Source organism: Pseudomonas sp. WT-JTC, from assembly GCF_056711565.1.
This window is the reverse complement of sequence record NZ_CM160042.1, coordinates 2,975,297-3,090,639: the sequence shown is the minus strand read 5'-3', so window position 1 is coordinate 3,090,639 and position 115,343 is coordinate 2,975,297. Positions and strand designations below refer to the sequence as shown.

General features: G+C 60.1%; 107 protein-coding genes and 1 pseudogene (2 of these 108 running past the window's edge). 64 read left to right on the top strand and 44 right to left on the bottom strand.

Annotation, left to right across the window (positions count from 1 at the left end; genetic code table 11):
- From AC06G5_RS14225 to AC06G5_RS14175, 11 genes are all read left to right on the top strand, one after another.
- Nucleotides 1-124, top strand: the end of a protein-coding gene (locus AC06G5_RS14225; protein WP_413422846.1) for a phosphatidylinositol-specific phospholipase C domain-containing protein. Its footprint begins 755 nt before the window's first position; the window shows 124 of its 879 coding nt (coding positions 756-879); its start codon lies off the left edge, out of view; the stop codon is at nt 122-124.
- A 108-nt stretch (nt 125-232) separates the two neighbouring features.
- On the top strand, nt 233-1,138 hold the full coding sequence (locus AC06G5_RS14220; protein WP_413422847.1) for an AraC family transcriptional regulator: 906 nt from the start codon (nt 233-235) through the stop codon (nt 1,136-1,138).
- 340 nt (nt 1,139-1,478) lie between these two features.
- Complete coding sequence (locus AC06G5_RS14215) at nt 1,479-2,789, top strand: ABC transporter substrate-binding protein (protein ID WP_413422849.1); 1,311 nt, start codon at nt 1,479-1,481, stop codon at nt 2,787-2,789.
- A gap of 172 nt (nt 2,790-2,961) precedes the next feature.
- Nucleotides 2,962-3,861 (top strand): carbohydrate ABC transporter permease, encoded by a 900-nt coding sequence (locus AC06G5_RS14210; protein WP_413705481.1) that lies wholly within the window; start codon nt 2,962-2,964, stop codon nt 3,859-3,861.
- 8 nt (nt 3,862-3,869) lie between these two features.
- Nucleotides 3,870-4,700: a carbohydrate ABC transporter permease gene (locus AC06G5_RS14205; protein WP_413422854.1), complete on the top strand. Its 831-nt coding sequence runs from the start codon at nt 3,870-3,872 to the stop codon at nt 4,698-4,700.
- Nucleotides 4,697-4,831, top strand: coding sequence for a hypothetical protein (locus AC06G5_RS14200; RefSeq protein ID WP_413422856.1), 135 nt, complete (start codon nt 4,697-4,699; stop codon nt 4,829-4,831). Before AC06G5_RS14205 ends, AC06G5_RS14200 begins: the two co-directional genes overlap by 4 nt.
- A 21-nt stretch (nt 4,832-4,852) precedes the next feature.
- Nucleotides 4,853-5,956 (top strand): ABC transporter ATP-binding protein, encoded by a 1,104-nt coding sequence (locus tag AC06G5_RS14195; RefSeq protein WP_480459731.1) that lies wholly within the window; start codon nt 4,853-4,855, stop codon nt 5,954-5,956.
- A gap of 16 nt (nt 5,957-5,972) precedes the next feature.
- On the top strand, nt 5,973-7,445 hold the full coding sequence (locus AC06G5_RS14190) for a mannitol dehydrogenase family protein (protein WP_480459730.1): 1,473 nt from the start codon (nt 5,973-5,975) through the stop codon (nt 7,443-7,445).
- 155 nt (nt 7,446-7,600) lie between these two features.
- Nucleotides 7,601-9,106: a xylulokinase gene (gene xylB / locus AC06G5_RS14185; protein WP_413422861.1), complete on the top strand. Its 1,506-nt coding sequence runs from the start codon at nt 7,601-7,603 to the stop codon at nt 9,104-9,106.
- Between the two features lie 6 nt (nt 9,107-9,112).
- Nucleotides 9,113-10,057, top strand: a complete 945-nt coding sequence (locus AC06G5_RS14180; protein WP_480459729.1) for a carbohydrate kinase family protein — start codon at nt 9,113-9,115, stop codon at nt 10,055-10,057.
- Between the two features lie 311 nt (nt 10,058-10,368).
- On the top strand, nt 10,369-10,635 hold the full coding sequence (locus tag AC06G5_RS14175; protein WP_413422865.1) for a DUF2790 domain-containing protein: 267 nt from the start codon (nt 10,369-10,371) through the stop codon (nt 10,633-10,635).
- 125 nt (nt 10,636-10,760) lie between these two features.
- On the opposite strand, the gene AC06G5_RS14170 is transcribed toward AC06G5_RS14175, so the two are convergent.
- Nucleotides 10,761-11,027: a DUF1652 domain-containing protein gene (locus AC06G5_RS14170; RefSeq protein ID WP_413422867.1), complete on the bottom strand. Its 267-nt coding sequence runs from the start codon at nt 11,025-11,027 to the stop codon at nt 10,761-10,763.
- A 284-nt stretch (nt 11,028-11,311) separates the two neighbouring features.
- On the opposite strand from AC06G5_RS14170, the gene eco reads away from it, so the two are divergent.
- Entirely contained in the window at nt 11,312-11,794 is a 483-nt protein-coding gene (eco, locus tag AC06G5_RS14165) for a serine protease inhibitor ecotin (protein WP_413428933.1), read from the top strand.
- Between the two features lie 51 nt (nt 11,795-11,845).
- On the opposite strand, the gene ilvA is transcribed toward eco, so the two are convergent.
- Entirely contained in the window at nt 11,846-12,859 is a 1,014-nt protein-coding gene (gene ilvA / locus AC06G5_RS14160; RefSeq protein ID WP_480459727.1) for a threonine ammonia-lyase, biosynthetic, read from the bottom strand.
- Nucleotides 12,860-13,111: 252 nt separating this feature from the next.
- Between ilvA and AC06G5_RS14155 the strand changes: the two genes are divergently transcribed.
- A complete protein-coding gene (locus AC06G5_RS14155; protein WP_413427487.1) occupies nt 13,112-13,447 on the top strand; it encodes a DUF2834 domain-containing protein in 336 nt (111 codons plus the stop codon).
- Nucleotides 13,448-13,489: 42 nt separating this feature from the next.
- On the opposite strand, the gene AC06G5_RS14150 is transcribed toward AC06G5_RS14155, so the two are convergent.
- Both AC06G5_RS14150 and AC06G5_RS14145 read right to left on the bottom strand, forming a co-directional pair.
- Nucleotides 13,490-14,413: a magnesium transporter CorA family protein gene (locus tag AC06G5_RS14150; protein WP_480459724.1), complete on the bottom strand. Its 924-nt coding sequence runs from the start codon at nt 14,411-14,413 to the stop codon at nt 13,490-13,492.
- Nucleotides 14,414-14,420: 7 nt separating this feature from the next.
- The gene (locus tag AC06G5_RS14145) at nt 14,421-16,007 is read right to left on the bottom strand and encodes a RimK family protein (protein WP_480459722.1); all 1,587 of its coding nucleotides are present in this window, start codon (nt 16,005-16,007) and stop codon (nt 14,421-14,423) included.
- Between the two features lie 93 nt (nt 16,008-16,100).
- Between AC06G5_RS14145 and AC06G5_RS14140 the strand changes: the two genes are divergently transcribed.
- Nucleotides 16,101-17,198 (top strand): GNAT family N-acetyltransferase/peptidase C39 family protein, encoded by a 1,098-nt coding sequence (locus AC06G5_RS14140; protein WP_480459720.1) that lies wholly within the window; start codon nt 16,101-16,103, stop codon nt 17,196-17,198.
- A 113-nt stretch (nt 17,199-17,311) separates the two neighbouring features.
- Here AC06G5_RS14140 and AC06G5_RS14135 read toward each other — a convergent pair.
- The 10 genes and pseudogenes from AC06G5_RS14135 to lpxO all read right to left on the bottom strand — a co-directional run.
- Nucleotides 17,312-17,428: pseudogene (locus tag AC06G5_RS14135) on the bottom strand (helix-turn-helix transcriptional regulator); the annotation flags it as partial.
- 1 nt (nt 17,429) lies between these two features.
- Entirely contained in the window at nt 17,430-20,792 is a 3,363-nt protein-coding gene (locus tag AC06G5_RS14130; protein WP_480459718.1) for an ImcF-related family protein, read from the bottom strand.
- Nucleotides 20,793-20,802: 10 nt separating this feature from the next.
- Nucleotides 20,803-21,960, bottom strand: a complete 1,158-nt coding sequence (locus AC06G5_RS14125; protein ID WP_480459717.1) for a hypothetical protein — start codon at nt 21,958-21,960, stop codon at nt 20,803-20,805.
- Between the two features lie 77 nt (nt 21,961-22,037).
- Nucleotides 22,038-22,214, bottom strand: a complete 177-nt coding sequence (locus AC06G5_RS14120) for a PAAR domain-containing protein (RefSeq protein WP_413704911.1) — start codon at nt 22,212-22,214, stop codon at nt 22,038-22,040.
- 150 nt (nt 22,215-22,364) lie between these two features.
- A complete protein-coding gene (locus AC06G5_RS14115) occupies nt 22,365-23,159 on the bottom strand; it encodes a hypothetical protein (RefSeq protein WP_413704912.1) in 795 nt (264 codons plus the stop codon).
- Between the two features lie 115 nt (nt 23,160-23,274).
- Nucleotides 23,275-25,854, bottom strand: coding sequence for a glycoside hydrolase family 19 protein (locus tag AC06G5_RS14110; protein WP_480459715.1), 2,580 nt, complete (start codon nt 25,852-25,854; stop codon nt 23,275-23,277).
- Between the two features lie 55 nt (nt 25,855-25,909).
- Nucleotides 25,910-28,288, bottom strand: coding sequence for a type VI secretion system Vgr family protein (locus AC06G5_RS14105; protein ID WP_480459714.1), 2,379 nt, complete (start codon nt 28,286-28,288; stop codon nt 25,910-25,912).
- A 204-nt stretch (nt 28,289-28,492) separates the two neighbouring features.
- Nucleotides 28,493-29,644 (bottom strand): PQQ-dependent sugar dehydrogenase, encoded by a 1,152-nt coding sequence (locus AC06G5_RS14100; RefSeq protein ID WP_480459712.1) that lies wholly within the window; start codon nt 29,642-29,644, stop codon nt 28,493-28,495.
- Between the two features lie 67 nt (nt 29,645-29,711).
- Entirely contained in the window at nt 29,712-30,056 is a 345-nt protein-coding gene (locus AC06G5_RS14095) for a hypothetical protein (protein WP_480459711.1), read from the bottom strand.
- A 106-nt stretch (nt 30,057-30,162) separates the two neighbouring features.
- Nucleotides 30,163-31,062, bottom strand: a complete 900-nt coding sequence (lpxO, locus tag AC06G5_RS14090) for a lipid A hydroxylase LpxO (RefSeq protein WP_413427484.1) — start codon at nt 31,060-31,062, stop codon at nt 30,163-30,165.
- A gap of 491 nt (nt 31,063-31,553) precedes the next feature.
- Here lpxO and AC06G5_RS14085 point away from each other — a divergent pair, with 491 nt between their 5' ends.
- Together AC06G5_RS14085 and AC06G5_RS14080 are read left to right on the top strand one after the other, a co-directional pair.
- Complete coding sequence (locus tag AC06G5_RS14085) at nt 31,554-33,140, top strand: ABC-F family ATPase (protein ID WP_033044478.1); 1,587 nt, start codon at nt 31,554-31,556, stop codon at nt 33,138-33,140.
- A gap of 219 nt (nt 33,141-33,359) precedes the next feature.
- Nucleotides 33,360-34,556, top strand: a complete 1,197-nt coding sequence (locus AC06G5_RS14080; protein ID WP_480459709.1) for an MFS transporter — start codon at nt 33,360-33,362, stop codon at nt 34,554-34,556.
- Between the two features lie 517 nt (nt 34,557-35,073).
- Here the strand turns inward: AC06G5_RS14080 and AC06G5_RS14075 are convergent.
- Complete coding sequence (locus AC06G5_RS14075; protein ID WP_413427482.1) at nt 35,074-36,111, bottom strand: alpha/beta hydrolase family protein; 1,038 nt, start codon at nt 36,109-36,111, stop codon at nt 35,074-35,076.
- Between the two features lie 168 nt (nt 36,112-36,279).
- Nucleotides 36,280-36,891 carry an FMN-dependent NADH-azoreductase gene (locus AC06G5_RS14070; protein ID WP_413427481.1) on the bottom strand — a complete coding sequence of 204 codons (612 nt, stop codon included), beginning with the start codon at nt 36,889-36,891 and terminating at the stop codon, nt 36,280-36,282.
- Nucleotides 36,892-37,022: 131 nt separating this feature from the next.
- Between AC06G5_RS14070 and AC06G5_RS14065 the strand changes: the two genes are divergently transcribed.
- Nucleotides 37,023-37,931, top strand: a complete 909-nt coding sequence (locus AC06G5_RS14065; protein ID WP_085717517.1) for a LysR substrate-binding domain-containing protein — start codon at nt 37,023-37,025, stop codon at nt 37,929-37,931.
- Nucleotides 37,928-38,287: an MmcQ/YjbR family DNA-binding protein gene (locus tag AC06G5_RS14060; RefSeq protein ID WP_480459706.1), complete on the top strand. Its 360-nt coding sequence runs from the start codon at nt 37,928-37,930 to the stop codon at nt 38,285-38,287. Before AC06G5_RS14065 ends, AC06G5_RS14060 begins: the two co-directional genes overlap by 4 nt.
- A gap of 8 nt (nt 38,288-38,295) precedes the next feature.
- Here AC06G5_RS14060 and AC06G5_RS14055 read toward each other — a convergent pair whose 3' ends face one another.
- Together AC06G5_RS14055 and AC06G5_RS14050 are read right to left on the bottom strand one after the other, a co-directional pair.
- The gene (locus tag AC06G5_RS14055) at nt 38,296-38,727 is read right to left on the bottom strand and encodes a DUF1294 domain-containing protein (protein ID WP_413427479.1); all 432 of its coding nucleotides are present in this window, start codon (nt 38,725-38,727) and stop codon (nt 38,296-38,298) included.
- Nucleotides 38,724-39,554, bottom strand: a complete 831-nt coding sequence (locus AC06G5_RS14050; RefSeq protein ID WP_413427478.1) for an undecaprenyl-diphosphate phosphatase — start codon at nt 39,552-39,554, stop codon at nt 38,724-38,726. Before AC06G5_RS14050 ends, AC06G5_RS14055 begins: the two co-directional genes overlap by 4 nt.
- A 403-nt stretch (nt 39,555-39,957) precedes the next feature.
- Between AC06G5_RS14050 and pnuC the strand changes: the two genes are divergently transcribed.
- From pnuC to AC06G5_RS14010, 8 genes are all read left to right on the top strand, one after another.
- Nucleotides 39,958-40,521, top strand: a complete 564-nt coding sequence (pnuC, locus tag AC06G5_RS14045) for a nicotinamide riboside transporter PnuC (protein ID WP_413427477.1) — start codon at nt 39,958-39,960, stop codon at nt 40,519-40,521.
- Nucleotides 40,518-41,042, top strand: a complete 525-nt coding sequence (locus AC06G5_RS14040) for an AAA family ATPase (protein ID WP_480459886.1) — start codon at nt 40,518-40,520, stop codon at nt 41,040-41,042. Before pnuC ends, AC06G5_RS14040 begins: the two co-directional genes overlap by 4 nt.
- A 485-nt stretch (nt 41,043-41,527) precedes the next feature.
- Nucleotides 41,528-41,974: a hypothetical protein gene (locus AC06G5_RS14035; protein ID WP_413427476.1), complete on the top strand. Its 447-nt coding sequence runs from the start codon at nt 41,528-41,530 to the stop codon at nt 41,972-41,974.
- 1 nt (nt 41,975) lies between these two features.
- Entirely contained in the window at nt 41,976-42,554 is a 579-nt protein-coding gene (locus tag AC06G5_RS14030; protein WP_413427475.1) for an adhesin, read from the top strand.
- Between the two features lie 64 nt (nt 42,555-42,618).
- A complete protein-coding gene (locus AC06G5_RS14025) occupies nt 42,619-43,446 on the top strand; it encodes a heme utilization protein (RefSeq protein ID WP_413704917.1) in 828 nt (275 codons plus the stop codon).
- Nucleotides 43,447-43,507: 61 nt separating this feature from the next.
- Nucleotides 43,508-44,188 carry a C39 family peptidase gene (locus AC06G5_RS14020; protein WP_413427473.1) on the top strand — a complete coding sequence of 227 codons (681 nt, stop codon included), beginning with the start codon at nt 43,508-43,510 and terminating at the stop codon, nt 44,186-44,188.
- Nucleotides 44,189-44,214: 26 nt separating this feature from the next.
- Nucleotides 44,215-44,976, top strand: coding sequence for a hypothetical protein (locus AC06G5_RS14015; RefSeq protein ID WP_480459704.1), 762 nt, complete (start codon nt 44,215-44,217; stop codon nt 44,974-44,976).
- 46 nt (nt 44,977-45,022) lie between these two features.
- Entirely contained in the window at nt 45,023-46,330 is a 1,308-nt protein-coding gene (locus AC06G5_RS14010) for a hypothetical protein (RefSeq protein WP_413427471.1), read from the top strand.
- Nucleotides 46,331-46,385: 55 nt separating this feature from the next.
- On the opposite strand, the gene AC06G5_RS14005 is transcribed toward AC06G5_RS14010, so the two are convergent.
- Nucleotides 46,386-47,711 carry a sigma-54 dependent transcriptional regulator gene (locus AC06G5_RS14005; RefSeq protein ID WP_413427470.1) on the bottom strand — a complete coding sequence of 442 codons (1,326 nt, stop codon included), beginning with the start codon at nt 47,709-47,711 and terminating at the stop codon, nt 46,386-46,388.
- Nucleotides 47,712-48,053: 342 nt separating this feature from the next.
- On the opposite strand from AC06G5_RS14005, the gene AC06G5_RS14000 reads away from it, so the two are divergent.
- The 3 genes from AC06G5_RS14000 to nhaB all read left to right on the top strand — a co-directional run bounded on the left by AC06G5_RS14000 (nt 48,054) and on the right by nhaB (nt 51,477).
- Nucleotides 48,054-48,320: a hypothetical protein gene (locus AC06G5_RS14000; protein WP_007983639.1), complete on the top strand. Its 267-nt coding sequence runs from the start codon at nt 48,054-48,056 to the stop codon at nt 48,318-48,320.
- Nucleotides 48,321-48,606: 286 nt separating this feature from the next.
- A complete protein-coding gene (locus AC06G5_RS13995) occupies nt 48,607-49,896 on the top strand; it encodes an NHL repeat-containing protein (protein ID WP_413427469.1) in 1,290 nt (429 codons plus the stop codon).
- Nucleotides 49,897-49,974: 78 nt separating this feature from the next.
- A complete protein-coding gene (gene nhaB, locus AC06G5_RS13990) occupies nt 49,975-51,477 on the top strand; it encodes a sodium/proton antiporter NhaB (protein WP_480459703.1) in 1,503 nt (500 codons plus the stop codon).
- Between the two features lie 145 nt (nt 51,478-51,622).
- Here nhaB and AC06G5_RS13985 read toward each other — a convergent pair whose 3' ends face one another.
- From AC06G5_RS13985 to gnd, 3 genes are read right to left on the bottom strand one after another with little or no spacing between them, the layout of a single operon-like run.
- On the bottom strand, nt 51,623-52,444 hold the full coding sequence (locus AC06G5_RS13985; protein WP_413427467.1) for an HAD family hydrolase: 822 nt from the start codon (nt 52,442-52,444) through the stop codon (nt 51,623-51,625).
- Nucleotides 52,441-53,955: a glucose-6-phosphate dehydrogenase gene (gene zwf / locus AC06G5_RS13980; RefSeq protein ID WP_413427466.1), complete on the bottom strand. Its 1,515-nt coding sequence runs from the start codon at nt 53,953-53,955 to the stop codon at nt 52,441-52,443. The genes AC06G5_RS13985 and zwf overlap by 4 nt, the downstream gene beginning before the upstream one ends.
- Nucleotides 53,952-54,932, bottom strand: coding sequence for a phosphogluconate dehydrogenase (NAD(+)-dependent, decarboxylating) (gene gnd, locus AC06G5_RS13975; RefSeq protein ID WP_480459701.1), 981 nt, complete (start codon nt 54,930-54,932; stop codon nt 53,952-53,954). Before gnd ends, zwf begins: the two co-directional genes overlap by 4 nt.
- 272 nt (nt 54,933-55,204) lie before the next feature.
- Between gnd and AC06G5_RS13970 the strand changes: the two genes are divergently transcribed.
- The 3 genes from AC06G5_RS13970 (at nt 55,205) to AC06G5_RS13960 (ending at nt 57,700) form a co-directional block, all read left to right on the top strand.
- On the top strand, nt 55,205-55,387 hold the full coding sequence (locus AC06G5_RS13970; protein WP_347906748.1) for a DUF6026 family protein: 183 nt from the start codon (nt 55,205-55,207) through the stop codon (nt 55,385-55,387).
- Nucleotides 55,388-55,585: 198 nt separating this feature from the next.
- Nucleotides 55,586-57,322, top strand: a complete 1,737-nt coding sequence (locus AC06G5_RS13965) for a phosphoethanolamine transferase CptA (RefSeq protein WP_413428819.1) — start codon at nt 55,586-55,588, stop codon at nt 57,320-57,322.
- 168 nt (nt 57,323-57,490) lie between these two features.
- Nucleotides 57,491-57,700, top strand: a complete 210-nt coding sequence (locus tag AC06G5_RS13960; protein WP_413428818.1) for a hypothetical protein — start codon at nt 57,491-57,493, stop codon at nt 57,698-57,700.
- Nucleotides 57,701-57,781: 81 nt separating this feature from the next.
- On the opposite strand, the gene AC06G5_RS13955 is transcribed toward AC06G5_RS13960, so the two are convergent.
- The 3 genes from AC06G5_RS13955 to zapE all read right to left on the bottom strand — a co-directional run bounded on the left by AC06G5_RS13955 (nt 57,782) and on the right by zapE (nt 60,118).
- Nucleotides 57,782-58,273: a GNAT family N-acetyltransferase gene (locus AC06G5_RS13955; protein WP_413428817.1), complete on the bottom strand. Its 492-nt coding sequence runs from the start codon at nt 58,271-58,273 to the stop codon at nt 57,782-57,784.
- A 118-nt stretch (nt 58,274-58,391) separates the two neighbouring features.
- Nucleotides 58,392-58,973: a DinB family protein gene (locus tag AC06G5_RS13950; RefSeq protein WP_413704923.1), complete on the bottom strand. Its 582-nt coding sequence runs from the start codon at nt 58,971-58,973 to the stop codon at nt 58,392-58,394.
- Nucleotides 58,974-58,999: 26 nt separating this feature from the next.
- The gene (gene zapE, locus AC06G5_RS13945; RefSeq protein ID WP_480459700.1) at nt 59,000-60,118 is read right to left on the bottom strand and encodes a cell division protein ZapE; all 1,119 of its coding nucleotides are present in this window, start codon (nt 60,116-60,118) and stop codon (nt 59,000-59,002) included.
- A gap of 157 nt (nt 60,119-60,275) precedes the next feature.
- Between zapE and AC06G5_RS13940 the strand changes: the two genes are divergently transcribed.
- From AC06G5_RS13940 to AC06G5_RS13925, 4 genes are all read left to right on the top strand, one after another.
- A complete protein-coding gene (locus tag AC06G5_RS13940) occupies nt 60,276-61,328 on the top strand; it encodes an aldo/keto reductase (protein WP_480459699.1) in 1,053 nt (350 codons plus the stop codon).
- Nucleotides 61,329-61,843: 515 nt separating this feature from the next.
- A complete protein-coding gene (locus AC06G5_RS13935; RefSeq protein ID WP_480459698.1) occupies nt 61,844-62,296 on the top strand; it encodes a methyltransferase in 453 nt (150 codons plus the stop codon).
- A gap of 85 nt (nt 62,297-62,381) precedes the next feature.
- Nucleotides 62,382-62,921, top strand: coding sequence for a dihydrofolate reductase family protein (locus AC06G5_RS13930; protein WP_413704927.1), 540 nt, complete (start codon nt 62,382-62,384; stop codon nt 62,919-62,921).
- Nucleotides 62,922-62,979: 58 nt separating this feature from the next.
- Nucleotides 62,980-64,497, top strand: coding sequence for a M28 family metallopeptidase (locus AC06G5_RS13925; RefSeq protein WP_480459697.1), 1,518 nt, complete (start codon nt 62,980-62,982; stop codon nt 64,495-64,497).
- 305 nt (nt 64,498-64,802) lie between these two features.
- Here AC06G5_RS13925 and speB read toward each other — a convergent pair whose 3' ends face one another.
- Both speB and AC06G5_RS13915 read right to left on the bottom strand, forming a co-directional pair.
- Complete coding sequence (gene speB, locus AC06G5_RS13920; protein WP_413428831.1) at nt 64,803-65,762, bottom strand: agmatinase; 960 nt, start codon at nt 65,760-65,762, stop codon at nt 64,803-64,805.
- Between the two features lie 21 nt (nt 65,763-65,783).
- Nucleotides 65,784-66,875, bottom strand: a complete 1,092-nt coding sequence (locus AC06G5_RS13915) for a polyamine ABC transporter substrate-binding protein (protein ID WP_413428832.1) — start codon at nt 66,873-66,875, stop codon at nt 65,784-65,786.
- A gap of 101 nt (nt 66,876-66,976) precedes the next feature.
- Here AC06G5_RS13915 and AC06G5_RS13910 point away from each other — a divergent pair, with 101 nt between their 5' ends.
- From AC06G5_RS13910 to AC06G5_RS13900, 3 genes are all read left to right on the top strand, one after another.
- Nucleotides 66,977-67,870 (top strand): LysR family transcriptional regulator, encoded by an 894-nt coding sequence (locus AC06G5_RS13910; protein WP_413428833.1) that lies wholly within the window; start codon nt 66,977-66,979, stop codon nt 67,868-67,870.
- Between the two features lie 164 nt (nt 67,871-68,034).
- On the top strand, nt 68,035-69,141 hold the full coding sequence (locus tag AC06G5_RS13905; RefSeq protein ID WP_413428834.1) for an enoyl-CoA hydratase/isomerase family protein: 1,107 nt from the start codon (nt 68,035-68,037) through the stop codon (nt 69,139-69,141).
- A 3-nt stretch (nt 69,142-69,144) separates the two neighbouring features.
- Nucleotides 69,145-70,296 (top strand): acyl-CoA dehydrogenase family protein, encoded by a 1,152-nt coding sequence (locus AC06G5_RS13900; RefSeq protein WP_413428835.1) that lies wholly within the window; start codon nt 69,145-69,147, stop codon nt 70,294-70,296.
- Between the two features lie 707 nt (nt 70,297-71,003).
- On the opposite strand, the gene AC06G5_RS13895 is transcribed toward AC06G5_RS13900, so the two are convergent.
- The 6 genes from AC06G5_RS13895 to AC06G5_RS13870 all read right to left on the bottom strand — a co-directional run bounded on the left by AC06G5_RS13895 (nt 71,004) and on the right by AC06G5_RS13870 (nt 77,771).
- Entirely contained in the window at nt 71,004-71,777 is a 774-nt protein-coding gene (locus AC06G5_RS13895) for an enoyl-CoA hydratase (RefSeq protein WP_056724587.1), read from the bottom strand.
- 13 nt (nt 71,778-71,790) lie between these two features.
- Nucleotides 71,791-72,918 (bottom strand): acyl-CoA dehydrogenase, encoded by a 1,128-nt coding sequence (locus AC06G5_RS13890; protein WP_480459696.1) that lies wholly within the window; start codon nt 72,916-72,918, stop codon nt 71,791-71,793.
- Between the two features lie 144 nt (nt 72,919-73,062).
- Nucleotides 73,063-74,256, bottom strand: a complete 1,194-nt coding sequence (locus AC06G5_RS13885; protein WP_413425695.1) for an acetyl-CoA C-acyltransferase — start codon at nt 74,254-74,256, stop codon at nt 73,063-73,065.
- Between the two features lie 12 nt (nt 74,257-74,268).
- Nucleotides 74,269-75,030, bottom strand: coding sequence for an SDR family NAD(P)-dependent oxidoreductase (locus AC06G5_RS13880; protein WP_413425693.1), 762 nt, complete (start codon nt 75,028-75,030; stop codon nt 74,269-74,271).
- 16 nt (nt 75,031-75,046) lie between these two features.
- Nucleotides 75,047-76,711, bottom strand: coding sequence for an AMP-binding protein (locus AC06G5_RS13875; protein WP_413425691.1), 1,665 nt, complete (start codon nt 76,709-76,711; stop codon nt 75,047-75,049).
- Nucleotides 76,712-76,847: 136 nt separating this feature from the next.
- The gene (locus AC06G5_RS13870) at nt 76,848-77,771 is read right to left on the bottom strand and encodes a carbon-nitrogen hydrolase family protein (RefSeq protein WP_413704931.1); all 924 of its coding nucleotides are present in this window, start codon (nt 77,769-77,771) and stop codon (nt 76,848-76,850) included.
- A gap of 84 nt (nt 77,772-77,855) precedes the next feature.
- Here AC06G5_RS13870 and AC06G5_RS13865 point away from each other — a divergent pair, with 84 nt between their 5' ends.
- Nucleotides 77,856-78,764: a LysR family transcriptional regulator gene (locus tag AC06G5_RS13865; protein WP_413425687.1), complete on the top strand. Its 909-nt coding sequence runs from the start codon at nt 77,856-77,858 to the stop codon at nt 78,762-78,764.
- Nucleotides 78,765-78,773: 9 nt separating this feature from the next.
- On the opposite strand, the gene AC06G5_RS13860 is transcribed toward AC06G5_RS13865, so the two are convergent.
- Nucleotides 78,774-79,028, bottom strand: a complete 255-nt coding sequence (locus tag AC06G5_RS13860; RefSeq protein ID WP_057400121.1) for a hypothetical protein — start codon at nt 79,026-79,028, stop codon at nt 78,774-78,776.
- A gap of 164 nt (nt 79,029-79,192) precedes the next feature.
- Between AC06G5_RS13860 and AC06G5_RS13855 the strand changes: the two genes are divergently transcribed.
- The gene (locus AC06G5_RS13855; protein ID WP_413704932.1) at nt 79,193-79,510 is read left to right on the top strand and encodes an ElaB/YgaM/YqjD family protein; all 318 of its coding nucleotides are present in this window, start codon (nt 79,193-79,195) and stop codon (nt 79,508-79,510) included.
- A gap of 124 nt (nt 79,511-79,634) precedes the next feature.
- Here AC06G5_RS13855 and AC06G5_RS13850 read toward each other — a convergent pair whose 3' ends face one another.
- Nucleotides 79,635-80,675, bottom strand: coding sequence for an Ldh family oxidoreductase (locus AC06G5_RS13850; protein WP_413425683.1), 1,041 nt, complete (start codon nt 80,673-80,675; stop codon nt 79,635-79,637).
- Nucleotides 80,676-81,033: 358 nt separating this feature from the next.
- Here AC06G5_RS13850 and AC06G5_RS13845 point away from each other — a divergent pair, with 358 nt between their 5' ends.
- Nucleotides 81,034-82,035, top strand: a complete 1,002-nt coding sequence (locus AC06G5_RS13845) for a FecR family protein (protein ID WP_413425681.1) — start codon at nt 81,034-81,036, stop codon at nt 82,033-82,035.
- 58 nt (nt 82,036-82,093) lie between these two features.
- Here the strand turns inward: AC06G5_RS13845 and pvdQ are convergent, their stop codons facing one another.
- Entirely contained in the window at nt 82,094-84,436 is a 2,343-nt protein-coding gene (pvdQ, locus tag AC06G5_RS13840; protein ID WP_480459694.1) for a bifunctional acylase PvdQ, read from the bottom strand.
- Between the two features lie 250 nt (nt 84,437-84,686).
- Here pvdQ and AC06G5_RS13835 point away from each other — a divergent pair, with 250 nt between their 5' ends.
- Nucleotides 84,687-85,058 (top strand): fe2+ zn2+ uptake regulation protein, encoded by a 372-nt coding sequence (locus AC06G5_RS13835; RefSeq protein ID WP_413425677.1) that lies wholly within the window; start codon nt 84,687-84,689, stop codon nt 85,056-85,058.
- Nucleotides 85,059-85,066: 8 nt separating this feature from the next.
- On the opposite strand, the gene AC06G5_RS13830 is transcribed toward AC06G5_RS13835, so the two are convergent.
- Entirely contained in the window at nt 85,067-85,255 is a 189-nt protein-coding gene (locus AC06G5_RS13830; protein ID WP_413425675.1) for a hypothetical protein, read from the bottom strand.
- A gap of 157 nt (nt 85,256-85,412) precedes the next feature.
- On the opposite strand from AC06G5_RS13830, the gene AC06G5_RS13825 reads away from it, so the two are divergent.
- Nucleotides 85,413-85,550: a hypothetical protein gene (locus AC06G5_RS13825; RefSeq protein ID WP_413425673.1), complete on the top strand. Its 138-nt coding sequence runs from the start codon at nt 85,413-85,415 to the stop codon at nt 85,548-85,550.
- Between the two features lie 7 nt (nt 85,551-85,557).
- Here the strand turns inward: AC06G5_RS13825 and AC06G5_RS13820 are convergent, their stop codons facing one another.
- Nucleotides 85,558-86,484, bottom strand: a complete 927-nt coding sequence (locus AC06G5_RS13820) for a LysR family transcriptional regulator (RefSeq protein ID WP_480459693.1) — start codon at nt 86,482-86,484, stop codon at nt 85,558-85,560.
- Between the two features lie 117 nt (nt 86,485-86,601).
- On the opposite strand from AC06G5_RS13820, the gene AC06G5_RS13815 reads away from it, so the two are divergent.
- The 8 genes from AC06G5_RS13815 to AC06G5_RS13780 all read left to right on the top strand — a co-directional run bounded on the left by AC06G5_RS13815 (nt 86,602) and on the right by AC06G5_RS13780 (nt 93,048).
- Entirely contained in the window at nt 86,602-87,597 is a 996-nt protein-coding gene (locus tag AC06G5_RS13815) for an aldo/keto reductase (RefSeq protein ID WP_413425669.1), read from the top strand.
- A 230-nt stretch (nt 87,598-87,827) separates the two neighbouring features.
- Nucleotides 87,828-88,274 carry a DUF411 domain-containing protein gene (locus tag AC06G5_RS13810; protein ID WP_413425667.1) on the top strand — a complete coding sequence of 149 codons (447 nt, stop codon included), beginning with the start codon at nt 87,828-87,830 and terminating at the stop codon, nt 88,272-88,274.
- Nucleotides 88,274-88,708 (top strand): YqaA family protein, encoded by a 435-nt coding sequence (locus AC06G5_RS13805; protein ID WP_480459691.1) that lies wholly within the window; start codon nt 88,274-88,276, stop codon nt 88,706-88,708. The genes AC06G5_RS13810 and AC06G5_RS13805 overlap by 1 nt, the downstream gene beginning before the upstream one ends.
- A gap of 85 nt (nt 88,709-88,793) precedes the next feature.
- Entirely contained in the window at nt 88,794-89,819 is a 1,026-nt protein-coding gene (locus tag AC06G5_RS13800) for an alpha/beta fold hydrolase (RefSeq protein WP_480459690.1), read from the top strand.
- Nucleotides 89,820-89,832: 13 nt separating this feature from the next.
- Nucleotides 89,833-90,786 carry a D-2-hydroxyacid dehydrogenase family protein gene (locus tag AC06G5_RS13795; protein WP_413425661.1) on the top strand — a complete coding sequence of 318 codons (954 nt, stop codon included), beginning with the start codon at nt 89,833-89,835 and terminating at the stop codon, nt 90,784-90,786.
- 409 nt (nt 90,787-91,195) lie between these two features.
- The gene (locus tag AC06G5_RS13790; RefSeq protein WP_480459688.1) at nt 91,196-91,738 is read left to right on the top strand and encodes a tetratricopeptide repeat protein; all 543 of its coding nucleotides are present in this window, start codon (nt 91,196-91,198) and stop codon (nt 91,736-91,738) included.
- Between the two features lie 66 nt (nt 91,739-91,804).
- Complete coding sequence (locus tag AC06G5_RS13785; RefSeq protein WP_413425701.1) at nt 91,805-92,287, top strand: RNA polymerase sigma factor; 483 nt, start codon at nt 91,805-91,807, stop codon at nt 92,285-92,287.
- Nucleotides 92,287-93,048: an anti-sigma factor family protein gene (locus tag AC06G5_RS13780; protein WP_413425657.1), complete on the top strand. Its 762-nt coding sequence runs from the start codon at nt 92,287-92,289 to the stop codon at nt 93,046-93,048. Before AC06G5_RS13785 ends, AC06G5_RS13780 begins: the two co-directional genes overlap by 1 nt.
- 25 nt (nt 93,049-93,073) lie before the next feature.
- On the opposite strand, the gene AC06G5_RS13775 is transcribed toward AC06G5_RS13780, so the two are convergent.
- Nucleotides 93,074-94,375 (bottom strand): ATP-binding protein, encoded by a 1,302-nt coding sequence (locus AC06G5_RS13775; protein WP_413425655.1) that lies wholly within the window; start codon nt 94,373-94,375, stop codon nt 93,074-93,076.
- A gap of 4 nt (nt 94,376-94,379) precedes the next feature.
- Nucleotides 94,380-95,081, bottom strand: coding sequence for a response regulator (locus AC06G5_RS13770; RefSeq protein WP_223502649.1), 702 nt, complete (start codon nt 95,079-95,081; stop codon nt 94,380-94,382).
- 266 nt (nt 95,082-95,347) lie between these two features.
- Here AC06G5_RS13770 and AC06G5_RS13765 point away from each other — a divergent pair, with 266 nt between their 5' ends.
- The 10 genes from AC06G5_RS13765 (at nt 95,348) to AC06G5_RS13720 (ending at nt 107,539) form a co-directional block, all read left to right on the top strand.
- Complete coding sequence (locus tag AC06G5_RS13765; protein ID WP_413704936.1) at nt 95,348-96,505, top strand: efflux RND transporter periplasmic adaptor subunit; 1,158 nt, start codon at nt 95,348-95,350, stop codon at nt 96,503-96,505.
- A gap of 15 nt (nt 96,506-96,520) precedes the next feature.
- Entirely contained in the window at nt 96,521-99,619 is a 3,099-nt protein-coding gene (locus tag AC06G5_RS13760; RefSeq protein WP_480459687.1) for a multidrug efflux RND transporter permease subunit, read from the top strand.
- Between the two features lie 182 nt (nt 99,620-99,801).
- Complete coding sequence (locus AC06G5_RS13755) at nt 99,802-100,443, top strand: DUF1345 domain-containing protein (RefSeq protein ID WP_413425647.1); 642 nt, start codon at nt 99,802-99,804, stop codon at nt 100,441-100,443.
- Between the two features lie 77 nt (nt 100,444-100,520).
- Nucleotides 100,521-101,375, top strand: a complete 855-nt coding sequence (locus tag AC06G5_RS13750; RefSeq protein ID WP_413425645.1) for an AraC family transcriptional regulator — start codon at nt 100,521-100,523, stop codon at nt 101,373-101,375.
- 38 nt (nt 101,376-101,413) lie between these two features.
- On the top strand, nt 101,414-102,022 hold the full coding sequence (locus AC06G5_RS13745; RefSeq protein ID WP_413425643.1) for a LysE family translocator: 609 nt from the start codon (nt 101,414-101,416) through the stop codon (nt 102,020-102,022).
- 140 nt (nt 102,023-102,162) lie between these two features.
- Nucleotides 102,163-103,188: a LacI family DNA-binding transcriptional regulator gene (locus tag AC06G5_RS13740; protein ID WP_480459685.1), complete on the top strand. Its 1,026-nt coding sequence runs from the start codon at nt 102,163-102,165 to the stop codon at nt 103,186-103,188.
- 183 nt (nt 103,189-103,371) lie between these two features.
- A complete protein-coding gene (locus AC06G5_RS13735) occupies nt 103,372-104,154 on the top strand; it encodes a sugar phosphate isomerase/epimerase family protein (RefSeq protein WP_413425639.1) in 783 nt (260 codons plus the stop codon).
- A complete protein-coding gene (locus AC06G5_RS13730; protein ID WP_480459684.1) occupies nt 104,147-105,187 on the top strand; it encodes a sugar kinase in 1,041 nt (346 codons plus the stop codon). The genes AC06G5_RS13735 and AC06G5_RS13730 overlap by 8 nt, the downstream gene beginning before the upstream one ends.
- A gap of 54 nt (nt 105,188-105,241) precedes the next feature.
- Complete coding sequence (locus tag AC06G5_RS13725; protein WP_413425635.1) at nt 105,242-106,540, top strand: MFS transporter; 1,299 nt, start codon at nt 105,242-105,244, stop codon at nt 106,538-106,540.
- Nucleotides 106,541-106,561: 21 nt separating this feature from the next.
- A complete protein-coding gene (locus AC06G5_RS13720) occupies nt 106,562-107,539 on the top strand; it encodes a 2-hydroxyacid dehydrogenase (RefSeq protein WP_413425633.1) in 978 nt (325 codons plus the stop codon).
- Between the two features lie 140 nt (nt 107,540-107,679).
- Here AC06G5_RS13720 and AC06G5_RS13715 read toward each other — a convergent pair whose 3' ends face one another.
- From AC06G5_RS13715 to AC06G5_RS13700, 4 genes are all read right to left on the bottom strand, one after another.
- The gene (locus tag AC06G5_RS13715) at nt 107,680-108,867 is read right to left on the bottom strand and encodes a pyridoxal phosphate-dependent aminotransferase (RefSeq protein ID WP_413425631.1); all 1,188 of its coding nucleotides are present in this window, start codon (nt 108,865-108,867) and stop codon (nt 107,680-107,682) included.
- A 43-nt stretch (nt 108,868-108,910) separates the two neighbouring features.
- Nucleotides 108,911-110,536 carry a methyl-accepting chemotaxis protein gene (locus tag AC06G5_RS13710; protein WP_413704940.1) on the bottom strand — a complete coding sequence of 542 codons (1,626 nt, stop codon included), beginning with the start codon at nt 110,534-110,536 and terminating at the stop codon, nt 108,911-108,913.
- A 297-nt stretch (nt 110,537-110,833) separates the two neighbouring features.
- Nucleotides 110,834-111,976: a glycerate kinase gene (locus AC06G5_RS13705; protein ID WP_413704941.1), complete on the bottom strand. Its 1,143-nt coding sequence runs from the start codon at nt 111,974-111,976 to the stop codon at nt 110,834-110,836.
- A 239-nt stretch (nt 111,977-112,215) separates the two neighbouring features.
- Complete coding sequence (locus AC06G5_RS13700) at nt 112,216-113,337, bottom strand: sugar diacid recognition domain-containing protein (RefSeq protein ID WP_413425623.1); 1,122 nt, start codon at nt 113,335-113,337, stop codon at nt 112,216-112,218.
- A 169-nt stretch (nt 113,338-113,506) separates the two neighbouring features.
- Here AC06G5_RS13700 and AC06G5_RS13695 point away from each other — a divergent pair, with 169 nt between their 5' ends.
- Together AC06G5_RS13695 and AC06G5_RS13690 are read left to right on the top strand one after the other, a co-directional pair.
- A complete protein-coding gene (locus AC06G5_RS13695) occupies nt 113,507-114,817 on the top strand; it encodes an MFS transporter (RefSeq protein WP_413425621.1) in 1,311 nt (436 codons plus the stop codon).
- 104 nt (nt 114,818-114,921) lie between these two features.
- A protein-coding gene (locus tag AC06G5_RS13690) for a hypothetical protein (RefSeq protein WP_480459682.1) crosses the window boundary here: on the top strand, nt 114,922-115,343 show its 5' portion. 175 nt of this gene lie beyond the right edge of the window; the window shows 422 of its 597 coding nt (coding positions 1-422); it begins with the start codon at nt 114,922-114,924; its stop codon lies beyond the right edge, outside the window.

Sequence of the window (115,343 nt, the reverse complement as noted above, 5' to 3'; positions counted from 1 at the left end):
CACCCACTCCAGAAGCGAAAGGTGCAACATTATCAATGTCGATTTCATGGAAGAATCGAAACTGGTTTCCTGTTGCCGAAGCGCAAGCTTGATAAATGCCAGAAGAGCCAGAAAAGCCGGATAGTCCCGAAAGCCGAGAAGGCTCCCGTCAGGTTGCGCGACATCGACAACTGGCATTAGCCTCCCCACAAGAGGCATGATCAGGGCGCGATAACAAGAAAAGTGTATCGACATGCCCCGTATTGCCAGAATCACCGACCCTTCCTATGAATTGATGGACGACCACAACGGCTTGTCCATCATTTACCGCCAGCACGGTTTTCCCTGCCCGCTGGTGCGCTGGCATTTCCACAAGGAATACGAACTGCACCTTATCGTCGCCAGTTCCGGCAAGGTGTTCATCGGTGACTACATCGGCAACTTCTACCCGCATACCCTGTTCCTGACCGGCCCCAATCTGCCCCACAACTGGATCAGCCAGGTGGCCGAGGACGAAGTGGTGCCCAAGCGCGACATGCTGGTCAATTTCACCGACGAGTTGTTCGATAGCGGTTATCAGGTATTCGCCGAACTCAAGACCCTGGCGCCGTTGCTGGAACGCGCGCAGTACGGCATCGAGTTTCGCTGCAAGCACACCATCGGCAAAGCGACCGAGCTGATGCAGCGCATCGCCGATACCAGCGGCATCACCCGGCTCGGGCACTTTTTCATTCTGCTGGAGTTGCTCGCGGCCACCGACGACTACCAATTGCTCTCTGGCGCCACGACCCCGCAACTGGCCGACGAGCACAACATCGATCGCACCAACCGCGCAGTGGATTACATCTTCGCCCATTACGCCCGGGAACTGCCGCTGGAAGAAGTTGCCGAGCACCTGGACATGAAGCCCACCTATTTCAGCCGCGTATTCAAGCAGGCCACCGGGCGCAATTTCATCGAGTTCGTCAATCGCCTGCGCATCAGCAAGGCCTGCGAGTTGCTGGCCGACGGCGACAAACCGGTCACTGACGTGTGCTTCGAATCGGGCTTCAACAATATTTCCAACTTCAACCGGCGCTTCCAGCAACTAAAGGGCATGACGCCTTCACACTACCGGCGGTTGGTGGTGCAGCGGTTGACCGAGCAAAACCTCGGTTAAACGCGACCCGATGTGGGAGCGGGCTTGCTCGCGAAAGCGCAGTGTCAGGTTGAGAAATATCGCCTGGCACTACGCTTTCGCGAGCAAGCCCGCTCCTACAAGAGGTCGTAGCCAAGCCTGAAACCTGTACGTATTCGATATCGTTTCCTCGCTGAAAAGCCCTTCCCAGCGTCTAGCGCCCTAAAGCCCAGTGCAAAAAAGTATCGAAACAAGTGCGATGGATGATTTGTTTCGCCCTCCATTGAAGGATGTAATCAGTGCACATTCTTCCTGCCTTCGGAAGACACAAAAACAATAACTGTCCTTCTGTACCCCGCCGGGCGCAGAAAAGGAGTGCACGATGCAACCTTCGGTAAAAACCCTGCTTGCCCTCACCTGCATGACCCTCAGCAGCGTCAGCCTTGGCGCCCAGACCCTGACCATTGCCACCGTCAACAACAGCGACATGATCCGCATGCAAAAGCTCTCGAAAACCTTCGAGGCCGAGCACCCGGACATCAAGCTCAACTGGGTGGTCCTCGAAGAAAACGTCCTGCGCCAGCGCCTCACCACCGACATCGCCACCCAGGGCGGACAGTTCGACGTGCTGACCATCGGCATGTACGAAGCCGCACTCTGGGGCGCCAAGGGCTGGCTGGAGCCGATGAAGGATCTGCCGGCCGGTTATGCCCTCGACGACGTGTTCCCGTCGGTGCGCGAGGGCCTGTCGGTGAAGGGTTCGCTGTATGCCCTGCCGTTCTACGCCGAAAGCTCGATCACCTATTACCGTACCGACCTGTTCAAGGACGCCGGCCTGAACATGCCCGAGCGCCCGACCTGGGAACAGATCAGCGAATTCGCCAGCAAACTCACCCACAAAGACAAAGAACAGTACGGCATCTGCCTGCGCGGCAAGGCTGGCTGGGGCGAGAACATGGCGTTGGTCACCACCGTTGCCAACGCTTATGGCGCGCGCTGGTTCGATGAACAGTGGCAACCGGAATTCAGCGGGCCCGAGTGGAAAAATGCGCTGAACTTCTACGTCGACACCATGAAAAAATCCGGTCCGCCGGGTGCCTCGAGCAATGGTTTCAATGAAAACCTGGCGTTGTTCAACAGCGGCAAATGCGCGATCTGGGTCGATGCCAGCGTCGCCGGCTCGTTCGTCACCGACAAGACCCAGAGCAAGGTCGCCGATCACGTCGGTTTCACCTTCGCGCCGCATCAAGTCACTGACAAGGGCTCGGCCTGGTTGTACTCCTGGGCGCTAGCCATTCCGACCAGTTCCAAAGCCAAGGACGCAGCGAAAACCTTCAGTGCCTGGGCCACTTCCAGGGAATACAGCGCGCTGGTCGCGGAAAAGGACGGCATCGCCAACGTGCCGCCGGGCACCCGGGCCTCCACCTACAGCGAGACGTACATGAACGCAGCGCCGTTCGCCAGGGTCACGCTGGAGTCGCTCAAAGCCGCGGACCCGGGCAAGCCGGGGGCCAGGCCGGTGCCTTACATCGGTATTCAGTTGGTGACCATTCCCGAGTTCCAGGGCATTGGCACGCAGGTTGGCAAATCCTTCTCTGCGGCGCTGATCGGCCAGACCACGGTCGACCAGGCCTTGGCGGCGGCCCAGCAAACCACTGAACGCGAAATGAAGCGCGCGGGTTATCCCAAGTAACCCCGTACCCAATGTGGGAGCGGGCTTGCTCGCGAAGAGGCCAGTACATCCGACACAATTTTTGCGATTGGAATGCCGCCTTCGCGAGCAAGCCCGCTCCCACAATTGATCTTCATATGCCTGTAATCAACCGGTTCTGATCACCATGAATACATCAACTGCCAAAGCTCACATGGACATTGTCCAACCCCAGCGCAAAAGCCGCGTGGCCAACCCCGGCTGGTTTCTGGTCAGCCCTTCGGTGGCGTTGTTGCTGCTGTGGATGATTGTCCCGCTGGGCATGACCGTCTACTTTTCGATGATTCGCTACAACTTGCTCAATCCCGGCGAGAACGAGTTCGTCGGGCTGGAAAACTTCACCTACTTCCTCACCGATTCGGGCTTCCTGCCCGGCGCCAGCAACACCCTGTTGCTGGTGGGCAGCGTGCTGCTGATCAGTGTGGTGCTGGGCGTGCTGATCAGTGCCTTGCTCGAGGCCAGTGAGTTTTTCGGTCGCGGTATCGTGCGGGTGATGCTGATCTCGCCGTTTTTCATCATGCCCACCGTCGGCGCGCTGATCTGGAAAAACCTGATATTCCATCCGGTGTCGGGGATTCTTGCCTACGTCTGGAAGCTGTTTGGCGCGCAACCGGTGGACTGGCTGGCGCACTACCCGCTGCTGTCGATCATCGTCATTGTCTCGTGGCAATGGCTGCCCTTCGCGATCCTGATCCTGATGACCGCCATGCAGTCCCTCGACCAGGAACAGAAGGAAGCCGCGCGCCTGGACGGTGCCGGGCCCATCGCGATCTTCTGGCACTTGACCCTGCCGCACCTGGCGCGGCCGATTGCGGTGGTGGTGATGATCGAAACCATCTTCCTGCTCTCGGTGTTCGCCGAAATCTTCACCACCACCAACGGCGGCCCCGGCTACGCCTCGACCAACCTCGCCTACCTGATCTACAACCAGGCGCTGGTGCAGTTTGACGTCGGCATGGCTTCGGCGGGCGGTTTGATCGCCGTGGTCATCGCCAACATCGCCGCGATCATTCTGGTGCGGATGATCGGCAAAAACCTGACCGACAAAGCCTGAGGCCTGCCATGACTCTTCAACAATCCCGTCGCTTGCAAAGCCTGTTGCTCGGTACGTTGGCCTGGGCCATTGCGATCCTGATTTTCTTCCCGATCTTCTGGATGGTGCTGACCAGTTTCAAGACCGAAATCGATGCCTTCGCCACGCCGCCGCAGTTCATTTTCATGCCGACGCTGGAGAACTACCTGCACATCAACGAGCGCAGTGACTACTTCAGTTTTGCCTGGAACTCGGTGGTGATTTCCTTCAGCGCCACGGCCCTGTGCCTGCTGATCGCAGTGCCCGCGGCCTACTCCATGGCGTTCTACGAAACCCAACGCACCAAAGGCACGCTGCTGTGGATGCTCTCGACCAAAATGCTGCCGCCGGTGGGCGTGCTGATGCCGATCTACCTGCTGGCCAAGAGTTTCGGCCTGCTCGATACGCGCATTGCCCTGATCGTCATCTACACGCTGATCAACCTGCCGATCGTGGTCTGGATGATTTACACCTACTTCAAGGACATTCCCAGGGACATCCTCGAAGCCGCAAGGCTGGACGGCGCGACGCTGGCGCAGGAAATGCTCCGGGTGCTGCTGCCAATCGCCAAGGGCGGCCTGGCGTCCACGGTGCTGCTGTCGCTGATCCTGTGCTGGAACGAGGCGTTCTGGTCGCTGAACCTGACCTCGTCGAAAGCCGCGCCACTGACCGCGTTGATCGCCTCGTATTCGAGCCCCGAAGGGTTGTTCTGGGCCAAGTTGTCGGCGGTCTCGACCCTGGCCTGTGCGCCGATCCTGATCTTCGGCTGGATCAGCCAGAAACAGCTGGTGCGCGGCCTGTCGTTCGGCGCAGTGAAATGAAGATCGACTCGATTGCTGTAGGAGCGAGCTCGCTCGCGATGGACGTGAACGATGACGTGTACCACCTGGATGAACGCGCCGCCCGCAAGTTCATCGCGAGCAAGCTCGCTCCTACAGGTTCAACCGAATAACGAAAATGGAGGCCCACCACCATGGCCAACCTGAGAATCAAGAATCTGCAAAAAGGCTTCGAAGGCTTTTCCATCATCAAGGGCATCGACCTGGAAGTGAATGACAAGGAATTCGTGGTTTTCGTCGGCCCTTCGGGCTGCGGCAAATCCACCCTGCTGCGCTTGATCGCGGGGCTGGAGGAAGTCAGCGGCGGCACCATCGAACTCGATGGCCGCGACATCACCGAAGTGAGCCCGGCCAAGCGCGATCTGGCGATGGTGTTCCAGACCTACGCCCTGTACCCGCACATGAGCGTGCGCAAGAACATGTCGTTCGCCCTCGACCTGTCCGGTGTGGCGAAAGCCGAAGTGGAGAAAAAGGTCAGCGAAGCGGCGCGCATCCTTGAGCTGGGGCCGATGCTGGAGCGCAAACCCAAGCAACTCTCCGGCGGCCAGCGTCAGCGCGTGGCGATTGGCCGGGCCATCGTGCGCAATCCGAAAATCTTCCTGTTCGACGAACCGCTGTCCAACCTCGATGCCGCCCTGCGCGTGCAGATGCGTCTGGAGCTGGCGCGGCTGCACAAGGAGCTGCAGGCGACCATGATCTACGTGACCCACGATCAGGTCGAGGCCATGACCCTGGCGGACAAGGTCGTCGTGTTGAATGGCGGCAGGGTCGAACAGGTCGGCTCGCCTTTGGAGCTGTATCACCAGCCGGCCAACCTGTTTGTCGCGGGGTTTCTGGGCACGCCGAAAATGGGCTTTCTCAAAGGCAAGGTCACCCGCACTGATAGCCAGGGCTGCGAAGTGCAACTGGACGCCGGAACCCGCATCAGCCTGCCGTTGAGCGGCGGCCGTCTGAGCGTCGGCGGTGCAGTGACGCTGGGTATTCGCCCGGAGCATCTGGAACTGGCCAAACCGGGTGACTGCACCTTGCAGGTCACCGCCGATGTCAGCGAACGCCTGGGCAGCGACACGTTCTGCCACGTCCTGACTTCGTCCGGTGAACCCCTGACCCTGCGTGTTCGCGGCGATCTGGCCAGCCGCTACGGTGAAACCCTGAGCCTGCACCTGGATGCGCAACACTGCCATTTGTTCGATGCCGACGGCGTGGCGTTAACCCGCCCGTTGCGCATTGCTGCCTGACTTCAGAGAGCCCGCGATGAAACTCAACCAACACAACCTCAACCGCCTCGCGCCCGAAGTGGTCCTGCCCGCCTATGCGTTGGGCGATACCCGCCAAGGCATTGCGCACATCGGCGTCGGCGGTTTCCATCGCGCCCACCAGGCGTTCTACACCGATGCGCTGATGAACACCGGAGAAGGTCTGGACTGGGCCATTTGCGGCGTCGGCTTGCGCGTCGAGGACCGCCGCGCCCGTGACGATCTCAAGGATCAGGACTACCTGTTCACCCTGTTCGAACTCGGCGATGGCGACGACACCGAAGTCCGGGTGATCGGGGCCCTGCGCGACATGCTGCTGGCTGAAGACGACGCCCAGGCGTTGATCGACAAACTGGCCAGCCCCGAAATCCGCATCGTCTCGCTGACCATCACCGAAGGCGGTTACTGCATCGACGACAGCACCGGGGAGTTCATGGCGCACTTACCGCCAATCCAGCATGACCTGGCGCACCCGGACGCCCCGACAACCGTGTTCGGCTTCCTCTGTGCCGCACTGGCCAAACGCCGCGCCGCCGGCACAGCGGCCTTCACCCTGATGTCCTGCGATAACCTGCCGCACAACGGTGCCGTCACCCGCAAGGCCTTGCTGGCGTTCGCCGCGTTGCGCGATGCCGATCTGCGGGACTGGATTGAGCACAACGTGAGCTTTCCCAACGCCATGGTCGACCGCATCACTCCGATGACCAGCACCGAACACCGCCTGCAACTGGCCGACAGCCACGGGGTGGACGATGCCTGGCCGGTGGTCTGCGAACCTTTCGTGCAATGGGTGCTGGAAGACAAGTTCGTCAATGGCCGCCCGGCCTGGGAAAAGGTCGGCGTGCAGTTCACCGACGACGTTACGCCTTACGAAGAAATGAAGATCAAGCTGCTCAACGGCAGTCATCTGGCGCTGACGTACCTGGGGTTCCTCAAGGGTTACCGTTTCGTCCACGAAACCATGAACGACCCGCTGTTCGTGCGTTACATGCGCACCTACATGGACCTGGACGTGACGCCACAACTGTCGGCGGTGCCGGGAATTGACCTGACCGAGTACAAAAACACCCTGGTGGCGCGTTTCTCCAATCAGGCGATTGCCGATCAACTGGAGCGCGTTTGCTCGGACGGTTCGTCAAAGTTTCCTAAATTCACCGTACCCACCATCAACCGCCTGATCGCCGATGGCCGCGAGACCAAGCGTGCGGCCTTGGTGGTGGCGGCGTGGGCACTGTACCTCAAGGGCGTGGATGAGCATGGCGAGACTTACTCGATCCCGGACCCACGGGCGGCATTCTGCCAGGTGCTGGTGGCCGATGATGTGCTGATCACCCAGCGCTTGCTGGCGGTCGAGGAGATTTTTGGTACGGCTATTTCGCGTTCGCCGGAGTTTGTCGCGGCGTTCGAGTGGTGCTGTAACAGTTTGCGCGAAGTGGGTGTGACAAGAACTCTGGAGCGGGTCTTGGCGTAGTGTCGGTGGTGTGGCTACTGTCGTCTTCGCGAGCAAGCCCGCTCCCACAGGGTTTGGTGTTCCTTGTGGGAGCGGGCTTGCTCGCGAAGGCGGCCAGACAGGCACCGGTGATACTGAATCCAGACTTGTATCAAGCTGACGACCAAGGATCCTCCATGACAACCCGACAACTCTTCCTCGGCATCGACTGCGGCACCCAGGGCACCAAAGCCATCATCCTCGACGCGGCCACTGGTGAAGTGCTCGGCCAGGGAGCTGCCAGCCACAGCCTGATCAGCGCTGCCAATGGTCGCCGCGAACAGGACACCCAGCAGTGGCTGGAAGCCTTCGCCAGCGCCACCCGCCGCGCCTTGCTCGCGGCCAGCGTCGATGGCCAGTCGATCCTCGGCATTGGTGTGTCCGGCCAGCAACATGGCCTGGTGCTGCTCGACGAGCATGGCAAGGTGCTGCGGCCGGCCAAACTCTGGTGCGACACTGAAACCACCCCGGAGAATGACCGCCTGCTGGCCCACCTGGGTGGCGAAAAGGCTTCGCTGGAACGCCTCGGCGTGGTCATCGCGCCAGGCTACACCCTGTCCAAGCTGTTATGGACCAAAGAGCAGCACCCCGAGATTTTTCCCCGCATCGCCCGCATTTTGCTGCCCCACGACTACCTCAACCATTGGCTCACCGGCCGCAGTTGCAGCGAATACGGTGATGCCTCGGGCACCGGGTATTTCAATGTGCGTACGCGCCAGTGGGATGTGCACTTGTTGCGTGACATCGACCCGAGCGGACGCCTGCAAGCCGCCCTGCCGGAGCTGATCGATGCCCACCAGGCGGTCGGCACGATTCTGCCGGGCATTGCCGAACACCTGGGTATCAACCCACGGGCACTGGTGTCCAGTGGCGGCGGCGACAACATGATGGGCGCCATCGGCACCGGCAATATCCAGCCCGGTGCAATCACCATGAGCCTCGGGTCGTCAGGCACGGTGTACGCCTATGCCGATCAGCCGATCGTCGCCCCAGATGCTGCGGTTGCCACGTTCTGTTCTTCAAGCGGTGGCTGGCTGCCTTTGATCTGCACCATGAACCTGACCAATGCCACCGGACTGATTCGTGACCTGCTGGACCTGGACATCGACCAGTTCAATACGCTCGTTGCCAAGGCCCCCATCGGTGCCGAAGGTGTGAGCATGCTGCCGTTCTTCAACGGCGAGCGGGTGCCCGCCCTGCCCCATGCCAGCGCCAGCCTGTCGGGCTTGACCATGACCAACCTGACCCGGGCCAACCTGTGCCGCGCGGTGGTCGAAGGCACGACGTTCGGATTGCGATACGGACTGGACCTGCTACGCCACAATGGCTTACAAAGCCGCAGCATTTGCCTGATCGGCGGCGGCTCGAAAAGTGCGGTCTGGCGGCAAATCATCGCCGACACCATGAATACACCGGTGATCAGCACCGAACAAAGCGAGGCCGCGGCCCTCGGCGCAGCGATTCAGGCGGCCTGGTGCGTAGCCCGGGCGAACGGACGCGAAGACAGCCTGGCGGACTTGTGCGAGCGCTGCGTGAAACTCGACCCTGCCAGTGAAACCCTGCCGGTCGCCGACAATGTGCAGGCCTGTCAGCAGGCTTATGAACGCTATCGACAGCATGTCGCAACCCAATTTGAAGAGTGAACAACTATGTACCTGGTGTGTGGCGAAGCGCTGTTCGATTTTTTCAGTGAAAACGACGCCAGCGGTATGGCTTCCAAAGTGAGTTTCAAAGCCATTGCCGGCGGCTCGCCGTTCAACGTGGCAGTGGGATTGCGCCGGTTGGGCGTGGACGCGGCGCTGTTTGCCGGGTTGTCCACCGACTACCTGGGCCGGCGCTTGCTGCAAGTGTTGCAGGATGAAGGCGTGCGCCAGGAATTCCTGCTCGACTTTGTCGCGCCGACCACCCTGGCGATGGTCGCGGTCGGGGCCAATGGCTCGCCGCAGTACAGCTTCCGTGGCGAAGGCTGCGCGGATCGGCAATTGCAACCGGAGCACCTGCCGGCACTCGGGCCTGAAGTGCGCGGCTTGCATATCGGCTCGTTTTCCCTGGTGGTGCAGCCGATCGCCGACACACTATTGGCATTGGTGCGCCGGGAAAGCGGCAAGCGCCTGATCAGCCTCGACCCGAACGTGCGTCTGAATCCGGAGCCGGACATCGAACTATGGCGCACGCGGATCGCGACGCTGGTAGAACTGGCTGACCTGATCAAGGTCAGTGACGAGGACCTGCATCTGTTGTATCCCGGCCAGGACCCGGCGCAGGTGATCGAAGGTTGGTTGCAGCACCGCTGTCAGCTGGTATTCCTGACCCGGGGCGGCGAAGGCGCGACCGTGTTCAGCCGGGCCCATGGTTCGTGGTCGGTTCCCGCCTGTTCGGTAAAGATCGCCGACACCGTGGGCGCGGGCGATACCTTTCAGGCGGCGCTGATTACCTGGCTGACCGAACAGCAGCTGGATTCGGTGGAGGGTGTGAAGCAACTTGGCCGCGAGCAGATCGACCGCATGCTGAGGTTCGCCGTACAGGCGGCCGCGTTGACGTGCAGCAAGACCGGGCCGGATTTGCCTTATCGGCAGCAGTTGGAGATGAGCTGACACTGATGCCCTCATCGCGAGCAAGCTCGCTCCCACAGGGTTGCGGGTCGTTCACAACATTTGTGTCGACGCTCGGGCATTGTGGGAGCGAGCTTGCTCGCGATGACTTTCTATCAGGCGCCCGATGGTCTTAACTAATACACAGGATCGCGCAATCGCGGCAGGCGGCGTTCAACCGGGTTAACCCTCGCTTAACCGTGCGGTCCAACACTTCACTGGACCGCACGCCCTCAGACTGTTCTGACGCCCAGTGCGGCAGGTTCGACAAGCCACACATCGAACTGACATTCCGTTCGCACCGGAGATCGCTGATGAACACTCGCACCCTGCTGGTTACCACCGCCCTTGCCTGCACGGCGTTTGCCGGCCTGGCTCAGGCCAATGACACCACGACCTCTCAAGCCGTGCCCTATCACTACGGCATGCCATTGCATGTCAGCAAAGTGATTTCACTGACCGAGCCCGACACCCTGGAGTGCAAAGTGGTGAAGGCCGAAATGAAGTACATCGATGACACGGGAAAACCGGCAGAAATCACCTACCGTAAACTTTCCGACGCCTGCGAGAACCAAGGCTGACCGAAACGTCCGTTGGGGATTGGCCATGCCGGGCCGGGCATTTTACTGGCCGTCGAGCTTGAACTGGCGCTGGGCCTGGGGTTCTTCCAGACCCGGCGTGTATCGGTGGAACTCGAAACCGCAGGTTAAAGCGCCTTGCCCAGCATGGAGTGCGGCTCGACCTCCATGTGGTGCTGTCTGGACCGCAGTTGGGCAATCAACTCGTTTATTTCCCGACAACCATTGAGCCCGGAGGCATCGATGCCGGTGACCAATAGATCCAGGTGATCGGTTTGCCCGTCGGCATAGACCTTGACGGTCATCGATAGATCCGGTGACAGCGTGCACTGGCAGCGCTTGGGTAGAAAACTGCTTTCGATGATGTTTCGAAGTTCCAGGGCAGAAAGAAACATGGCGACTCTCTCCTTTGTGAGACTGCCAATAACGATCAATGCTCGCTCCTATGAGATCCCGGCAAGCTTCGAGGACAGGTACAGCATAAAACATACCGTGGATTTCGCTGTGCAGCTCATCGGCAATTCAAGGGTTTAGACCAATCACCGGTAAAGCCTGCCGTGCAGTTTGCAATAGTTGCCGCTGGCGCCCCTGCAATTTGCACACTGGCCCCCCCCCCGGATTTGCATTCACTGCACACGACAGTGAGAATGCCGCCCTTCACTTCAAGCAAGGAGGCATCATGAGTTCTTTGACCGTTAACGCTTGCACAGCGCTATTCGCACTGGGGCTTGCTGGCGTGGCGCACGCCGCCAAACTCGAAGAGACCGCGCCCTATCCGAAGGCCGAGAGCGGGTTTACCCGCCAGGTGATTCACCTCGCGCCACAGCCCCGGGAAAACGACTTTCAGGTCGAGATCCTGGCCGGCAAAACAATGACCGTAGACTGCAACCACCCGCGTCTGGGCGGCATCCTCGAGGAGAAAAACCTCGAAGGTTGGGGCTACCCGTTCTATCGCCTGGAAAAAATCATTGGCCCGATGAGCACGCTGATGGCCTGCCCGGACGGCACGAGCAAACAGGATTTCGTACCGGTGGTCGGTGATGGCTTCCTGCTGCGCTACAACAGCAAGCTGCCGCTCGTGCTGTACGTACCCAAGGACATCGAAGTGCGCTACCGAATCTGGTCAGCGTCGGACAAGGTCGAGAAATCCATTCAGGAATGACCTGGCCATCGGGCGGACCCTCGCGGCGTCCGCTGGCGGCCTGCGCAAGCGTCATGCGGGTGCGCCGCTCAACGCGGCGCGCTCTGCCACATGCCCCAGGCTGTCGAAATTGATGTTGGCACCCGAGTCGATGGCGACCAGGGTCTGACCACGAGCGCCGCTCCGTGCCACGTACTTCTTGATTCCGGCCACCGCCAGCGCGCCGGAAGGTTCGGTGATCGAGCGGGTATCGTCGTAGATATTCTTGATCGCAGCGCAAAGCTCATCGTTGCTGACCGTCACTACGTCATCGACGCAAAAGCGGCAGACCTCGAAGCCGTAGGCGCCGATCTGCGCCACCGCCACCCCGTCGGCGAAGGTGCCGACGCTGGGCAGGATCACTCGCTCACCGGCCAGCAACGCGGCTTGCAGACACGCGGAATGCTCCGACTCGACGCCGATGATGCGAATTTCCGGCCGCAAGTATTTGATGTAGGCGGCGATCCCCGCGATCAGCCCTCCGCCACCCACCGGCACGAAGATCGCATCCAGCGGACCTTGATGCTGGCGCAGGATTTCCATCGCCACCGTGCCTTGGCCCGCGATCACCTGCGGATCGTCGAAGGGTGAAACAAAGGTGCGACCGGTTTCCCTGGCCAGATCCAGTGCATAGGCCAGTGCAAACGGAAAGCTTTCCCCGTGCAATAGCGCATCAGCGCCACGACTGCGCACCCCGATGACCTTCAGTTGCGGCGTCGTGCAGGGCATGACGATGGTGGCATTGATCCCCAGTTCCCGCGCGGCCAGGGCCACACCCTGCGCATGATTGCCGGCAGAAGCCGTGACCACGCCGCGAGCCTTTTGCGCTTCGCTCAGTTGCACCAGCTTGTTGTAGGCGCCGCGGATCTTGAAGGAGAAGGTTGGTTGCAAGTCTTCGCGCTTGAGCAGGACCTGGTTGTCCAAGGCTTCAGACAAGGCCGACGCCGGTTGCAACGGCGTGCGCACCGCCAGCTCATACACCGGCGCGGCAAGGATTTTTTTGACGTAGCGTTCAAGCAGGGCTTGCTGATCGGTTGTAAAACTCATCGTCGTCTCCTGACGTTGATCGGGGCCCGGGAGACAGAAAGTAAAAACCCGCCTCTGGGGCGGGTTGGGTGCTGCAGTCGTGAGCTAGCCCGCCAGATGAGGAATGGCGGTAATAATGCTTGGCTGGCAGCGCAATACGGAGGAAGTCATGGCTCGAAATTAGCCGGGCATTGATGGCAAGTCAATGGCAAGTTTGCGCTGCGCGCTATAGGCTGCTGACTCTATCAAATTCATTGTCCAAGGAAGGAAACCATGAAGGCTATCGCCCTGCCCCTTATCGCCCTGATCGCCTTTGCCGGCTATACCGTTTCGGTGATGCTCCAGGCCGAGCAATCGCTGATCGATTTCGGCATCAGCCTGATGTCCAGCCCGGATACCGCACAGGTGGTGATCGATCTTTACTTGCTGGCGGTACTGGCGAGCATCTGGATGTACCGGGATGCACGAAAGCGCGGGCAGTCGGCGCTTTCAGTGGTGCCTTATCTATTGATCACCGCTGTTTTTGTGTCGATTGGGCCATTGTTGTATCTGGTTGTGCGCGGGTTTCAGGATCGAAAGGCATTAGTTGCCACGACTCGACAGATCTGACTCGGCCCCAGTGGGGGCCATGGCGGTCAACTTGCACCGCCATCATTTCGCCAAGCGCTTGAGCCCCACCACCATCGCCGCCGCCCCGATCATCATCGCCGACAGCAGCAACGGGTACGAAACCCACCAAGGCGTTCCCGCCGTCATCATGCTGAACTCGGACATGCCGCCGATGCTCGCCAGCAGGTTCAATGGCAGAAACACCACGTTGATCAACGTCAGCTTGCGCAGCAGGTTGTTCATGCTGTTGTTCATCAGGTTGCCCCGGGCGTCGATGAGTCCGGAGAACACTGTTGAATAGATTTCCGCCTGCTTGTAACACTGGTTGTTTTCGATGATCAGGTCATCTATCAGGCTGATGGCCTCGGCGCTGAAACACTGTTTTTGCGCATGATTGCGCAGTCGGGTCAGGACGGCGCCATTGCTGTGAATCGCGTTGATGTAATAGATCAGGCTTTCGCTGAGGTTGAACATCTGGATCAGATGCTGGTTCTGCATCGAGGCGTTGAATTTCTGCTGCAATTCCCGGGCGATCAGCTTGATGACCTTCAAGTGCCCCAGGTAATGATGAATGTTGTTGAACAGCAGATCGAGCAAGACATCCAGTGGCGTATTGAGGGCCTGACGCTTGCCGAGCCCGTTGAGCGGGGCGTCATCGGTGGCGATCACCAGCAACCGGCCCGGAGAAAACAGCAGACCACAAGAGGACACCTGGAACCCCAGGCTGTCGGCGCCTGAGTAACTGTCCGGACGCTTCCAGATCAGGAACAGGTTGTCTGGGTGGAACTCGATGCGCGACACCTCATCAGGGTCCAGCGCCGAGGCCAACGCGTGTTCATCGAGTTTGAAGTGACTGTGCAGCAAGTCGCGCTCGGCTGCATCGGGGTTGCTGAACAGCATGACATCGGCGTCCAGGCGTTCAACGGCGTGCAGTGCGCCGTGAGCCAAATCGAAACTCTTGATCATTGCTCGCTCACCAGGCCTGGCCGCGACGTTTGAGCTCCAGGCGGCGGACGAACTCTTCCAGCACCAGTGAATACAGATCGTCCTGCAGGTAGGCGTCTTCGATGCCGGCGTCCATGTTCGGGTTGTCGTTGACCTCGATCACCACCACTTTGTCGCCGGACTGTTTGAGGTCGACGCCGTAGAGGCCATCGCCGATCAGGTTGGCGGTTTTGACTGCCAGTTCCACCACCGCCCGAGGCGCTTCGTGAACCGCCAGGGTGCGGCATTCACCGTTGATGTCCTGACCCTTGGCCTTGTGGTTGTAGATTTGCCAGTGGCCCTTGGACATGAAGTATTGGCAGGCAAAGATCGGTTTGCGGTTGAGCACGCCAATGCGCCAGTCGTACTCGGTGTAGAAGAACTCCTGGGCCAGCAACAGCACCGAGTGTTCGAACAGTTCAGCGGTGGCTTCGAGCAAGGCTTGCTGGCTTTCGACCTTGATCACGCCCCGGGAGAAACAACCGTCGGGGATTTTCAACACCAGCGGAAAGCCCAGACGCTCACCAATCCGTTCGAAGTCTTCCGGTCGCTCCTTGTAGAGGATTTCGGTGGCGGGCATGCCCAATTGATGACTCTTGAGCAGGTCGGTCAGGTACACCTTGTTGGTACAGCGCAGAATCGAGGTCGGGTCGTCCATCACCACCAGCCCTTCGCTCTCGGCTTTCTTGGCGAAGCGATAAGTATGGTTGTCGACGCTGGTGGTCTCGCGGATCAACAAACCGTCGTATTCTGCAATCCGTGCGTAGTCCTTGCGCTCGATCAGCTCGACGTCGATACCCAGCGTCCTGCCGACCCGGACGAAGTTGTCCAGCGCCTTGGCATTCGACGGTGGCAAGGCTTCCTGAGGATCGCGCAGGATGGCCAGGTCGTAGCGGGCCAGCCGTCGTGAGCGCGGCAGACGCCAGATCTTGCGACTGAAACTGTCGAGAGAGTGGGCAAATTGATCTTCCTGATCCTCTCGTAACTTGTGCAACGCACCGGACTTGATGCCTTCGATATGCCAGCCGTTAGTTCGACGAAACTCAACTAACAAGATCGGACAGGCAAACACTTCAAATAATTGCCTGGCCAAATCCTGCAAAGGTTCGATATTGGTCTTGCCGAAATACAACGTCAGGGTAAAGCCTTCAGTGTCGCTGTAGGCATGATGACTGAGGGCTTTTTCCAGGGTTTTATCCAGGTCATCCAGCGCCAGTCCGTAAAGGGATTTGCGGGTCAGTTCGCTGATGGTTCGCACCGACGGAATGACCTTGTGCCCACGGGCTTCAGCCAGCAGCGAGCAGTAATAACCGTGCCCCAGGTACTTGTAGCTACGGCACAGGTTGATGACCTGCACGCGCTTGCCCTGCTCGTTGTCGCGGGTTTGTTCCAGATACTCCTGGGCCGTGACAATGTCCTCGCTGGGAAAATAGTTGGCCCAGTCTTCCTTGCGTTCGACGATGATAATCAACTGGCTGGATGTTTTATTCGTACCATTTAAATAAGTTGCCGAAGTGATTGCTGTCGGCACAGTTTGCTCGGATACTTCGCGCCAATGACCTTGTACCGCTGACATAGTGATTGATCCGTTGGAGAACAAGACCTTTCCTATTAAGCACGAACTTATTCGAAAGTCCCGTTTCGTTACGCAACTTTTACGGCGGTCAGTATGAATACAGTTTTTCGTTTGGCGGTAATAGAAGACTTACCCGCACTGCTGCAACTTGAAGAGCAATGCTTTACCACCGATCGGCTCAACAGTCGTAGCTTTCAATGGATGATCAGCCGCGCCAACGGGCAACTGCTCGTGGCCCAGTGCGGCGAGCATCTGCTGGGTTACGCCGTGGTACTTTTCCATCGAGGTACGTCACTGGCGCGTCTGTATTCGATTGCCATCGCGGCTCAGGCGCGGGGCAATGGCTTGGGCAAGCAGTTGCTCGATCGCGTCGAAGCCATTGCCCTGGAACACGATTGCGCCTATTTGCGTTTGGAGGTGCGTATCGACAATCCGCCGGCAATTGCCCTGTATGAACGTAACGGTTACCGGCGCTTTGCCCTGATCCATGACTACTATCAGGACCACGCCGATGCGTTGCGCCTGGAAAAACGCATCCTCCAGCACCGCGAATCACGCAACATTCAAGTGCCCTACTACCCACAGACCACCGATTTCACCTGCGGTCCGGCCTGCCTGCTCATGGCCATGGGCGCGTTGCAGCGGGGGCGTTTGCTGGAGCGGCGTGAAGAACTGCAAATCTGGCGCGAGGCAACCACCGTGTTCATGACCTCCGGCCACGGTGGCTGCAGCCCGCAAGGCCTGGCATTGGCGGCCTGGCGCCGCGGGTTTCGGGTGCGCCTGCAACTGAGCATGGCCGGGCCGTTGTTCCTTGACGGGGTGCGCGATGAGCATAAAAAAGACGTAATGCGTCTGGTGCACGAAGAGTTCACCGCGCAGTTGCTTGCCAGTGACGTCGTGTGCGAGATCGGCGGGCCACTGAATCTTCCTCAACTGCTGGAGCATGGCGGGCAGCCGTTGGTGCTGATCAGTAGCTATCGCCTGACCCGCTCCAAATCGCCGCACTGGGTGATGGTGACCGATTGCGATGAAGAATTTGTCTATCTGCATGATCCCGATGTGGACCACAGCCAGCATCGCCAGGCCATGGACTGCCAGCACCTGCCGGTCAGCCATGGGGAGTTCGAGAAGATGTGCAGCTTTGGCCGGGACAAATTGAGGGCGGCTGTGATTTTGTATGGTCAGAGGTAGCAGCTACTTTGGTGGTAGCCCTGACACCGCCTTCGCGAGCAAGTCGGATCGCCGCTCCCACAGGGGAAATGCATTCCCGGTAGGAGCGGCCGCAGGTTGCGATCTTTTGACTCTCAATGCTTACGCAACCACTCGATAAACAACGCAAACAACTCCGACTGCGCCCCGACCTCCAACTTCAAATACAAGTTCTTGCGGTGCATACGCACGGTTTCCGGAGAGATGTTCATCTCACCCAGACCTGCCGCTTCTCGCAGCAGCTGTTGAGGCATCGCTCTCCCCCACAAAGATCTGCGTCGGTATCTTGAAGCCCCGCAGCTTGAGCAGCGCCAACGGCCCCGCGCCCAGTTCCGTGCGCAGGTTCCAGGTCAGGTCGATGCCGTCCGGCGCCTTGAGTTGCACGCGGTAGTGGCTGTCGCTGTCGGTCAACGGCGTGACCCGGGCTTGTTCCAGCAGGCGGATCAAGCCCCAGGTGCCCTGGAAATCGCCGTACAGGCGCTCGCCGGCGTGGACACTGGTCCAGGTCAGGCTGGTGCCCGGGTGGCTGCTGAAGCCTGGCCAGGCGAAGCGTTGCCAGCGCTCTTTCTGGTTGAAGTAGTGGTGTTTCTCACCGTTGAGCACGAAGGTCGTCTGCACCACGTCGCGCACGGCCTTGCCCTGCAGCTCGAAGCTCAGGCCCATGCCGCCGTCGGTGTAGAGCACGTCGGCCAGGTGGCTGAGCTGGTTGATCGCGCTGAGGAACTGCGGGTTGAAACGCAGGCCCTGGCTGTGCCGGGCATCGGCCACCCAACGGCTGCCTTCCTTGCGCAGCACGCCGCCCAGTTGTTGCTGCAGGAATTGTTCGATGCGCCCGGAATCGGCGCGGATCATCTGCCCCAGCATCGGCAACGAGGCGTCACTGGCGGTCGCCGCGAAGGGGTAGCGACCGGCGAAGGCGCCCTGCCAGTCGTTGACCACCGCCCGTTGCCACTGGCTGTTGAGGCCGGCGACCGAGGGTTGCAGGACCCGCTGCCAGGCCTGTTCCAGCGTCTGCACGAACAGCGCGTGACCGCCGCCGTCCCACTGCGCGCCCAGGTTGGCGGCGACCAGGCTGCCGTAGGCCTGGGTGTCGGTCAGGTCGACCTGCTGGCCCTGGAACACGCTCTGCGCCAGGGCCTGGGTCATAGCCTGCGGGTTGCTCGCCTGGATCATTTGCTGCAATTTCAAGCGTACCCGGGTCACGCGGTTGAGGAAGCCGTGCAGGCTCAAGCGCTCGCTGTCGGCCTTGCCGTCGGCGTCCTTGCCCAGCAGCGTGAGCCACGGGCCGAAGCTGGCGTCCAGCGGCTGGCTTGGCGCTGGCAGTTCTATCAGCGGCACCTGGTCCTGGCCGATCAGCTTCTGCGCCGACTTGACCAGCGAATCGCCGAGCGCCTGGCCGCGCGCGCCGGCCTGGCCCTGATACGCCAGGGTGTTCAGCAGCGCGAGCAGCGGCGACTGGCGCACGTCGCTCATCAGCGCCAGCTGGTCGATGACCTCGCCGAGGCTGTCGACCTCTTGCCAGCGCAGGCTGTTGAGGAAATCCAGCCAGGCGTTGGCGTAGTCCTGGAAGTAGCGCTCGGTCAGGCGTTCCTTGAGTTGCTCCGGGGTCAGCTCGGCGGCGAGGTCTGCCGGGCGGTCGCTGAGCACCCAGTCGATTTCCTCGCGACGGGCCTCGGCGATGGCGTTGATGGCCCCACGCACTTGCCCTTCCCAGGCCTGGCGGGTGAACACGCCGGGCACGGTTTTTTGGCTGGCAAACAGCGCCCGGGCATCGGTGTCGCCGACCATATGTGGCAGGCTCAGCGCCGGGTAATGATTGGCCGTGTCGTCGAGGACTTTTTGATAGAGGCTGGCCTGGGCGTTGCGCTGGCCGAGTTGGCCAAGCAGCACCTGGCGGGCTTGCGCCACCAGTCGCGGGTCGGCCTCGATGCGCCAGTCGGGATGCGCCGCCAGCTGTTCGGCATAGAACTGCCACAGGATCGGCGACAGGTGTTGCCACAGGCCGGGCGAGATCTCGGCGCGTTGCGGTTGCGCCTCGCTCAGGGCTTGGGTCAGGAAGGTCGGGTCGACCTTTTCCGGCCGCGTCAGCATCAGGTAGGCCTTGAGCTGGGCGTAGGCCGCCGGGGCCCGGCGGGCGCGCTCGGGGCTGGCGGGCGGCAACTTGATCAGGGCGTCGAGCTGCTGTTGCAGAGTGGCCGCCACCGGGTCGCGCAGCAGCCGGTTATTGGCCTCGACATAACGCGGCCACAGCGCCTCGAACAGCGCGTCGTTTTTGTTCAGGCCAAACCGCTGGTACCAGGGCGTGCCGTGTTCGACGCGGTCATCCAGGCGCCCCAGCTCTAGGGTCAGCTGGTGCAGGGCCAGCAGTTGTTGGTCGGCGCTTTGCGCCTGTTGCATCGAGGTGATGGCGCTCTGTACCTGGGTGATGTGCACGCGGTTGCTGGCGAACGACAGCAGCAGGCCAACACCCCACACCGCGATCAGGGCCAGGGCCATTGCGTAGCCGATGCGCACGGCGCCCCAGCCCAGGCGGCGACGGTGCACGGTTTGGTCACCGAGCACGCCCTCCCAGGGCGGCGTGACATGCCACAGACGCCCGGCCTCTGCCGTGCCGCCCGGCACCGCCAGGCTGAACCACAGACCACGCAACGGCACGCCCCGGGCAAAAATCCGAAACAACGGTGCCAGCACCTGACGCCAACGGGCAATGCCCTCGACCTGCAGATCGCGGGCCAGGCGCACGAGGAAATCGTTGTCCACCGAGTCCTGCATCTGCAGCCAGCCGGCGTGGCGCAGGGGTTGCAGGAGGCTGTCCAGCGCGTCCTCCACATCCGGCGGCGTCACGGGGGTGGGCAGCAGGCAGCCGACCGGCTGGCGCTGGTCCTGTTGCCACTGGCTGTCGCAGACCTGCCACAGGTGCAGCGGCAACTGCCAGCGCAGCTTGAGCGCCAGGGCTTGCAGGTGGCGGGCGCCGATGTCCATCGCGGCGGCGTCGGTGCTTTGCGGTGTGTTGAGGGCCCAGATGACGCCGTCGAGGGGCCGCCAGCGACTCAGCCATTGGCACAGCTGCAGTACCGTGTCGCTGGCCGCGGTTTGCGTACTGCCGCCCCAGAGCAGGACGGTGTCGTGGCCTTCCAGCCAATGATGCGTCGCCAGGTTGGGGGCGATGGCGTTGATCTGCTCCGGTTCGCCGACCACCAGGAACACGCGAACCTTGAAGCGCCAGAGCAGGCCGTGTTGTTCGCGCAGGTCCTCATTGATCGCCGTGATGGTTCGTGCCACCTGGGACTCGACGGACTCCTCGAGGGAGACTGGCGCCGCCTGGCGAGCATCATCCCCCTCGAACTGAAGATAATCGGCGCGCCCCAGTTGCCGCCCCAACCAATGGTGGCCACCCCAAAACATCACCCCGAGGGTGAGGACCGATGTCACCGCCAGCCAGATCCTTTGCCGGTCACTGCCGGCGGCCATCCCCAGCCATTCGGGATAGCGCCAGAGCACTCCCGCCAAGACCAGACCGGTGAGCAACAGCCCGCCGATCAGCACACCGATCCCTACAGAGCGTCGAAACTGCATTCGAAATTTCCTATGTCGAAAGTGGAGACACCGGCATCAACACCGTGCCCCAAAGCCCGGCCGTGGCAGCGCCACCACCACTGAAAATGAATTGCGGCCCAGCACCGCGCTCAATCGATTGCGCCGCGGCGGCGATGGCCAGCCAGGGGGAGGTTTTCCCCGGCTGCCCGAGCACCGCATCGAGGTTGCACAAACCCTGTGGTGGCTGGACCGGCATGGGCACGTCCATCAACGCGGTGGCGATGGAGGCCTGACGTTGCGCATCGATCCCCGCCCGCCAGACCCGTTCGACCGCCTGCGCTTGCAGCGGCACCCAGTCGAGGGCCTGGCGCGTGGCGTAGAGCAGATCGATATCGGTCGCCGCGCGCTCCTGCTCAGGACGGTGGAGGTAGGCGATCGGCGCCAGGGTGGTTTGCGTCAGGCGGTTGCCCAGCAACAAGCCCACGGCGACCTCTGCCGTGTCTTCGGGCTGCTCCGGCGCAAGATGTAACGCTACAACCATCAGCATGGCCTGATCGTTGATGCGTTGGTCGAGCCAGTGATCCACTGCGGCCAATCCACTGCCCTCGACGAGTACCGTTGTTTGGCGAATACCCGACTCAGCCCACGCCTGTTGCCACACTCGGCACAACAAATCTTCCGAAAAGCTGCTTTCGATCTCCAACAATAAAGCCAATAGCCTGTCGTCAGGCACCTGAGCCAGAGTTTGCGCCAGGTCGCTCAGTACCTGCGTCACCACCCGCAGCAGCAAGTCGTTCGACGATTCATCCGCACCACAATGCAAACGACTATGGCGTAATGGTGCTTCGCCCAGTCGGGTCGCTTGAGCCTTCAGAGATTGAGTTCCGCTGCGCAACTTATTCAACTGCGCATCTGGCTGATCTTCTGGATTTCGAAAAGCGGTGTACAGGCTCACACTCAACAGTTGCTGAGAGCGCCGACCCTGGCGAATTTTACGGATCAGGTCTTCCTCACGCGCCTCATCCCAACCATCGGCAACGCCCTGTTGGCCGAGATACAACGCCACTCGCAAGAAACCCAGCAGACACCAACCGAAGATTGGTATACCTACGGCCAAGCCCCAGAAATCAACAGGCCACTGGGGCAAGGGTTCATCACCAAATACTAATCCCCCGCCCACACCCAGCAACAAACACAGCAACAGCAAGCCGAGCCAACGCAAAAAACCAGGTTGTGCAGGACGCAGTGCGAGAGGAGGTACTTTATCTAGTCTGACCGGCATGACTAACTCGCTTCCGCTTCAGGCAACGAGGAAATCAATGCGCAACCACAGGCGCATGAATGACCGTCAAGGGCGACTGGAATGCCGTTGTGTTTAAATGCCAGATGTCTCTCTGCGGCAATAGCAGTCAAAATCCAAAAAAAGCTAAAGCAATATATAATCAATCCCAACAATCGCATTTTAAAGCCCTCTCAAATTGAGTTTCCTCTTTTTTCTCGGTGAGCTGTCAGTACTCCGAGATCCCTTTTCCTTCACAAGAGGATTGGGATAATGAGTGCTTCTGACGGTTTACTTCTGCACACTAAAGATTAGTCACCTATCGTTTAAACCTACAGATTATTGCAATTTTCAATGTCACTGCATTTAATCCACCCATCGGTAGTTATCTCTCCTTCAAATCTGACTTGAATCCAGGGGATGCCTGAATTTGAATCATCCACTTGAACCACTATCACTTTGTCCCCACGTGTCAAATATTTTCTGGACAAGACTCCGGGACTGCTAAAAACTTCAGCCCTCATCGAAGAAACCACTGCAAATATTGGATGACGCTCTTTAAAGTCCCCGTTATCACGTGCAAGATATTGAAAATAATTTCCGCCTAAGTCGAATTTTTTTCTTAAGACCTCGCCACACCCTATACAACTATCCGCAAAAATTATTTGTGTCGCACGCCCTTCAACTTTGTAAATGTCTTCTCTCCAGATCGCGCCGTCTCTGTACGAGCTAATCAAGTATTCGTGGTCAACTTTATGGTTGCACAATGGGCCACTATCGAAAACCAGGTTGTCCAGTGAGTAATCGGTCAGATTTACTACGTAGGCTTTTGAACATTGGTTTACTCCCCCATGATCATCTAGTGTTGCCACAACTTCATGCATGCCATCGCCATTAAGATCTTGCAGGTGCAAATCAGTGTAGATTCCCTCAACTTCATCATTGATTTTTTTTGAAATTGAAAGGTTGTATTTTACTCCTCGCTCTAGCAATGAAACAGAAAGAGGTGATCGACTTTCTATTTTCACTACTGGAGCTTTTTCAGCAGCCAAAGTGACATTGCACAGAGGGTCGACACCCATGAAAAAAACAATTAACCAGAAGATATTTCTTTGATGAAAACTCACTTTAGCCCCCACTCCTTCATTAGCGCATTAAATATATCGGTTCGTTCACCCAATCCGTTACTTCCGCCATTTACAGCAAGCGTGACAAGGCTGACATTGAACGGCTCCTTGTCAATCAGTATATTGATATCACCTTTAGCTTCATGCTTTTTATATATGGCGCCTTTTTTCTCCAGAACCAACACGAAACATCAATGGCTAAGTGCATGTTTTCCGCAATTAGATTCGGACTTGAAACAAGGTCTATGCTTTTGAATTCCGAGTAGGCCTTGTAGTTGTTCTTCCATGTCAGCTGGATTAGCCCTTTACCTTTATATTTTTGGCCATCTCCGACTTCCGTATTTCCGTTGGCAATAGCACTAGTGTGCGCCCCAGGGTCGTATCCATCTCCCGTAGCAAATTCGATCGTTGTTTCAAAGTGTGCGGACTCGTGAAAACACTGGGCTACAAAGTGCGCTTGCTGATAGGGTGTAACTATGCCATGCCGCTCAAATGCATCGTTGAGCAGATCAATAAATTTATGCTTATCGAACCCATAGACATTCGGATAATTTTCTTGGAACTCTTTGGTGAACCTTCTGCTACCACCTTTCCCCGTAAACCACGCCCCAGTCTTGCCTGTTACTTTTTCTATTAAACTGACGGTAATCTTATAGTTATTACTCAAAAAACCACCGACTAAACGCACCGGATGAAAGTGAAACACCATCCCCTCTTTAGACAACCCCACCTTCCCCGCCACCTCACCCCACCAGCTCAACTGCTTCATTCGCTGTTTCTCCGCCACCCAATTCAAAATCGGTGCCGAATTGGTATGCCCCAACACCTCGTCCAGGGCATCCCACTTGCTCTGTTGGTAGTTCCATTCGCTTTCGCTAAAGATCACCAACTGCGCCAGTGCCTGTGCCTTCGCGGGCATGCGCAATGCCGCTTGCAATTCGTCGGCGGTCATTTTGCCGTTGCGGTCTCGGTCGATGATTTCGTACAAGCGCGTCTGCATCCGCCCCTTGTCCCACTTTTCCGCCCGGTCGCGCAGGCGGTCCTGCGACTCCTCACCGAGCATGCCCGTGACACTCAGCAGATAGGACAGGCTCAACTGCGGCAGTGCGTAGTTGTAGAGAACGTCGTGCCCTTCCCAGGACCAGGGACTGACCCAGGGCGTGACACCCACTTCCTCACGCACCCAGCCGTCGTCCAGCAGGTTTCCGGCTGCGTCATGGAGCAGGCCCTCCAGGCGGTACCAGTTGTAGGTTTTGCCGCTGGCACCGGTGGGCACCTGGATTTTCCGCTCGGGCGGCAAGCCGTCGAGCAGGCTTTTAGGTACCAGCAGGTCGGCATCACTGCGGGGGTTGTCGCTGCTCCAGATGGGCAAAAGGCTGGCGCTGATGCGATCTTGATGCGCTGCCACGGTCGTGCCCTTGGCGAGCTTCAGCCAGGTCTTGTGTTTGTTCGGCAGGTGCTGGGCCCAGGCACGGCTGGCGGCGAAGAAGGCTTGCACGTCATCATCGCTGAAGACCTCCAGATGCAGCTTTTGCTTTGGCGCGGTTTCGTCACATTCCTGATACCGACCGAGATGCCCGATCAGTTCGCCGGCCTTGATGGGCACTGGTTGATCGAGTACCACCACGTCATCGAAAACCTGCGGTTTGCGCTCACTCTGCAACGATTTGAATTGCACGTACTGGGCAATGCTTTCCAGCTTGCGGAAGTCACCTTCGCCGCTGATGGTGACTTCAGTGCCCTTCGGCAACTCTCCAATCTTTGCGCTATGCCTGTCGGGTTCAGCACGGACCACAAGTGGATCGTTGATCACATTGACGCGATAACTGCCTGCGTGATTCGGCGCAAGGTGGCTGAATGAAACATAACCCCGTAACGCATCATCCTCATTGCGCAGGGTCGCTGGGCCACGGCTGTTTTCCAGCTTGCGGAAGTTACCGGTGCCACTGATTGTCACCTCAGTGCCAACAGGCAGGAAATCGATTACTTGGCCCTGATGGTCTTTATGCCAGACATTCGCCCCCCGTTGTTCCGGGTGGCCGGGCATTCTGTCGGGCGCGTCTGGTTTGACGCGAAGAACCGGGGCAGGAGGCCAGAAGCCGGGACGTGCTAGCGCTGGGTCCGCCTGATAACGCGCCCAATCTTCCAGGTGCATGTACAGGCTGAAGAAGGTCAGGCCAGGCGGTTCATCGCCGCTGCCATCCATCTTCGGCGCTTGCAGGTGATGCCGGACCAGCACGAACCCCGAAGCAAACGGCGCTTCGAGGGTGCCCCCCGCTTCCGGATAAAAGGTGCTAAGCGGTGTGTGCTCGGGAACGCGGTAGGCCATGACCTCGCCGTCAGCCAGGCAGTGCACCTGAAACAGAGCATCGGAGCCTGTGGTACCGGAATCGAAATGCACACCGCCATGCCACATGCCATTGCGACCCAACGGGTAGTAACCGGCTTGGGCGTTGGCCAGTTGGGTCAATTGCTGCAACGGGTTGCCACGGTCGCCGAAGGGGTGACTCCAGTTCTTTAGCGGCGGCATTGAGGGTGCCGGTCGCGGAGGTGGCGAGAGTATGCGCATGCCGAGTGACGGTGTGGCGGGACTCGACTTCGTCTCCGGTGCAGGGGGTGGCAGCGCGGCGCGCCGGGCTCGCTCGCGTCGATAGCTGATCTCGTCCTTGATGACCTCAAAAATGTAGCCGAGCATGGTGATCCGTTCCTTGTGATGAAGCCGCCGTTGTACGAGGCGATGGCGTTCCGGATTAGCCGGAGATTTTGGTCAGACCCAGGCGCTTGGTCGCGTATTCGCTCAACGGCGGCATCACGGGTGTCTCCAGCACTTGCTTGGCCGGTCCGCTGTACTCGTAATGCGCGGCCTTGACCTTGTAATCCCCCGCCGTGCCCGACTCGATACCGCACTGTTCCAGGCTGAAGTAGCTGCCCCCGCCATTGAGGAGGATTTTCTTCTTGGCCGTGATGCGGATTTCATCCTCGGTGCTGGTGATGTCCAGCCCATGGCGGGCGAACAATTCCAATTTGTCGTTCTGCGCCTGAATCTGCACCGGCCCCTGATTGGCAATCAGCTTGAGCCCCAGCTTGCGTACGAACAGGCTCAGGCCCTGGCCGACGCCGATGAACAGGCGCTTGACCACGCTGAGGTCGGCTTCGCCGCCGGCGTTGAGCATCAGGTTGTTTTGTGCGGCCAGTTGCAGGTGCTGGCCGCTGGTCAGGGCGATGCCTTGCGGGGCGCTGAGCAGCAGCACTGAAGACTTCAACTCTTCCAGATCTTCGCGCAGCAGTTGCAGTTGCGCGCTTACGTCCGCCGGCTCGGCGCCGGCGGCCTGGGCGTCGACCGAGAGTTTTTGCAGTTGTTCGCCGGCTTGTTGCAGGCGGTCCACGGCGGCGCTCATGTCCAGCACTTGGCCTTGCGCCTTGGGTTGGCCGTCGGCACTGATGAACAGCCCCTTGCCCGCGCGTAGCGCCCCCCAATCATCCGTGCGCAGCTCAAAGCCTTCCCCGCGCTTCTGCTTCTCGGCATTCACCAGATGCCCCAGGTTGAGCTGGCTCTTGCCGCCGTATTCGGTGCTGAGTTTGACGTGCTCCTGCCCCCGCTCGTCTTCCATGCGCAGCTTGTTGTTGGCCGGGGTGCGCAGCACGTTGCGGGTGTAGTCGCGCTTGGCCAGGGTGACGTGGTCCGGGTGTTCGCTGTCGTGCAGGGCGTGGGCGATGTACGGGCGGTCGGGGTCGCCCTGTTCGAAGGCGATGGCGACTTCGGTGCCGCAGATGAGGGGCAGGTGCAGGCCGTGGGTGTCGCCGGCGTAGGGCCGGGCCAGACGCAGCCACAGGCTTTCCTGGCCGAGTTTCCAGCTGTCGCGGTCGAACAGGAAGTTGACCTTGTAGCGGCCTTCCTTGTCGATCTCGGCGTATTTGTCGTGGGCTTGGCCGCTGGTGACCCGGGCCGGGACGGTGCCGGCGATTTGCGGTTTGGCCACGAGTGGCGGGCGAAAGCACAGGTATTCCGAGTAAGGCATGGCTTCGAAATCGCATTCGAAGCTGGCATCGCGGGCGGCGCGGGTCCGCACGCCGATGATCGTGCAACGCGGGCTGAAGGCCTGGGGCGCGCCGTCGCTGATGGTCAGCACCTGGCCCGGCGCCAGAGTGGCGCTGCTGCTGGTGCCGCTCATGAGGGTCTGCCGGTTGAGGTAGCGCTCGTGGGCCAGACGGGCATAAAAGTAGCCGTTGTCAGCGGGCAGCTCGTGATAGAACTGGTAGCGGTCGCCGAGCTCGCGGTAGGGTTCGGCGTAGTGGTAGGCCTCGCCGTAGGTGGTCGTGGCGCCGCGGGTCTGGTCGACATCGGCGTCGAGGTAGGCTCGGGCGTCGCGATGCTGGTAGGCGCGGACGCTGACGTGTTTTTCCACCACCTGGTGGCGGGTCTTGAGCGCCCACACGCCGTCTTCGCTGCTGCTCAGGCCGGCCGGCGGGCGCAACGGCAGCTCGACGTCGAACTGGTAGCCGCGCTGGCCGTCGCAGAAATTCACCACGTCGATCCTCAAGCGTTCATGGCTGGTGAAGCGGTACCAGATGCCGACCTCGGCCAGCAGCCGGCTGATGAACGCCAGATCGCTTTCGCCATACTGCATGACCTGTTCGCGCCGGGGGTATTCGCGGGTCAGGTCGAAGACGAAGTCCTGATACGCAAACTGGTGGCGGCTGCGCAGGACGTGCTCGACGATCTCCGGCACCGACTGGTGCTGGTAGATGCGGTATTGGCGGCCGCGCTCGAGCAGGGCCAGGCGTGGTTGCAGGGTGACTTCATAACGCGCTTCGTCGCGGGAGCCGGAGAGGCGTTGCAAGGCGGTGATCACGCCGTGCAGGGTGCGCAGCGGTGTGATTACAGGGATGGGCAGGCCTTTGATCACCGGTGGCTGTTTGGCGGCGTACAGGCTGAAACGGGCTTGCTTGCCAAGCAGTTGTTCCGGGGCGAGGTCCTGCTCGGTGCTGGTGAATTCGATGTGGTAGCTGAAGGGTTGGCTCAGGTGCTCCTGGCCGTCAAAGGCGAGGACGTCGAGGTGGGTCTCGAGCTCGTCGACCCAGAGTTTGTGGCGGCTGTGGTCGAAGAAGACGGGCGGAACGGTGTTCAAGTATGGGCCTCCCTGGGCGTTCGGGGAGGCTTCATTTCCATCCCCGTTCAAGCGCTCGACAGCTTTCTGGAAGCGGACAGGCGTTGAAATAGGAGGCTTCCGAAATGCGTGTAGGACGCGTCCGTGATGTTGGACTATCGGATCTTCAGGACCTGTAGGAATCTATGTGTGAGCGGGCTTGCTCGCGAAGGCGGCGTGTGAGTTTCACCTCAATCCGACTTTATACAAGGCACCATCCTCTTCATCGGTCAGCACATACACATACCCGTCCGGCCCTTGTCGCACATCACGAATGCGCTTTTTCAGCTCCCCGAGCAGACGCTCCTCGTGCACCACCTTGTCGCCATTGAACTCCAGGCGAATCAGTTCCTGGCTGGCCAACGCGCCGATAAACACGTTGCCCTGCCAGGCCTTGAAGCGGTCGGCATCGTAAAACGCCATGCCACTCAGGCCCGGGGACTTTTCCCAGACATGGTTCGGGGAAACTGTGCCTTCGACGGTATCGCCCCTGGCTTCGGGAATCGGTAGACCGGAGTAGTTGATGCCATGGGTCGCCAGCGGCCAGCCGTAATTCCTGCCACGCTCGATGATGTTGATTTCATCGCCGCCCCGAGGGCCGTGTTCGTTTTCCCACAGCGTGCCGTTCCATGGATTGAGTGCCGCGCCTTGCGGGTTACGCTGTCCGTAGGACCAGATTTCCGGACGCACGTTGGCCTGGCCGACAAAGGGGTTGTCCTTGGGTACCGTGCCGTCCGGGTAGATTCGCACCACTTTGCCTTGCAGCTTGTCGAGGTCCTGGGCGGTCGGGCGGTCATTGTTTTCCCCCAGGGTCACGAACAGATAGCCGTCGCGATCGAACACCAGCCGCGAGCCAAAATGGTTGCCGACCGAGAGTTTGGGTTCCTGACGCAGGATCACCTGGAAATCCTTGAGCGCCGTCATATCTTCGGAGAGCCGGCCGCGGCCCACCGCAGTACCGGCCTTGTTACCTTCGCCACCCCCTTCGGCATAGGACAGGTAGACCATCCGGTCCTGCTTGAAGTCCGGTGACAACGCCACGTCCAGCAAGCCGCCCTGCCCCTTGGCCCAGACCGTTGGTACGCCATTGAGCGGTGCCGACAGCTTGCCGTCGGCAGTGACCAGCCGCAGGTTGCCCGGGCGTTCGGTTACCAGCATGCTTTTACCATCCGGCAAGAACGCCAGCGCCCAGGGGTGCTCCAGCCCCGTCACGACAGGGGTGGCCTCAAGGGTGCCTTCTTCGCTTTTCATCGTCTGGGTGGGCGCGGCAAGCACAGTGCAAGTGACGGTGATCAATGCGCCGGCACAGAGGGGTGCCAACAGGTTTTTGCGCAACATGCACGATTCCTTTTCTGATCAACATGAGGTCTGCTGAAAAACAGCGGGCAGACGACCTGACTGCCACTCAAGGGATGTTGTTACCGATGTCTCGTGGGGGTGGATTGGCAATGAATTTCGGCGGGTTGGCAGGAACGCTCCGCTCGGGATAGCGATTACCGATGCCGCCGTTGTCCAGCGTCGGCGAGCGCTGGATCGGAACGGTATTCGGTCCGCGTATAGCCGGGGCACTGGGTTGAGTGCCTTGCATGCTGTTGGGATTGGCCCGCTGAACCGGACTGTTGTAAGGGTTGTTGGTGCGGCCTGGCAGGTTCTGGGCCAATTGCAACGAAGCAGAGGCATCGGCCTGTGCCTGGGGGCCCAGAATGGCACTCAAGGCTAGCGCAATGGCGCCAAACACGTATCGGTTCATGGGGTGCCTCTCTACGTCGCGTGGATAAGGACTTCGATACCACGCTACGCCCGGGGTTCGGATTTGTTAACAAAAACCTCCCCGGGAAGATGTAACAGAACACCTCTCAGATCAGAATGAAGACTGCCAGCAATCCGGCAAAGATCGTCCATTTTTCGAGGTAGTAAAGCGTGCGGTTACGCTTTTTCAGTTGCTTGCCGCGCAGGCGAACCTTGTAGATCCTGCCGAACAGTCGGTTGAGCCCTCCGGTCCTGTCGCCCGCCTCGTTCGGCGCGCCAGCCGCCGACATGACATTGCGACTGAACCAGCGATTGAATGCCGCTGCCCACCGATACTTCATCGGCCTCTCGACGTCGCAGAACAAAATGATGCGATTGTGCGGCGTGGTGTTTTCCGCGTAATGAATGTAGGTCTCATCGAACATCACCACTTCGCCATCGCGCCAGTGGTAGTTCTGGCCATCGACATTGATGTAGCAACCGTCGGCGTTGGGTGTATCCAGGCCCAGGTGATAACGGTACGAACCGGCATACGGATCGCGGTGGCGCACCAGTCTGGAGCCCGGCGGCAATTCGGCGAACATCGCCGCCTTGATCGAGTCAATACCCTGCAACAGCTCGGTGGTGCGCGGGCAGAGCTTCATGGCCGAGGGGTGGCTGTCGCCATACCACTTGAGATAGAAGCGCTTCCAACCGGTCTTGAAAAACGAGTTGAAACCGACGTCGTCGTATTGGTTCGAACGCTTGATCTCGCCGGCGTGAAGCAAATTCTGGCCTTCGGCACGAATTTCTTCCCAGTGTGCCTGCAACGGACGCAGGTCGGGGAAGTCGGCCGGGTCGAGATACGGCTTGTTGGGGATTTTCGAGAACAGATAAAGAAAGCAGTTTATCGGCGCCAGAAACGTCGAGTGATCACTCAACTGGCGACCCAGCTTATGGCGCACTTGACCACGCAGATGGACATACGCAATGGAGACAACGTAGATAACGGCAATGATCAGTTTCACGGAAATCGTCACACATCAGAAGTAAACAAACTGCACCCTTTACCGGCATCCCGGTCTCCCGGTCTTGTGCAGCGGCTGAATACGAAACAGAGGCCCTGTGATGCCATCGAACCATACCGATGGTCGGCATCCGGCCGATAGATGGCATTTTAGCCACAGTTTGTAACCAATAGTTAACCTGCAACGGCGAAAATGTCGCCGCAAAAATCCGCCAAAGCGTTGCACAGGCCTCAACGCCCTATCGTTTAAAGAGCCAGACCAGTACAATCGCCGCCAAACTTTACGCGTCCCCAGGTTGAGAGCGGGAAACCTCCCCCTTTCAGCGCACGTTGACTCGGGCCAGGCGCGCCACATGCTGCTGTCCACTTAATGCCAGATGGATCTTCCACTGCCGATCGGGATGAATGTCCCGGGGTCCGGACAGTGGAAACGGGTACTGAACCGGTACTGCCGCAACCCTAGCTACTCTGAATGCTTCGCAGGAAAAACCTTTGATTTCTACAGCTAACATCACGATGCAGTTCGGCGCCAAGCCGCTCTTCGAAAACGTTTCGGTCAAGTTCAACGGTGGCAACCGTTACGGCCTGATCGGCGCCAACGGTTGCGGCAAGTCGACCTTCATGAAGATTCTCGGCGGTGACCTCGAGCCGTCCGGCGGCCAGGTCATGCTGGAGCCGAACGTGCGCCTGGGTAAATTGCGCCAGGACCAGTTCGCCTACGAAGAATTCACCGTGATCGACACCGTGATCATGGGTCACGAAGAGCTGTGGAAGGTCAAGGCCGAGCGCGACCGTATCTATTCGCTGCCGGAAATGAGTGAAGAAGACGGCATGGCCGTGGCCGAGCTGGAAACCGAATTCGCCGAAATGGACGGCTACACCGCCGAATCCCGCGCCGGTGAGCTGCTGCTGGGCCTGGGTATTCCACTGGAACAGCATTTCGGTCCGATGTCCGAAGTGGCTCCGGGCTGGAAACTGCGGGTGTTGCTGGCTCAGGCACTGTTCTCCGATCCGGAAGTGCTGTTGCTCGACGAACCAACCAACCACCTGGACATCAACACCATTCGCTGGCTGGAATCGATTCTCACGGTGCGTAACAGCACCATGATCATCATTTCCCACGACCGTCACTTCCTCAACAGCGTCTGCACCCACATGGCCGACCTGGACTACGGTGAGCTGCGCCTGTTCCCGGGCAACTACGACGAGTACATGACCGCGGCGACCCAGTCCCGCGAGCAATTGCTTTCGGACAACGCCAAGAAGAAAGCCCAGATTGCCGAACTGCAAACGTTCGTCAGCCGCTTCTCGGCCAACGCCTCGAAAGCCAAGCAGGCCACCTCCCGCGCCAAGCAGATCGACAAGATCCAGCTGGCCGAAGTCAAGCCATCGAGCCGCGTGAGCCCGTTCATCCGCTTCGAACAGACCAAGAAACTGCACCGCCAGGCCGTGACCATCGAGCAGATGTCCAAGGGCTTCGACGGCAAGACCCTGTTCAAGAACTTCAGCTTCACCGTCGAGGCCGGCGAGCGCGTAGCGATCATCGGCCCGAACGGTATCGGCAAGACCACCCTGCTGCGCACCCTGATGGGCGAGCTGACCCCGGACGCCGGCTCCGTGAAGTGGACCGAAAGCGCGGAGCTGGGCTACTACGCTCAGGACCACGCCCATGACTTCGAAGACGACGTCAGCCTGTTCGACTGGATGGGCCAGTGGACTCAGGGCGAGCAGATCATTCGCGGCACACTGGGTCGCATGCTGTTCTCCAACGACGAGATCCTCAAGTCGGTCAAGGTCATCTCCGGTGGTGAGCAAGGCCGCATGCTGTTCGGCAAGCTGATCCTGCAAAAGCCGAACGTACTGGTAATGGACGAACCGACCAACCACCTGGACATGGAATCGATCGAGGCGCTGAACCTGGCGCTGGAAAACTATCCGGGCACGCTGATCTTCGTCAGCCACGACCGTGAGTTCGTATCGTCCCTGGCCACCCGCATCATCGAGTTGAGCCCTAATGGCGTGACCGACTTCAGCGGCACCTACGACGACTACCTGCGCAGCCAGGGTGTGGTGTTCTAAAAACACCTCGCTGCACTTGCACTTGTAGGAGCGAGCTTGCTCGCGAAAAACGTCTGGATAACGCGTGCATTCAGGTTGCACGCGTTATCGTTGTCGTCCATCGCGAGCAAGCTCGCTCCTACAGTCAGGTTAACTGCAAAAATTAGTTAGCCTGCTTTCTTTTATCGCAACGCCGCGCCATCATGCAGCTCTCCCACCGCCGCCCGCGAACGAGCCCTCATGTCTGTGCAGCAAGCTGCTCCGCAAAGCTCCATTGCGATCACCCTGCAGATCGTCTCCATCGTTTTCTATACCTTCATTGCCTTCCTCTGCATCGGTTTGCCGATTGCGGTATTGCCGGGTTATGTCCACGAACAACTCGGATTCAGCGCCATCGTGGCCGGGCTGACCATCGGCTCACAATACCTCGCTACCCTGCTCAGCCGGCCCATGGCCGGGCGGATGTCCGACAGCGTCGGCACCAAGCGCGCAATCATCTATGGCTTGTCCGGCATCGTGCTCAGTGGCGTGTTGACCTTGCTGTCGACTCTGTTGCAAGGCTTTCCCTTGCTCAGTCTGCTGATCTTGATCGCCGGGCGCCTGTTGCTGGGGATCGCCCAAGGGTTGATCGGTGTCGGCACCATCAGTTGGTGCATGGGCCAGGTGGGCGCTGAGCATACCGCGCGGTCGATCTCCTGGAACGGCATTGCGTCCTATGGTGCGATTGCCATCGGTGCACCGCTGGGCGTGGTAATGGTGCAACAACTCGGTTTCACCAGCCTCGGCATCGCCCTGTCGCTGCTGGCCCTGGCCGCACTGCTGCTGATTCGCAACAAGCCCTCGGTGCCCGTGGTGCGCGGTGAGCGTCTGCCGTTCTGGGCGGTGTTCGGGCGCATTGCGCCGTTTGGCGCGAGCCTGAGCCTGGCGTCCATTGGCTACGGCACCCTGACGACCTTTATCACCTTGTATTACGTCAATCGCGGCTGGACCGGCGCAGCTTACTGCCTGACCGTGTTCGGGGTGTGTTTCATTCTGTCGCGGCTGCTGTTCATTTCCGCCATCAGCCGTTTCGGCGGGTTCACGTCCGCCATTGCCTGCATGTGCATCGAGACGGTTGGCCTGGTGCTGCTGTGGCTGGCTCCTTCGACCGGGTATGCGCTCATTGGCGCCGGCCTGACCGGATTCGGCCTGTCCCTGGTGTACCCGGCACTGGGTGTCGAGGCCATCAAGCAGGTACCTGACTCCAGTCGGGGCGCGGGCTTGAGTGCTTATGCGGTGTTTTTCGACCTGGCGCTGGCCATCGCCGGCCCGTTGATGGGCGCAGTGGCGCTGAACCTGGGTTATGCGTGGATTTTCTTCAGTGCGGCGTTGTTGTCGGTGACGGGTTTGGGACTGACTTTATTGCTGGCACGTAAATCGGCGAGCGCATCGCACTAGAAACAGCCCAAAAAGAAACAACAACTAATGCATTTCAATTTAAAACAAACATGAAACACCCCGAACATATCAATTCAAAGTGCTATCGTTGTTTTAATTATTGATGGAGGCAGAATCACATGCGCTGAACTCACCTAGATTATAAATACAGGAAATTGATATGCGTCTATTACCGCTGACCCTGCTCGTTCCGCCCTTGCTGATTTCACTTTACTCCAATGCAAATGCACAAGACTCCGCTCAGCAGATCTGCCATAACGGTGTCTGCTATGATCTCGGCGAGATCGGCGATGAGTGCTGCCCGTTCAGTGTTGAGCAACTGAGGAGTAGTGCCCAACGCCCGGAAAGTCAGAAACCATATCCATAGTGAGTGCCTGCTATGTGCGGGCACTTTCCAGTGTTTTAAAAAATCAGTGACATCATTTATCAAACCGGTCCGCGAACCATCTTTCCGAACTCAACATGGGAAAATGTTTTTTCAAAAAGTCATTGAACCCTGCGATCGCCGATCACAAGTTTACTGATCGGCGGTCTGCATCCCGGCCCGGGTCGCCCTGCCCAGAGTCCGTGAGAAGAAGCTTCCGGCTTCAGAGATCAGATTGCGGTGAATGTCTTGCCGATCGACGCCATCGGCATCGGTGCACAGCGCCGGCATGATCACGATCTGCTCGTCATTGCACGGAGCCATGAAGACGAAGTGCCCTGCTCCAGCCAGTAGCTTGAAGTCAGGCGCCGTCGGCAGTTTGCGCGCCAGTGCTGCGGCGTTCTTGTCGACAGCCACCAGCTTGTCGCCATCGCCGCTGTAAAGCAGCACCGGCACATGCACATCGGCCAGGGTGTGGCGGCCGAATTTCAGGCTCAGCGGCGCCATCAGCATCAAGGCGTGGACGCGAGGATCAGCCACCGGTTGCAGGTCGTCGCGGTCGACAATCAATTCACCCCGGGTGTTACAGGCGTCGCGATCATCGGGACGTTCCTGGCAGTAACGGCGCAGGCGATCGAGGTCCGGGGTCGCGCCGGACAGGATCAATGCGGTCTCGCCACCGGCCGAATAGCCAATGACGCCCACCTGATCGGCATTGACGAACGGCGACAGCATACGGTCGCCCAGGGTAGCGGTTATGGCTTCGGAAATCTGGATCGGCCGGCCATACAGGTTACTCAAAGTACCGAGGCGGCTGTGGTCCCTGGAGTTGTCACCGGGATGGATCACCGCCACCACGACAAAGCCTTTACGCGCCAGTGATGTGGCGAGATCGTGCAGAGCCAGCGGGGTGCCGGTATTACCGTGGGACAGCATCAGCATCGGGAACCGGCCAATGGCGACTTTGCTGTCTTCCCCGGCTTCGACGGTGTAACCCTCTAGCTTGCTGGTGTGCTCCCAGTCACTGGAAGGATAGAAGGCGATGGCGCGCATCGGCTGCAGGTCCAACGGATCGAGAAAAGTCATCTCATGGAAGCCGACGCTCCAGTGAGGATGCGGTGCAGGTGCTGCGTGCACTGTATTCAGGCTGCTGAGCAGGCAAATCAGTAAAGTTGCACAAAGTCGCATCATGGGATGCCCCACCTTGTTACCGGACTTGAGACGTGAACCCTTGACTGCATAAGTCGAGCCACAATCTGAAACGACCAGAAACAAAAAACTCCGTAACTGGTACTTGCGTAACCAGAATACAGAGTTTTTTTGGGTGTTACCTGAACGGTTGCGTTCTTTACGCAAGCCTTACGCAGCGGCGAACAGCTGCTCGCTGATTTGCGTGTGAGCAGCGCTCATGGCTTTGTTGCGAACGTCGTCACCGTAGGCCAGGCCTTCGGCGCGGACGATTTCGATGTCAGTGATACCGATGAAACCGAACAGCAACTTCAAATATTCTTCGTGGGCAACACCGGTCGCCTGACCGGCGTGAATGCCGCCGGAAGTCGAGACGATCACGACTTTCTTGCCACCGCACAGGCCTTCAGGGCCGGCTTCGGTGTAACGGAAGGTCTGACCGGCAACGGCGATGCGGTCGATCCAGGCCTTCAGTTGAGTCGGGATGGTGAAGTTGTACATCGGCGCGGCAATCACCACGGCATCGGCGGCGAGGAATTCGGCCAGGGTCGAGGCGCTCAGTTCGGCTTCGTGCTGTTGTGCGGCATTACGCAGTTCAGCGGTGGTGCCGGCGGCGACCAGAGTGTTGGCCGAGAAGTGGCTGATCGCGTCGGCGGCCAGGTCGCGGTAAGTCACCACGGCGGTTGGCTCGGCGGTTTGCCAGGCTTTAACGACTTCGCCGCTCAACTGACGGGAAGCCGAGTTGTCGCCAAGAATGCTCGAATCGATATGCAGCAGTTTCATGTGGGATCTCCAAGTGAGGATCGCCCACAAGGGCGATCTGATGGGACTAATCCTACATACGAAACCAATAGCTGATTAGACGGCAATAATGCGATAGTTCGTCTCACAGATAGAACAATCAGGCTCACATCATGCAAGACCTCAACGACCTGTATTACTTCGCCAAAGTCGTGGAAGCCGGGGGATTCGCGGCAGCCGGACGATTGCTGGGCATCCCCAAGTCACGACTGTCACGGCGCATCGCCGAACTGGAAGAACGCCTTGGCGCGCGCTTGCTGCAACGCACCACTCGACAGCTGAAGCTGACCGCCGTGGGTGAACGCTACCTCAGGCACTGCCAGGCAATGCTGCTGGAGGCGGAAATGGCCGACGAGGCCGTGGCCAGCATGTCCAGCGAGCCCCGCGGGCGTTTACGGGTGTCCTGCCCGGTCGGGCTGGCCCACGAAATATTGCCGGGGGTGATCAGCGACTTTCTGGAACGGTTTCCACAAGTCCAGCTGGAGGTCATGCTGCTCAACCGGCGGGTTGACCTGGTGAACGAAGGCATTGACGTTGCCCTGCGTGTGCGGGAACCGGGCGACGAAGACCCGCTGCTGGTCACCCGCCGGCTGCGTCAGGCGCAGATGCTGATGGTCGCCAGTCCCGGTTTTCTCGTCGGACGTGAGATCAACCATCCCGAGGATCTGAAAAGCCTGCCGGTGCTCGGCGCACTGGAAGCCGACCGCATGGTGCACATCCGCATGCTGGATCAAAAAGGCAAAAGTTGTGAACTCGCGCTCGAGGCCCGGCTGGGCATTGATGACTTTATCGTGCGCAAGGCCAGTACCCTCTCCGGCCAGGGCTTTACCATGCTGCCCATGATGTATTGCGAGCAGGAACTGGAAAACGGCTCACTGGTGCAGTTGTTGCCCGACTGGTCGTTGCCCGGTGGCTGGCTGCAAGCGGTCTATCCTCATCGACGCGGGGTGATGCCGGCGGTACGCGCCTGGATTGATCATCTGGTTGAATCTTTCAATGCCTGTGGGGAACGATTGTTATGAAGGCTGGACGGATGAGCGAAGAGGATGTCGCGCAATTTTGCCTCGCCCTGCCTGGAGCGCGGGAAGACTACAAATGGGGTGGTGTACGGGTGTTTTCGATTGCCGGGAACAAGATGTTCGCCTTGCAGGGCCTGCGGGGTGACTCCCTGGCCTTCAAGGTCGACAAGGATGTGTTTCTTGGTCATTGCGACCGCCCGGGGATTCACCCGGCGCCTTATCTGGCGCGTGCCCAGTGGATCATCATGGAAACGCCCTACCCGCTCGGTAACGAAGAACTACAGGAATTGCTGCAGCGTTCCCACCAATTGGTGGTGAGCAGACTGCCAAAGCGCACTCAAGTCGGACTCCTGCTGTAGGGCCTTCGTTATTGGAGCAAGGCGAACACGTGTGCGCCAAGGAACAGGTGATCGATCCAGAACACCTGGTGCAGTAGCACGATGATCCAGAACACCAACTGGAACGAGACTTTGCGCGTTTTGTGCCGAAACACCTGCTGGGCCAGCAATGCGCCGGGCCAGCCTGCGGCAAACTCCAGCGCATGCAGGACATTTTCCGGCGTGCGCCATTGATCGGCGCGGGCCTTGCGCTTGTCGCTCCAGTACAGGAAAAACGTCACGACGCTGACGATGCCGTAGGCCGCCAGGGGAATCAGCGACTCTCCATGCAGCCATGACGACAGCGATCCCGACAGCGGCAACGCACACAGGATCGCAAACACCAGCCATTTCAACCGTGAATGACGGATCTGTCCCCCGGACTGGCGTCCGGGGTTATTGCGCGAGCGTGAGTCACTCACGGCTTGGCCGCGCTCCAGTCAACCCAGCCGAATTGCCAGGTCGCCAGAATAAACAGGCCAAACACGATGCGATACCAGGCAAACGCCGCGTAGCTGTGGTTGGCGATGAACTTGAGCAACCCGCGAACCGCAATCATCGCGAAGACGAAGGCCGTGACGAAGCCGACTGCGAATACCGGGAAATCCGCCGGGACAAACAGGTGACGGTACTTATAGCCCGAATACACCGCTGCGCCGACCATGGTTGGCATCGCCAGGAAGAACGAAAACTCGGTAGCGGTCTTGCGCGACAGACCAAACAGTAACCCGCCGATGATCGTCGAGCCCGAACGCGAAGTGCCCGGGATCATCGCCAGGCATTGGGCGAAGCCGACTTTCAGGGCATCTTTCCAGGTGATGTCATCCACCGATTCGGCATGTACTTCATGTTGACGGCGCTCGGCCCACAACATGATGACCCCGCCCACGACCAGCGCCGTTGCCACGGTGATGGGATTGAACAGGTATTTGTGGATAAGGTCGGCGAAGATGACGCCCAACACTACCGCCGGCAAGAACGCGATCAACAGGTTCGCGGTAAACCGCCGCGCACTCGGCTGGGTCGGCAGGCCGATAACCACGTCAAGGATCTTGCGTCGAAATTCCCACACCACCGCCAGGATGGCACCCAGCTGAATAATGATGTTGAACGCCATCGCCCGTTCGCCCCCGAAGCCGAGCAAGTCGGCGACGATGATCTGGTGGCCGGTACTGGAAATGGGCAGGAATTCGGTCAGCCCTTCTACAACCCCAAGAATCAATGCCTGAAAGGCGGTCCAAAGATCCATCAATCCCCCAAAAGGCTATGCGCGCCGGCATGCCCCGTTAGTATTTTTCAAAAGCTTTCATTGCGATCAGCGTACTGAAGCCCCACGCATCAAGGATCACCACAGCACTGTAAAAATCCTGTGAAAAAACACCCTGAATCAGGTTTACCCGTGCGGGGCCGGAATCCTAGCAGACAAGTCCGGGCGGCGCTCGTACAGGCTCATGCGACATGGCGTGGCTGGATGCTGGCAATGGTTTATGACAGGAACAAGAATCCGCGGCGATCGGAGCCGATGAAACCGGCAGGCCATGGCATATTTCAGGACCGTTTCACGTTCCAGTGGCGTATGCCCTTCGCCACGAGATTGCGCACGCCAATCCGGTTACAATCGGCCCCCTCTTCGATTTCCCCAAGGAACCTCCATGTCCGGGCTTGAACTGTTTGCCGCCGCCCTCGGTGTGATTGCCGTCTGGCTGACGGTCAAACAGAACCCCTGGTGCTGGCCCATCGGCCTGGTCATGGTGCTGTTATATAGCTGGGTCTTTTTCGAGGTGAAGCTGTATTCGGACATGCTGCTGCAAGTCGTCTATGCCGCCTTGCAGCTTTACGGCTGGTGGCAGTGGACACGGGTTGGTGAAACGACACATGGCCGCGAAGTCAGTCGGCTCGATGGCCGGTCCGTGGCGGTGAGCCTCGCCATTGGCGCACTCGGCAGCCTGTTGCTGGGAGCGGCCATGGTCCATTGGACCGACGCAGCGCAACCCTGGCTCGATGCGGCGCTGACCGGATTCAGCCTGGTGGCGCAGGTCTGGATGGCGCAAAAACGTGTCCAGTGCTGGCCGCTGTGGATCGCCCTGGATGTGATTTTCGTCGGGTTGTTCATCTATAAAGGCCTGTACCTGACCGCCACGCTGTACGGGTTGTTCACCGTTATCGCCGTGCAGGGCTGGCGCGAATGGCGCGCCGATCCGGCTTTGCGCGCATGAAGGTCCTGGTACTCACAGGCCCCGAATCCAGCGGTAAAAGCTGGCTGGCGGCCGAGTTGCAACAGCGTTTCGGCGGGATTCTGGTTGACGAGTATGTGCGCTGGTTCATCGAGCAGAATCCACGGGACACCACGCTGGCGGACATTACGCCCATCGCCCGCGGTCAGCTGGCATGGGAAGACCAAGCGCGGGCGCAACAACCGTCCTTGCTCATCCTCGACACGCACCTGCTGAGCAATATCCTCTGGAGCCAAACCCTGTTTGGCGATTGCCCCGCCTGGATTGAACAAGCGCTTCTGGCCCGGCATTACGACTTGCACCTGCTGCTGTCGCCGGAACACGTCAAATGGACTGACGACGGTCAGCGTTGTCAGCCCCGATTGAGTGAGCGCCAGGCTTTTTTCGACCAGACCCTCGCCTGGCTTGAGCACCACGCACAACCGGTTCAAGTACTGCACGGAGATTGGGCAGAACGCCGACGCCATGCACTGGAGGCCGTGACCCGATTGCTCGACGCCTGACCGGCATTTGGGGGGACTTCCCCACTCCCCCCACCCTGTTTTGGGAAAAAATGTCCGGTCCTGAAACACCCTCCCTGTCTCAAACAGCCCATTTGAACGCCCTTCATCGTTTGGCCAGCGGATTTGTTAAGGGATTGATACAGAATCACTGAAACCCTCGCTCCAGAGGGCAATGCTATTCACTCAGGGACTCTGTAGGAGCGAGCTGGCTCGCGATGGTCTCAAGGACGCTGCGTTTAGTCAGTTAACACGCGGCATCGTTAACGACCATCGCGAGCAAGCTCGCTCCTACAGGGGGTCATCAGAGCGGTGCATCCGCATTTGCGGGCTGCCCGCGACGGGCGCTGTCTCACCGATGAAACATCCCCGACAAAGTGTTTTTTGACAAACTCCGTAAGCCGTTGAATCAATGCCATATTCAAAAACCGGCACAGGTTTCGCTCTCTTTCTTCCATGGCTGACAAGGGCCAGCCAGGAAAGAAGGAATGACCACTGTGGGGATTCTCAAAAAAAGAGGCTTGACCTGCCTACTGCTGATCGGAAGTGTTGCCAGTACTGTTCTCAGTTTGAACGTACAAGCCGAAGGCAACGGTGTCATCGTGCTCGATCGTACCATTCACACAACGCCCATCGGTCGCAGTGGCGGCAGGGATCCGACCCCGAACACCGTCAATGCCAACCCGTCGGCCCGCGTCACCGGCGAACTCAGTGACGCCGACATTGCCGGGGTCACCACCGGAACGGCCCTTCGCAACAGCAACGGGCAAAGCCTGGGTGGCATGCAAGGTTTCAACGTCGTCACCAACCCCAACGGTTTGCCTGGCATGTCTGTCGGCCAAGGGGGTGGCAGTGGCGGCGCTATTTCCGGAACCATCAATCGTGCCATGAGCAGCGGCCTCGGCTCACTGGGCAGAATGGCGGGAGGCCAATGAGATGAGTCGTTCCCTCCTGTTACTTGCCCTGCTCGGATGCACCGGCGTGATGGCCGACTCGGGCGTCCGTTCAATGAACAACGCCTCCATCCAGGATTCCGGCACTAAATACCGAGGCAACTTCAGCGTCAACCAGGCGGCGGGTGATCAACAGCAGCAGGCCAACGTCCGCGCGATCGCCATTGGTACCGAAGCCGGTGCGACCACCAGTGTCCAGCAGAAAATCACCACGCCCGCCAATCCGTCGATGGATGCGACGGCCACTATCGGCGGCACCGCCTTCAGCAATGGCAGCGGCGTGCTGGGCGTCAACCAGGGCGCCGGGGCGAACAGCCAGATGGTCAACGCCCTGCGCATCAGCATCGGCGCCGCACCGCAAGCCATCGACGACAGTGCTCTTTCTCAACAGAACGTGGCGTTGCTACCGAACTCGGGAGCAACTGGCACCCCAAACGGCAGTCGCCAGGTCGTGACAAGCGACCAGGCCTTCACCGGCAGCCGGGGCGTGATCCAGGTGAACCAGAGTGCCGGGGTGGGGAACCGAATGGCTAACACCCTGAGTATCCGGGTCTCTGACTGACCCCGATACAGTGCGAATGGGGAAGTACCAACACTTGACCAACTAATGAGCACGGAGAATCACCATGAACCCGATAACTGCTCTCAAACCACTGGCTTTCGCCCTGGCAGCAGTGATGGCATTCGCAGCCCAGGCTGATCCCGTGCAGGGCAATGGACAGGGCAGCAACCAACCGCCTAATGGCCCATCGCTGGATCAGATTCTGCAGATTACCGCAGGCGCCGGGGCCGCCGTGCTGGACTCGCAGGAAAGCAGTGACAGCGGGGTAGTGAACCGGGGCACCAAAAACGACGCCAAAATCGATAACTCCCTGAACAACTCCAACGGCAACATGGGCGCCAACGTTGCAGCCGGTAACGGCAACCAGCAAGACAACGCCGCCGCCCTTGCCACGGCTGACGAAGCCTTCATCTTCGGCTCCGCCGTCACCGTCTCCAGCGCGACTCAGAAGAGCACCGGCAACACCGCCAGGAACCACTCCAACACCAACAACACAACGCTCAATAACTCTGGCAACAGCGGTTCCGGCAACATCGGCATCAACGTGACCACCGGCGACTTCAACCAACAGAAAAACAACCTGGCGATTGCCGTTTCCGGCGGCCGTGTAGCAGTAGCCGCGGCGGCGGCGAACCAAAGCACGTCCGGGCTGAAAGTCACCAACAACGCCAGGACTGATTTCGTACCCGTAGGTGTACTCGGTCTGTCCGGCATAACCACACAACAAGTGATGACGCCAGAAGGCTGGAGACCTCCTGTAACCAACAATGCTTCGATCACGGGCTCGATGAACAGCTTCTCCGGCAACGGCGGAGCCAACGTATCGTCCGGCGTCGGCAACCAGCAAAGCAACTCGCTGTCCATCGCCGCAGGCTGCAAATCATGCCCATAATCGCGACCGTCATGAAAGCCTCGGCGACGACGCTTTTCCTCGGTCTGGAGGCGTATCGTCCATGCGTAAGACGGCCCTTTTCGCCCTGCTCTGCCTGTCTGGCCTGACCCAGGCCGCACAGATGCCGGTTGCGGCCCTGCCGGGTGGCGTGCTGGTGTACAAGCACGTACAGAGTTTGCGCGAGCGCAAGTTCAGCGACATCGTCGAACAGAAAACCGATTTCAGCTGTGGCGCCGCCGCGCTGGCAACGATACTGCGCCAGGCCTATTGGCTCGACGTCGATGAGGAGCACATCATCAAAGGCATGCTGGTCTACGCCGACCAGGACCTTGTACGTACCCAGGGTTTTTCCATGCTGGACATGAAGCGCTACATAGAAAGCATCGGCATGCGCGCCCGAGGCTACAAAATCCCGCCTGAAAGACTCGATTCAGTGACGATTCCGGTGGTGGTACTGATGGAAATTCGCGGCTACAAGCACTTCGTGGTGTTGCAGCGGGCGGACAGGAACTGGGTCTATATCGGCGACCCGGTACTTGGTCACAAACGCTACTCCCATGATGACTTTGTCAAAGGCTGGAATGGCATTGTCTTCGCCATCGTCGGTCCCGGTTACGACAAGTCCAATGCGTTACGCAGCCCGCCGGAACCGCTGACAGCCAAGAACAAGATGGATAATTTCAACCCGGTCAAAGACGCTGAATTGATGGATTTTGGCTTCATACAGAGCGACTTCTTTTAATCGCCAACAAGATGATAGGGGGCAGGATGCTCCGGGAGCAGCAAATGAAAACCTCGTATTGGGTGGTCGCCGCCTGTCTGGCAGCGACCACATCAGGTTTTGCTGATGAATTCAGGCCCATCGAACTCAAGGACCAGGAACTGGCCGAGTTGCGTGGCCGGTATGTTATGCCGGGGCGGATCATCAGTTTCGGAGTCGTCATGAGCAGTACCTGGCGCAACGCCAGTGGTGATCTGATCGGGGCATCCTCCTCGATGCAACTCCAGGCCGAAACGGTCAAGCCCGAGTTCTATGTTTCGACCATCAAACAATCCGGTAAAGGCCGTTCGCACAACGAGGGTACCGGTAACGTGATGGGTGGCGCCGGACTCAACACCTCTCGGGGCATCACCCAGGTCACACGGGCCGCAGGCGATGGCAACAGCTCAAACAACAACATCGCCATCAACGTCAAAGAGGCCAGCACGGCCCCGGCACTGGTGCCGAGCCAGGGGCAGGCGCTGATAGCCGGTCAAACCATTACCGGCGGCAATGCCGCAGGCAGTGTCGCCGTGTCCGCGACGGGCGGCGGAGTTCAGATGGCCATTACTGCCAACAATAACCAGGGCTCAAGCCTGCAACAGGTCGCCCAAGGCGGGTTGCTGCAAAATACCCGGTTGCTGGGCAGCAGCAACGTGGTCGACAACATGACTCAACTTAACGTAGTGCTCAACAATAATGGCCCGAGTGCCAGTGTATTGGACTGCAACCTGAACCAACTCACTGCATTACGGACCCTGGGGTATTGAACTACGCTGAGTCTCGAGCATTGGGCACAAATGGACGGCTTATTTCATGTACCGATCAGTATCACTGCGTGCAGTTGCATGCTTGAGTGCTCTACTCCCCGCGGCGATGTTGCAGGCAGCACCTGACCCGGAAATGGAGGCTCTCAAACAAGAGCTTCTGGAGTTGAAGCAGCGATACGAAGTACAGCAAAAAGCCTTGGCGGTTCTCGAACAACGGGTCCGCCAGGTCGAAGACCAACCCGCTGCGCCCCCCCCTAAACGCCTGGCCAAGTCGCCAGCGGACCTCAAAGGCAATCCAAAAGTCGCCACCGGCACCGGCGCCGCGGCGGCTTCAGGGGGCGCCGCCGGGGGCAGCGGCAGCTCTTATGGACAATCGCTGGCCGATGACTCTCAACCGGCGCAAAGCGTTTCAAACCTGTATGACGAGGCCAGCGGATTCTTCGGCGGTGGCAAGTTCAGCTTCGAAACCGGAATAACCTACTCCCGATACGATACCCGCCAACTGATCCTCAACGGCTTTCTCGCCCTGGACTCGATCTTCCTGGGCTCCATCAACCTGGACCGGATCAAGGCCGACACCTGGACGCTTGACCTCACCGGCCGCTACAACTTCAACAATCGCTGGCAATTCGACCTGAACGTGCCGGTGGTCTACCGCCAATCCACGTACCAGTCCGGTGGCGGCAACAACGGCACCGCCAACGTCACGACCGAAGATACGGTCAAGGAAGACCCGACCATTGGTGACGTCAACTTCGGTATCGCCTACAAATTCCTCGACGAATCGGCCAGCACGCCGGATGCCGTGGTGACCTTGCGCGTCAAGGCACCAACCGGCAAAGACCCGTTCGGCATCAAGCTGATTCGGGCGGCCGATAACTCCAACCTGGCCGTACCTGAGTCCTTGCCTACCGGTAACGGCGTCTGGTCGATTACGCCGGGGATCTCTCTGGTCAAGACGTTCGATCCGGCAGTGCTGTTCGGCAGCCTGTCCTACACGCACAACCTGGAAGAGTCTTTCGACGACATCAGCTCCAACCCGGCGGTCAAGACACCGGGCAAAGTCCGCATTGGCGACAGTTTCCAGATCGGCGCCGGTATTGCGTTCGCCTTGAACGAAAAGATGAGTATGTCGTTCTCGGTCTCTGACCTGGTGCAACGCAAAAGCAAGCTCAAGGAAGATGGCGGGGATTGGCAATCGGTGGTGTCCAGCGATGCCAACGCCGGCTACTTCAACATCGGCATGACCATTGCGGCCACCGACAATCTGACCATCGTCCCCAACCTGTCCATCGGCATGACGGACGATGCCCCGGACTTCCAGTTCAGCCTGAAACTCCCTTACTACTTCTGACCCGAACAAAAAAACCGCTGCAATTGCAATCGCAACGGTTTTTTCAGGCTGCGGTTCAGCGAATCTGGTGCTTGTGCAACAAGCGATAGAAGGTCGGTCGCGACACACCCAATACTTTGGCGGCGACACTCAGGTTATCGCTGTGGCGATTCAATACATCACACAACGCCTGGCGTTCGGCCCGGGACTTGTATTCTTCGAGGGTCCCCATCGGCGCGGCGATTGTATGCTGGCTGATCAACCCCAGATCGCGGGCCTCGATCTGCCTGCCTTCGGCCAACACCAGTCCGCGACGAACGCGGTTGGCCAGTTCGCGAACATTGCCTGGCCAGTCGTGTTTGCCCATGGCAATCAATGCGTCTTCGCTGAAACTGCGCGGGCGGCGCCCGGTTTCATGGCTGTAGAGATGGGAGAAGTGGTTGGCCAGCGTCGCCAGGTCGCCATGGCGCTCGCGCAGCGGAACGGTTGCCACTTGCAGTACGTTCAAGCGGTAATACAAGTCTTCGCGAAAGCGCTTCTTCTCGATGGCGGCTTCAAGGTCGGTATGTGTTGCCGCCAGAACCCGAACATCCACCGGAATCAGCTGACTGCCACCCACCCGCTCGATGTGTTTTTCCTGGAGGAACCGCAACAGGTTGGCCTGCAACTCCAGTGGCAGGTCACCAATCTCGTCGAGAAACAGGGTGCCACCGTTGGCGGCTTCTATCCGTCCGACCTTGCGCTGGTGCGCGCCGGTGAATGCACCTTTCTCATGGCCAAACAGCTCGGACTGGATCAAATGTTCGGGAATCGCACCACAATTGATCGCAATGAAGGGTTTGTTGTGACGCTGGGACTGACGATGCAGGGTTCGTGCGACCAGTTCCTTGCCAGTGCCGCTTTCACCCCGAATCAACACCGGAGATTCGGTCGGAGCCAGTTTGCTCAACAGCTTTCGCAGCTCACGAATAGGCTTGCTGTCGCCCAGCAATTCGTGCTCGGGCTGGTCGACATAGACCGTGCCCTGCCCGCGCAAGCGCGCCATGCCAAACGCGCGCCCCAATGTTACCTGGACCCGGGACACATCGAATGGCAAGGTATGAAAGTCAAAAAACCATTCACAGACAAAGTCGCCGACATTTTGCAGTCGCAGCACTTCCTGATTGAGTACAGCTATCCACTCGGTGCCACTGCGGCTGATCAACGCTTTGACAGCTTCCGGGTGCTGTAGGTGAAAGGGCTGCAAGCGTAACAAACCCACGTCACAGGATCGGTCAGCGGCGTTCTCCAGCGTGCAGCTATCAACGTCCCAACCGATAGCCCGCAATCCGGGGATCAGACGATGGCAATCGTCGCAGGGGTCCACCACTAGTAAACGTCGTAAAGCAGGCGCATCGCTCATGACTGTTCCTTGGCGCCAAATTTAAGAAAATTTATTAAAAACAGTCGTTTGGCGGACCTGGCTGTAACATTAGCAAGAATTTGACAGGCCCTTGAACTGTTTGACTATAGCGTTGTCATAAAACCGGTTATAAGAAGCACTTTTGATAGTTACCTAACGACTCTTTCCTTTCATTCAGCTTTCAATGTCAGGCTCATACTTGAGTATATGAAATAAAGTGGAAAATTCTTTTGATTGTGTGTGACCCAACCCCCGGTTGCGGGCATCAGTACAAGTAACCAGCTGAACGGTAAGCCCAACCGTCGGCACATCACTTGATTGGGCAAACTGAGAGAAGACCCTATGAACGCCCCGCTGCGTATCAACGAAGCACTTCTGATTGCCGACCGCGCATTTAAACCATTCAAATGCGTGGCCTGGGCTCCACAAGACGGTAATGGCGAACTCAGCCTGACCGTTATCGACCGCACCAGCACCAGCATTGGCCGCAAGCAGATTCCAAGCAGCGCTTATTCCGATCCGGCACAACTCGAACTGCTGCTGGAACAGGCCCGCGCCGAATTGAGCCAGGAAGGTTACACACTGCAGTCGTGGTCGATGCCGCACTAATCGTTTTGCGGATTACCCCGGGGTAATCCGCACCCTCCCCCTGTCATTAGTTGGGCTGAACGCTCTCGCCCATCCGCACTGATTACCTCCGCAAGTTCGAACTTTTACGCACCCGGTACTTCGCAGGCTCGCTATTGGTTCGAAAAGACACTGTTGTGGCACACAGCGACTCTCCGTCTGTTACTTCTCACTGTTGTGCATCTCCCCATTCAGGGATTGAATAGTCTCCTTATTACGTCGCCACCCAAACTTCTGGATCCGGACGACTCGCAAGGAGATGCGGTTCATGTCAATCCGGCCCGCTATTGCCTACCCCACCACCCGGAAAACCGCCGGCACCCTCGATGCAACGTTTGCCGCCAATGGCAAAACCCAGGTGTATTTCGCCGACAGCCTTTCCAGCATTGCCAACGACGTCGCAATCGATGCCCAGGGCCGTTTGCTGGTGGCTGCGAAGGTCACCATGGCCGATGGCTGCCGCTTTGGCCTGGCCCGCTTGCTGGAGGATGGTTCCGCGGACCTCGCGTTCGGTAAGCAAGGCAGCATCATCGGGCAATTCGAACCGGGATTCGAAGCCATGGGCGCCAAGGTTGTGGTCATGCCCGACGGCAATATCCTGTTGGCCGGTCTGCACTACGAAAACGCGCACCACACGCTCCCGGCCCTCGCATTGCTGGATCAGCGGGGCAATCTGGTTCACGGCTTTGGCGATAATGGCCAGCGCGTCGTACGATTGCCTGGCGGTCTTTCCCTGGGCATGCGTGATATCTGGCTGCCTCCCGGTGTGCCAGGCGCAGAAGCCTGCGATGTGGACGTACAGCAAGACGGCCGGATCCTGGTCCTGGCCAACCATTACTACGAACTGGCCGATCACGTGGGCCTGTTGATACGGCTGGATGTCGAAGGCTCGCTGGACTGCTCGTTCAATGGCAACGGCTTTGTCGTGGTACGGCACCTGCTGGTGAATACCTGGCTCAGCAGCCTGACCGTTCAACGCGACGGTCGGATTCTGGTGGGTGGATCGATCAACTTCCCTGAAGAAGGCTTGCTGGCCCGCTATCACCCGGATGGGCGCCTCGACGAGAGCTTTGCCGTGGATGGATTCATGACGTTCAAGGCGCATGGGCATGGTGCCCAAGTCAGTCAGGTGGTCCAGCAACACACTGGCGATATCCTGTGTGTGGGCAGCAGTCATGAGCCGATGCATTGCCTGACCTTTAAAATGCACAGCAACGGCCGCCCCGACAACCACTGCAACAGCGGCCACCCGCGATGCCTGGAAATTGGCCGCAGCGGCTGCCAGTGGAGTGCCGCGCAATTACAGCCCGATGGCCGTTTGATCACGGCGGGCGCGACCATCGGCGGCGTTGAGGCAGACTTCATTGTCGGACGGTACCTGCCCAATGGCCATCTCGATCCCCGCTTTGGTGCAGGCCGCGGCTTTGTGCGGAGCCGCCTCGGCCCCAGCCTGGATACTGCCACCTGTGTCGCGGTGCAGGCCGATGGCAACATCGTGGCTGGTGGCTATTCGTTGCATGGCAGTTACAAGGCAGTAGTCACGCGATATCTGGGCTGAACCGATGCAGTAGTACTGCGCTTGATCTTCCAGGCTGCTTGCGGCAACTTGCGCGCTTCTTAAAACAAGGAGCAGCCGATGTCCGGCTCAATGGCCCAGGCGTTCGCACACAACTTTCTCAGGAACTCGCCCCGTTGGTACAAGGCCTGCATCGTCGGCTTTCTGATTCTCAATGCCCTGGTGCTGTGGGCCGCAGGCCCGATGGCTGCCGGCTGGCTACTGGTGCTGGAGTTCATCTTCACCCTGGCCATGGCACTCAAGTGTTATCCGCTGATGCCCGGCGGCCTGTTGCTGATTGAAGCCCTGTTGCTGAAAATGACTACGCCCCAGGCGTTGTACGAGGAGTTGTTGCACAACTTCCCGGTGATCCTGCTGCTGATGTTCATGGTGGCCGGTATCTATTTCATGAAGGACTTGTTGCTGTACCTGTTCTCGCGCCTGCTGTTGGGGGTTCGCTCCAAGGCCCTGCTGGCCCTGATGTTCTGCTTTTTGTCAGCCTTTCTGTCGGCGTTCCTCGATGCCCTGACCGTGACCGCCGTGATTATCAGTGCCGCCGTAAGCTTTTACTCGGTGTATCACCGCGTTGCCTCGGGTAACGATCCGCGTCAGGACAGCGAGTTCAGCGACGACCAGCATCTGCCTACCCTGCACCAGGGGGATCTCGAACAGTTCCGCGCCTTTCTGCGCAGCCTGCTGATGCACGGTGCCGTGGGCACTGCTCTGGGCGGTGTTTGCACGCTGGTCGGCGAACCGCAGAACCTGCTGATCGGCCATGAAATGGGCTGGCACTTCTCCGAGTTCTTTACCCGGGTTGCGCCGGTATCCCTGCCGGTACTGGTTACCGGGCTGGTAACGTGTGTCCTGCTGGAAAAGCTGCGCTGGTTCGGATACGGCACGCTGCTGCCGGATAACGTCCATGCGGTGCTGGCCAACTACGCCGCCGAAGACAATGCCGAGCGCACCACTCGCCAACGTGCAGCGCTTCTGGTGCAAGGCGTTGCCGCATTGATTCTGATTGCCGGGCTGGCGTTCCACATCGCCGAAGTGGGCTTGATCGGCCTGATGGTGATCGTATTGATCACCGCCTTTACCGGCATCACCGACGAACACCGCCTTGGCACCGCGTTCAAGGACGCCATGCCGTTCACCGCGTTGTTGGTGGTGTTTTTCGCCGTCGTCGCGGTGATTCACGATCAGCAACTGTTCGCCCCACTGATCCACTGGGTGCTGACACTGCCAGCGGACCAACAGCCGGGCATGCTGTTCATTGCCAACGGCCTGTTGTCCGCCATCAGCGACAACGTGTTCGTGGCAACCATCTACATCACTGAAGTGAAGCGTGCATTCATGGCGGGTGAGATGACCCGTGAGCATTTCGAGACGCTGGCCATTGCGATCAATACCGGCACCAACCTGCCGAGCGTGGCGACGCCCAACGGTCAGGCGGCGTTCCTGTTCCTGCTGACCTCGGCGATCGCACCGCTGGTGCGCCTGTCTTATGGGCGAATGGTCTGGATGGCGTTGCCTTACACCGTGGTGATGGGCTTGCTCGGGTGGTATGCAGTGAGCTACTGGCTCTGACCCGAAACAGAATATGGGAGCGGCGGTGCGGCGATCCGACTTGCTCGCGAATGCGGTGTGTCAGTCAACATTGATGTATCTGACACACCGCATTCGCGAGCAAGTCGGATCGCCGCACCGCCGCTCCCACAGGGGTTTTGCGTTGTTATCGAGGGAGGATGTATTGCTCGATTGCCTGCGCAGCACCGTCTTCGGTATTGGCACCGGTGACCACATCGGCCTGGCGCCGCACCGCATCCTCCGCCTGCCCCATGGCAATCGACAGCCCGGCAACCTGAAACATTGCCGGGTCATTGCCGCCATCCCCTATCGCCGCCGTCTGTTCCAGCGGCACACCGAGATGCCTGGCCAGCGTCACCAATGCCTCTCCCTTGTTGGCTTGCATGGCGGTCACATCCAGATACACCGGTTGGGAGCGCGACACCTGTGCCTGGCCTACTACCTGCTGTAGCAGCCGCGCTTCGAGCTCGATCAACAATCCGGTGTTGTTGCTCGCGGCAACGATCTTGTCGATGCGCTCCAGATAGGGTTCGAAACTGTCGACCACCACCGGCGGGTACCCCAAGCCGTGTTGCTCACGAGGCACCATCGGGCCGTTCGCATCCTTGACCAGCCAGTCGCCGCCACTGAACACCCAGACCTCAACCTCTGGCAGGCCGCAAAGCAGCGTCAATGTGGTTAATGCGGCAGTAGCCGGCAAATAGTGCGCAACCAGAATACTGCCGTCCGGATTGACCAGCGTCCCGCCATTGAAGGCCGCCGTCGGCAGGTCGACGCCCAGGGCTTCAATGACTTGCAACATGGCCTTGGGTGGCCGGCCAGTGGCCAGACTGAACAGTACACCCGCCTCGCGCAACGAGCGGACGGCGTCGATGGTGCGCTGACTCAGGCCATGATCGGGCAGCAGCAACGTGCCGTCCATGTCACTGAGCAAAAAACCAATGGGGCGTTGCGTGGCCTCCTTCATCCGAGACGGTGCCAGACGCGACCGTCACGGATGAGCAATTCTTCGCCGGCCTTGGGACCGTTTTCCCCGGCGGCATAGCTCTGCACGCTGGAATCCTGCTGCCAGGCATCCAGGAACGGCTGTACGGCGCGCCAGCCGTTTTCGATGTTGTCGGCGCGCTGGAACAACGTCTGATCGCCTGTCAGGCAATCGTAGATCAGGGTTTCGTAGCCGGTGGATGGCTGCATCTCAAAGAAGTCCTTGTAGGCAAACCCCAGCTCGATGTTGTCCATCTTCAGGGCCTGACCGGGCCGCTTGGCCAACAGGTCGAACCACATGCCTTCGTTGGGCTGGATCTGAATGCGCAAATAGGTCGGTTGCAACTCATCGACCTCGGTATCGCGGAACTGCGCATAGGGCGCCGGTTTGAAGCAAATCACGATCTCGGTGTCGCGCACGCTCATGCGCTTGCCGGTACGCAGGTAGAACGGCACCCCGACCCAGCGCCAATTGTCGATCATGACCTTGAGGGCCACATAGGTTTCGGTATTGCTGTCGGGCGCGACCCTGTCTTCCTGGCGATAACCCGGCAGTGCCTTGCCGTCGATCTCGCCTGCGGCGTATTGGCCGCGCACCGAGTTGGCGCGGGCCTCCTCGACCGTCCAGGGCCTGATCGCACCGACGACCTTGGCTTTTTCGCCACGGACCGCATCGGCGCCAAACGCGGCGGGAGGCTCCATCGCCACCATCGCGAGCAACTGGAACAGGTGATTGGGCACCATGTCCCGTAGCGCGCCGGTGTGCTCATAAAAACTGCCACGGGTTTCCACGCCGACGGTTTCGGCGGCAGTGATCTGCACGTGATCGATGTAGTGATTGTTCCAGAACGCTTCGAACAGGCTGTTGGAGAACCGGCTGACCAGAATGTTCTGTACGGTCTCCTTGCCCAGGTAATGATCGATCCTGTAGATCTGCTTTTCCGTCATCACCTTGAGCAGGCAGGCGTTCAAGGCCTCGGCCGTTTGCAAGTCGGAGCCGAAGGGCTTTTCGATCACGACCCTTCTGAAAGCCTCGGGGGTTTCCTCCAGCAAGCCGGCGGCACCGAGGCGGCGTGCCACTTCACTGAAGAAACGCGGCGCGGTAGCCAGGTAGAACACCGCATTGCCGGTTCCGCTGTCGGCGATTTTCGCCGCCAGCGCTTGATAAGTGCTGGCGTCCAGGAAGTCGCCCTGGACGTAGCTGATGCCTTTGGCAAGTTTGGACCAGAGCGCTGGATCAAGGGTGTGGTCGCCCTTGCCAGCCATCTCGTTCTGAATGAAGTCTTCGAGCTTTTGCGCAAAGCCTTCATCGCTGATGGCGTTGTGGTCAACGCCGATGATCCGCAGTCCATCCCCGAGTAAGCCGTTGCGCTTGAGGTTATACAGCGCCGGTACCAACAGACGCTTGACCAGGTCACCGTGGGCGCCAAACAGAAACAGCGTCGTCGGTGGTGCGGGCTCGGCCTTGGATTTCCTGCGGATCGCATGGGTCATTTTTTCGAGGTCTCCACATGGCCGCCGAAGCCGAAGCGCTGGGCCGAGAGAATCTTGTCGCCAAAGGTACCTTGCCCACGGGAGCGGTAGCGGGAGAACAGCGAGTTCGACAGCACCGGCACCGGCACCGCTTGCTCCATCGCGGCTTCGATGGTCCAGCGACCTTCACCGCTGTCGGCCACGGAGCCGGAAAAGCCGTCGAGTTTCGGATCACTGGCCAGGGCGTCGGCGGTCAGGTCGAGCAACCACGAAGACACCACGCTGCCACGACGCCAGACTTCGGCGATGTCGGCGACGTTCAGGTCGAAGCGCTGGTCTTGTTGCAGGCTCTCACTGTTTTTGGTTTGCAGGATGTCGAAGCCTTCGGCGAAGGCCTGCATCATTCCGTATTCGATGCCGTTGTGGATCATTTTCACGAAATGCCCGGCACCGGCGGGACCGGCGTGAATGTAGCCACGCTCGGCACGATCGTCGTCGGACTTGCGGTCCTTGGTGCGCGGGATGTCGCCCAGGCCCGGGGCCAGGGTTGCGAACAGCGGGTCAAGGCGCCTGACGGTCTCGGCATCGCCGCCGATCATCATGCAGTAACCGCGCTCCAGGCCCCAGACGCCGCCGGAGGTACCGACATCGATGTAATGCAGGCCTTTTTCCGACAGGGTTTTCGCCCGGCGGATATCGTCCTTATAGAAGGTGTTGCCGCCGTCGATGATGGTGTCGCCGGGTTCGAGCAAGGTGCTCAGGGTGTCGATGGTCTCTTCGGTCGGCGCGCCGGCCGGCAGCATGACCCAGACCGCACGCGGCCTGGCCAGGCCGGCAACCAGCGCCGGCAGATCGGCGGCGCCAGTGGAGCCCTCTGTGGCCAGGGCTTCGACAAAGGCGGTATTGCGATCGTAAACAACGGTGGTGTGCCCGTTGAGCATCAGGCGCCGCGCAATATTGCCGCCCATGCGGCCCAGTCCAATAATCCCGAGTTGCATGTGCTGATGCTCCCTACTACAAATTAAAGTGTGTCAAAGGTTATAGCCCAACGCGACTCATGAGGTTAGTCCAGAGCGTTGGCGTGAAGTTTCCGGGCATTGTGCCCGATCCTGATGGATAACGTCGGGAATCAAACCGAAGACACAACGACCATGAAAAATAAAAAAGTTCCCTTCGGGGGCAAAAGAAATCAAAATTGGCGCCGATAGTAGGTCAGCCCCGGATTTCGAGGCGTACCTACAGTTGAGACACGCCATTTGCGAGGTGAGCAATGGGCACAGTACATACCGCACTGCCAGCACAAACCCTTTACGTCACTATCCGTCGCGATGAATTGCGCCAGTTGAAGGACGAACGCGATCAGTTGAAGCAGGAACTGGCGCAATTGCGGCTGCTGCTGCAAGCCAATCAAGTGCAGCCCCTGGCTGTGGTGCAGCGCGCCCCACTCGCCTGATTCCCTCCTTTGAAGCGGGAGCAGTCTGCACTGCTTCCGCACCGGCTCACGCCCTGCCCTCCCTGGCACCTCACATAATTTTCACAATTGTTTCACAATAATTACTGGTTTAGGTCGCCCGATTCCGCGCGGCCATCGTTCGTCGTCCGCGATACCCAAGTCCCGGCGGTGGTAGTGAATTCTCGGCTGGAGCGCTGAATGTCCTTGTTTGAACGCAGTAAAACTACTGCGACAGCTTTTGATTGGGCCGGATTCGTCTGGCTGTTTGTTTTCTTCTGGTACTTTTCCGGCATTACCCAACTACTGATCCAGCTGACTGGCACCTCCGGCTTTAGCGGATTCCGCCAGGCCTTCGTCATGAGCGCCATCTGGCTGGCGCCCATGTTGCTGTTCCCCCGGCAAACCCGTGTCATGTCCGCAGTGATCGGCGTCGTGCTGTGGGCGTGCTCCATGGCGAGCCTGGGTTATTTCTTCATTTATCAGCAGGAATTTTCCCAGAGCGTCATCTTCATCATGTTCGAATCGAACGTGGCTGAAGCCGGCGAGTACATGACCCAGTATTTTGCCTGGTGGATGGTCCCGGCATTCCTGGCCCACAGCGCTTTCTCCTGGTTCCTGTGGACGCGCCTGCGCCCGGTGTACCTGCCTCGCGGCAAGGCAATCGTGGCAGCAGTGGCCATTCTGGTCTCCGTGGTCGCTTATCCGCTGATCAAGCAGACCCAGCGTACCGGCAGTTTCGCGGCCGGGTTCGAGAAGTTCGAAACCCGCATCGAACCTGCGGTGCCGTGGCAGATGGCCGTGGCCTATCACCGTTACCTGGAAACCCTGGCCGGTATGCAGGACATGCTGGAAAGCGCCAGCAAGATTCCACCACTGCATAACCTCAAGGATGCCATGGCCAACACGCCTGCGACTCTGGTGCTGGTGATCGGCGAGTCCACCAACCGTCAGCGCATGAGCCTGTACGGCTATCCCCGGCCAACCACGCCGGAACTGGACAAGCTCAAGGATCAACTGGACGTTTTCGACAACGTCATCACCCCGCGCCCCTACACCATCGAGGCGCTGCAGCAGGTCCTGACCTTCGCCGACGAAGAAAACCCGGACCTGTACCTGTCGACGCCATCGCTGGTCAGCATGATGAAACAGGCCGGTTACAAGACCTTCTGGATCACCAACCAGCAGACCATGACCAAGCGCAACACCATGCTCACGACCTTTTCCGAACAGGCCGACCAGCAGGTGTATCTGAACAACAACCGCAACCAGAACGCCGCCCAGTACGATGGCGACGTGATCGAGCCATTCAACAAGGCCTTGGCCGACGGGGCACCGCGCAAGCTCATCGTCGTGCATTTGCTCGGCACGCACATGAGCTACCAGTACCGCTACCCGCCGACCTTCGACAAGTTCCAGGACCGCACTGGCGTACCGGCCGGCATTCGCGATGACCAGTTGCCGACGTACAACAGCTATGACAATGCCGTGCTGTACAACGACTTCGTGGTGTCCAGCCTGATCAAGGACTACGCCAGGACCGATCCGAACGGCTTCCTGCTGTACCTGTCCGACCATGGCGAAGACGTGTTCGATTCCGTGGGCCACAGCACACTGGGGCGCAACGAGAACAAGCCGACAGCACCGATGTACACCATTCCGTTCATGGCCTGGGCTTCGCCGAAATGGCGGGCAAGCCATGACTGGAACCTCGCCGGTGATCTCTCGCGGCCTTACAGCAGCTCGCACCTGATCCACACCTGGGCCGATCTGGCAGGCCTGAGCTTCGACGAACTCGATCAAAGCAAAAGTGTGGTCAGCGACAGTTTCAAGGCCCGGCCATTGATGATCGGCAACCCGTATGAGCGCGAGCAACGCGCGTTGATCGACTTCAGCCTGATGAAGCCGAAAACGCCACCCGCAATTGTTCAGCAGTAATCCTTTCAGGGGCCGCTTCCGGCCCCTTTTTCATCTTCTCGCTTCGGAAATGGCAGCCGTTGATGAAGTTAATTCCCATTTAACCGAATCGGCGGATAATGCCATTTCGACACTGATTCATTGGCTCATGGACGAAAGGCATCCGACAACTTCAGTGGGAGGCATACCATGAAACGCACCGCCGCGATCCTCGCCGGCCTGATGGCACTGGGCTCGGCCAGCGCATTTGCCGAGGGTGGAGCCGAACGCATGCGCTATTACTACGAAAGTCTGCGACTGGCCCAGCAACAAGCCCTGGGCCATCCGATCCAAAGCTCTGAGCTGCGGGTACCCGACGATCAAACCGCACAAATGACTGAAACCTACAGACCGAAATGATCCATGGACCTCTGACTGCGGCTCTACAGTTGGAGAACATCGTTCGGGCGTCCTGATGGACGCCCTTTTTTTCCTGTTGAGTCAGAGGCTCTTGGTCCAGAACAGCATGCGTCCATGGGCCGGATCGAACATGCCGGCGGCAAAACCGGCTTTTGCATAAGCGCCCTGCGCCACGGCATTGCCTTCCAGCACCTCCAGGGTGAGCTTGCAGCAACCACGCTGACGGGCGATGTCCTCGACCTTTTGCAGCATCTTCCGGCTCAAGCCCAACCCGCGAAATTTTTTCACCACCGACACATCGTGCACATTGACCAACGGCCGGCAGGCAAAGGTCGAGAACCCCTCGAAGCAATTGACCAGCCCGGCTGGCTCGCCCCCGACAAACGCCAGCACACTGAAGGCGTGGGGACGCCTGGCAAGCTCTGCCGGGAGTTGCTCCAGTACATTGGCTGGCAACGACTGACCACCCCCCATCGGATCCTCGGCATAGTGGTTCAACACCAGACAAATAGCCTCGGCATGCACCGGATTGGTGTAACTGGCCTGAAGCACAAGAATTTCTGCGGAGTCCATTTCCATCCTCGATCACACATGAAGTAGCCCCCAGCATGTATTTCACGCTGAAGTGCGCGCTGACCATAGCGCGAGCACCCTGCCAACGACAATCGCAACCGAGGAAATCTTTTGGCGCTCAAGCGCCCCAGATCAAGGCTTCGGTCCATCCCAGCTCGGCAAAATCCTCGGCCCGCAAGTGTGACTCTCCGGCGCAGAAAAACTCGTCGAGCTGCGGTGGCCGGACCGAAGTTCCGCTGAGCATGGCGTGAACCTGGCCGCGGTGATGGATCTGGTGCTCAAACAAATGGGACAGCAGGCGCAAACGACTGTCGTGTTGCGGGGTGTCGCGGGCGATGGTCACGATTTTGCCAAGGTCGGCGTCGCGCATCTGCTCGCAGTAGGCGATCAGCCGGCGGTCGACGTGGGCCTGCTCGCCAACGAGGTCCGTCGCCATGAGAAAAGGCTCGTCTTCCTTGAAAAATACACGGCAGTCGGGATGTGGATCGTCGCCGCGCAGTTCGCGCTCCAGGGCGTCCACATAAAACCAGTCACAGGTAAGGATGTGGTTGAGGGTGGCGCGGATAGTCGGGAAGAAGCTGACCCGCGGTGCAGTCAGCTCCTGCGGGCTCAACTGACGCCAGGCCTTGGCCAGTCGGTGATTGGCCCAGGCGTTCTGATAGGCCATGGTCAGCAAATGGTGCGAAAGGGGCTGATTCATGTTCGCTGCTCCCGATCAAATCCCGATCAAACTTCGGCAAACCTCTGCAGTTGCATTTCCTGCAATCGACTGAGGGTGCGGCGGAACGGGAATTCCAGATAACCCTCGGTGTAAAGCGACGCCATCGGCACTTGCGCTTCAAGGTACAGCGGTACCTTGCGGTCGTAGCACTCGTCCACCAGGGCAATAAACCGTCGCACACCATCGTCATGCACCGACAACTGTGGCAGCTCGCGGTCCCCCGCTGCCACCCGCTCGACACCGTCCTCAGTGCCACGGGCGATGCGCCCGGCACGTTTTTGCGCGCTGAGGTTGGGTACGTCACTCAACAGAATAGCGCTGTAGGTATCGCACAGGGCGATGAAATCCATGGCCGCGAAAGGTTGCTCGCACAACGCGGCGTAACAGGTCCAGAGCACGGTCGGGCTGGCCTTGACCACCTCGAGGGAGCGGTAACCGACCTTGACCGGTTCGCTCGACACCGGCTGATTCACGGCCAACCCCGAGAACACCCCGGTGAGCGCATCTGGCTGCCCGGGCTCGGCGACCCAATAACGTTGTGAACCAGCACCCGGATGCAGGCGATGGTCTTCCCCGCCATCGACTGCAATCACCTGCATGTGCTGCTTGATCGCCGCGATGGCGGGCATGAAACGGTCGCGATTGAAACCGTCGGCGTACAGCTGGTCCGGTGGCAGATTGGACGTGCAGACCACCACCACGCCCTGTTCGAACATCACCTGGAACAGGCGCCCGAGAATGATCGCGTCGCCGATGTCATTGACGAACAGCTCGTCGAAACACAACACGCGAACCTCTTCGGCCAATTCACGGGCCAACGCCTTGAGCGGATCGGCGGTGCCGGTCAGTTGAAACGAGCGCTGATGCACCCAGCCCATGAAGTGGTGAAAGTGCTGGCGCCGCGCCGGTACTCGCAGGCTTCGGTAGAACTGGTCCATCAACCAGGTCTTACCCCGCCCCACCGGCCCCCACAGGTACACGCCGGAAATGGGTGAGCGGCCTTCGTGCAGCGCTTCGTGGCATTTTTGCAACGCCCACACGGCATGCTCCTGAGCTTCGTCCTGGACGAAGCCCTTTTGTTCAATGGCATGCTGCCAAGCGCTCAAGGGGGAATCGATAGTCATGGGCGGCAGTATGCCATTGCGCATTGATAACGCGACCATTGATCGGCGTTTTTGTGCGGGCGGGAAAAGAGTCTTGACGCATTAAATTACTAACATCATATTTAATATATGTCGTTAATCATCTATAACGCCGTGGTCATCCCTCTGGAGTCATCCCATGCACTACAAAGTTTTCGGTCGTAAAACCGGCTTGCGTGTTTCCGAACTGGCGCTGGGCGCCGGTAATTTCGGTACCGGTTGGGGCCATGGCGCCGAGCGTGATGAAGCCAAACGCATTTTTGATGGCTACCTGGAAGCCGGCGGCAACTTCATCGATACCGCCAATGGCTATCAGGGCGGGCAATCCGAGGCCATGCTCAGCGAGTTCATCAATGCGGAACGGGATAGCCTGGTCATCGCCACCAAATACACCCTCGGGACTACACCGGCGGCCGGCATTTCCCACACTGGAAACAGCCGCAAGAACATGGTGCGCGCCGTCGAAGAAAGCCTTAAACGGCTGAAGACCGAGCATATCGACCTGTTCTGGGCCCACATGAGCGACGGCGTCACGCCCATGGAAGAGATCCTGCGCGGCTTCGACGACCTGGTCAGTGCCGGCAAGATCCATTACGCCGGGCTGTCGAACTTCCCCGCGTGGCGCATCGCCCGCGCCGACTTGCTGGCCGAGGTGCGTGGTTTTGCGCCGATTGCCGCGATCCAGGTCGAGTACAGCCTGGCTGAACGCACGGCTGAGCGAGAACAACTGCCGATGGCCGAAGCCCTGGGCCTGGCCGCGACCTTGTGGTCGCCGCTGGGAGGCGGCTTCCTGACCGGCAAGTATCGCAACAGTGAAGGCGACAACCGTGCGAACAAGCTCGGCGTGCTGATTCATGCTGAAAAAAGCGCCCGCGAAACCGCCCTGCTCGATACCTTGATCGATATCGCCGCAGCACTCGATGCCAGCCCGACCCACGTGGCCATCGCCTGGCTGCGGGAAAAGGCCAAACGCTCGACCACGGCACTGATTCCGATCCTCGGTTCCCGCACACGCGAGCAACTGGATGCCACGTTGGGCGCGCTGAATGTGCAGTTGAGCACCGAGCAAATGGCAAGGCTGGATGGCGTCAGTGACGTGGCCAAAGGTGTGCCACACGAATCCATTTCCGGTTCGTTCGCACGCTTTAGCGGGGGGCAGATCCTCGAGTTACCGAGCATTCCGGTGGCCTGACACCCATCAAAACTGTGGGAGCGAGCTTGCTCGCGATGAGGGCGGAACATTCAACAACTATGTTGGCTGATCGACCGCCATCGCGAGCAAGCTCGCTCCCACAGGGTTTGTGTACTACATATCGACCTTATGTCTTGCCGCATACAGGCACAGCATCTCCATCGCCAGCGTTGCCGCCGCCAATCTCCCATTTGAGCTACTCCTAAATAGTCTGGCGCGCCCTAGAGAAACTCTGAAAAAACCCACTCTTTTGCAAAAAATCTGTCTGGAGCCCCCGCATTTCCAGAACTTGTTTTTTGGATGCTGGGGTTCCTCAGAATAATCCTACAGCTCATTCCTAAAAGCTGCCTTCCTATTCCCATTTTTTGGCCTCGCAATATTTTGTTACTTTCTTATCATTTGATTTGCAATCTAAATGGCCAATCATAAATCAAACTTCAACAACCGCACATCGCCTAAAATTCAAAGTTAAAAATTCAACTGTATCTTGTAATCAAGGAAACTTTACAAGCTGCATGAGTCATAAAGCTCCGCTGCTTAGCCGTATCAGCACGACAAGTAAAAACGCTTATCCAACTACAAAGGAGATGGTATACGGTGCAAGCTTCATTACGCCAAAAAGTTCTCTGCTTACAGCAAGCTATGGCAGCGCTTACCTGCTGTCCCATGTCTTGCACGACTGGGGCGACGAAGACTGCCAGGCCATATTGGCCACCTGCCGGCGGAGCATGCCGGACAATGCGCTATTGGTTGTAGTGGACCTGGTGATTGACCAGGGTGAAAGTGCCCAGCCCAATCCCACGGGCGCAATGATGGATCTTTACATGCTGTCCTTGTTCGGTATCGCCGGTGGCAAGGAGCGCAACGAGGTTGAATTCAGAACCCTCATTGAAAACAGCGGCTTTATCGTCAAACAGGTAAAGCGCCTGCCAAGTGGGAACGGCATTATCTTCGCCTACCCGAAATAAATGATCACCATCGCCCCTCGCCACTTTCCAGAGGGGCTCTTTATTTACGGGTCATTTCCCACCTGCATGATTACAAGGAAAACACATGTCGACGCTGGTCTATTACGTAGCTGCCACCTTGGATGGTTATATTGCCACTCAACAACACAAACTCGATTGGCTGGAGAACTTTGCGCTGGGGGATGACGCAACGGCCTATGATGATTTTTATCAGTCGGTCGGAGCGGTGGTCATGGGGTCGCAGACCTATGACTGGATCATGTCGAACGCTCCCGATGACTGGCCCTACCAGGATGTACCCGCCTTTGTCATGAGCAACCGGAATCGGTCAGTCCCCGCCAATCTGGATATCACCTTCGTACGCGGTGATGCCGGGGCGATCGCGGCCAGGGCCAGGCAAGCGGCGAAGGGCAAGAATGTCTGGCTGGTCGGTGGCGGCAAAACGGCAGCCTGTTTTGCCGACGCCGGGGAATTGCAGCAGCTGTTCATCACCACCATTCCGATCTTTCTCGGCTCCGGCGTTCCCGTACTGCCCGTTGACCGCGCGTTTGAAGTCGTTCCCAGAAAACAGCGTACGCTGCAGAGCGGTGCCATGGAATGCGTCCTGGACGTGAAAGCGGATTAACGCCCGCAAGACGATCGTGTATCGAAACTTGCAGCGTCGGACCCCAAGGAAGAAACCAGTGAAGCGTTTGGTATTGAGTTTATGTTTGCTGGCCGTTGTCGCTCTGGCGAGTGTTCATGGAACAGGGATGGTGAAACCCGCCGCCCTGACAGCCGCCGATGCTCGCGATATCGGCTATCTGAATGTACGCAATAACCTGGGCGTCATCGCCGCTGCACCCCACCCCACCGCGTCACCACGCCAGGCCGCTGTCAGGCATTACTTGCAGGAAACGATTGCGGGCATGGGTTACCAGGTGGTTGAGCAACCCTTTCGATTTACCATCGAAAGCATGGTGAACCGGCAGAAAATGCTCTACGCCGAGCTGAACGAGGAACAGCGCCAAGCATTCGATGCCGAGCTGGCTCGGGTGGGCGCGGACAGTTTTGAAAAGGAAGTGCGAATTCGCTCCGGCCTGCTGGAAGGCGACAGCGGCCAGGGAATCAACCTGATAGCCTCACGCCGCGTACCGGGAGCGACCGCGACGGTCCTGTTCATGGCGCATTACGACAGCGTCGGCACCGCCCCCGGGGCCAGTGACGATGGCATGGCCGTCGCCTCGATACTCCAGCTGATGCGGGAAACCATCACCCGCAGCGATGCCAAAAACAACGTTGTCTTTCTATTCACCGATGGCGAAGAACTGGGCCTACTGGGAGCGGAGCACTACGTCTCGCAGCTCAGCGCGCCGGAACGTGAAGCCCTCCGCCTGGTATTGAACTTCGAAGCCAGGGGTAACCAGGGCATCCCTTTATTGTTCGAGACCTCGCAGAAGGACTACACCCTGATCAAGAACCTGAACGCAGGGGTTCGGGGCATCATATCCTTCTCATTCACCCCCCTGATTTACAAGATGCTGCAAAACGACACGGACTTTACGGCCTTCAGGAAAATGAACATCGCAGGGTTGAATTTTGCGGTCGTGGAGGGTTTTCAACACTACCACCACATGAGCGACACGGTGGAGAACCTTGCGCCAGAGACCTTGTTTCGCTACCAAAAGGCAGTGCGTGAAGTGGGCAACCACTTTATCCAGGGTATCGACCTCTCCTCCCTGAGCGCTGACGAGGACGCAACCTATTTCCCACTGCCAGGCGGCACACTGCTGGTACTCCCTTTGCCCGCCATGTATGCGCTGGGCATCGCCTCGTTCGTGTTCTGCGGTCTTTGGGCGCAACGCTGCCGCACTCGCCGCCAAGATCAGGGCAAGAATTCCGTGCTGCGGCCCATGGCCATTGTCCTGTTCGGCATTGCCTGCGCAACACTTGCATTCTACGTCCCCAGCATTGCCTATCTGTTCGTCATCCCCGGTCTGCTTCTGGCTTGCGCCATGTTGTTGCGAAGCCTCTCCATCTCCTATTCGATCATGCTGCTGGGCGCTTATGCCTGCGGGATACTCTACGCGCCTATCGTCTACCTGATTTCATCAGGCCTTAAAATGCCGGTCATTGCCGGGGTCATTGCACTTCTCCCCCTCTGCCTGCTGGCCGTGGGACTGGGCTCAGTGTGGGCGAAGCTACAATTTGACGACATTTAGCTTTGCTGGGGTTCTTGATCGGTCTCACGCAAAGCGTCGTAGAGCGTCGTCTTCCCGATTTTGATCCTTATTGCCACTTCACGAACGTTGACCCCCTGTGTCAGCAGTACCCTCGTTATTTGCAATATACGGATCGATTCGGCCACACAGCGTTGCCGGAATTGGTCGATAAATTTAGCGGGAATATCCTGAAACACTGCCGGCGCCATGCCAATATCGTTAAGGCACTTGAGCTTGGCGATGGGGAAGTCTAAATGTCGTCAAATTGTAGCTTCGCCCACACTGGGCCCACATTGGGCTTTGTACTACCGATCGACCTTATGCCTGGCCGCATACAGGCACAGCATCTCCATCGCCAGCGTCGCCGCCGCCAGTGAGGTGATCTCCGCGCTGTCATAGGCCGGAGCCACTTCCACAACGTCCATGCCCACCAGATTGATGCCGCGCAGACCGCCGAGAATTTCCAGCGCCTGTACCGTGCTCAAGCCGCCGCATACCGGTGTTCCGGTGCCAGGCGCGAATGCCGGATCGAGGCAGTCGATGTCGAAGGTCAGGTACACCGGGTTGTCGCCGACTCGCGCGCGAATCGCCTCGACAATCGCCTCGCAACCACGTCGATGCACCTGCCGCGCATCGAGCACTTCAAAGCCCTGATGATCATCGTTGGTGGTACGCAAGCCGATTTGTACCGAGCGCGACGGGTCGACCAGCCCTTCCCTGGCTGCGTGCCAGAACATGGTGCCGTGGTCGATGCGCTTGCCCTCCTCGTCCGGCCAGGTGTCGCTGTGGGCGTCGAAGTGGATCAGCGACAACGCCCCATGCTTGCGGGCATGGGCCTTGAGCAGTGGATAGGTAATGAAATGGTCGCCGCCAAACGTCAGCATCGCCGTGCCGGCATTGAGGATGTGTTCGGCGTGGGCCTCGATCATTTCGGGCGTCGACTGCGGCGAGCCGTAATCGAAATCGCAATCGCCATAGTCGATCACCGCCAAGTGATCGAACGGGTCAAACGTCCACGGCCAGTGCCGTTCCCAGGCGATCCCGGCAGAGGCGGCGCGAATGCCGCGTGGCCCGAAGCGTGCGCCGGGGCGGTTGCTGGTGGCGGTGTCGAACGGCACGCCGCTGACGGCCACGTCGACTCCGCGCAAGTCACGGCTGTAGCGGCGACGCATGAAGCTGGTGATACCGGCGTAGGTACTTTCGGCGGCCGTGCCGTAAAGGCTGTCACGGGTCATGGCTTGATCGTTCTGCATCGGGACGTCCATTGAAGGCTCCTTGTCTTTTTCTTATTGGCGGCTACGGAAAGTGGTCCACAGGCGGGTGCGCTGGCGCATGTCCTTGAGGCTCATGCTGCGGTCGGCGTACAGCCGTTCCCGCACGTCGGCTAGCGGGTAGATGTCCGGATCGGTTCGTACCGCTTCATCCACCAGCGGCGTGGCGGCCTGGTTCGCCGTGGCGAAGAACAAGGTGTTGGTCAGTGCCGCAACGGACTCGGGGCGCAACATGAACTCGATAAAAGCGCGGGCGGCTTCGGGGTGCGGAGCGTCCTTGGGGATCGCCAGGTTGTCCTGCCACACGAGGGTGCCTTCCTTGGGAATCCGGTAGGCAATTTCATAGGGTTTGTTGGCCTTGCGTGCCTGGTCGGCGGCCATGCTCGCGTCCCCGTTGTAGGTCAGCGCCAGGCACACACTGCCATTGGCCAGGTCGCTGATCTGCCGCCCGGTGGCGACGTACAACACATTCGGTTGTAGCTGATGCAGCAACGCCTCGGCGGCTGACAGATCGTTCTTGTCGGTGCTGTAGGGATCTTTACCCAGGTAATGCAGCGCCAGTCCGATGACCTCTTGCGGTGAGTCAAGAATGGCAATGCCGCAATCCTTCAACTTGCTCGCGTACTCGGGTTTGAACAGCAGGTCCAGGCTATTGAGCGGCACGTCCGGCAAGCGCTGCTTGACCGCCTCGACGTTCATGCCCAAACCCAGGGTGCCCCAGGTGTACGGCACGCCGTAGCGGTTGCCCGGATCGACAGCGGCGAGTTTTTCCAGCAAATCCGCATCAAGGTTGGCGTAGCCCTTGAGTCCTTCGTGGGGAATCGGTTTCAACGCCCCGGCCGCAAGCCCCCGGGCCAGCACGCTGGAGGACGGCACCACCACGTCATAGCCGCTGCCGCCCGTGAGCAACTTGGTCTCCAGCACTTCAGATGAATCAAAGGTGTCGTAGCGCACATGGATACCGGTTTCCTGCTCGAACCGTTGCAGGGTTTCGGGGGCGACGTAATCGGCCCAACTGTACAGATTGACCTCCTTGTCCTCGGCCTGGGCCGAAACAGCAACGGCGAGCAACAGCGTGGATAAACACAGCTTGAACTTGGGAGCCATGACGAACACCTGACCAGAGGAAGTGGTTGCAGGATGCGTCGTCGGATACATTGATAAAATATCAAGTTAATTAACCTGACTTTACGACGGAGTAATGTTTGATGCTCGGCCAACTCCACGATCTGGATCTGCAATTGTTGCGACTGTTTGTCAGCGTGGTGGAATGCGGCGGTTTCAGCGCAGCCCAGGGCGAGCTGGGGTTGAGCCAGTCGAGCATCAGCCAGCAAATGGCCAAACTGGAAACCCGCCTTGGCTACCGGCTATGCAGTCGCGGCAAGGGAGGGTTCAGGATCACGCCCAAGGGCGAACAGCTCCTCAGCGCCACCCGTGGACTGTTCGAGTCCATCGAAGCCTTCCGTCATCAATCCAACGGCGTGGCCGGACGCTTGATCGGCGAAGTGCGCCTGGGTCTGTCCGAAGCCCTCGATCAATCGGTGCTGCAACGGGTGGCCGAGGCGATCCGGCGCTTCCGTGAAAGGGACGAATCGGTGCGCATCGAACTGATCAGCGCCATGCCCGGCGAAATGGAACGCTTGCTGCTGCAACAGCGGCTGGACCTGGCCATCGGCTATTTCTCTCAAGTGCAAAGCGCGTTCGACTACCGCCAATTGTTCATAGAAACCCAGCATCTGTATTGCGCCCCCGGTCACCCGTTGTTCACCAACGCGGCCCCGGACGATGAGGATTTGCAGGCCTGCGACCGGGTCGGTCACCCCTACCGCTTCCTGCGCAGTGACGAGCCCTTTCAAGGCAAGCTGTGTTCGGCACGATCGGAGCAGGTCGAAGGCACCCTCGCCTTCATTCTTTCCGGCAAGCATGTCGGTTACCTGCCCAGCCACTTTGCCCGTACCTGGGAAGACAAGGGTTTGCTCAAGGCCGTGCGGCGCAACGACATGAGTTTCGATGTCGCGTTTCATCTGGCCCGGCACCGGGCACAGGTGGCCGGTGATGCGCAGAAGGCATTCGAAGAGGATCTGCTCGCGGCGTTTGCCTGAATACGCCGTGGTCTACGCTGAAACGGTGCCGGTCATCACCATGCAAAAATGCACAGATAACCTGCACTTATCCGGGTTGTACAAGGCAAATTTGCACTGATACGATCCGTCATCGCTCGCGCGCGAGCATCTCGATAAAGAACAATAAAAGCAGGGAGTTAGTGATGACTGCTCAGGTGTCTTCTCCGGGGACTCAGTCCATGGATGCCATGCAAAACGAAGTGCTGGCCGAGGTTCGCAACCACATTGGTCATCTGACCCTCAACCGCCCCGCCGGCCTCAATGCCCTCACCCTGGACATGGTGCGCAGCCTGCAACGCCAGCTCGACGCCTGGGCCCAGGATTCGCAAGTCCATGCCGTAGTCTTGCGGGGTGCCGGCGAAAAAGCCTTCTGCGCTGGTGGCGACATACGCTCGCTATATGACAGTTTCAAAAGCGGCGACACCCTGCATGAAGATTTCTTCGTCGAGGAATACGCCCTCGACCTCGCGATCCACCACTACCGCAAACCGGTGCTGGCCCTGATGGATGGCTTTGTCCTCGGCGGCGGCATGGGCCTGGTGCAAGGCGCGGACTTGCGCGTGGTCACCGAAAAAAGCCGTCTGGCGATGCCGGAAGTCGGCATCGGTTATTTCCCTGACGTCGGTGGCAGTTATTTCCTGCCGCGCATTCCCGGTGAACTGGGGATTTACCTTGGGGTCAGTGGCGTACAAATCCGCGCAGCCGATGCCCTGTATTGCGGTCTGGCCGACTGGTACCTGGAAAGCGACAGGCTGGGCGATCTGGACGAGAAACTCGACCAGCTCGAATGGCACGACACGCCGCTCAAGGACCTGCAAGGCCTGCTGGCCAGACTCGCCGTTCAGCAACTGCCTGATGCGCCACTGGCAACGTTGCGCCCGGCCATCGACCACTTCTTCGCCCAGCCCGACGTGCCGAGTATTGTGGAACAACTGCGCGAAGTAACGGTCGCCGACAGCCACGACTGGGCCATGACCACCGCCGACCTTCTGGAAACCCGCTCGCCACTGGCCATGGGCGTGACCCTGGAAATGCTGCGTCGCGGTCGGCACCTGAGCCTTGAACAATGCTTCGCCCTTGAGCTGCATCTGGACCGCCAGTGGTTCGAGCGCGGCGACCTGATCGAAGGCGTGCGCGCCTTGCTGATCGACAAAGACAAGACACCACGCTGGAACCCGCCCACCCTTCAGGCGCTGCACGCCGAACACGTGGCGAGCTTCTTCAGCGGGTTTGACCAGAGCGAGAGCTGAGCCATGCACGATATCGAATTGAGCGAAGAGCAAGTCATGATCCGCGACATGGCCCGGGATTTTGCCCGTGGCGAAATCGCGCCCCATGCCCAGGCCTGGGAAAAGGCCGGCTGGATCGATGACGGTCTGGTGGCGAAGATGGGCGAACTGGGCTTGCTGGGCATGGTGGTCCCCGAGGAATGGGGCGGAACCTATGTCGACTACGTGGCCTACGCGCTGGCGGTTGAAGAGATTTCCGCCGGCGACGGTGCTACCGGCGCCTTCATGAGCATCCACAACTCCGTGGGCTGCGGGCCGGTACTCAACTACGGCAGCGAAGAACAGAAACAGACCTGGCTGGCGGATCTGTCCAGCGGCAAGGCCATCGGTTGCTTCTGCCTGACCGAACCCCAGGCCGGTTCCGAGGCGCACAACCTGCGCACCCGCGCCGAACTGCGCGACGGCCAGTGGGTGATCAACGGCGCCAAGCAATTCGTCAGTAACGGCAAGCGGGCCAAGCTCGCGATTGTATTTGCCGTGACCGATCCGGACCTGGGCAAGCGTGGCATCTCGGCATTCCTGGTGCCCACCAGCACCCCTGGCTTCAAGGTCGACCGCAGTGAACACAAGATGGGCATTCGCGCCTCCGACACCTGCGCCGTGACCCTCGACAATTGCACCATCCCCGAAGCCAATCTGCTGGGTGAGCGCGGCAAGGGCCTGGCCATCGCCCTATCCAACCTCGAAGGCGGGCGAATCGGCATCGCCGCGCAAGCACTCGGCATTGCTCGCGCGGCGTTCGAAGCGGCGCTGGCCTACTCCCGTGATCGGGTGCAGTTTGGCAAAACCATCAATGAACACCAGAGCATCGCCAACCTGCTGGCCGACATGCACATGCAACTGAACGCCGCACGGTTGATGATCCTGCACGCCGCACGCCTGCGCACGGCCGGCAAACCCTGCCTGTCGGAGGCCTCACAAGCCAAGCTGTTTGCGTCGGAAATGGCGGAAAAGGTCTGCTCGTCCGCCATTCAGATTCATGGCGGCTATGGCTACCTGGAAGACTATCCGGTGGAAAGATACTACCGGGATGCGCGGATCACGCAGATCTACGAAGGGTCGAGCGAGATACAGCGGATGGTGATCGCCCGCGAGCTGAAGAACTACCTGATTTGATGCCCTGTACCTGTAGGAGCGAGCTCGCTCGCGATGGCGGTCAACGATAACGCTGGGCACCTGAATCAACCCGGTGCCCTTGGGTTTTTCGCGAGCAGGCTCGCTCCTACAGAGATCCAATGTAGGAGCGAGCTTGCTCGCGATGGCAGTCAACGATGACGCGGGGCACCTGAATCGACTCGGAGCCCTTGGTTTTTTCGCGAGCAGGCTCGCTCCTACAGGGATTCAATGTAGGAGCGAGCTCGCTCGCGATGGCGGTCAACGATGACGCGGGGCACCTGAATCGACTCGGAGCCCTTGGTTTTTTCGCGAGCAGGCTCGCTCCTACAGAGATCCAATGTAGGAGCGAGCCTGCTCGCGATGGCGGTCAACGATAACGCTCACCTGAATCAACCCGGTGCCCTTGGTTTTTTCGCGAGCAGGCTCGCTCCTACAGAGATCCAATGTAGGAGCGAGCTTGCTCGCGATGGCAGTCAACGATGACGCGGGGCACCTGAATCTACTCGGTGCCCTTGGTTTTTTCGCGAGCAGGCTCGCTCCTACAGAGATCCAATGTAGGAGCGAGCTCGCTCGCGATGTAGGTCAACGATAACGCTGGGCACCTGAATCTACTCGGTGCCCTTGGGTTTTTCGCGAGCAGGCTCGCTCCTACAGAGATTCAATGTAGGAGCGAGCTCGCTCGCGATGGCGTCAGCGAAAGCGCCGCATCACTTGCCTTGGAACTCCGCCTCACGCTTGGCAATGAACGCCGCCATCCCTTCCTTCTGATCCTGCGTCGCAAATGCCGCATGGAACACCCGGCGCTCAAAGCGCACGCCTTCGGCCAGGCTCACTTCAAAGGCACGGTTGACGCTTTCCTTGACCATCATCGCAATCGGCAACGACTTCTTGGCGATCAACGCGGCGACTTTCAGCGCTTCATCCAACAGCTCATCGCTCGGCACGATACGCGCCACGATGCCGCAACGCTCGGCTTCCACGGCATCGATCAAACGCCCGCTCAGGCACATTTCCATGGCCTTGGCCTTGCCCACGGCGCGAGTCAGGCGCTGGGTGCCGCCCATGCCCGGCAACACGCCGAGGTTGATTTCCGGCTGACCAAATCGGGCATTGTCGCCCGCCAGGATGAAGTCGCACATCAACGCCAGCTCACAGCCGCCGCCCAGGGCGAAACCGTTGACCGCCGCGATGATCGGCTTGCGGCGGTTGGCCACACGGTCGCTGTCGCTGAACAGGTCGTCGATGTAGATCTGCGGATAGGTCAGCTCAGCCATTTCCTTGATGTCGGCACCGGCGGCAAAGGCTTTTTTCGAACCGGTCAGGACGATGCAGCCGATGTTCGAGTCAGCCTCAAAGCCGTCGAGGGCCTGGTTCAGTTCGCTGACGATCTGCGCATTCAACGCGTTCAACGCTTGCGGACGGTTGAGGGTGATCAGGCCAACGCGGCCATGGGTTTCCAACAAAATCGTTTCGTAGTTCACAAGGGACTCCTTCTTATAAATTGCGCGAAATGACCATGCGTTGAATATCGCTGGTGCCTTCGTAGATCTGGCAGACCCGCACGTCGCGGTAGATCCGCTCCACCGGGAAGTCGTTGAGGTAACCGTAACCGCCAAGGGTTTGCAGCGCCGAGGAGCATACCTTCTCGGCCATTTCCGAGGCGAACAACTTGGCCATCGACGCTTCGACCAGCGCCGGCTTGCCGCTGTCACGCAGGGCGGCGGCGTAGTGCACCATTTGCCGCGCCACGGCGATCTGGGTCGCCATGTCCGCCAGGCGGAACGCCACGGCCTGGTGCTCGATGATGGGCTTGCCGAAACTCTCGCGCTCACGGGCGTAGTCGCGAGCCGCTTCGAACGCGGCGCGGGCCATGCCCACCGATTGCGAAGCGATCCCGACGCGGCCGCCTTCAAGGTTGGCCAGGGCAATCCTGTAGCCTTCGCCCTCCTCGCCCAAGCGATTGGCCACCGGCACCTTCACGTCTTCGAAAAGGATCTGGCAAGTGTCGGACGCATGCTGACCGAGCTTGTCTTCGACCCGCGCAACGGTGTAGCCCGGCGAATCGGTCGGCACGATAAAAGCGCTGATACCGCGTTTGCCGGCGCCCGGATCGGTCACTGCAAACACGATCACCACCCCGGCATTGCGCCCGGAGGTGATGAACTGCTTGCAACCGTTGAGCACGTAATGATCGCCCTCCAAGCGCGCGCGGGTTTTCAGGCCGCTGGCGTCGGAACCGGCCTGGGGTTCAGTCAGGGCGAATGCGCCGAGCATCGCGCCGCTGGCCAGCGGCTTGAGGAAGTGCTCTTTCTGCTCATCCGTGCCGTAGTTGAGGATCGGCACACAACCCACGGAGTTGTGCACACTCATGATGGTCGAACAGGCGCCATCGCCGGCGGCGATTTCTTCCAGCGCCATGGCGTAGGCCAGGTAACCGGTGTCGCATCCGCCCCACTGCTCCGGCACCAGCATGCCGAAGAAGCCCAGCCCGGCCATTTCGCCAATGGCTTCCTTGGGAAAGCGATGCTCACGGTCCCACTCGGCCGCGAACGGTTTCAGCCGTTCCTGGGCAAAGTCCCGGGCCATGTCGCGGATCTGTTGTTGGTCGTCATTGGGGATCATGGTGAATCCTTAAAAATGTAATCGCCCCCTGTAGGAGCGAGCTTGCTCGCGAAGGGCCTGAGAGCGCCGCATTCATCCAGGCAGACCTCGTCATCGTTGACGCCCTTCGCGAGCAAGCTCGCTCCTACAGGGACTGCGCAAGTCTTAATACAGGCATTCCACGGCCATCGCCGTCGCTTCACCGCCACCAATGCAAATCGCCGCGACACCACGCTTCAGGCCCTTCTGGCGCAGGGCCGAGAGCAAGGTCACGAGAATCCGCGCACCGGACGCCCCGATCGGATGACCGAGGGCGCAAGCACCGCCGTGCACGTTGAGTTTCTCGTGGGGAATTTCCAGATGAGTCATCGCGGCCATGCCGACCACGGCGAAGGCTTCGTTGACTTCCACCAGATCTACGTCATTGAGCGACCAGCCGGTTTTCTTCATCAACTTCCTGATTGCGCCAATCGGTGCCACCGGGAACAGGCCCGGGGTATCGGCGAACGCAGCGTGGCCATGAATCACCGCCAACGGTTTCAGGCCTTGCTTCTGTGCCTGCGACTGGCGCATCAGCACCAGTGCGGCGGCACCGTCGGAGATCGAACTGGAGTTGGCCGCCGTCACCGTACCGCCTTCACGGAACGCCGGTTTCAACGAAGCGATCTTGTCCAGCTTGGCTTTGGGCGGCTGCTCGTCATTGCTGATCACAACCTGCTCTTTGCCGACCGTCACGGTGAGCGGCACGATTTCGTCCCTGAAGCTGCCGTCCTTGATCGCCTGCTGGGCGCGAGTGGTCGAGGCGATGGCGAACGCGTCCTGGGCTTCACGGCTGAAGCTGTTGGTTTCGGCGCAGTCTTCGGCGAAGGTGCCCATCAGGCGGCCCTTGTCGTAGGCGTCTTCGAGGCCGTCCAGGAACATCGAGTCCTGCACCCGGCCATGGCCCATGCGGTAGCCGGCACGGGCGCGGTCCAGCAGGTAAGGCGCGTTGGACATGCTTTCCATGCCACCGGCGACCACCACGTCGGCACTGCCGGCCACCAGCATGTCGTGGGCCAGGATCGCCGCTTCCATGCCGGAACCGCACATCTTGTTCAAGGTGGTGCAGCGGGTCGATTTATCCAGCCCGGCACCCAGCGCCGCCTGACGCGCCGGGGCCTGGCCGAGGCCTGCCGGCAGTACGCAGCCGAACAGCACTTCGTCGACGCTATCACTGGCGACGCCGGCACGTTCAACCGCGGCCTTGATGGCGGCAGCGCCGAGTTGCGGCGCCGTCAGGCTTTTCAGTTCGCCCTGGAAACCGCCCATCGGGGTGCGGACGGCGCTGACGATTACAATCGGATCGTTGGACATTGTCATGACAAATCCTCCTTATTTGGCGGCCATGCGCAAGGCACCGTCGAGACGGATCACCTCGCCATTGAGCATGCTGTTTTCAATGATATGCCTGACCAGCGCGGCATACTCGCCCGGTTTGCCCAGGCGCGGCGGAAATGGCACGCCAGCCGCCAGGGAGTCGCGGACTTCCTGGGTCATGCCGGCCATCATCGGCGTTTCGAAGATGCCGGGAGCGATCGTCATGACACGGATGCCGAAACGCGCCAGTTCGCGGGCAGCGGGCAAGGTCAGGCTGACAATCGCACCTTTGGACGCCGAGTAGGCCGCCTGACCGATCTGACCGTCGTAAGCCGCGGCAGACGCGGTATTGATGATCACGCCGCGTTCGCCATCGGCGTCCGCTTCGGTTTCCGCAATCGCCGCTGCCGCAAGGCGCAGCATATTGAAGCTGCCGATCAGGTTGACGTTGATCACCTGGCTGAAGCTGGCCAGCGCGTGCGGGCCATTCTTGCCAAGAATCTTCTCGCCACGCACGATGCCGGCGCAATTGACCAGGCCATTGAGGCCGCCAAAGGCCTTGACCGTCGCCTGCACGGCGGCTTCGGCCGCTGCTTCGTTGCTGATGTCCGCCACCACGCTGTGCGCGCCAAGGCGCTGGGCCTGGGCGGCAACGGCTTCGGCGTTCATGTCCACCAGCATCACTTTCGCGCCTGCGGCAACCAGCACCTCGGCAGTGGCTGCACCAAGGCCGGAAGCGCCACCCGTGACGATAAATATCTTGTTCTCGATCTGCATCATTGTTTCCCTGGATTCAAGCTGGAACGTTCTTCGCCGCGGCCTCTTGAGCCTTGGCGATTTCCTGGTTGCGCAAGATAAAGCGCTGCAATTTGCCGCTTGGGGTTTTCGGCAACTCGCTGACAAATTCGATTTCGCGGGGGTAGGAATGCGCCGCCAGACGCTTGCGCACGTGTTGCCGCAGCTCTTCGGCCAACGCAGGTTCTGCGCGGTATTGCGGGCTGAGCACGACAAAGGCCTTGACCAGTTCGGTGCGCTCCGGATCGGGTTTGCCGATCACTGCGGCCTCGACCACGGCCGGGTGTTCGATCAGCGCGCTTTCCACGTCGAACGGACCGACCCGGTAACCGGAGGTGGTGATCACGTCATCGCTGCGACCGACGAAGCTGATGCTGCCGTCCGGGTTCCACTCGACGGTGTCGCCACTCAGGTAATAGTTGCCGACAAAGGCCTTGGTCGGCCCGCCTTCGTAGCCGGCGAACCAGCACATCGGCGATTGGCTGCGGTCGATGGCCAGAATGCCCGGCTGGCCAACGCCCAGTTCCTTGTATTCGTCATCCAGGACCACGATGCGGTGGCCTGGCGAGGCAAAACCGGCCGCGCCCATGTGAATCGGATGTTCAAGGCCGTGGTGGTTGCACAGCACCATGCCCAGTTCGGTCTGGCCGTAATGGTCGTGGATCACCACGTCGAGGTTGTCGGCGAACCAGCGGATCACTTCCGGGTTCAGCGGCTCGCCGGCGCTGCTGACGATGCGCAGCTTGCCCTTGATCGATCTGGCGAATTCGTCGCCGCCGGCAATCAGCAAACGGTAGGCGGTCGGCGAACCGGTGAGATTGGTAATCCCGTACTTGTTGATCACCCGGCAGGTGCTTTCCAGGGTGAACGGGCCATCGTAAAAGGTGATCGGATGCCCCATGGCCATCGGCCCCGTGACACCGAAATAGATACCGTAGGCCCAACCCGGATCTGCGACGTTCCAGAAGGCGTCTTCCGGGCGCAGATCCACCGCATCGCGGGTGTAGCTCTGGAACGCAACGATGGCCTTGAGCGGCACCGACAGGGCTTTCGACGGACCGGTGGTGCCCGAAGTGAACATCAGCAGGAACGGATCTTCCCCGGTCAGCAATACAGGCTCACAGTCGGCGGAATAGTTGGCCAGTTCGGCCCAGAAACTGCAATCGCCACGAACCAGGCCCTGCCCTTTGGGGCCTGTGACGGTCACCGTGGTCGGGCAATCGGCGACTTCAGCCAGTTTCGGCCGGTTCACCGCATCGGTGACCACCACTTTGGCGCCAGAGCAGCTCAGGCGGTGCTCGATGGCTTTGGGGCCGAACGCGGTAAACAGCGGTTGATACACCGCACCGATGCGCCAGGTGGCGAACACGGTGATCAGCAGTTCGATATTGCGTGGCAACAGGCCGGCCACCTTGTCGCCTTTCTTCACGCCCAAGGCCTGCAGGTAATTGGCGAAACGCGCGGCCTTGTCCTGCAGTTCGGTGAAGGTATAGGTCGCACTGGTGCCGTCGCGTCCTTCCCAGAACAGCGCGATGCGGCCCGGCAAGGCATGCCGGTCACAACATTCGACACAGGCGTTGAGGGCGGTCAGATCGCCTGCGAGTGCGGTGTCGACGGTGTGCTGATAATTGAACTGAGAAGTAGCAGACAAGTAATCGCGCATTGCCAGAATCCCTCTGTGTTTCTTATTAGGTTGGGGGAACCGTAATCAACAGGGAAATACTCGCTCTGCGCGGGGTGTCGGGCAATGGTCAAAGTTATCAAGTTGTCTGACTGCTTTGGCCAAAGCCCGCAGGGTATCAAGCGATGAAACGCACCCCGGGTTTGGTGCGTTCGTCCACGGTCAGCTCGAACACATCCGGCCGCGCGTAGTGGCCGACCACGTCATAGTCGTAGCGGGCGCGTACCAGGTCGTCAGTGTCGATTTGCGCGGTGAGCAGACCGGCGCTGTCACGCAACGGTCCGGCGAGGATGTCGCCCATGGGACCTACGATCACACTGCCACCGGCGATCAATGGCCGATCCGCCGGCCAGTTGGCGATGTCCACGCCCAGGGCCTTGGGTGAGGCCTGGACCTGACAGGCACTGACCACGAAACAACGCCCCTCATGGGCGATGTGGCGCATGCTGACCTGCCACATCTCCCGTTCGTCCACGGTCGGCGCGCACCACACCTCCACGCCCTTGGCGTACATCGCCGTGCGCAGCAACGGCATCATGTTTTCCCAGCACACCGCCGCACCGACACGCCCGACCTGGCTGTCGATCACCGGCAGCGTCGAACCATCGCCCTTGCCCCAGATCAGCCGCTCGGTGCCGGTGGGCATCAGTTTGCGGTGCTTGGCCACCAGCCCGGCCTGCGGATCAAAGTACAGCGCGGTGCAGTACAACGTGCTGCCCGCACGCTCGATCACGCCGATCACCAGATTGGCCCCAGTGCGGGCGGACAGCGCCGCCAACGCCTCGGTTTCCGCGCCGGGCACGTCGATGGCATTGGCAAAATAGCGGGCAAAGGCTTCGCGACCTTCCGGCAGGCGATAACCCAATTGCGTACCAAAGCCCTCACCTTTGGGATAACCGCCCAGCAGCGCTTCCGGCATCACCACCAACCCGGCGCCGGATTCGATGATCGCGTTTTCATAGGACAGGATCTGTTCCAGGGTTTCAGCCTTGCCGCCGGGCAATGCGCCGATTTGCAGGGCCGCAACGATTGATTTGGGCATATCGGAAACTCCATTCGCATCAGGTGTTGCTCATTATCCAGCGTCACGCAATCATCAATAAAGACCGACTCACTGCTGAATGATATGAGCCAAATGAATATCACAGACATCGACCTCAACCTGCTCAAAGTCTTCGAAGCGCTGCACGAGGAGTCCAGCGCCAGTCGTGCCGCCTTGCGCCTGGGCGTGACGCAATCGGCGGTCAGTGCAGCACTGCGGCGGTTGCGCGAGGTGTATGGCGATCAGCTGTTCGTGCGCACCGGACGAGGCCTGGCCCCCTCGCTCAAGGCCAATCAGCTCAAGCCGGTGGTCAGCGATGCCCTGAACAAATGCCGGCAGAGCCTGGCGATGGTCGATCCGGCCGCACAGCAGTACGACGGTCGCTCGGTCACTGTGGGAATGTCGGATGATTTCGAAATTGCCTACGGCCGGCGGATGATTGAAGAAATCGCCCGTACCGCGCCGAAGCTGCGGCTGATTTTCCGCCAGACCCACAGCCAGATCGTCGCCCAGGCGTTGATGGAGCGCAGCATCGACCTGGCGATCACCGCGGGCGGGGTTGCCGAGCGGCTGCTCAGCCGTCAGGTACTGGGGGAAGGCGGATACCTGTGCCTGGCGGACCCGTCGAGCCTGGGCGCGGGCCAGCAGAGCATCAGTCTTGAAGAGTTTGTCGCCCGCGAACACATTCTGGTGTCGTCCGGCGGTTTTATCGGGATTACCGACGAGGGGTTGGCCGCGCTGGGGTTGAGTCGGCGGGTGTGCGCCTCGACCACGCACTTTGCCGCGCTGCCGCATTTGCTCAAGGGCAGCCAGGCCGTTGCGACCATTCCGGCTCATGCGGCGCAAAGCATCGCAACGCTCAGCGGACTGGCGTTGCTGCCCTGCCCCTTGGCGTTGCCACGTTACCCGATCGAGCTGGGCTGGCGCACCAGCACCCAACTCGATCCGGTGGTGTTGAAAGTGCGTGAAGCGATTGTCGCAAGTTTCGCGTGACAGCCGATATTACTTGTTGGCGGCCATCAGGCGATTGACTTCACTGCGCACCATGTTGGCGAATTCCGGGGGCGACATACCGTCCAGCTCGGCGCGCACCCATTCCGCCCACTTGCCTTTGCGCTTGGCCCGTTCGCCGAACAACCGCGCGGCCTCACCCTTGGCTTTGCCCAGATTGTTTTGCCAGAGTTCGAACAGACGGGATTTCTCGTCTTCAAGCGCAGCGCGCTCGGCGAGGGGTTTGTCGGCCAGATTGAAGCTCATGGGATTTTCCTGCTGCGTAAAATAGGCGACATCTTACACTGTAGGACGAAATGTCCTGCGCCGGTTTTTCAGCAAGATGGCCTCACTGGGCAAAATAGCTGCAACTTTTCCGACAACCGCAGACTCCATTGTTCACTGTCCACTTACCTGCAAGGAGTACTTCAATGGTCCGCAAAACCACCGCGCAAGCCGCCGAAGACCAAATCAAGGATCTGGCGTTCAGCGAACTTCAACGGCTGATCGAAGAGTCGGAAAAACTGCTGAAAAGCAGCGCTTCACTGGTCGGGGAAGAAGCGGAGACCCTTCGCGGACAAATCGCGCTGAAACTCCGGCAAGCCAGGGATTCGGTAACCAGCGTGCGCGACCGGACGCTGCCCGCGGTCGAGGCCACTGAAACCTATATCGGCGGGCATCCATGGCAAACCGTGGCGATTTCTGCCGGGTTCGGCCTGGTGGTGGGGTTGTTGTTGGGGCGGCGCTAAATACTGGCAAAAACTGAACCCTGTGTGGGAGCGGGCTTGCTCACGAAGGCGGTGTGTCAGCAACCAAGCTATCGGCTGACACGACGCCTTCGCGAGCAAGCCCGCTCCCACAAGGCTGACAGCGTCAGACGCCCGCCAGCTCCCGCAGGTTCGCCAGCGTCTTGGCATCCAGCTCGATGCCGTTGACCTGCGACCTGGCGCGCTGATGATGACGCCGGTCACCCGGCAAGCGCTTCAAGCCGACCCCGTGCATTTGACGCACCAGTTCCTGGCTGCGTTCGGCAAAGCTTTGCCCCGCCGCTTTGCCCGGATCGATCACGATCAGCAATTGGCCAGTCCAGGGCGTCTTGGCGCCAGGGTGGTTCTTCCAGTCGAATTCGAAGGAAAAATTCCCCCCGGTCAGTGCCGCCGCCAGCAGCTCGACCATCATCGACAACGCCGAGCCCTTGTGCCCGCCAAACGGCAGCAACGCGCCGCCCTCGAGAATTGCTTTCGGGTCTGTGGTCGGCTGGCCGAGGCTGTCCACGCCCATCCCTGCCGGCAAGCGTTTACCCTCGCGCGCGGCAATTTGCACATCACCATGGGCAATGGCACTGGTGGCAAGGTCGAAGACAATCGGTTCGCCGTCGGCCCGCGGGGCGGCGAAGGCAATCGGGTTGGTGCCGAACAGCGGCCGGTCGGCACCGTGGGGCACCACGCAGGTCATGCTGTTGACCACACTCAAGGCCACCAGGCCTTCATAGGCAAAAGGTTCGACATCCGGCCACAGCGCAGCGAAATGGTGTGAGTTGCGAATCGCCAGTACCGCGATTCCGGCGCTCCGCGCTTTCTCAACCAACAGCTCGCGTGCGGCCGCCAGGGCCGGTTGCGCAAAACCGTTGGCGGCATCGACCCGCACGAAACCTGAAGCCACATCTTCGACGATCGGAACGGCCTGGCCGTTGACCCAGCCACTTTGCAGCGTGGACACATAACCCGGCATCCGGAACACGCCGTGGCTGTGCGCGCCGTCGCGCTCGGCGCCCGCGCAGTTTTGCGCCAGCACCCTGGCGACATCGGCCGAGGTGCCGTGACGCAAGAAAATCTTCTCCAGCAAAGCGCTCAACGCTTCAAGGGACAGGTATTGCGAGACCGCAGTGGACGCGTGATCGTGTGGCGCAGACATCTGAAGCTCCAGACTAATTATTGGAGGGGGCAACAGCGTACGTAGACCGCCGATTAACAACGCGCCGGGAGCGAGCTGTCAACCCTTCGATTGCGCAGGCTGGCACGAACGCCAGCCGCCCATGCGTTAACTATCTACCGCCTGCGCCCCGGCGCCGATTTTTCGTCTCGACGCTCCTTCCATTGGCGTATTGCGCCGCGCCTCAACGTTGGTCCACCGGGCAGGTCCACGAATTCTCCCATCCGAAAAGAACGCAGCACTCTGGCGAAAAATAAACGCACTTTGATGGGTAATTGCCATGACTGATGTTCTCGCAGACTTCCCCCAAGGTTAGAATGCACGAAATCAGGATGAGCCAATGACCGACCACACGCTCTCGGAAGCCGAATACGACGCCATCACCGATGCCGCAGCGCATTGGTGCATGCGCCTGCACGCCAATGATTGCACTGAGCAAGAGCGCCAGGCGTTCGCGCAATGGCGGGATGCGCATCCGCTCCACGCCTTCGAGTACGAGGCGATGCTGGATATCTGGGATGTTGCCGGGGACCTGCCTTGCCCCGCCCCCGTCATGCCGATGGTTCATGCCAAACCGCAGACGCCCTGGCGCACCATGGGCATAGCGGCTGCCGTGTGTGCCCTGGCGTTACCGCTGGCCGCGTACAGCGGCTGGCACCTGGGCTGGCTGCCCAACTCGTACCAGCATTTCGAATCGACCGACAATGTCCGCACGGTCACCTTGAACGATGGCAGTCAGGTTGAGTTGAACCTGGGCAGCGAGCTGACCTACAGCAACTACAAGAATCAGCGGCAAGTCACGCTGAAAAAAGGCGAGGCGTTCTTCAGCGTCAGCCATGACACTCGTCACCCGTTTATCGTCAAGGCGGCTGAAGGCCGCATACGCGTGACCGGGACCAAGTTCAACGTCTGGATGTATGAAGACCAGGTGAAGGTGAACCTGATCGAAGGCTCGGTGCTGGTCAGCAGCAACGATAACCTGTCCGGCGACGGACTGCGGCTGGGTCCGGCGATGCAGGCAAGCTATCGCCGCGGCGATTTCACTCCGCGCATCAGCGATACCTATGACAACGACAGTTCGCTGGCCTGGCGCCAGGGCAAACTGGTGCTCGACGATCTGGCGCTGGCCGATGCATTGCCATTGATCAACCGTTACCTGGAAAAGCCGTTGAAGATCGCTGACAACAGCACCGGTTCGATCCACATCGGCGGCATCTACAGCATCAAGGAGATCAACGGCCTGGTGAAGTCCCTGCCCCGCGTGCTGCCGGTGTACCTGACGCGCAATGACAACGGCAATCTGGTGGTCAACGCGATTCCGCAAAAGACCCCAAAAAGCTGAAAAGGCCGCAACCCTTGCCGGGTGCGGCCTTCCTCGTTCGTTTCAGCACCCCTTCAGATCACTGCGTGGCCACCTTGGCGGGCTTTTCATCCTGCTGACGGATGGTCTGTAGCTGATACTGCGGATCGGCGGTGATCTGTTGCTCGGTGAACGGCAATACGCTCAATTGCTTGTTCGAAAACGCCTGGGTCTGGTCCCGGGAATACTTCGACGCCGGGTCGCTCGATAACGAAAACGCCAACAACCCTTTGGCCTGTGGCCCCTGCTCGTCAAAGGTCACCACCTGCAAGTAGCTGGTGCCGCTGACCACTTCACGCTTGCCGTCGGACCTTGGCACGCTCTGGATCGCGTTATAGATCCCCAGCATGCCCGGCCCGCCGTGAATCGGTGTTTGCTGGCTACCGCTGCTGACCACCTGGATATCGCCCCAGCGGCTGTCTGGTTTGAGACCAGCAGCGCTGACTTGTTCGACCGAGGCCAGCATCGCCGCCCGCAGCGCCTGCGCCACGTTCGGACGATCGACCGCCAGGCCACGCGGGGTGTGTTGCGGGTCTAGCGGATCGAACGCCACGCGCCAGACATCAGGGACCGGCTCCAAGGCCTCCATGACATTCTGGAAGTGGACAAAGCCAAGGCCACTGTTCAGGTTTGCCGTGCGATCCCACGTTTTGAGGCTGGCACACAGTGGCGTGAGCGCTTTTGCGTCGGCACCGAGATTTTTCGCGCAAAACTGCAGCAGATCAGGCATCACTAGAGCGGCCTGATAAACCTGATCGTCCATGACCATGTGTTGCAAGTCCGCCGGCGCGACCTTGGCCAGCGTATGCAAGCGATCCAGCGCAAAACGCGAACGCAATCCCAATGGCTGGCTGTCCTGGCTGATCAATGGCGAGTAGCCGGTCAGTGGTTGTGCCGGGTTGGCCAGCCACGCCGAATCGTTGGAGTGCTGGACAAAATCCTTGCGCAGCAACTGCGGTAGTTTGTCCGAGGCATAGATGCCGGCCTGCGCGGCCAGCGGGTCGATGTCCCAGGCACAGGCACTGTTGGAACCGTCGAGGATGATCATCTGCAGGCCGATCCGCGGATCGCTGCACTGGGCGAGCTTGGCAGCACTGACGTTGGGCACCACCGACAGGTTCATGTACAGCGTCTGCCCCTGATCGTCCGCCGCCAGCGTGTTGACCCAAGGAATCCCCTGGATCTTGTGCACCGAGTCCTGGAAATCCTTGAGGTTGTCAGCGCGGTTCATTGCGTACCACTGTTGCAGCACGCGGTCGTTATCCAGGTTGGCATCGCGCAGGCTGTAGGCGTACCGGTGGTCCCAATCCAGCTTTCCTGGCCATTGCACCACCGGGCCGAACTTCGAGCTGTAGATCACACGGGAAACCGCCTGGACCTGCCCGTCCGCCTGTTTGACGTTGACGGTCAGGGTTTGCTTGTCCATTGGCAGGGACTGGCCGTCGAGCAGGTAACGGGTCGAATCCTTGGGGTCGAGTTGCAGACGGTACAGCGTGAAGTGCCTGGAGGAATCCACGGTGTGGGTCCAGGCCAGATGTTGATTGAAACCGATGTTGATCACCGGCAGGCCGGGCAACGCCGCGCCCATCACGTCCAGTTTGCCGGGAATGGTCAGGTGCATCTGATAAAAACGCATGCCGCCCACCCACGGAAAGTGCGGATTGGCCAGCAACATGCCGCGCCCGTTGAAAGAACGCTCGCTGCCGACCGCGACGGCGTTGCTGCCCCGGTCCAGGGCAAAGCGCTGCATCCGCGTGGCGGCCACCTGGAAATCGGCGTTTGACGCCAGAGTGACCGCCTCAGGCGGCGCGGCTCCGGCCAGGGCCTCGGCAAATTGCCCGACTCCGCCCTCGACCAGCAGGCGCCGGGTCAATTTCACCAGATCCATCGTCGTGATATCCCGCACCCAGTCGCCCTGGCATTGCGCCGGCAAACCCTGTGCGCGACGTTCGGCCAGCGAACGGTTATACCCCGCCACGTAACCCTCAATGAGTTCGCGGACCTGCGGAATTTGCGCCTGCCAGAAACCGGCCACGGCCTGTGGTGTATTCAACCAGGTGAAAAACACATCACTGACCCGGTTCTCCCGCTCTTCGACGGTGAATTGATCCGGTCCGAAATACCGTGAGCGCTCACCATTGACCGTAGCGATCTCGTTAGCCAGCAGGCACAGGTTGTCCTGGGCGTAGGCATAGCCGATGCCGTAGCCGAGCCCGCGCTCGTTGTCGGCACGGATGTGCGGCACGCCGAAACCGGTTCGTCGGATGTCCGCGCTCGTTTGCGCAGGCGAACCGCTCGCGCTCGCAGCAAGGCTCAGCCCCAGGCTCAACCCCAGTGTCACACCCGCCAGGCTCAACCTGGCTAACTGGCTGGAAATAATCACGCTCGCTCCTGATCGAAAAAACGATGGCCACTGCTGCGCATACCCGCACGCACCGTGCCTCCCTGTAGGGACGAAGCTCACACCAGAAATTTAGGGTTTTACCGCGCATTGGCGCAAGGACTGACAGGTTGATCACGCGGTGGCGACAAAATTTCTACATTCGAGCCTTCATGATTTGCGCTGCTCATACGTCTAGTCATGTAAGAGCGCCCACTTTTTCCTGATCAGGCTCTGAAAAGGAGTTTTTGCAATGTACAACTCGCGACTGCCAACGGACGGTAGCAACGCGCCAAAGGGTGCTTCCATGGGAGTTGGCGTATTCGAGCCGCGTAGCGATCGCCACGGCAACGAGCGCATCAGGATCCTGCTCAAAAGCTATGGCCTGCGCACCAGCCTGATCCGCCTGAAAGTCATCGATGCCTTGCTGGCAGCCGCCGAAAGCGACCGCAGCCTTGGCGTACGCGGCGTGCACAGCCAATTGCTGGACCTGGATATTCCATTGTCCTTTCTCAGCGTGCGTGAAGTGCTAAAGCGCTTGTGCAGCGAAGGCGTGATTGTCCTCAACCCCGACAAAAGCTACAGCCTGCACCCTCAGGCTGCCGCCATCCTGCGCAACCCGTGATCGAATGATCAGGGCTTGACCTTGCGGCGCATCACGCCATTGATGACCACCACGACCACCGCCACGCCTATGGCGATGTACTGGAACATTTTTTCGCTGATGACACCGGTATTCTGCAACCAGGAAAGGCCAAACATGATCCCCAGTACCACCAGGGAGATCAGAATCGAGTATTTCAAACGTTGCGACTGAGTCATTGCGGGTTCCTGAATCTGAAAAATGTATCCGGTTTGTATCGACATGCATGCCAGGCGCTTACCCTGTTTCGGGAATGACCTGCTATAAGCGCGGTCTCATGTTACAGCCGATGAAGATTTTTAGCTTCATTACGGCGATAACATGAGGATTTCCAAAATGTTGCGTCGAATCACACTGCTGATTCCACTGTTTGCCCTCCTGACCCTGAGCGGTTGCATTATTTACCCCCATGGGGGCCGGCACCACGATCACTACTACGGCCATGGCGGACCGGGTTACTACCAACATCGTTAACGGCGGCTCAATGTCCCGAGTCCTTTCTGTAAAAGTCATTGCCAGGCTGGGCACACAGCTCTACCAGCCAATCGACAAACACCCGCACCCGCCGGGATAACTGGCGGTGCGGCGGATAAAGCGCCGTCATCGGCATGCCCGGTGGCGGCACTTGCTTGAGCACTTCACACAAACGTCCCTCCGCCAGTTGCCGCGCCACATGGTAGTACGGCGTCTGCACCAGACCATATCCGGCCTCGCACGCCGCCAGATAGCCATCGGCACTGTTGACCGCCACCTGCTTGGGCAGGTCGAGCGACTGCACCTGGCCATCCACGACAAACTCCAGCCCATAGCGTTTTCCGCTGCTGCTGGAGAAGTACTCGACCACCTGATGCCCGCGCAGGTCATCCAGGGAACGAGGCGTTCCGTGCCGCTGCAGATAATCAGGGCTGGCACAGGTCACCTGATCCATCATCACCAGCGGCCGCGCCACCAACGAATCGTCCAGCGTCGAGCCACCGCGCAACACGCAATCGACACCTTCGCGAATCAGGTCGACCGGCCGGTCATTCAAGCCGATTTCCAGCTCGATCAAGGGATAGCGGGCGGTGAATTGCGGCAGCGCCGGGATCACCACCAGGCGCCCCACTCCCGCCGGCATGTCCACGCGCAACAGCCCCTTGGGATTGTGCCGTGCTGCACTGAACACCGCTTCGGTCTCTTCAAGATCCGCCAGCAAGCGTACGCAACGTGGGTAATAGGCCGCACCGTCGAGCGTCAGGCTGATCTGCCGCGTGGTGCGTTGCAACAGTTGCACCCCCAGATGCGCCTCCAGTTGCTTGATCAGGATGGTTACCGAGGCCCGGGGCAATTGCAGGCTGTCGGCGGCCCTGGCAAAGCCACCCAGCTCGACGATTCGGGTAAAGACGCGCATGGCATTGAAACGGTCCATTGCTGGCTCCACCGGCAGATTGTTTAGATTTAACGAATAGTGATAGCCGTTTTAGCCGGTTTATCTTGTTTCTGTCGAGATGAACAATGGCGATTCACTTCACAGGGAGCTGATTTCATGCACACACGTCAATTGGGAAAAAACGGTCCGCAGGTTTCGGCCATCGGCCTGGGTTGCATGGGTATGACCGATTTCTATACCACCGGCACGGACACCCGCGAAGCCACCGCCACCCTGCATCGCGCGCTGGAACTGGGCGTCAACCTGCTCGATACCGCTGATATGTACGGCCCGCACAGCAATGAAGAACTGATTGGCAAGGCCATTGCCGGCAAGCGCGACCAGGTGTTCCTGGCCAGCAAGTTCGGTATCGTCCGCGACCCGGCGAACCCCGGCGCCCGGGGCGTCAACGGTCGGCCGGAATACATTCGCCAGTCCATCGACGGCAGCTTGAAACGCCTCGGCGTGGATACCCTTGACCTGTATTACCAGCACCGCATCGACCCGCAGGTGGCCATTGAAGAAACCGTTGGCGCCATGGCCGATCTGGTCAGTGCCGGCAAAGTCCGTTATCTGGGATTGAGCGAGGCCTCGGTGACGACACTGGAACGGGCGCACAAGGTTCATCCGATCAGTGCGTTGCAAAGTGAATATTCGCTGTGGAGCCGCGATCAGGAAGAAAACGGTTGCCTGGCAGCCTGCCAGCGCCTGGGCGTCGCCTTTGTGCCTTATAGCCCGTTGGGCCGGGGGTTTCTGACCGGCGCATTGAAAAGTCCGGATGATTTCGCCGCAGACGATTACCGCCGTTTCAGCCCGCGCTTCCAGGGCGAAAACTTCGCGAAGAACCTGCTGCTGGTGCAGCAAGTGCAGGCCCTGGCGGCGGAAAAAGGCGTGACGGCGGGCCAACTGGCGCTGGCGTGGGTGCTGGCCCAGGGTGATTACCTGATTCCGATTCCCGGCACCAAGCAACGTAAATACCTGGAAGAAAACGTGGCCGCACTGCAGGTGACGCTGAGCGCCGAAGAGCTGCACGCGCTGGAGTCGGTCTTTGCGGCTAATGCCACCGCTGGCCTGCGTTATCCGGAGGAAGTCATGAAGCTGCTCGACCGGTAAGGGTCACCGGCCCGTTCGATGAATCGGGCGGGCCGGGTAACACGGCTTCAGGCCTTGGCCGGGAGACCATTGCACCTGACGATTTTGTAATGTGCCCCTCATCTGCCTGACAGCGTTGATCTACCATCATCGAACGGCGGATCTTTGTAGTACTTCGAAACACTCCTTGAATGCCTGACCGGGAAAAATGGTCAGAATGCGTTTTTTGCCCGTTAGCCGAGACGAATCCCATGCGAAACCCTCTGCGTCTGATCGCCCTGAGCGCCCTGTTCATTTCTTCCCTGGCCCAGGCCGCCGACCTCATTCCGATCGAGGTTCATCGCGACGCCAATTGTGGTTGCTGCAAAAAGTGGATCACCCACCTGGAGGCCAATGGCTTCAAGGTCGAAGACCACGTCGAAGCCAACATGAGTGAGTTCAAGCAACAGCACGGTGTACCGCCGCGCCTGGCGTCGTGCCACACCGCATTGATCAATGGCAAATTCGTCGAAGGTCATGTCCCGGCCGATCAGGTCCTGGCCTTGAGCAAGCGCGACGATCTGCTCGGTGTCGCCGCCCCCGGCATGCCCATGGGGTCGCCCGGCATGGAAATGGATGGCATGAGCGATGCCTATCAGGTCATTGGCCTGAAAAAGGACGGCACTGACGTGGTGGTTGCGGACTACCCCGCCCATTGATGTCCGGCGCATACCTCGGGCTGTTTTTCGCCGCATTCGGCGCCGCCACGCTGGTGCCGTTGCAATCCGAAGCCGTGCTGGTCGCACTGCTGCTCAGCGATCGGTATTGGCTCTGGGCGCTGCTGGCAGTGGCAACGCTGGGCAACGTCCTGGGGTCGCTGCTTAACTGGTGGCTGGGGCGCGGGATCGAGCGGTTCCGCGACCGGCGCTGGTTTCCGGTGAGCCCCCGACATCTGGAAAAAGCCCGGTTTCATTACCAACGCTACGGCCATTGGTCATTACTGCTCAGTTGGCTACCGGTGATCGGCGATCCGCTGACGCTGGTCGCCGGGGTCATGCGCGAGCCACCGGGGCGGTTCCTGCTGATCGTCACCCTGGCCAAAGGCGCCCGTTATGGTGTACTGGCCGTGGCGACATTGGGCTGGATGGGTTGAACCATCAAGGGCGGCGATTGCCTGTGCTTAATGTCGCCCTAATCGAGCCGATCCAGCATCGGCGGATTTTCCATGGAGTTGCCCCATGTCACGCCCCTTCTCCCGCTGGCTATCCGGCCTGTTGCTGACCGCCGCACTGCCCGCCATCGCCCAAGCCGAAGGACCGGCATACGGTCCCGAACTCCAGGGTTTCGACTATCCGTACACCCTCAAGCACTTTGCGTTCGAATCCCAGGGCCAGTCCCTGCAAATGGGTTACATGGACGTCGCCGCCCACGGTAAGGCCAATGGTCGCAGCGTGGTGCTGATGCACGGCAAGAATTTCTGCGGCGCCACCTGGGACAGTTCGATCAAAGCCCTCAGCGACGCCGGCTATCGGGTCATCGCCCCGGATCAGATCGGCTTCTGCACCTCCAGCAAACCGGCGCACTATCAGTACAGCTTCCAGCAACTGGCGACGAACACCCAGCAATTGCTCAAGGCGCTGGGCATCCAGAAAGCCACCCTGCTGGGGCATTCCACCGGCGGCATGCTCGCCACTCGCTATGCCTTGCAATACCCCGAACAAGTTGAGCAACTGGCGCTGGTCAACCCTATCGGCCTGGAGGACTGGAAAGCCCTCGGTGTGCCCTATCGCACGGTTGATCAATGGTACGAACGCGAACTCAAACTCAGCGCCGACGGTATCCGCAACTACGAACGCAGCACGTATTACGGCGGCCGCTGGAAACCTGAATTCGATCGCTGGGTCGAGATGCTCGCCGGCCTGAACAAAGGCCCGGGGCATACGCAAGTCGCGTGGAACTCGGCGCTGATCTACGACATGATCTTCACCCAGCCGGTGTACTACGAATTCCACAACCTGCGGATGCCGACCCTGCTGTTGATCGGAACGTCCGATACCACCGCCATCGGCAGTGACATCGCCCCTCCCGAGGTCAAGGCGAAGATCGGGCACTACGACGTCCTCGGCAAACAGGTGGCCAGGCTGATTCCCCAGTCCACGCTGGTCGAATTCCCTGGCATGGGCCACGCGCCACAGATGGAACAACCGGCACAATTCCACCAGGCCCTGCTCGCCTGGCTGAACAAGAGCAACCCCGTGCGTTGAAGAGGAAAGGCTGATGCCTGTACAGATTGCAGTGCTTGATGATTGGCAGGATGTGGCGCGGGACGTGGTGGACTGGTCGGCGCTGGACAGCGTCGGCCAGGTGAGCTTTCTCCATGACTACCCCACCGATAACCCATCCCTGGCCGAGCGCCTGGCCGGGTTTGAGGTGATTTGCGTAATGCGCGAACGCACCCGCTTCGATGAAGACCTGCTGCGCCGCCTGCCTAAGCTCAAACTGCTGGTGACCGGCGGCATGCGCAACGCCGCGCTTGACCTGAAAGCCGCCGCCGCACTGGGCATTCAGGTCTGCGGCACCGACAGCTACAAACACGCCGCACCGGAACTGACCTGGGCGCTGATCATGGCCGCAACCCGCAACCTGGTGGTCGAAGCCAATGCCTTGCGCGCCGGCCAGTGGCAACAAGGCCTGGGTGGCGACCTGCATGGCAAGACGCTGGCGATCCTCGGTCTGGGCAGCATCGGCCAGCGCGTCGCGCAGTTCGGCCAGGTGTTCGGCATGCGCGTCATTGCCTGGAGTGAAAACCTCACCGCCGAACGTGCGGCGCAAGTCGGTGTGACCTATGTCAGCAAGCAGGAACTGTTCGAACAGGCCGACGTGTTGTCGGTGCACCTGGTGCTCAGCGACCGCAGTCGAGGCCTGGTGGACGCGCAAGCACTGGGCTGGATGAAGCCCACGGCGCTGCTGGTAAACACCGCTCGCGGGCCGATTGTCGATGAAGCGGCCTTGATCAAGGCACTGCAGAAACAGCGGCTGGCTGGTGCCGCTCTGGACGTCTTCGAACACGAGCCCCTGCCCGCCCACCACCCGTTCAGGACGCTGGACAACGTGCTGGCAACACCCCATGTCGGGTACGTGAGCCAACAGAACTACCAGCTGTTTTTCTCGCAAATGATCGAGGACATCCAGGCCTGGTCTGCCGGCTCCCCCATTCGTTTGCTGGGCTGATCGCGCGCCAACGTTCATCGTCGAAACACCGCCCGGATGTTTTGCTCGACGAAAATCCCATGTGGGAGCGGGCTTGCTCGCGAAGAGGCCGTAACATTCAACATCATCATTGACTGGTACACCGCCTTCGCGAGCAAGCCCGCTCCCACAGGGATCTTCAGCGCACACAAAGCTGCGCAAGGCTCAAAACCATGCCTGCGCCCCGATATGAGCTTTCCTTGAAAATACCGCCAGTACGTAATGAATAATTGTTCTTGCTGCGGTGTTCTCATGACATCAACCGTGAACATAAGATTGCCGGGGGCAGACAGCCCCCTTCAATTGTTCAAGCCGTTGGCTGTTTCGACCTTGCGCTGCATCCGGCGGGCGCGACCTGATCTGAAACGCATGAACCTGTGGAGCCAAGCCCATGAGTATTCGTTTTGCTGTTCTGATGACCCCGCTGTTGCTGACCGTTGCGTTGTCCGGCACTCTCGCCCTGGCCAACGGTGGCGGCGGCGGTGACGAGCCTCCCCCCAGACCCCATTGCCCGAAAGGTCAGGTGCTCGATACCCGATCGCAGCGCTGCGTCAGGCAGACCAGCAACCTGGTGCCTGACGAAGACCGCACCAACTATGCCTATCAACTGGCCAAGGACGGGCGTTACGAAGAAGCCCTGGCCCTGCTTGACACACTGAAACAGCCAAATACGGCAAAGGCGTTGAACTATCGCGGTTACGCCACGCGTAAACTGGGACGTACCGACGAAGGCATCGGTTATTACCTGCAATCGGTAAAACTCGACCCGCAATACGCGCAAGTCCGTGAATACCTCGGCGAGGCCTATGTGGTCAAAGGCCGGCTGGACCTTGCACAGGAGCAACTGCAGCAGATCAAAGCCATCTGCGGCAATACCCGGTGCGAGGAGTACCAGGACCTGGCCGAAGTCATCAACGATTCATCGAAAACCTGACAACCCGAGCGGACGGAGGTCGCCATCGCCAGCGATCAGACAATACGAACGGAACTGTACCAGCACCTGGCGCGTTTATGGCGCTACGGCCTGCTGCTGTCCCGACAACGGCATGTCGCCGATGACCTGGTACAGGCCACCTGCGTGCGGGCGCTTGAGCGGGCCGGACAATACGAGCAGGGAACGCGCATGGACCGCTGGCTGCTGAGCATTCTGCATTCGATCTGGCTCAACGAAGTCCGCGCCCAACGGGTGCGTCAAGGTCAGGGCTGGGTGGATGCCGATCAGGCCTTGTCGTTCGATGGAGAATCCGTGGCGCAGACCCACGTGTTGGCGGCACAGGTCATCCGGCGCGTCGATGCATTGCCCGAGGCCCAGCGCGAAACCGTGTTTCTCGCCTACGTCGAAGGGTTGTCCTACCGCGAAGTCGCCGATGTGCTGCAAGTGCCCATCGGCACGGTCATGAGTCGCCTTGCCACCGCTCGTGCGAAATTGGCCGAATACCCACCGTTGCACTCGGTGCCCAACCCTAACCGAGGAGAACATTGATGAGCGCAAGACCCTCGGACGAACAACTGGTGGCGTACCTCGACAACCAACTCGATGCCGAGCAGCGCTCGCGCATCGACGCGGCCATCATCGCCGACCCTATGCTCGGCCTGCGTCTGCAATGGCTGAATCGCAGTAGCCTGCCGTTCAAGGAAGCCTACGATGAACTGGCCCGGCAGGCCCCGGTGGATCGCCTGCAGGCCATGCTCGCAACGCTGCCCTCTCCGGTCCGCCCTGCGCTCAATCGACGCTGGTTCCTTGCCGCGGCGGCCGGACTGTTGGCCGGCGGCGTGTTGGCGGACCGTTTGTTCCTCGGCTGGCAAGCGAGCCAGAAGACACACAACTGGCGCGGCCTGGTGGCCGATTACATGGCGCTCTACGTGCCGGAAACCCTGGACCATTTACCCGCTGATGAAGCCAGCCAACGGGCACAGCTGCGGACCATCGATGCGCGCCTGGGCCTTGACCTCGCACCGGCAAAACTGAGCCTGCCCCGTGCCGAGTTCAAGCGTGCGCAAATCCTCGAGTACGACGGTGCGCCCATCGCCCAGATCACCTACCTCGATCCGGCGCACGGCCCCATGGCGCTGTGCGTCACCCGCTCCAACAGCGGCAGCCGCCATTTCGCCCGGGAACAGCGGCGCGAGCTGAACATCGTGTATTGGGCAGACATGGAACACGCCTGGATGCTGATCGGGCATCAGTCGATGACGGATCTGGAGGAGATGGCCAAGCTGTTGCGCAGTCGGCTGAGCGCTTGATAGTCGTTTTTTTCACCTGGACGCATCAGGCCGAAGGCGGCAACCACAAGCGAAACCTCGCCCCGCCCAGCGGCGAGGCTTCCACCGTCAGCGTGCCACCCTGGACCTCCAGCGCGCGGCGGCTGATCGCCAGACCCAGTCCGAAACCACCCGTGGCGCGGTCGCGGCTGCGGTCGAGGCGGTAGAACGGCTCGAAAATCCGCTCGCGCTCGTCATCCGGAATGCCGATGCCGTCATCGTCGACCCAGATCTCACAGCCGCCGGCGTGCACCTGCACACCGATCTGAATACGCTTCTCGCAATAGCGCAGGGCGTTGCGCAGCAGGTTTTGCAAGGCACGGGCGGTCAGGCGCGGGTCCAGGCTGAAGCGTTCGAGCTGGCCGTGCAGCAGCACGTCGATGACAATTTCCGGGGAGTCCATTTCTTCGTCGACGCTGCCAAGGATGCTGTCGATGAATTCATCCAGCGACACCTCGACCTGCTCCGTCAGCCGCGCCGGGTTTTGCAGGCGACTGTAGGACAGCAGCTCCAACACCAACTCATCGAGCTCCCGGATGTGCGCCACCAGGCTTTGCAAGCGCTCGCGGCTGGCCGCCGGCAAGTCATCGGACAGCGCCAGCGCCAGGCCGAAGTCCAGGCGCGTCAGCGGCGTGCGCAACTCGTGGGACACCGCATTGAGCAAATCCCGCTGCTGGTTGAGCAGGTTCTCGATATCGCCGGCCATGGTGTCGAACACACTGGCCAGGCTGCCGATGTTGGAATTCGGGGAAATTTGCGTGCGTTCGCTCAAGTGGCCCTTGCCAAAGCGTTCGGCCGCGCCCTTGAGGCGTTCCAGGTCACGCCAGTGCGGGCGCAGCCACAGCAACAGGCAGGCGAGCATGGTCGCGCCGATCAGGACGTTGATGCTCCAGTACAACAGGTTGACGTCCAGCGGATCCGGGGGCACGACCATTTGCACCACGGTGCGCTCATTCAGCGGCGCGACCGCCAGCGTGCGCCAGCCCCAGTCGCCCACGCGCACGACGTTCTCGCCACGGCGCAAGCGCTGCTGTTCATCAGGCGTCAGGCTGCTGTCGTCATTGTCACTGAGCACAATGTGCAGTGGATTGAAGTCCTTGTCCATTTCAGCGGCCAGGGCCGGCCACTGTTCGGCCGGGGCCGCGTGAAACTGTTTGACGATCAGCGTTTGCAGCCCACGGGAGTAATCGAGGTTGTAGGTGACAAAGCGTTCGTGGAACACCTTGATCACCAGATCCGGCACCAGGTAGATCGCCGCGCTGAACGAAACGATGGTCACCAGGTACAGACGAAAGAGGATTCTGAACATCGGCTCAACATTCCCACTCGGAACGACTGAACAGGTAGCCTTTGCCCCACACAGTCTTGATCTTGCGCGCCTCGCCGGCGTGGTCGTCGAATTTGCGCCGCAACTTGGAAATCGCCACGTCCACCGAACGGTCGGTGCCGTTGAATTCGATGCCGCGCAGGCGCTGCAGGATCTGGTCGCGGCTCAACACCTCACCGGCATGCCGGGCCAGCACCACCAGCAGGTTGTATTCGCCGCTGGACAGTTCCACCAATTGCCCGCGCCAGGTCACGGTGCGTTCGGACAAATCGATGCACAGGTTACCCATCAGAATGCGGTCATTGGCGGTCTGCGGCTCGCTGAGGCTGCTGCGGCGCAACAAGGTCCGCACCCGGGCCAGCAGCACCCGCGGTTCGCACGGCTTGGTGACGTAGTCGTCGGCGCCCATTTCCAGGCCCAGTACCTGGTCGTGGCTGTCGTCGCGGGCGGTGAGCATCAGGATCGGCAAGGTCGCCGAATCGGCGCGCAGCAGGCGACAGACCTGCAAGCCGTCGAGGCCGGGCAGCATCAGGTCGAGGATCACCAGGTCCGGCGGATTGAGCCGCGCACGTTCGCGCACCTGATCACCGCGACCGATCACGCTGACGGAATAACCGTTGCGCTCCAGGTAGCTGGCAATCAGTTCGGCGAGGGCGGTGTCGTCTTCGACCAGGAGGATGTTGGGCATGGGGTGTTTCCAGAAAGAGCCGTGGCGCCTGTACCGGCCTCTTCGCGGGCAAGCCCGCTCCCACAGGGGACCGCATTTCAATGTGGGAGCGGGCTTGCCCGCGAAGGCGGCCTGACAGACGCAATAAAATTCAAGGACTGAAGGATATACGCCCTCACTCGTCCCTGAGTAAAACCCTTACACAATTTCACACAGCACCAACAAAGCTTCACCGCTAACCTCGCTGGCGCCCAGTAGGATGCCGGGAGTCTTTATTGGGGTATGACATGTCGAAAAATCTGCTTGCCAGGCTCAGCCTGATTGCGCTTGCGATGACACTGGGCGCGTGTGACAAGTCCTCGAACGCCGAGGAACAGGCGCCGCTGGCCACGGTTCGCATCGAAACCATCGAAGCGCAGCCACTGACCATCAGCAGCGAACTGAGCGGACGGATTGCCGCCCCGCGCATCGCTGAAGTGCGTGCCCGGGTCGCCGGCGTGGTCTTGCAACGGACCTTCCGTGAAGGCAGTGACGTGAAACAGGGTGATGTCCTGTTCCGCATCGACCCGGCGCCGTTCAAGGCTGACCTGGACAGTGCCGAAGCGGCGTTGCGCAAGGCCGAAGCCAACGCGTTCCAGGCCAGATTGCAGGAGCAACGCTACGCCCAGTTGATCGACGACAAGGCCATCAGCGGCCAGGACTACGACAACGCCCGGGCCAACGCACGGCAGACCGCCGCCGACGTTGCTGCCAGCAAGGCTGCGGTGGAGCGCGCCCGGTTGAACCTTGGCTACGCCACCGTCACCGCACCGATTTCCGGGCGTATCGGTCGGGCGCTGGTCACCGAAGGCGCGTTGGTCGGGCAAAACGAAACCACTGCGCTGGCGCTGATCCAGCAACTGAACCCGATTCATGCCGACCTGACCCAGTCCACCCGCGAACTCAACGAACTGCGCCGAGCCTTCCGTTCCGGGCAGTTGCAGCAAGTCGGCCAGGACCAGGCCAAGGCCACGCTGATTCAGGATGACGGCAGCCTCTACCCGTTACCTGGCAAAATGCTGTTCAGCGACATCACCGTCGACCCGGGCACCGGCCAGATCATCCTGCGCAGCGAGTTCCCCAACCCCGACCTCGACTTGCTGCCCGGCAGTTTCGTGCGCGTTCGCCTGGAACAAGCGGTCAACCAGCAGGGCATCAGCGTGCCGCAACGTGCCGTCCAGCGCGACAGCGCCGGCGTCGCCCAGGTGCTGCTGCTCGACGCCGAACAGCGCGTCGGGCAGCAACCGGTCGAACTGGGTGCCGTGCAGAACGATCGCTGGATCGTCACCAGCGGCCTGAAGGCAGGCGACCGCATCGTCATCGAAGGCCTGCAGCACGCCCGCCCCGGCGAGAAAGTGCAGATCGACGACACCCCTCTTCCACTTGCCCAGGTGACTGGTCAGTAAGCAGGACGCTTTTTTATGCCGCAGTTCTTTATCGACCGCCCGGTGTTCGCCTGGGTGGTTGCGCTGTTCATCCTGCTGGCCGGGGCACTGGCCATTCCGCAACTGCCGGTGGCGCAATACCCCGACGTGGCGCCACCACAGATCGAAATCTACGCCGTGTACCCAGGCGCTTCGGCACAAACCGTGGACGAGAGCGTGGTCAGCCTGATCGAGGAAGAGCTCAGTGGCGCCGATCACCTGTTGTATTTCGAATCCCAGAGCAGCCTGGGCAGCGCCACCATCAAGGCTACGTTCCAGCCGGGCACCAACCCGGAACTGGCTCAAGTGGATGTGCAGAACCGCCTCAAGGCCGTGGAGTCACGCCTGCCGCAAGCCGTGAACCAGCAAGGTTTGCAGGTGGAGAAAGTCTCCTCCGGTTTCCTGCTGTTGATCACCCTGACGTCCAGCGACGGCAAACTCGACGACGTGGCGCTCAGCGATTACCTGGCGCGCAACGTGATGAACGAGATCAAGCGTCTGGACGGCGTCGGCAAGGCGCAGCTGTACGGCGCCGAACGGGCGATGCGGATCTGGATCGACCCGCAGAAACTGCTCGCCTTCAACCTGACGCCGGCGGACGTCAACGCCGCCATCGTCGCGCAAAACGCCCAGGTGTCGGCCGGCAGCATCGGCGATCTGCCGACCCGCACCACCCAGGAAATCACCGCGACCATTCTGGTCAAGGGCCAGTTGTCGACCCCCGAAGAGTTTGCCGACATCGTCCTCAAGGCCAACCCGGACGGTTCGACCGTGCGCATCAGCGATGTCGCCCGGGTCGAGATCGGTAGCCAGGAATACCAGTTTTCCACGCGCCTGAACGGCAAACCGTCCACCGCCGTCGCCGTGCAGTTGTCGCCTGGCGCCAACGCGCTGAACACCGCGACCCTGGTGCGGGCGAAGATGGACGAACTCAAGCGCTACTTCCCGGCGAACGTCGATTACTCGATTCCGTACGACACTTCACCCTTCGTCAAGGTCTCGATCACCAAAGTGGTCTACACCCTCGGCGAGGCGATGCTGCTGGTGTTCGCGGTGATGTTCCTGTTCCTTCAGAACATCCGCTACACGCTGATTCCGACGCTGGTGGTGCCAGTAGCGTTGATGGGCACTTTTGCGACGATGCTGGCGCTCGGGTTTTCGATCAACGTGCTAACCATGTTCGGCATGGTGCTGGCGATCGGCATTCTGGTGGACGACGCCATCGTAGTGGTGGAGAACGTCGAGCGCATCATGGCCACCGAGGGTCTGTCACCCAGGGAGGCCACGCGCAAGGCCATGCAGCAAATCACCGGGGCCATCGTCGGCATCACCCTGGTGCTGGTCGCGGTGTTCATTCCGATGGCGTTCATGCAGGGTTCGGTCGGGGTGATCTATCAGCAGTTCTCGCTGTCGATGGCCACTTCGATCCTGTTCTCGGCATTCCTCGCCCTGACCTTGACCCCGGCCCTGTGCGCGACATTGCTCAAGCCGATTGCCCAAGGCGAACACCACGAAAAGACCGGGTTCTTCGGCTGGTTCAACCGTCGCTTCGAGCGACTGACCGAGCGCTACCAGGGCTGGGTCGCCCATGCACTGAAACGCAGCGGGCGTTTCCTGCTGATCTACGGCGTGTTGCTGGTGGGGCTGGGCGTGTGCTTCAGTCGCCTGCCCTCGTCGTTCCTGCCGGTAGAAGACCAGGGTTACACCATCACCGACATCCAGTTGCCGCCGGGCGCAAGCAAGAACCGCACGGTGCAGGTGGCCGAGCAGGTTGAAGCGCACAACGCCGGCGAACCGGGTATTCGCGACAGCGTGGTGATTCTCGGATTCAGCTTCTCTGGCAGCGGGCAGAATGCGGCGCTGGCATTCAGCACGCTCAAAGACTGGTCCGAGCGAGACAGCGACGACTCGGCCGCCTCGATCGCCGACCGGGCCAACGTCGCCCTCAGCCAGATCAAGGATGCGGTGACGTTCGCCGTACTGCCGCCGCCCGTGGATGGCCTGGGTACGTCCAGCGGATTCGAGTTCCGGCTGCAGGATCGCGGTGGTCTCGGTCATGAGAAGTTGATGGCGGCTCGCACCGAGCTACTCGCAGCGGCCGAAAAAAGCCCGATCCTGATGAATGTGCGCGAAAGCGCCCTGGCCGAGGCACCGCAGGTGCAACTGATCGTCGACCGCAAGCAGGCCAACGCGCTGGGTGTGTCCTTTGCCGATGTCGGCGGTGTGCTGTCCACGGCCGTGGGCTCGGCCTACATCAACGACTTCCCCAATCAGGGGCGGATGCAGCGCGTCGTGGTGCAGGCCGAGGGCGATCAACGCAGTCAGGTGGCAGACCTGCTGAACATTCACGTGCGTAACACCCACGAAAAAATGGTGCCATTGTCGGCCTTTGTACAGGCAACGTGGACGCAGGGCCCGGCGCAATTGACCCGCTACAACGGCTACCCGGCGATCAGCATTTCCGGTGAACCGACGCCGGGCCACAGCACCGGCGAGGCCATGGCCGAGATCGAGCGGCTGGTGGCGCAAGGCCCGGCAGGCCTGGGCCAGGAATGGACCGGGTTGTCGTTGCAGGAACGGCTATCCGGCAGCCAGGCGCCGATCCTGCTGGGGCTGTCGCTGCTGATCGTGTTCCTGTGCCTGGCGGCGTTGTACGAGAGCTGGTCGATCCCGACCTCGGTGCTGCTGGTGGTGCCGCTGGGCGTGCTCGGCGCGGTGCTGGCCGTAACCTTGCGCGGGATGCCCAACGATGTGTTCTTCAAGGTCGGGCTGATCACCATCATCGGTCTGTCGGCAAAGAACGCGATCCTGATCATCGAGTTCGCCAAGAGCCTGTACGACGAAGGCCATGACCTGATCGACGCGACGCTGCAAGCGGCACGCCTGCGGTTGCGGCCGATCGTTATGACCTCGCTGGCGTTCATCCTTGGCGTAGTGCCGTTGGCGATCGCTACCGGCGCCAGTTCGGCGAGCCAGCAAGCCATCGGCACCGGGGTAATTGGCGGGATGATCACGGCGACCCTGGCCGTGGTGTTCGTGCCGGTGTTTTTTGTGGTGGTGATGAAACTGGTGCGCAAGCGCCATAAAAACATTTAACCAACAACACCTACCCAATGTGGGAGCGGGCTTGCTCGCGAAGGCGGATGGTCAGTCGACATGGATGTTGAATGTGATGGCCCCTTCGCGAGCAAGCCCGCTCCCACAGGGGATCCCGGTGATTTCAAGATTGTGCTCACCTGGGCTAAGGTGATTGCACAGCCACGACCCATCGAGTCTCCATGTCCTTCCTCACCCGCACCCACCCTCGCCTGTCCGCCGCCACGACGTTCGGTATCGCAGCTGGCATCCTGGTTCCGGCCGATTCGGTCATCGGCAAAATACTCATCGGCTGGAATGCCGGGGTCTGGACTTACCTGATCCTGATGTCTTGGCTCGTCGTGCGTTCGAAAGCGACTGATGTGAAACGCATTGCCGAAATCGAGGACGAGAACGCCGGGCTGGTGCTGTTCGTGGTGTGCATTGCGGCAATTGCCAGCCTGGCAGCCATCACTCTCGAACTGGCCGGCGGCAAAGACCTGGAAACCACCCGCAAACTGCTGCACTACGGCTTCACCGCGTTGACGGTAATCGGCTCCTGGTTGCTGATCGGGGTGATTTTCAGCGTGCACTACGCACGGCTGTTCTACACGTGGGAAGGCAAGGAGCCGGCACTACGTTTTGCCGAAGGTCTGACGACGCCCAACTACTGGGACTTTTTGTACTTCTCGTTCACCGTCGGCGTGGCGGTGCAGACCTCGGATGTCGGCGTGGCCACTCGTGACTTGCGCAAGATCGTGCTGGCGCAGTCGTTGATCGGTTTTCTGTTCAACACGGCCATTCTCGGGTTCTCGATCAACATCGCCGCCGGGCTGTTCAACTGAAAGCTGCACAAACGTTCTAGTCATCGCCCTCGGTGCGGGCGTTAAATGGAGCGGTCAATCCGCCGTGCAGGTGCAGCATGACTTCTCACAACTGGCTCGACCTGGCCCAGGATGCCGACACCGGCATCGAAACCCTGCGCGCGCATTTCGAAGGTCACGCCTATGACCCGCACTGGCATGACAGCTATCTGGTAGGCGTCACCGAGCAAGGGGTCCAGCAATTCAATTGTCGGCGGACCAGGCACCAAAGCACGCCGGGCAAGGTGTTTTTGCTCGAACCCGGTGACATCCATGACGGTGAAGCGCCGACCGCCGACGGCTTTACCTACCGCATGCTGTACCTCGACCCGCAGTGGCTGCAGCGCGAACTCGGCACCGTGTACGAGCATGCCCCCGACAACAGCCAACTGAGCTTCGCCGCCACCCTGGCCAGCGATGTTCGGCTGGCCCAGGCCACCAGCCTGGCGTTTGAAACCCTGCATTACGGCGAACTGAAGATCGTCCGCCAGTCCGCCCTCGACGGGTTGCTCGAACGCCTGACCAGCCATTTGCATTGGCGCGCCCGCGATGGCCAGGACCCGCGTCTGCCACGAGTGGCACTAAAGGCCCGGGAATACCTGCATGCCAACGCGCAATACGATATCGGCCTCGATCAATTGGCAGCCGCCACAGGCGTCGACCGCTTCCGCCTGACCCGCGCGTTCAAGGCTGCTTACGGCATGGCGCCCCACGCGTATCTGGTGCAATTGCGCCTGGCAACCGCCCGACGCCTGCTGGCCCGTGGCGAACAACCGGCGGCGGTGGCGATGCAACTGGGCTTTGCCGACCAGAGCCATCTGGGGCGCTGGTTCATGCGTGCCTACGGCTTGACGCCGGCGTTGTACCGCAAACGTTGCTCAAATCTTCCAGACAGGCAAGCCCGCGGATTGTGAAGATCGGATTCACTGATCTTCACTGGAGTTCGCCCGCGATGCTGCCCTCGTTCCCGACCATGCTGCCTTTCCTGCTGTTTGCCTTCGTGGCTTCGATCACCCCCGGCCCGACCAACATCCTGGTACTGAGCAACAGCGCCCGTCATGGTCTGGCCGCGGCCGTACCGATCATCTTCGGCGCCTGTGCCAGCGCGGCGACCCTTGTGTTGCTGGTGGGTACGGGTGTCGGCTCATCGATCAGCGCATGGCCCACCGTGCAAAACGTCATGCAATGGGCCGGCGTGGCGTGGCTGAGCTATCTGGCCTGGCAGATCTACAGTGCTCCGGCGACAGCCATTGCCGCCCGGAACAGCGAAGCGCGCCTGGGATGGATGGGTGCCGCCAGCCTGCAACTGGTCAACCCGAAAACCTGGATGATGGCGCTGGCGGTGGTCAGCGTATTCGCCGGGAGTGACGAACATCGCGCTATGCAGGTGGTGTATTTGTCGCTGGTGTTTTTTCTGGTTTCCCTGCCATGTCTCGCGGTCTGGGCGGTGCTCGGTGCCGGATCGAGCCGCTGGTTGCGCTCACCCCGTGCCATGCGACGCTTCAATCGCTGCATGGCGCTGTTGCTGCTGGGTTCGGCATGGTTGAGCGTGCTGGCCTGACGGCCACTTCTCGGTCGTTGTTCGACAATCCATCATCCGGGGCTTGACGGCGAATTGGCTTTTGGTGTCTCCTGAAACCGGTTTCAGGTGGATCTCACGAACCACTCGACCTTATAAATCCAATAAGAAGGTTTCAGACCGTGAACGATTTCTCCGCCGCCCAGCGCAGCCGCGTGACCATGCTCGACGTGGCCGAATACGCCAAGGTCTCCAAGGCCAGCGTTTCGCGGTTCATTGGCGATGATCGTGCCCTGCTCTCCGATGCCATCGCCCAGCGCATCGAACAGGCCATCGCCGAACTCGGCTATCGCCCGAACCAGATGGCCCGGGGCCTGAAACGCGGGCGCACCCGCCTGATCGGCATGCTGGTGGCCGATATCCGCAACCCTTATTCAATTGCCGTGATGCACGGGGTGGAAACCGCTTGCCGTCAGCACGGCTATAGCCTGGTGGTGTGCAACACCGACCGTGACGACGAGCAGGAACGCCAGCACCTGGCCCTGCTGCGCTCGTACAACATCGAAGGCCTGATCGTGAACACCCTCGGTCATCACCCTGACGAATTGCACGAACTGCACCGGGAAATGCCCCTGGTACTGGTGGATCGCAAGGTGCAGCACCTTGAAAGCGATATGGTCGGGCTGAACAACCCGCAGGCCATCGACATGGCCCTTGACCACCTTGAAGAACGCGGTTACTGCGATGTGCTGCTGGTGACTGAGCCGCTGGATGGCACCAGTTCGCGGATTGAGCGGGTCAGCAGCTTCAAGGCGCAAATCGAACAACGACCGGCGCTTCGCGGCACGCACATCGAAACCGGCAGCGAACTGACCGCACAGCTGAAAACCTTCCTCGACACGCCAGGTCCCGGCCCGAAGGCGCTGTTTTGCGCGAACGGGATAGCGGCGCTAGCCATTACCCATGCGTTGCGTGAACTCCAGTGCAACCTGTTCGATGACGTGGGCTTGATCGCCCTCGATGACCTGGATTGGTACCCGTTGGTGGGCAGTGGCATTACCGCCCTCGCGCAGCCGACCGAGGAGATTGGCGCCAGCGCGTTCGAATGCTTGCTCAAGCGTTTGCGTGGAGATGACGGACCGGTGAGGACGCTGGATTTTTCGGCGCGGCTGGTTGTGCGAGGTTCGACCCGTGGGGATTTTCGGTGAATGGTCCGGCGCCTTCGCGAGCAAGCCCGCTCCCACAGTGTTCGAGTCGTACACAAAATCTGTGAACACAGCTGAACCTGTGGGAGCGGGCTTGCTCCGGGCGGCGATCCGACGAAGAGGCCCTAAGTAGCGCTGAAATTTTTTTTGAACAAAAATGAAACCGGTTTCAGAGGTAAAAAAACAATGAACAAACCAGCCGTTTCCATCAGCCTCTCCAGCTACGGCGCCGACCTCGTGCGTCAACGCGGCCAGGGCAGCTTCATCGAAATTCTCGCCGCCGCCGGCGCCACGCGCATTGAGTGGCGCGAAGAATTACTGACCACCGAGGACCCCGCTCAACTGGCCGATGCCACTCAAGCAGAAGGCCTGGAGAGTGTGTATTCGTCGCCAATGGAATTGTGGCTGGCCGGGCAATCCTTGCCCAACTCCGAACTGATCACTGCCCTGCAACGCGCCCAGGCGTTCGGCGCCAAATGGCTGAAGGTGTCGCTGGGCTATTTCACCGACAACAGCGATCTGCAAACCCTCGCCCGCGTGCTGGGCGAAAGCGCCGTGCAGTTGCTGGTGGAAAACGACCAGACCCTGCACGGCGGGCGCATTGAACCCTTCCAGCGTTTTTTCGCGGAGGTCGAGCAGCACAAGCTGCCGATCAAAATGACCTTCGACATCGGCAATTGGCACTGGCAGGACCAGTCCGCCGCCAGCGCCGCGCGGTTGCTCGGTCGTCATGTCGGTTATGTGCACTGCAAAGCGGTCATGCGCCGTACCGACGGCAAACTGGTTGCCACTCCGCCCGCGGTCAGTGACCTGCAACAGTGGGAGTACCTGCTGCGGCACATGGCCCAAGGCGTTATGCGCGCCGCCGAATATCCGCTGCAAGGCGATGACCTGGTGCAACTGACCACCGAGCACGTCGCTGCCCTCGCCCACCTCGGCCAATCGCAGCTGGAGAGTGCTCATGTCTGATATCGATATTCTGTCTTTCGGCGAAACCATGGCGATGTTCGTCGCCGAGCAGGCGGGTGACCTGGCCAGCGTCGGCGCCTTCCACAAACGCATTGCCGGGGCTGACAGCAACGTCGCCATTGGCCTTTCCCGACTGGGCTTCAACGTGGCATGGCTGAGCCGTGTCGGTGCCGATTCGTTGGGCCGGTTCGTGGTCGACACCCTGGAACAGGAAGGCCTGGATTGCCGCCACGTCGACATCGACACCGCCCACCCGACTGGTTTTCAACTCAAGTCCCGCACCGACGACGGCAGCGATCCGGTGGTCGAGTACTTCCGCCGTGGTACGGCGGCCAGCCACCTGTCGCCGCACTCGATCGTGCCCGAATTGCTCAAGGCCCGACACCTGCACGCCACCGGCATTCCCCCGGCGCTGTCGGAGTCGGCACGGCAGATGTCGTTCGAGTTGATGACCCGCATGCGCGAGGCCGGGCGCAGTGTCTCCTTCGATCCGAACCTGCGCCCGAGCCTGTGGGCCAGCGAGCGACAGATGATCACCGAGATCAACCGCCTCGCCACCCTCGCCCACTGGGTGCTGCCGGGCTTGAGCGAAGGTCGCTTGCTGAGCGGTTTCGAAGACCCGGCCGACATCGCCGCCTTCTACCTCGACCAGGGCGCCGAAGCCGTGGCGATCAAGCTTGGCCCACACGGGGCGTATTACCGCACGCAGCTGGATGAAGGCTTCGTGGCGGGCGTGCCTGTGGAGAAGGTGGTCGACACCGTGGGCGCCGGTGACGGGTTTGCCGTCGGCATGATCAGCGCGCTACTGGAAAACCACAGCATCGCCGACGCCGTGAAACGCGCCAACTGGATTGGCAGCCGTGCGGTGCAGAGTCGGGGGGATATGGAGGGGTTGCCTGCCCGGCCCGAAATGGCCAGCGAATTCGAGGCCGTCTTCGCGAGCAAGTCGGATCGCCGCACCGCCGCTCCCACATTGGAACGCGTTTCCCTGTGGGAGCGGGCTTGCTCGCGAATAGGCCAGAACAGTCACTGAAGATTTAGAACCGTTACCTGCTGCGACAAAAACAACAAGCTCAGGAGCACCACCATGAAAACCGCAACGCTCGCCACCCGCCGCTGGTGGTACATCATGCCCATCGTATTCATCACCTATAGCCTGGCGTATCTGGACCGCGCCAACTATGGGTTCGCCGCCGCGTCCGGCATGGCGGCGGACCTGATGATCACACCAGGCCTGTCGTCGATGCTCGGCGCGCTGTTCTTCCTCGGCTACTTTTTCTTCCAGGTACCCGGCGCGATCTACGCGCAGAAACACAGTGTGAAGAAGCTGATTTTCGTCAGCCTGATCCTCTGGGGCAGCCTGGCGACGTTGACCGGGATCGTCTCCAATGCCTACTGGCTGATCGTCATCCGCTTCATGCTCGGCGTGGTCGAAGCGGCAGTGATGCCGGCGATGCTGATCTACCTGTGCCACTGGTTCACCCGCGCCGAACGCTCGCGGGCCAACACCTTCCTGATCCTCGGCAACCCGGTGACCATGCTCTGGATGTCGGTGGTCTCGGGCTATCTGGTGCAGCACTACAGCTGGCGCTGGATGTTCATCATCGAAGGTTTGCCGGCGGTATTGTGGGCATTCATCTGGTGGCGCCTGGCCGATGATCGTCCGTCACAAGCCAAGTGGCTCAACGATCAGGAAAAGCAGGACCTGGAATGCGCACTGGCCGCCGAACAGGTCGGCATCAAGGCCGTGAAGAACTACGCCGAAGCGTTCCGCTCCCCCAAAGTGATCATCCTCGCCCTGCAGTTTTTCTGCTGGAGCATTGGCGTGTACGGATTTGTGTTGTGGCTGCCGTCGATTCTCAAGGCTGGCGCGCAGATGGACATGGTCCAGGCCGGCTGGCTTTCGGCGCTGCCGTACCTGGCGGCGGTGATCGGCATGCTGCTGGTGTCCTGGGGTTCGGACAAGTTGCAAAAACGTAAACGTTTCGTCTGGCCGCCACTGCTGATTGCCTCGATTGCCTTCTATGGTTCCTACGCCCTGGGTGCCGAACACTTCTGGTGGTCCTACACCCTGCTGGTGATTGCCGGCGCCTGCATGTACGCGCCTTACGGACCGTTCTTCGCGATCATTCCGGAGATCCTCCCGGCCAACGTCGCGGGCGGCGCCATGGCGCTGATCAACAGCATGGGAGCGCTCGGTTCGTTTGGCGGCTCTTATCTGGTCGGTTACCTGAACAGCTCCACCGGCTCGCCCGGAGCTTCGTACCTTTTGATGAGCGGCGCGCTGATGTTCTCGGTGTTGCTGACCCTTTTCCTCAAGCCCGGCGCCAGCGATCGGGAGCGGCCCACGGCCCCGGTAACGCGCACCGCCACGGCACATTCCTGAATTGAAGCTGAGATCTCAAAGATGAAAAAGCAGGTCGTCCTGTACAAGAAACTCTCGCCGCTGCTGATGGCTCGCCTGCACGAGCAGACCGAAGTGACGCTGATCGAAAACCTTGATGCCTTGGGCCTGGCCAAACTGCGCGATGCCCTGCCCCGTGCCCATGGTTTGCTGGGTGCCAGCCTGAAGCTGGATGCCGGACTGCTCGATCTGGCACCCCACCTTGAAGCCATTGCCAGCGTTTCGGTGGGTGTCGACAACTACGACATCGACTACCTGACCGAGCGGCGCATCTTGCTCAGCAACACACCGGATGTATTGACGGAAACTACCGCCGACACTGGTTTCGCGCTGATCCTGGCAACGGCCCGGCGCGTCGTGGAACTGGCCAACATGATTCGCGAAGGCAAGTGGACCCGCAACATCGGCCCCGCGCATTTCGGCAGCGACGTGCACGGTAAAACCCTGGGCATCATTGGCATGGGTCGTATTGGCGAGGCACTGGCCCAACGCGGGCATTTCGGTTTCGGCATGCCGGTGATTTACCACAGCCAGTCACCGAAACCGGCGGTGGAACAGCGGTTCGATGCGCAGTACCGCAGCCTGCCGGAGTTGTTGCAACAGGCGGATTTCGTTTGCCTGACGCTGCCGCTGACCGCTGATACCGAAGGGCTGATCGGCGCAGAACAGTTCGCCCTGATGCGTCCCGAGACCATCTTCATCAATATTTCACGGGGCAAGGTGGTGGATGAAGCAGCGCTGATTGAAACCCTGCGTGCGGGCCGGATTCGCGCGGCGGGGCTGGATGTATTCGAACGCGAACCTTTGAATCCGGACTCGCCGTTGTTGCAGTTGAACAACGTGGTGGCGACTCCGCACATCGGCTCGGCCACTCATGAAACACGGGAGGCCATGGCCAGATGCGCGGTGGACAACCTGTTGGCGGCGCTGGCGGGTGAGCGACCGGTGAATCTGGTGAATGTCGGGGCGTGGAAGGGCTGAGGTATTCGGCGCTTTTCAGGCAGCCTTCGCGAGCAAGCCCGCTCCCACACTGGTTTTGTGTTCGACACAGATCAATGTGGGAGCGGGCTTGCTCCGGGCGGCGATCCGACGAAGAGGCCGGCACAGACCACCACAACCTTTCAGGCACGCCGTGCCTCCAGCAAATCCGTCGCACACCGTACGATCCGCCGACAAGCATCTGCCAGTTTCGGCCGGTCAACCACCAACCCGATGCGGATATGCCCCGCCGCACTCGGCCCGAACGCTTCACCGGCCAGCACCGACACACCATAGTCTTCCAGCAGTCGTTCGGCGAAGCGCTGGGCCGACAAACCGGTCTGGCGCACATCGACCATCACGAACATACCGCCATCCGGGCGAATTGGCCTGAGGCCCTGACATTGGCCCAGACTTGCACACACCAGGTCTCGACGCTGACGATACTCTTCGCGCATCGAGGCCACTTCCGGCAGGTCCCGGTCCAGCGCCAATTGCGCGGCGTTCTGCACGAAATCCGGAATGCCGAACAACATGCTGAGCGACAAATTGACCAGGTGCCCGGCCATGGGTTTGGGCCCGACCACCCAGCCTACCCGCCAGCCGCTCATGGCGTGGGACTTGGACAGGCTGTTGATCGTCGCCGTCCGTTCGGCCATGCCCGGCAGGCTCGCCGGACTGATGTGCTCGCCCTCGTACAGCAGATCGCTGTAGACCTCGTCACTGATCAGCCACAAATCATGATGAATGCACAGCGCGGCCAGGTCTTGCCAGGTGGCCAGTGGCAAACTGGCGCCGGATGGATTGTTCGGACTGTTGAGCAGGATGGCGCGTGTTTTTGCCGTGATCCGGGCCGCGACATCCGCCGGGTCGACGCGAAACCCGTTCTGCGGGCGCACGGGCACCGGCACCACGGTGGCCGCACAGGCGCCGATCACGCCTTCATAGGTCACGTACATCGGCTCGGCGACAATCACTTCATCGCCCGGATCGAGCAGGCATTGCGCCACCGAATACACCGCGCACTGCGCGCCCGGAAAGACGATCACATGTTCAGCATCCACCACCTGACCGCTGCGGTGCCGATGCCGACGGGCAATGCTGTCGCGCAGCCCTCGGCTGCCGCGCACTTCAGGATAGTGCGTATCACCGGCCAACAGGCTGGCGATGGCGGCCTGGACGATAGGTTGCGGCGTATCGAAGTCCGGGTCGCCAATTGACAACAGCAGGACGTCGACGCCCTGTTCGCGCAATTGCAGCGCTCGATCGTGAATCTGCCAGGCCGCCGCTCCGTCACCGGCGATTCGTTGGGTCAAGGCTGAATAGCGCATGTCTGTCTCCTGTCGCGCGGGTGCTCCCAGCCACAACCCTATCTCAAATCACGAAACGCGCCACCATGGCGTTCAAATCCACCGCCAGGCGCGACAATTCGTGGGTCGCTGCACTGGTCTGATTGGCACCGGCGGCGGACTGGGTAGCAAGGTCGCGAATGTTCACCAGATTGCGATCCACCTCACGGGACACCTGGGCCTGTTCTTCGGATGCACTGGCGATCACCAGGTTGCGTTCGTTGATCAAGTGGATCGACTGGGTGATCTGTTCCAGGGCAATGCCGGCGGCGCGGGCCATTTCCAGTGTGGTCTGTGTACGTTGATTGCTTTGTTGCATCGACGACACCGCCTGGCCAGTACCGTTCTGAATGCCGGCGACCATTTTTTCGATTTCCTGGGTCGACTGTGCCGTGCGATGGGCCAGCGCCCGCACCTCGTCGGCGACCACGGCAAATCCGCGCCCGGCCTCACCGGCCCGGGCAGCTTCGATGGCGGCGTTGAGCGCCAACAGGTTGGTCTGTTCCGCAATGGCGCGGATCACGTCGAGCACTTTGCCGATGTCACGGCCCTGGGTCGCCAAGCCTTCAATCATCAATGCCGTGTTCTGCACGTCATGGGTCATGGTCTGGATCGCATCGACGGTTTCCACCACACGGTCACGACCTTCCCGGGCAGCCTGGGTCGACTGGTTCGAGGCTTCTGAAGTGGATACCGCGTTGCGTGCAACTTCCTCCACGGCGGCAGTCATTTCATTGACGGCGGTAGCGGCCTGTTCGATTTCGTTGTTCTGCTGTTGCAGACCGCGAGAGGCTTCCTGAGTGACGGTGCTCAGTTCTTCGGCGGCGGCTCCCAGTTGGGTAGCGGAACCGGCGATCTGCTCGATGGTTTTGCGCAGGCTGGTCTGCATGCTGGACAAAGCGCCAAGCAAGCGCGCCGGCTCATCCTTGCCGTCCACTTCGATGGCATTGGTCAGGTTGCCCCCGGCGATGGTAACGGCGATCTGCAGCGCGCGGTTGAGCGGCGTGACGATGCTGCGGGTCAGCAGCAATGCCAACAACACGGTCATCAGTGCCGCGATCACCGCGACCACAATGATGCCGGTGATGGCGTTGTTGTATTGCTCGCCCGCCTCGGCCAACGCGCGCTGGGCGTAGTCGGTATTGAGGGCCACCAGTTTGTTGAGCTGCTCGCCCATCTGGTCGGTGCCGTCCTTGATCCGCGTGTTGATCAGGCTGCGCATCTCATCGAGCCTGTTTGCACGCGACAGCTCCATCATTTGGCTCTGGGCCTGCATGTAGTTGTCGAGGGTGGCGGTGAAGGTCTTGTACAGCGCGGCTTCTTCCGGTTGGGCGGGCAGCGCGGCATAACTTTGCCGGGCACTTCGCAGTTTGTCGGTGAGCACGCCGATACGGGTCTGGGCTTCCTGCAACGCGGCCGGGTCACGGTTGACCAGGATGCGGAACGAGAGGATGCGCATGCGCAGGACGTTTTCGGTCATGTTGCCCAGGAAGCCGACACTGGGCAGTTGCGTGGCCCCCATGTCCACGGATGCCTGGCGGATGATACTCATGCGATTGACGGCAAACACACCCAGCACGATGACCAGCAAGGCGATGAAGGCAAACCCCAGGAAAGCTCGAGGCGCGATGTTCAGATGACGCAGGGACATAGGACGATACTCGGGTGATTGAGGCTTCGAGCGTCCTTGCCATGATCACTGGCGGGCAGGCGTTGAGGCGCGCCGGTCAGTCGGGCGACACTGTTTTTTTAGGTGTGTGTGTGCGCCTGATCGTTGTATCGGCAGGGCTTGAGGGTTTTTGCAGGGGGGGTGGCAGAAATTTTTTTTGCCTACTGCAGGAGCGAGCTTGCTCGCGATGGACTTCAACGATGACGCGGGATGCCTGGGTGAACTCGGCGTCCTCATGTCCATCGCGAGCAAGCTCGCTCCTACAAAACGCGGGTGTGTTCAGGTTCTACGCGAGGCCACTCGCCAGACCCGGGCGATATCGCTCGCCCGCTCGCGCAGCAACTGCGGTGCTTCGCTGCAGGCCTTGGCCAGGGTCATCGGCCCACTGGCCAGGGCGAACGCGGCGTCGATGCCGTGTTCGTACAGCGTTTGATATCCCTCGCCCAGGGTGCCGGCGATGACGATCACCGGCACGCCTTGTTGCCGGGCAATGCGCGCCACACCAAAAGGCGTTTTCCCGCGCAGGGTCTGGGCATCGAAACGGCCTTCGCCGGTGATGACCAGATTAGCGTTTTGCACTGCGTCGGCCAAGCCAACCAGTTCGGCGACTACTTCAACCCCCGCCTTGAACTTCGCACCGAGAAAGGCCTTGGCCGCAAAGCCCAGACCACCCGCCGCACCACTGCCCGGCTCGTCACGCACATCCTTGTTCAGGACGTTGACGCAGTGATCGGCAAAGCGCCCGAGGGCGTGATCCAGTAACTGAACCTGTTCAGGGGAGGCGCCTTTTTGCGGGCCGAAAATCGCCGAAGCGCCGTGGGGGCCGCACAACGGGTTGTTGACGTCAGCGGCGATGTCGAAGCGTACCCGGGCCAGGCGCGGATCAATGTCGCTCAGGTCGATGCGAGCCAATTGCGCAAGGGCGAGACCGCCCGGTGACAGCGTCTGCCCCTGAGCGTCGAGCAGTTTCACGCCCAGGGCCTGCATGGCGCCGGCGCCGCCGTCATTGGTCGCACTGCCGCCAATCGCCAGGATCACCCGTTGTGCACCGGCCTCCAGCGCGGCGCGGATCAGTTGCCCGGTACCGAAGGTGCTGCTGATGCACGCATCCCGTTGAGCCAGCGGGACCAACTGCAAACCGCTGGCCTCGGCCATTTCGATGATCGCGGTGTGGCTCTGCGGCAACCAGCCCCAGGCGGCATCCACCATGGTCCCCAGCGGCCCGCGAACCACCGAGCGGCGCAATTCGCCTTCACACGCGGCAAGAATCGACTCGACAGTCCCTTCCCCGCCGTCTGCCATCGGGCATTTGATCAGTTGGGCATCAGGCCAGACCTGCGCCAATCCCAAGGCAATGGCGTCGGCCACGCCTTGAGCGCTGAGGCTGTCCTTGAACGAATCGGGGGCGATCACGATTTTCATGGGAATTCTCCAGTTCCAATGTCCACATGCTGCCAGCCGCCATGAACAATAACGCCGGTCCGCTGCACAAACGGCGATGAGGATTATTGTTCATTTCCACAAAACCCGTTGCAGACGTTTCACCTGTAGGAGCGAGCTTGCTCGCGATGGAGGGTAACGATGACGCGGGAAATCAGACTTACCGCGGCGTCCTCTGGTTTTTCGCGAGCAAGCTCGCTCCTACAGGGGGATTTTGTCGCTCACGAAATTGAGTCTGACTCGGGCAGCAGTTGCACGCCCAGATACAACGCGAGCATGCCGTCCAGTCGCAACGGATCAACCCCGCTCAGCTCGGCAATCCGCTCCATGCGATAACGCAGGCTGTTGCGATGAATCCCCAGGGCATCGGCGCAAGCCTGGCTCTGGCCGTCGTGTTCACACCAGCTGCGCAGGGTCGCCAGCAACTGACCGTTGCTGTCCTTGGCAATGACCTTGCGCAGCGGGTTGAGCAATTCATCGAGGGCGTCGTCGTTGCGATGGCGCCAAAGCATCACCGGCAGCCGATAGCGGTTCAGCGTCAACAACCGGGACCGTGGCAACACCTCGCGCCCGTAGGCCAGCAAGTCACCGACCCGACGATAGCAGCGACGTAATCCCGCCAACCCGTCGGCTTGTCCACCCACGGCGATGCGCAGGATGTTCCAGCCCAGGCCGTCGAGTTTGTCCAGCAAGCGCTCGTTCTCGACCGACTGGCTGGCCGGCCGGCACCAGAGCAATGAGGTTTTGGCCGAGCTCACGCACCAACTGTCGGGATGACGGCTCGTCAACCAGGCACTCAGTGCCTCGACGGTTTGTCCTGGTGCGTGTTCCAGGCCCAGTTCGAACAAGTACGGCACCCGGGTCATTTGTGGCTTGAGGCCCAACTGCTGCGCTTCATCGACCAGTCGTGGAGAGTCCCCGGCTTCGCTCAGCAGCAGCGCCAGCAAATCATCGCAACGCTGGCGCCGCCATTGCTGCTCGGCCTGCTGGTTGCGCTGGCCCACCAGCATCTCGGCGGTCATGCGCACCAGTTCGGCATAGGTGCGCAGTTGTTCGGGCTCACCGGTGATCCCCAGCACGCCGATCAGGCGCTGATCCAGCAACAGCGGCAGGTTGATGCCCGGCTGCACGCCCTTGAGATGAATCGCCGTCTGCGCATCGATCTCCACCACGCGACCGTTGGCCAGGACCAGTTGCGCACCTTCATGCCGGGTGTTGACCCGCTCCGGCTCCCCGCTGCCCAGGATCAAGCCCTGGCTGTCCATGACGTTGACGTTGTACGGCAGAATGGCCATCGCCCGGTCGACGATGTCCTGGGCCAGGTCGTGATCGAGTTCGAACATAGCGAGGATCCTTGAAACAGTGGTGGAACGGGTTGTTCACCCGCACAGGCCTTGGTGGCAAACCCTGTGCTCAGGCACAAAGACAGCCACCCTGAGGGTGGTCGAGACTCTCAGGGCGATCAACGTTACCCTTTGCATCGCAAAAAATCATAATAAAGAGAGAGCCGCCATGACACAGAGCGCCATAGCGTCCGACGCCATCGCTGACGATAAAAACGCCGTCTACAAGCGCATCACCCTGCGTTTGATCCCCTTCATTTTCATCTGCTACCTGTTCAACTACCTCGACCGGGTAAACGTTGGATTTGCAAAGCTGCAGATGCTCGACGCGCTGAAATTCAGCGAAACCGTATACGGCCTCGGTGCCGGCATCTTCTTTATCGGTTACGTACTGTGCGGCGTGCCAAGCAACCTTGCCCTGACCAAATTCGGCCCGCGACGCTGGATCGCGCTGATGATGATCGTCTGGGGCACACTGTCGACCTGCCTGCTGTTCGTCTCCACGCCGAACGAGTTCTACACCTTGCGCCTGTTCACCGGCGCCGCCGAAGCCGGATTCTTCCCGGGTGTGGTGCTGTACCTCTCGCAGTGGTTCCCGACCTTCCGCCGTGGCCGCATCATGGCGCTGTTCATGTCGGCGATCCCGGTATCCGGCCTGCTCGGCAGTCCGCTCTCCGGCTGGATCCTCAATCACTTCGCCGCGGGCCAGGGTGGTTTGGCGGGCTGGCAGTGGATGTTCCTGCTGCAAGGCATTCCGACCGTGATCCTCGGTACGCTGGCTTATTTCCTGCTCAGCGACAGTTACGCCAATGCGAAATGGCTGACCCCATTCGAGCGTTCGGTGCTGGAAGCCGACCACGCCGAAGACCGCGCCAACAAACCGAAAACCACGACCGATTCGCTACTGGCGGTATTCAAGAACCCGGCGATCTGGGCCTTCGGCCTGATCTACTTCTGCATCCAGAGTGGCGTCTATGCGATCAACTTCTGGTTGCCATCGATCATCAAGAACCTGGGCTTCAGCGATAACCTGGTGATCGGCTGGCTGAGTGCAATTCCGTACCTGCTGGCAGCGCTGTTCATGTTGTTTGTCGGTCGCTCGGCGGACCTGCGCAAAGAGCGCCGCTGGCATTTGGTGGTGCCGATGTTGATGGGCGCGCTGGGGCTGCTGATTGCGGTGAACTTCGCCGCCAACCCGGCCATCGCGATTCTCGGCCTGACCATCGCCACCATGGGCGCCCTCACCGGCCTGCCGATGTTCTGGCCGGTGCCAACCGCCCTGCTCAGTGCGGGTGCTGCCGCCGGTGGCCTGGCGCTGATCAACTCGATGGGGCAAATGGCCGGCTTCCTCAGCCCGTACCTGGTGGGTTGGGTCAAGGACAGCACCGGTTCGACCGATGCGGCGCTGTATCTGTTGGCGGGTGTGATTGTCTGCGGCAGTTTGCTGGCGTTGCGTATGACCCGGACCCTGCGAGTTTAAGAGACTCGCTTTCGCCGGGTGAAAATCACTTCACGGCAAGTAAGAAAATTCCTACTTGCCTTGAAGGTGACTCCTACATTAATCAATTTTGAGAGGCGATAGTCTTGCGTCGCCTCATTTCTCCCAACCGTAACGGTTCATTTGAGAGAGGCACAAAAAAACTAAAAAGAGGATGTATTTCAGTGAGCGCGCTTTCCGCAAAAAAAATCCTATTGTCGCTGTCGATAGCCTGCATACCGCTAACAGGGTTTGCTGCCACCCCAACCAACTCGATCATTGGCAATCCGATCATTGTCGACCCGAACATCGGCAGCCCTAACCCTGGCAACCCGAACTTTGGCAGTTCAGTATCCAAACCCTTTCACGTCTCCTGCTCGACTGGCAACTTCACCGGGGAAGCCAAAGGGCATTACTTTAATTATGGCAGCAACAAAAGTGTCTACTTGAAAGAGTACCGAATCACTAAACACAACGGCCAATCGGGTGGTAACAAAGCAAACGTGAACCTGGTTGTGGCCAACTTCAA

Coding starts and splice junctions, on each gene's coding strand:
- AC06G5_RS14210 (WP_413705481.1), top strand. CDS start 2,962: ATGGACATTGTCCAACCCCAGCGCAAAAGCCGCGTGGCCAACCCCGGC.
- AC06G5_RS13760 (WP_480459687.1), top strand. CDS start 96,521: ATGCCGCAGTTCTTTATCGACCGCCCGGTGTTCGCCTGGGTGGTTGCG.
- AC06G5_RS14190 (WP_480459730.1), top strand. CDS start 5,973: ATGAAACTCAACCAACACAACCTCAACCGCCTCGCGCCCGAAGTGGTC.
- AC06G5_RS14010 (WP_413427471.1), top strand. CDS start 45,023: ATGTACCGATCAGTATCACTGCGTGCAGTTGCATGCTTGAGTGCTCTA.
- AC06G5_RS13825 (WP_413425673.1), top strand. CDS start 85,413: ATGTTGCGTCGAATCACACTGCTGATTCCACTGTTTGCCCTCCTGACC.
- nhaB (WP_480459703.1), top strand. CDS start 49,975: ATGTCCGGCTCAATGGCCCAGGCGTTCGCACACAACTTTCTCAGGAAC.
- AC06G5_RS13745 (WP_413425643.1), top strand. CDS start 101,414: ATGCTGCCCTCGTTCCCGACCATGCTGCCTTTCCTGCTGTTTGCCTTC.
- AC06G5_RS13765 (WP_413704936.1), top strand. CDS start 95,348: ATGTCGAAAAATCTGCTTGCCAGGCTCAGCCTGATTGCGCTTGCGATG.
- AC06G5_RS14095 (WP_480459711.1), bottom strand. CDS start 30,056: ATGAACCGATACGTGTTTGGCGCCATTGCGCTAGCCTTGAGTGCCATT.
- AC06G5_RS13935 (WP_480459698.1), top strand. CDS start 61,844: ATGAGTCATAAAGCTCCGCTGCTTAGCCGTATCAGCACGACAAGTAAA.
- AC06G5_RS13820 (WP_480459693.1), bottom strand. CDS start 86,484: ATGGACCGTTTCAATGCCATGCGCGTCTTTACCCGAATCGTCGAGCTG.
- AC06G5_RS13965 (WP_413428819.1), top strand. CDS start 55,586: ATGTCCTTGTTTGAACGCAGTAAAACTACTGCGACAGCTTTTGATTGG.
- AC06G5_RS13855 (WP_413704932.1), top strand. CDS start 79,193: ATGGTCCGCAAAACCACCGCGCAAGCCGCCGAAGACCAAATCAAGGAT.
- eco (WP_413428933.1), top strand. CDS start 11,312: ATGAGTTCTTTGACCGTTAACGCTTGCACAGCGCTATTCGCACTGGGG.
- AC06G5_RS13885 (WP_413425695.1), bottom strand. CDS start 74,256: ATGACAATGTCCAACGATCCGATTGTAATCGTCAGCGCCGTCCGCACC.
- AC06G5_RS13955 (WP_413428817.1), bottom strand. CDS start 58,273: ATGGACTCCGCAGAAATTCTTGTGCTTCAGGCCAGTTACACCAATCCG.
- pnuC (WP_413427477.1), top strand. CDS start 39,958: ATGTCCGGGCTTGAACTGTTTGCCGCCGCCCTCGGTGTGATTGCCGTC.
- AC06G5_RS14080 (WP_480459709.1), top strand. CDS start 33,360: ATGTCTGTGCAGCAAGCTGCTCCGCAAAGCTCCATTGCGATCACCCTG.
- AC06G5_RS14215 (WP_413422849.1), top strand. CDS start 1,479: ATGCAACCTTCGGTAAAAACCCTGCTTGCCCTCACCTGCATGACCCTC.
- AC06G5_RS14020 (WP_413427473.1), top strand. CDS start 43,508: ATGCGTAAGACGGCCCTTTTCGCCCTGCTCTGCCTGTCTGGCCTGACC.
- AC06G5_RS13970 (WP_347906748.1), top strand. CDS start 55,205: ATGGGCACAGTACATACCGCACTGCCAGCACAAACCCTTTACGTCACT.
- zapE (WP_480459700.1), bottom strand. CDS start 60,118: ATGACTATCGATTCCCCCTTGAGCGCTTGGCAGCATGCCATTGAACAA.
- AC06G5_RS14035 (WP_413427476.1), top strand. CDS start 41,528: ATGACCACTGTGGGGATTCTCAAAAAAAGAGGCTTGACCTGCCTACTG.
- AC06G5_RS13750 (WP_413425645.1), top strand. CDS start 100,521: ATGACTTCTCACAACTGGCTCGACCTGGCCCAGGATGCCGACACCGGC.
- AC06G5_RS13850 (WP_413425683.1), bottom strand. CDS start 80,675: ATGTCTGCGCCACACGATCACGCGTCCACTGCGGTCTCGCAATACCTG.
- AC06G5_RS13720 (WP_413425633.1), top strand. CDS start 106,562: ATGAAAAAGCAGGTCGTCCTGTACAAGAAACTCTCGCCGCTGCTGATG.
- AC06G5_RS14100 (WP_480459712.1), bottom strand. CDS start 29,644: ATGTTGCGCAAAAACCTGTTGGCACCCCTCTGTGCCGGCGCATTGATC.
- AC06G5_RS13725 (WP_413425635.1), top strand. CDS start 105,242: ATGAAAACCGCAACGCTCGCCACCCGCCGCTGGTGGTACATCATGCCC.
- AC06G5_RS14025 (WP_413704917.1), top strand. CDS start 42,619: ATGAACCCGATAACTGCTCTCAAACCACTGGCTTTCGCCCTGGCAGCA.
- AC06G5_RS13815 (WP_413425669.1), top strand. CDS start 86,602: ATGCACACACGTCAATTGGGAAAAAACGGTCCGCAGGTTTCGGCCATC.
- AC06G5_RS14140 (WP_480459720.1), top strand. CDS start 16,101: ATGAATACAGTTTTTCGTTTGGCGGTAATAGAAGACTTACCCGCACTG.
- AC06G5_RS13730 (WP_480459684.1), top strand. CDS start 104,147: ATGTCTGATATCGATATTCTGTCTTTCGGCGAAACCATGGCGATGTTC.
- AC06G5_RS14145 (WP_480459722.1), bottom strand. CDS start 16,007: ATGTCAGCGGTACAAGGTCATTGGCGCGAAGTATCCGAGCAAACTGTG.
- AC06G5_RS13875 (WP_413425691.1), bottom strand. CDS start 76,711: ATGCGCGATTACTTGTCTGCTACTTCTCAGTTCAATTATCAGCACACC.
- zwf (WP_413427466.1), bottom strand. CDS start 53,955: ATGACCCATGCGATCCGCAGGAAATCCAAGGCCGAGCCCGCACCACCG.
- AC06G5_RS13735 (WP_413425639.1), top strand. CDS start 103,372: ATGAACAAACCAGCCGTTTCCATCAGCCTCTCCAGCTACGGCGCCGAC.
- AC06G5_RS13795 (WP_413425661.1), top strand. CDS start 89,833: ATGCCTGTACAGATTGCAGTGCTTGATGATTGGCAGGATGTGGCGCGG.
- ilvA (WP_480459727.1), bottom strand. CDS start 12,859: ATGAGTTTTACAACCGATCAGCAAGCCCTGCTTGAACGCTACGTCAAA.
- AC06G5_RS14040 (WP_480459886.1), top strand. CDS start 40,518: ATGAAGGTCCTGGTACTCACAGGCCCCGAATCCAGCGGTAAAAGCTGG.
- AC06G5_RS14220 (WP_413422847.1), top strand. CDS start 233: ATGCCCCGTATTGCCAGAATCACCGACCCTTCCTATGAATTGATGGAC.
- AC06G5_RS13780 (WP_413425657.1), top strand. CDS start 92,287: ATGAGCGCAAGACCCTCGGACGAACAACTGGTGGCGTACCTCGACAAC.
- AC06G5_RS14000 (WP_007983639.1), top strand. CDS start 48,054: ATGAACGCCCCGCTGCGTATCAACGAAGCACTTCTGATTGCCGACCGC.
- AC06G5_RS13790 (WP_480459688.1), top strand. CDS start 91,196: ATGAGTATTCGTTTTGCTGTTCTGATGACCCCGCTGTTGCTGACCGTT.
- AC06G5_RS14015 (WP_480459704.1), top strand. CDS start 44,215: ATGCTCCGGGAGCAGCAAATGAAAACCTCGTATTGGGTGGTCGCCGCC.
- AC06G5_RS14195 (WP_480459731.1), top strand. CDS start 4,853: ATGGCCAACCTGAGAATCAAGAATCTGCAAAAAGGCTTCGAAGGCTTT.
- AC06G5_RS14155 (WP_413427487.1), top strand. CDS start 13,112: ATGAAGGCTATCGCCCTGCCCCTTATCGCCCTGATCGCCTTTGCCGGC.
- AC06G5_RS13830 (WP_413425675.1), bottom strand. CDS start 85,255: ATGACTCAGTCGCAACGTTTGAAATACTCGATTCTGATCTCCCTGGTG.
- AC06G5_RS14030 (WP_413427475.1), top strand. CDS start 41,976: ATGAGTCGTTCCCTCCTGTTACTTGCCCTGCTCGGATGCACCGGCGTG.
- AC06G5_RS14120 (WP_413704911.1), bottom strand. CDS start 22,214: ATGCGATTGTTGGGATTGATTATATATTGCTTTAGCTTTTTTTGGATT.
- AC06G5_RS13860 (WP_057400121.1), bottom strand. CDS start 79,028: ATGAGCTTCAATCTGGCCGACAAACCCCTCGCCGAGCGCGCTGCGCTT.
- AC06G5_RS14180 (WP_480459729.1), top strand. CDS start 9,113: ATGTACCTGGTGTGTGGCGAAGCGCTGTTCGATTTTTTCAGTGAAAAC.
- AC06G5_RS13950 (WP_413704923.1), bottom strand. CDS start 58,973: ATGAATCAGCCCCTTTCGCACCATTTGCTGACCATGGCCTATCAGAAC.
- AC06G5_RS14150 (WP_480459724.1), bottom strand. CDS start 14,413: ATGATCAAGAGTTTCGATTTGGCTCACGGCGCACTGCACGCCGTTGAA.
- AC06G5_RS13865 (WP_413425687.1), top strand. CDS start 77,856: ATGAGCCAAATGAATATCACAGACATCGACCTCAACCTGCTCAAAGTC.
- AC06G5_RS14070 (WP_413427481.1), bottom strand. CDS start 36,891: ATGAAACTGCTGCATATCGATTCGAGCATTCTTGGCGACAACTCGGCT.
- AC06G5_RS13845 (WP_413425681.1), top strand. CDS start 81,034: ATGACCGACCACACGCTCTCGGAAGCCGAATACGACGCCATCACCGAT.
- AC06G5_RS13930 (WP_413704927.1), top strand. CDS start 62,382: ATGTCGACGCTGGTCTATTACGTAGCTGCCACCTTGGATGGTTATATT.
- AC06G5_RS13880 (WP_413425693.1), bottom strand. CDS start 75,030: ATGCAGATCGAGAACAAGATATTTATCGTCACGGGTGGCGCTTCCGGC.
- AC06G5_RS14050 (WP_413427478.1), bottom strand. CDS start 39,554: ATGGATCTTTGGACCGCCTTTCAGGCATTGATTCTTGGGGTTGTAGAA.
- AC06G5_RS13775 (WP_413425655.1), bottom strand. CDS start 94,375: ATGTTCAGAATCCTCTTTCGTCTGTACCTGGTGACCATCGTTTCGTTC.
- AC06G5_RS13715 (WP_413425631.1), bottom strand. CDS start 108,867: ATGCGCTATTCAGCCTTGACCCAACGAATCGCCGGTGACGGAGCGGCG.
- xylB (WP_413422861.1), top strand. CDS start 7,601: ATGACAACCCGACAACTCTTCCTCGGCATCGACTGCGGCACCCAGGGC.
- AC06G5_RS14075 (WP_413427482.1), bottom strand. CDS start 36,111: ATGATGCGACTTTGTGCAACTTTACTGATTTGCCTGCTCAGCAGCCTG.
- AC06G5_RS13915 (WP_413428832.1), bottom strand. CDS start 66,875: ATGGCTCCCAAGTTCAAGCTGTGTTTATCCACGCTGTTGCTCGCCGTT.
- AC06G5_RS13870 (WP_413704931.1), bottom strand. CDS start 77,771: ATGCCCAAATCAATCGTTGCGGCCCTGCAAATCGGCGCATTGCCCGGC.
- AC06G5_RS14170 (WP_413422867.1), bottom strand. CDS start 11,027: ATGTTTCTTTCTGCCCTGGAACTTCGAAACATCATCGAAAGCAGTTTT.
- AC06G5_RS13705 (WP_413704941.1), bottom strand. CDS start 111,976: ATGAAAATCGTGATCGCCCCCGATTCGTTCAAGGACAGCCTCAGCGCT.
- AC06G5_RS13810 (WP_413425667.1), top strand. CDS start 87,828: ATGCGAAACCCTCTGCGTCTGATCGCCCTGAGCGCCCTGTTCATTTCT.
- AC06G5_RS13800 (WP_480459690.1), top strand. CDS start 88,794: ATGTCACGCCCCTTCTCCCGCTGGCTATCCGGCCTGTTGCTGACCGCC.
- AC06G5_RS14110 (WP_480459715.1), bottom strand. CDS start 25,854: ATGCTCGGCTACATTTTTGAGGTCATCAAGGACGAGATCAGCTATCGA.
- AC06G5_RS13905 (WP_413428834.1), top strand. CDS start 68,035: ATGACTGCTCAGGTGTCTTCTCCGGGGACTCAGTCCATGGATGCCATG.
- AC06G5_RS13755 (WP_413425647.1), top strand. CDS start 99,802: ATGTCCTTCCTCACCCGCACCCACCCTCGCCTGTCCGCCGCCACGACG.
- AC06G5_RS13995 (WP_413427469.1), top strand. CDS start 48,607: ATGTCAATCCGGCCCGCTATTGCCTACCCCACCACCCGGAAAACCGCC.
- speB (WP_413428831.1), bottom strand. CDS start 65,762: ATGGACGTCCCGATGCAGAACGATCAAGCCATGACCCGTGACAGCCTT.
- gnd (WP_480459701.1), bottom strand. CDS start 54,932: ATGCAACTCGGGATTATTGGACTGGGCCGCATGGGCGGCAATATTGCG.
- AC06G5_RS14060 (WP_480459706.1), top strand. CDS start 37,928: ATGAAGGCTGGACGGATGAGCGAAGAGGATGTCGCGCAATTTTGCCTC.
- AC06G5_RS14130 (WP_480459718.1), bottom strand. CDS start 20,792: ATGCAGTTTCGACGCTCTGTAGGGATCGGTGTGCTGATCGGCGGGCTG.
- AC06G5_RS13910 (WP_413428833.1), top strand. CDS start 66,977: ATGCTCGGCCAACTCCACGATCTGGATCTGCAATTGTTGCGACTGTTT.
- AC06G5_RS13805 (WP_480459691.1), top strand. CDS start 88,274: ATGTCCGGCGCATACCTCGGGCTGTTTTTCGCCGCATTCGGCGCCGCC.
- AC06G5_RS14205 (WP_413422854.1), top strand. CDS start 3,870: ATGACTCTTCAACAATCCCGTCGCTTGCAAAGCCTGTTGCTCGGTACG.
- AC06G5_RS14175 (WP_413422865.1), top strand. CDS start 10,369: ATGAACACTCGCACCCTGCTGGTTACCACCGCCCTTGCCTGCACGGCG.
- AC06G5_RS13695 (WP_413425621.1), top strand. CDS start 113,507: ATGACACAGAGCGCCATAGCGTCCGACGCCATCGCTGACGATAAAAAC.
- AC06G5_RS13710 (WP_413704940.1), bottom strand. CDS start 110,536: ATGTCCCTGCGTCATCTGAACATCGCGCCTCGAGCTTTCCTGGGGTTT.
- AC06G5_RS13940 (WP_480459699.1), top strand. CDS start 60,276: ATGCACTACAAAGTTTTCGGTCGTAAAACCGGCTTGCGTGTTTCCGAA.
- AC06G5_RS13890 (WP_480459696.1), bottom strand. CDS start 72,918: ATGATCCCCAATGACGACCAACAACAGATCCGCGACATGGCCCGGGAC.
- AC06G5_RS13900 (WP_413428835.1), top strand. CDS start 69,145: ATGCACGATATCGAATTGAGCGAAGAGCAAGTCATGATCCGCGACATG.
- AC06G5_RS14065 (WP_085717517.1), top strand. CDS start 37,023: ATGCAAGACCTCAACGACCTGTATTACTTCGCCAAAGTCGTGGAAGCC.
- AC06G5_RS14200 (WP_413422856.1), top strand. CDS start 4,697: ATGAAGATCGACTCGATTGCTGTAGGAGCGAGCTCGCTCGCGATGGAC.
- AC06G5_RS13700 (WP_413425623.1), bottom strand. CDS start 113,337: ATGTTCGAACTCGATCACGACCTGGCCCAGGACATCGTCGACCGGGCG.
- AC06G5_RS14005 (WP_413427470.1), bottom strand. CDS start 47,711: ATGAGCGATGCGCCTGCTTTACGACGTTTACTAGTGGTGGACCCCTGC.
- AC06G5_RS13985 (WP_413427467.1), bottom strand. CDS start 52,444: ATGAAGGAGGCCACGCAACGCCCCATTGGTTTTTTGCTCAGTGACATG.
- AC06G5_RS13960 (WP_413428818.1), top strand. CDS start 57,491: ATGAAACGCACCGCCGCGATCCTCGCCGGCCTGATGGCACTGGGCTCG.
- AC06G5_RS13835 (WP_413425677.1), top strand. CDS start 84,687: ATGTACAACTCGCGACTGCCAACGGACGGTAGCAACGCGCCAAAGGGT.
- AC06G5_RS13770 (WP_223502649.1), bottom strand. CDS start 95,081: ATGCCCAACATCCTCCTGGTCGAAGACGACACCGCCCTCGCCGAACTG.